Source organism: Streptomyces glomeratus (assembly GCF_021462825.1).
Classification (GTDB): Bacteria; Actinomycetota; Actinomycetes; order Streptomycetales; family Streptomycetaceae; genus Streptomyces; species Streptomyces glomeratus.
Window position 1 is genome coordinate 55,139 of record NZ_JAKEEB010000014.1, and the last position, 113,105, is coordinate 168,243.

Genomic DNA, 113,105 nt, shown 5'->3' on the forward strand with positions numbered 1-113,105 from the left:
GGCCGCGGCCATGCCTCGAACCCCCGACTCCCGTCAGTGTGACATCCCCCGCGCACTGACGGGCCACGTGGCCCGGGGAGCACGTCCGACGGTGTCGGCCGCGACGTGTTCCCCGGGCCACACCCATGCCGTCGACACCCCGGCGCGACCGGCCCGGCCCGCCCGAACGCAACCGCGCAACCGGAACGGCCCGGCCGGTACCCGCCCCCACGACGGGCCCGACCGGGCACACCCCGCTGTTCCTCACCGTGTTCAGCCGGCCGGCGCCGCCTGCGCGCGAGCCACCCGCTCGATCCGCTCCTTGATGGCGCTCATCTGCACCTTCGTGTTCTTGAGCAGGTGATCGGCCATCTCCGGGTCACCGAAGGGAAGTTCGTCCCGCACGTGGAAGTCCTGCACCCACCGCATCTCGACCCCGCCGGCCGGGACCACCCGGTACTCCCAGAAGATGTTCATGTACGCGAAGGGCCCGGTCTCGATCCGGTGCGCCCGTACCGTGCGGGTCCGCACGTCGACGGTGCGCTCCGACACCCATGACCGCTGGATGCCCTCCTCGTCCGGATGCATCGTCAGCCGGAACCGCACGGTGTCGCCGTCCCGGTCGAGGATCTGCACCGACGCGTACTCGGTGAACAGATCCGGCCAGGACGCGACGTCGTTCGTCATCCCCCATACGAGGTCCATCGGGGCGTCGATCACCACCGTGGACTCGGTGTGCCCGGCCGCCACGGTCAGGCCCCCGCCTTCTGCGAGGCCACGTACTCGACCAGCGCGCCCGGGGTCTCGATGTCGTTGAGCGCCTCGTCCGGGATGCTCACGCCCAGCCGGCCCTGCACCTGGGTCACCACCTCTAGGACGGCCAGCGAGTCGTACCCGAGGTCGGTGAACGCGGTGTCGCGGATGTCGCCGTCCAGGTTGACCGATTCACCCGTGCCCACGCAGTGCCGCATGATCTCGCGGAGGCCGTCGAGAGTCAGTTCGTCCATGTCTGTCTCCGTTCCATGACGAGTCGTTGAGGAGCTGAGCGCTTGCCGGGGCGCGAGGCGGGAGCCGTCGCCGGCTCCCGCCTCGCGCCCGCCGCCCGATCCGGTCAGGCGACGGCCTTGACCACCACGGCCGCGTTGAACCCGTTGTAGCCACGGGCGATGACCAGCGCCGTACGCACCCGTGCCTCCCGGGGATCCCCGAGGACCAGATCGACCGGGCAGTCGGGCGAGACGGCGGTGACGTTGAGCGTGGACGGGATCACCCCGTGCCGCAGGGACAGGAGTGCCGCGACGAGGTCGACGGTCGGCCCGGCCGCGTACATCCGGCCCGTGGCCGTCTTCGGGACGGTCACCGCCACCCCGCGGGGCCCGAACACACCGGCCAGCGCCTCGCATTCCAGCCGGTCCAGGCGCGGCACGCCGTAACCGTCGGCGAACACCACGTCCACGTCCTCCGGAGCCGTCCGGGCGTCGGCGAGGGCACCCTCGATCGCACGCCGGAGGTTCGGGCCGCGTCCGGTGCGCGGGTGCGGGTCGAACGCGGTTGCGTAGCCGGCGATCTCCCCGTACGGGCGCACCCCACGGGCCTGCGCCGAGGCGGCTTCCTCGACCAGCAGGATCGCCCCGCCCTCGCCGGGCGTGTACCCGTCGGCCGCCACGTCGAAGGGAAGGTAGGCGCGATCCGGGTCCGTGCTCAGGCTCACCAGCCCCGGCGGGATCTGCCCGACCAGACCGGAGGGGGAGAACGACGAGTCGGTGCCGCCCGACAGCGCGAACGTACTGCCGTTCCGGATCACCCGCCGTGCCTGCCCCACGCAGTCGAGACCGCCGGCCTGGTCGGTGATGAACACCCCGCTCGGCCCGCGCATCCCGTGCCGGATGGAGATCTGGCCGGAGTTGGCCGCGTAGAACCAGGCGATGGCCATGTACGCGCCGACCTGAGAGGGCCCCTTGGCGTACAGGTTCTGCATCTCCCGCTGGCCGAACTCGGCGCCGCCCGTCGCGTTGGCGGTGACGACGCTCATCTCGTACTCGGGCTGCTCCCCGGGGTCCAGCTCGCCGTCGCGCAACGCCTCGTCCGCGCAGACGAGTCCGTACTGGGTCATCAGTGCGGTCTCCACCACCACCCGGCTCGGCAGCAGATCGCCCGGGACGAAGTCCCGCACCTCACCGATGACCTTGATGGGATAGCCGGAGGGGTCCATCCGCGTCATCGGGCCGAGCCCGCTGCGGCCGTCCAGCGCGGCCGCCCAGTAGGCCTTGGTCCCGATGCCGGTCGGCGCCAGCACGCCGAGCCCCGTCACCACCGCTCGGCGCGTCATGCGTACGTCCTCTCCGGTGCGGCCACCACGATGGCGCTCTGGAATCCGCCGAATCCGCTGCCGACGCTCAGCACGGCGTCGGTGCGCTGCTCGCGGGCGGTGACCGGCACATAGTCCAGATCGCACTCGGGGTCGGGCGTGGACAGGTTCGCGGTCGGCGGGATCGCGTCGTTGTCGATCGCCAGGCAGCAGGCGGCGACCTCGATGGCACCGATCGCGCCGAGCGAGTGCCCGATCATCGACTTGATCGAGCTGACGGGCGTTTCGTACGCGTGCCGGCCGAGACTGGCCTTGAACGCCGCCGTCTCGTGCCGGTCGTTCTGCTTGGTGCCCGAGCCGTGCGCGTTGATGTAGTCGATGTCCTCCGGGTTGAGGCGCGCCTGGTCCAGAGCGACCCGGATCGCCTCGGCCATCTCCCGCCCGTCGGGCTTGAGTCCGGTCATGTGGTAGCCGTTGGCGCGGCTCGCATAGCCGCGCACCTCGCAGTAGACACGGGCGCCGCGGCGGCGGGCGTGCTCCAGCTCCTCGAAGACCATCACGGCCGAACCCTCGCCGAGGATCAGCCCCTTGCGGTCGCGGTCGAAGGGCCGGCACGCGTGCTCGGGGTCGTCGTTGGCGGTGGACTGGGCACGCAGGGTGTCGAAGCACGCCACCGTGACGGGTGAGACCGGCGCGTCCGTGCCCGCGGCCAGCACCACATCGGCGCTGCCCTCCCGGACCAGTTCGAAGCCGTGGCCGAGCGCGTCGATGCCCGAGGTGCAGCCGGTGGACACCAGCGCCACCGGGCCCTCGGCGCCGATGGTCCAGGCGACCTCGGCCGCCATCGAACTCGGCACCATCACGTCGTACAGCTGGGGCACCGCGTACTCCGGGTCCACCAGCCACTTGCGGCCGCCGTCGCTGAGGACGACGTATTCGCGCTCCATCAGTTCGGTGCAGCCGATGGCGTTGCCGAGCGACACGCCCACCCGGGACGGGTCCAGCGCGTCCGTGCCCAGACCGCTGTCGGCCAGCGCCTCCCGCGACGCGACCAGCGCCAGCTGGCCCGCCCGGTCCAGTCGGCGGGCCTCCTGCGGGGAGAGCCCGTTCGCCGCCGGGTCGAAGTCGATCTCGGCCGCGACCTGGCAGCGGAAATCGGACGGATCGAAGTGGGTGATCCGCCGGGTCATCGAGCGACCGGCCATCAGCGTGTCCCAGAACGCGGGAACGCCGAGGCCGCCGGGGGCGGCCACGCCGATGCCGGTGACGACGACACGCCGCTCGCTCATGCGTGCCCCCCGACCTGCGGGAGGCCGCCCTCGCCGGGCAGCTCCTCGGTGTCCACGTGCCCCAGTTCGGGACGCGGGGCGAGCGGGCCGAGGAAGAAGACCGCGAACATGTCCTCGTCGCCGTCGTTGTCCATGCGGTGCCGCACGTTCTTCGGCACCATGAACGAGTCGCCGGCCGACAGCTTGATCGGCCGTCCGTCGAGGCGGAGCGTCATCTGACCGCTCACGACGTAGAAGAACTCCTCGGAGTACGGGTGGTAGTGCTCGGAGACGAACTCCCCGGGCAGCAGGGTCCCCGCACCCATGAAGCCGGCGGTGGCGCCGCAGGTCTTCGGGCTCAGGAGGACGCGCAGGTCGCCGCCCCGGCGACGATTCGGCTCCACGTCGGCGAATGCGACCTTCCCGGGTTCTGTCCGCGGGGCTGGGGGCATGGCAATCTCCTTCTCCGACCAGGTGGGGCCCCGTCCACACAGCGGCACGCCAGGGCCGAGTCGAAGAATGACAACGGGCCCTCCAAGGAGCCTGGGGAGCATCTGAAGGCCACCGGCCGGGCGCTCGGCGATGGCGGCTTCCCCGGCACGGCGCGAAGATCGGAGACGGACCACGGCCGGCACCCGCCTCGACCGAGCGGCGGAGGCCCCGCGACCCCGCTCGCCGCCGCGGGTCGAGCGCCTCCGCGGTCACGCCTGCCGTGCGCCCGTGGCAGCGCACGAAGGGGGCCCGCAGCCGAGACCGTGACCGCGGCGGCCTGCCGTGCTGCTCGCGCGGGCGCAGGCCGCCGACGCACCGGGCGGCGGCGCCGAGGCCGGGCGCCTCCTCGCCCGGGCGCGGGCTGCTCACGCCTGGCGGGGCCCGAGCGCCTGTGGCAGCCGCTCCCGGCCCGTCCCGCCCCCGCCCGCCGAGAGGTGCCGGCGCCGGTGGCCGCGCTCCGGTGCGCGGGCGTTACAGCTCACGGCGGGCATCCACGACATGCGGATTCCGCCATTCGGCCGCATCCTGAAACGGCCCACCACACCAGGCCGCACAGGCCGACCACCCACGGGAGGTCCTGTGATCCTGCTTGCCCTGCTCGCGCCGGTCCTGATGATGGCCTTTCTTTTCGGTATGTCCGCCCTCGAGGAATTCCTCTTCCTGCGCCCGACCTCCACGGACGAGGTCAGCCCTCCGGCCGACGAGGCGGAGACGCCCTCGTCCTGAGGGCACCGGAGGGGATGGGTACGAATGCACGTTCGGCACATTCATCGGCTGATGCCGCTGCCGTCGGTCGCCCCCGGCGGGTCCCTCGGGAGTGTGCGGTAGGGTTTATCTGCGTGATCACGCGGAACACCGCGGAAGACGCAACCGGGACGTGGCGCAGCTTGGTAGCGCACTTGACTGGGGGTCAAGGGGTCGCAGGTTCAAATCCTGTCGTCCCGACCAGCTTCACAGCAGGTCGGAGGCCGTTTTCTCAGCGATGGGAAGACGGCCTCCGTCGTGTGGACGAGGAGGGCGGGGCCGCGGTCCTGTGCCTCCTGCCGGGCGCCTGCTTAGACGACGCCCGCCTGTGGCAGTGCGGCACCGGGATCAAGCCCCTGATCTCGCGCCTGAGCGGCTGGACGATCACATGGGGCGAGGCCCACACTGCCACCGCCGCGGTCGTGCCTGTACCCGGGCCATGGGCCGCCGGGTGCTCAGTCGTGGGCCGCCCACAGACCGCGTACATGGCCCAGATGCCGCGTCATCACCTTTCGTACGGCTTCCTCGTCCCCGTCCAGCAGGGCGTCCAGGAGTTCGAGGTGCTCCTGTGCCGAGGCGAGCAGGCGGCCGGTCTCCACGAGAGCGGTCAGCCCGTAGAGGCGTGATCGCTTGCGCAGGTCGCCGACGACCTCGACGAGATGGGCGTTGCCGGCAAGGGCGAGCAGGCCGAGATGGAAGCGGGTGTCGGCCTCGACATAGGCGATGAGGTCCCCGGCGGCCGCGGCGGAGACGATCTCCCGCGCAGCCGGCCGCAGGGCCTCCAGCGAGACCCGGTCCGCGGTCCCGGCCAACGCGACCGTGGTCGGGATCTCGATCAGGGAGCGGATGTGGGTGTACTCGTCGAGCTGCTTCTCGGAGACGGCGGTGACGCGGAAACCCTTGTTGGGGACGGTGTCGACCAGGCCCTCCTTGACCAGGTCCAGCATGGCCTCGCGCACCGGGGTCGCCGAGACGCCGAAGCGGGCGGCGAGCGTCGGCGCGGAGTACACCTCGCCGGGGCGCAGCTCGCCCGCCACGAGGGCGGCGCGCAGCGCGTCGGCGACCCGCTCGCGGTAGCTGCTCTTCTTGCCTCCCAGCGTGGGCAGGGCGGGAGCGGCGGACGGCGAGCCGGTGCGCGGGGCGTCCATGGGGTGTCTCCTCGTACGGGCACGTTCCGGGGCCGCGGGACGGCACCGGAACGTCCCGTCCGGGTGCCGGTGCAATGTCACGCACCACGAGTATCCCAGGCGGGGGACGGCGGTGCGGCCGCGGTCGGCTAGAGGACGAACCCCTCCGGAAACGGGTCGTCCGGATCCAGGAGGTACTGCGCGGTACCGGTCACCCACGCCCGTCCCGTGAAACTGGGCAGCACCGCCGGGAGGCCGCCCACCCGAGTCGTGCCGAGCAGCCGTCCCGTGAAACGCGTCCCGATGAAGGACTCGTTCACGAACTCGGTGTGCAGGGGGAGTTCGCCGCGTGCGTGCAACTGTGCCATGCGCGCGCTGGTGCCCGTACCGCAGGGGGAGCGGTCGAACCAGCCGGGGTGGATGACCATCGCGTGCCGGGACAGCCGGGCGGTGGCGCCCGGCGCGTACAGGTGGACGTGGTGGCAGCCGCGGATCGTGGGGTCCTCGGGATGCACCGGCTCCTCCAGGGCGTTGACCGCGTCCATCAGCGACAGCCCCGCCGCGAGGATGTCGTCCTTGCGGGAGCGGTCGAAGGGCAGCCCGAACTCCTCCAGCGGCAGGATCGCGTAGAAGTTGCCGCCGTAGGCGAGGTCGTATGTCACCGTGCGCCCGTCGGCCAGGGTGGCCTTGCGGTCGAGGCCGACGGAGAAGGACGGCACGTTTCTGAGGGTGACCGCCTTCGCGGCACCGCCCTCCACCGCGACCTCGGCGACGACGGGACCCGCCGGGGTGTCCAGGCGTATGGTGGTCACCGGTTCGGTGACCTCGACCATGCCCGTCTCCACGAGCACGGTCGCCACACCGATCGTGCCGTGACCGCACATCGGCAGATAGCCCGAGACCTCGATGTAGACCACACCCCAGTCGCAGTCCGGGCGGGTGGGCGGCTGGAGGATCGCGCCGCTCATCGCCGGGTGCCCGCGCGGCTCGTTCATCAGCAACCGCTTGATGTCGTCGCGGTGTTCACGGAACCACAGACGCCGTTCGTTCATGGTGGCGCCGGGGATCGTGCCGATGCCGCCGGTGACCACCCGGGTCGGCATCCCCTCGGTGTGGGAGTCGACGGCGTGCAGGACGAGCTTGCTGCGCATGACCGTTCCCCTTCGCTCGGTACGCCGGTTCAGGCCAGTCCGGCGGCCACGGCCTTCTCCGTGGCGGCGCGGACGGCGCTCTCCTGCTCGGGCAGCAGCGGGACCCGCGGAGGGCGTACGGGACCACCGTGCCGTCCGAGGACGTCCATGGACAGCTTGATGGCCTGGACGAACTCCACCCGGGAGTCCCAGCGCAGCAGCGGGTGCAGCTGCCGGTACAGCGGCAGCGCGGTCTCCAGGTCGCCCGCGATCGCCGCCCGGTACAACAGCACCGACGCCCGGGGAAGCGCGTTCGGGTAGCCGGCCACCCAGCCCTTGGCGCCCGCGACCGCAAGCTCCAGCAGGACGTCGTCGGCGCCGATCAACAGGTCGAGGTCCGGGGCCAGTTCAGCGAGGTGCCAGGCGCGCCGGGGGTCGCCCGAGAACTCCTTGACGGCCTGGACGTAACCCTCCCCGTGCAGCTTCGCGAGCAGCTCGGGGACCAGGTCGACCTTGGTGTCGACGGGGTTGTTGTACGCCACGACCGGCACGCCCGCCTTCGCGACCTCCGCGTAGTGCGCGAGCACGGACCGGTCGTCGGCGCGGTAGGAGTTCGGCGGCAGCAGCATCACCGACGCACAGCCGGCGTCGCGTGCCTGCTCGGCCCAGCGGCGGGCCTCCGCCGATCCGTAGGCCGAGACCCCGGGCATCACCCGCGCCCCGCCGACCGCGGACACCGCCGTCTCCACGACCTTGGCGCGCTCCTCGGGGGTGAGGACCTGGTACTCGCCGAGCGAGCCGTTCGGTACGACGCCGTCGCAGCCGTTCTCCACGAGCCAGGCGCAGTGTTCGGCGAACCGGCCGTGGTCGACGGTGAGCCGGTCGGTGAGCGGCAGCGCGGTGGCCACGAGGACGCCGTGCCAGGGACGGTTCTGCGGGTCGGTCATGACGCGATTCCCCCCAGTCGGTGATGTGTGACATATTACTGATTTCTCGGTACTCACCGGCGTCCGCCGGCATCCCACCGGACCTCGCCGGTCTCCGGGCCTCGCCGGGCCTCACACCTGCCCTTCCCCGGGCTCCCGGGCGAGCACGCCGAGCGGCACCGGCCGTGCGAAGGGCCTGCGTGTCACCGTCTCCGGGCATCCGGCGACCCCGGCCACCGCGGGCCCGCACATCCGGCCCTGGCACCAGCCCATCCCCGCCCGGGTGAGCAGCTTGACGGTACGTGGATCGCCGGCCCCCAGGTCACGGACAGCCTCCCGTACGGCTCCCGCCCGCACCTCCTCGCAGCGGCACACCACCGTCTCGTCGGTGACCTGCTCGGCCCAGTGGGCGCGGGGCGGGTAGGCGTGGTCCAGCGCGTCGGCGAACCTGCGCAGCGCGGCCCGGCTCGCGGCGGCGCGCTTTCCGCCATGCTCATCGGGCCGGGCGCCGGTGAGCCGCGCGGCGATCGACCGTCCGGCGAGGTGCCCCTCGGCGAGCGCGAGCCCGGCGCCGCCGACACCGGTGGCCTCGCCCGCCGCCCACACGCCCGGGACGTCGGTGCGCTGCTCCTCGTCGACGTGCACGCGCCCGCCGTCGACCCGGCAGCCGAGGGTCTCGGCGAGTTCGGTGTGCGGAAGCATGCCGTGCCCGACGGCGAGGGAGTCGCAGGGGATCCGGCGGCCGGTACCGGCCCGCACGCGTCCGTCGGCGTCGAGTGAGGCCACCGTCACCCCCGTCAGCCGCCCTGTGCCATGGGCCTCGACCACGGTGTGGCGGACGAGGACCCGAACCCGGTGGCGCAGAAGCCGCACCCCGTACCCGGCCGCCTCGACGGCCTTCCCGGGCTCTGCGGCCAGGCCCCGGGCCTGCCGGGCGAGGAGTCTCGGATCGGCGGACTCCACCAGTGCGGCGACCGTCGTCCCCGCCGCGGCGAGCCCGGTCGCCACCGGCAGCAGCAGCGGCCCGGTGCCCGCCACGACCACCCGCTGCCCGGGCACCACGAGCCCGCCCTTGAGCATGGCCTGGGCGCCCCCCGCGGTGACGACTCCGGGCAGGGTCCAACCCGGGAAGGGCAGCACCCTCTCGTAGCCGCCCGTGGCCAGCAGCACGGCCGTGGCCCGCACGACGGCCGGCTCATTCTGCTCCGGCCCGAGCAGCGCGTGCACGGCGAAGTCCCCCGGCGCATGCCCGGACCGCCGCTCCACACACCACACATGGTGGTCCGCCAGATGGACGATGCGCCCGGCCGCGATGTGCCGGTCGAGTCCCTCCCTCAGGCGCTTCCAGGTACGCCACTGGTGGTGCAGGGCCCCTGGGCGCCGTGCGCCGAGTCCGGCGGCGGGCTGCCGGTAGAACTGCCCGCCCGCCTCGGGCCCGGCGTCGACGAGCGTGACACGTACGCCGCGCGCCGCCGCCGCGAGGGCCGCGGCCAGCCCTGCCGGGCCCGCGCCGATCACCGCGAGGTCAGTCCGCATGGCCGGTCCCCTCCTGGGTTCGGATCACATCGCCGGGGCGTGCCGGCACCAGACAAGCGCGCTGGTTCGGACGGTCGTTGACGGTCACCAGGCAGTCGAAGCAGACGCCGATCCCGCAGAGGATCCCGCGTGGACGGCCCTCGTGCCGGGTGGTGCGCCAGGAGGTGATGCCCGCCGCCCACAGCGCGGCGGCGACCGTCCAGCCGGGTAGTGCCTCGATCTCGCGGCCGTCGAAGGTGACCGTGAAGGCGGGACCCGGCCGGGACCGCGCCAGTCTCAGGGAATTCACCGGGCCTCCCGCTCGAAACGCTCCGGCCGGAAGGGCGCGAGGTCGAGTTCCGGCACCCCGCCGCTCAGCAGCCGCGCGATCAGATGCCCGGTGCCGGGGGCGAGTCCGATCCCGGCGCCCTCGTGGCCGCAGGCGTGGAAGAGGCCCGGGACCCGTGGGTCCGCGCCGATCGCGGGGAGATGGTCGGGCAGATACGGCCGGAAGCCCAGGTAGGAGCGCATCGCCCGCACCCGCTCCAGGAAGGGGAAGAGCCGGGTCGCTCCCGCGGCGAGCGCCCGCACTGCCGGCAGGGAGAACGACCGGTCGAACCCGACTCGTTCGCGGCTCGCGCCGATCAGTACGGGCCCGGCGGCCGTGCCCTCGACGACGGGCGAGGTGTGCAGGGCCGCGGAGTCGCTCGCCACGTCCGCGACATAGTCGGCCGCGTACACCTTGTGCCGGACCCGGCGCGGCAGCGGCTCGGTGACGAGGACGAATCCGCGGCGGGGGAGCACCGGCAGGCGCACGCCCGCCGTCGCGGCCAGCTCGCCGCCCCAGGTCCCCGCCGCGTTCACGACCGCCGGAGCGTGGATCACCCCCCGGTCCGTCCGCACCCCGAGAACGGTCCCCCGGGGGGTGCGCAGCACCTCGGTCACCGTCCGGCCGGAAAGGAGGCGGGCGCCTGAGGCCCGTACCAGATGCGCGGCGGCGAGGGCCGGCATCACCTGGCAGTCCTGCGGGTAGAGCACCCCGCCCGCGAGTCCCGGGGCAAGGTACGGCTCCACGTCGTGGAGCCGGTCGGCGGCGACCTCCACCGTCGTCACCCCGGCAGCCCGCTGCCCGGCGGCGAAGTCCCCGAGGGCGGTGAGCCCTTCGGGGGCGGCGGCGACGACCACCCCGCCCTTGGCCTCGTACTCGACGGCCGGCCCGAGCTCCTTGGCCAGTTCGGCCCACAACCCCAGGGAGAACAGGGCGAGTTGCAGCTCGGGTCCGGGTTCCTTGTCGGAGACGAGCAGATTCCCCTCGCCCGCACCGGTCGTGCCGCCGGCCACGGGCCCGCGGTCCACGAGCGCGACGTCCAGCCCGGCCCGGGCGGCATACAGGGCGCAGGCCGCGCCCACCATGCCGGCGCCGACGACGACGACATCACAGGTCAGTCGCTCGCTCACATCAGTACTATGTCACATGGTCCCGTGTGCAAGGCAAGCCTGCTTCGGCGACCGGGCGGTCACCTTCGACAGCGTCTACGCAGGCCGGCGGCAGCAGGGCGCCGGACTGATCCGTGGCAGCAACCGGCGGCTGACCTTCGGCGGCGCGTCCTCAGTGACCCTGCCCGCGGGCGCCACGGCGTACAGCGACCCTCTGCCGGGCCGGCTGCCCGCCGCGACCGACCTGGTGGTCAGCCTCCACTCCCCGGACGCGGCGGGTCCGGCCACCGGGCACGGGATGGCGATGCAGACGTCGTACACGGCCGGGGGCGATCACACCGCCGATCAGACCGCGGCCGGCTGGACGCAGAACACGGGTTCCTGCTTCTACCTCGACGCCGTCACCGTACGGACCGACGCCGCCACCGGCGCACTGGTCGCCCTGGGCGATTCCCTCACGGACGGCTGGGCGTCCACGTCCGACACCAACCGCCGCTGGCCCGACTATCCGGCCCGCCGGCTCCGGCAGGCCGGTACGGCGGTCAAGGGGGGTGGCCGACGAGGGGACCCCCGGAAACAAGGTCCTCGCGGACGGCGCGGGCCGAAGCGCCCTGAACCGTTCGGGGCGCGACGTCCTCTCCCACCCGGGCGTCCGCACGGTCTTCCTCTTCGAGGGCGTCAACGACATCAAGGCCCACACAGGCGTCACGGCACCGGACCCGATCGCGGGCGACCGGCAGTTCCTCGCCCGCGCCCACTCCGCCGGGACGTGCGTGGTCGGGGCCACCGTCGCCCCCTTCAAGGGCTGGCCGGAGTGGGACCCGCCGCCGAGGCCGTACGCCGGGAGGTCAATGTGTTCGTCAGGGACAGCGGGGAGTTCGACGCGGTCACCGACTTCGACCGGATCCTGCGCAGTCCCCACGACCCCGAACGGATCCTGCCGTTCTTCGACGGCGGCGACCATCTGCACCCCGATGACAAGGGGATGCAGGCGATGGCCGACGCGGTAGACCTCACCGGCCTGGACTGCCGCCCCTGACCCGGGGCGCGCCTCAGGCCAGCGCCTCCCGTCCGCACCCGCGGGTACGGACGGGAGGGGACCGCCATGAGGTCCCGCCGGGCGTGTCGCTCAGGACAGACAGCCGACGTGGGCCAGTGCCTGCTTGAGGAGGACGCCCTGCCCGCCCGGCATGTCGTTCTGGACCACGGCCGAGGCCGCCTCCTGCGGACTGAACCACTCCAGGTCGAGTGCGTCCTGGCGGGGGCGGCAGTCTCCGGCCACCGGGACGATGTAGGCGAGGGCCACCGCGTGCTGGCGGGGGTCGTGGAACGGGGTGATCCCCAGGGTCGGGAAGTATTCGGCCACGGTGAAGGGCTGGAGGGAGGACGGGACGCGGGGGAGCGCCACCGGTCCGAGGTCCTTCTCCAGGTGCCGCAGGAGCGCGTCCCGCACCCGTTCGTGGTGCAGCACCCGCCCGGAGACCAGGGTGCGGCTGACGGTCCCGTCGGGCCCGATCCGCAACAGCAGTCCGACGCTGGTGACTTCGCCGCTGTCGTCGACGCGCACGGGCACGGCTTCCACGTACAGGATCGGCATGCGGGCACGTGCCAGCTCGAGTTCGTCGGGAGTCAGCCAGCCGGGCGAGGTTTCGGTCGTGTCAGGCATTGCCTGATCGTACGTTCAACCGCTTGCGTCGTGCGCGTGTCACTCGCCTGCGTCCGCACCGTCGTGGCCCGTTCGCCCGGCGGCCTCCGCCCCGACCAAGGCACTGCGCATCACGAGGGCGTACGCGCTGGTCGACGGCATCCTGGCGGATCTCGCACGTGCCTCGGCCCACGTCGGCGGCAGGGCACTCCTCACCCGCGCGAGACACCGCCACCTCCGCCGGCGTTGGGCCGACCGCAACGGCGGACGAGTGAATCCCGCCGTGTGGTGCGGGGCTGCCGATGCGACAGCGGGAAGGCCGTCCCTACCCGACAAGCGATGGGCAGGGAGTGTCCGCATGCCGAAGTTCCTCATCCAGGCCACGTACACGCCCGAGGGCACGAAGGGTCTGCTGACGGAAGGCGCGAGTGGCCGCCGCGCCGCCGTCGAACAGGTCGTCACCGGCCTCGGCGGGAGCCTCGAGGCCATGTATTTCGCCTTCGGCGAGGACGACATCGTGCTCATCATCGACTTCCCCGACCCGGTCTCCATGGCCGCCGTCAGCCTCACCGTCAAGGCCAGCGGCGCCCTCCACACCCGGGCCACCCCTCTCCTCACCCTCGACGAGATCGACGAGGCCGCCCGTCGGCAGGTCGCCTTCCGCGCCCCTGGTTCGTGAGAACGGGAGCCCAGCGGTTCGCCGAGCGGGCGCACCACGTTCCGGGTGATGACTTTGGATGTTCCAGGGGATGACTTGGGATGTCAGTGATCTCCACCGGAGATGACCGTGCGGCGGTGGCCGTCGATCGGCCGGACCGGGTGCCTGCTCATGATCGAGAGCCGGTTGAACGCGTTGATGGTGATCGCCACCCAGACCACCGCGGAGATCTGGTCGTCCGTGAGCACCCGGCGGGCCGCCTCGTACGCGGTCTCCTGGGCGGTGGCGTCCCTCGGGTCGGTGGTGGCCTCCGCCAGGGCGAGCGCGGCGCGCTCCTCGTGGGTGAACAGCTCGGTGTCCCGCCAGGCCGCCAGCACCCCCAGCCGCTGCGCGGTCTCGCCCGCGCGTTGGGCGGCCCTGGTGTGTACGTCGAGGCAGTACGCGCACCCGTTGATCTGCGAGACCCGGAGGTTGATCAGCTCGACGAGGGCACGTTCGAGTCCTGCGTCGGCGGCGACGGCGTGCACCGCCTCCGATGTCCCGACCAGTGCGCGGTAGGCCGCGGGGCTCTGCTTGTCGATGAAGATCCGCGGATGGGCGGGGTGCGTCGTGGGGCTGGTCAACTCGGGGCTCCTTCGGCGGCCGCTTCCGGCCCGTCGCTCGATCGCGTAAGTGACACCGCCATCGTTACTATGATCGAGCGATAGTTGTTTAATATGAAACCATTATGGAACACCGGAAGGCGGTAACGGTGAGCAACGTCGAGACAGAGCCGGTCCAGGTGCGCTGCAAGGCGGTGGCCGACGGCGGGCAGCCGACGCGGGGGCCGCGGGTCGACGTGCTCACCCCGCGTGACGTGCCGCTCGGCGGCCCCCGGGCGATGACCGTGCGGCGCACACTGCCCCAGCGGGCCCGGACCCTGATCGGAGCCTGGTGCTTCGCCGATCACTACGGCCCCGACGATGTCGCCGCGACCGGCGGCATGGACGTCGCCCCGCACCCCCACACCGGACTTCAGACGGTGAGCTGGCTCTTCAGCGGGGAGATCGAGCACCGCGACAGCCTGGGCAGCCACGCCTTCGTCAGGCCCGGCGAGCTGAACCTCATGACGGGCGGGCACGGCATCAGCCACTCGGAGGTCTCCACCCCGCGGACCACGGTTCTGCACGGCGTCCAGCTCTGGGTCGCGCTGCCCTCGGAACACCGCCACGTGCCCCGGGACTTTCAGCACCATGTGCCCGAGCCCCTGCGGATCGACGGCGCCGAGATCAGGGTCTTCCTCGGCTCCCTCGCGGGAGCCTCGTCCCCGGTACGGACCTTCACGCCCCTGCTCGGCGCCGAGATCGTCCTGGAGCCCCACGCGACGGTCACGCTCGCCGTCGACCCCGGCTTCGAACACGGCCTCCTCGTCGACCACGGGAACGTCCGGATCGCCGATGTGAGCCTGCGTCCCGCGGAGTTGGCCTATGTCCACCCCGGATCCGGCGCGCTGACCCTGACGAACGATGCGGAGGACCCCGCGCGGACCGTGCTGCTCGGCGGAACTCCCTTCGAGGAGGAGATCGTCATGTGGTGGAACTTCATCGGCCGCAGCCACGAGGACATCGTCAGGGCGCGGGCGGACTGGGAGAACCGCTCCGACCGCTTCGGCGCCGTCGAGGGATATCCGGGAAACCGGCTTCCCGCGCCGGCTCTGCCGAACGCCGTCATCACGCCGCGCAAGAACCCAGCACGTCACTGACCCACGCTCGAACGCACCGACACCCAGTCGAAAGGCATCCCATGAGCCAGTCTTCCGCCGCTCCGGTCGTCGAGCGGGCAGACGCCAGGAACCGCTACGAAATCCTGGTCGACGGCGAGCGCGCCGGTCTGACCGCGTACCGCGACCGCGGCGACCAGCGCGTCTTCTACCACACGGAGGTCGACAAGGAGTTTGCCGGACAGGGCCTGGCCTCCCGGCTGGTCCAGGAGGCGCTCACCGATGTGCGTGCCCAGGGCAAGCGCATCGTTCCGGTCTGCCCGTACGTGGCGAAGTTCCTGGAGAGGCATGAGGGGTTCGCCGACATCACCGACCCGGTGACCCCCGAGATCCTCACCTGGCTGGACACGGAACTCGGCTGACCGTCCGCACCACTCGCGGCCCGCCCGCCGCAGGCCGGTAGGGCCGCCGTGATGACGGTGCCCTCATCACGTTCCAGTCGGCACGGATGTCAGACACCGGCCAGGTGCATGGTCAGTCACTCACCAGATCGAGTGGCCGACGGGTGGAGACGCCCCGCCGGGTCTCGTCCCCGCGGTCAGTAGTGGGTGATCCCTGCCGTCAGGGTCCGCGTCCAGGGGGCCTCCACCTCGTCGGCCCCCATCGAGACGATCAGATGGCACAGCATGCCCACGGCGAAGAAGGTCTGGATCTGCTCCTCGCTGCCGCCCGACGCGCCGCGGACGTACTCCACCAGCCGGGCGTAACCCTGCCGGACGGCCTCGCGCACCGCGGGTTCCGAGACGGCCGCCGCCTGGGCGTGCAACTGGATCAGCATCAGGTCGTTGTTGCTGATCAGCTTGGCGTAGGCGTCCCCCATGGCGGTCAGCACCACCTCGGGGGAGCCGCCCCTGGCCTCGGCGGCCGCACGCTCGAGACTCGCCCTCACCTGTACGAAGCAGTGTTCGACCACGGCGACGAACAGCAGTTCCTTGTTGGGGAAGAGCCGGTAGACGTACGCCTGGGAGATGCCCGCCGCCTTGGCGACCTCGGCCGTGGTGGTGCCGAAGTAGCCGCGCGCGGCGAACGCCCCGATCGCGGTGCGCAGCACGGTCTCGCGGCGCTCTTCGGCGGTGGACAACTGGCGGGGGCGGTCCTTGTGCATGTGAGTACTCAATCAGTCACACCTGGGGCCGTCAAGGAACGGCCGGTGCTCCGGGCTGCAGCCCCCGGACCACTCTTGACGCGGAGCGGCGCCGGATCGACACTCCGGTGCGGCCCGCACGGACACGACCGCCCCGGCCGGATCGGATCCGGCCGGGGCGGTCGTGGTCACGCCGGTGCGGGTGCCGCGCAAACCCCGCTTACGCGAGCGTCGTCAGCAGCTGGTTCCAGGTCGCCGAGGGGCGCATGACCTCGGAGGCCTTGGCCGGGTCGGGCTGGTAGTAGCCGCCGATGTCGGCCGGCTTGCCCTGGACGGCGATCAGCTCGTCGACGATCTTCTGCTCATTGGCGGCGAGCTGATCGGCGAGCGGGGCGAACGCCTTGGCCAGCTCCGCGTCGTCGGTCTGCCGGGCCAGCTCCTGCGCCCAGTACAGGGACAGGTAGAAGTGGCTGCCGCGGTTGTCGATGCCGCCGAGGCGACGGGTCGGGGACTTGTCCTCGTTGAGGAAGGTCGCCGTGGCGCGGTCGAGGGTGTCGGCGAGGACCTGGGCGCGCTGGTTGCCGGTGGTCTTCGCGTACTGCTCCAGGGACGGCACGAGCGCGAAGAACTCGCCGAGGGAGTCCCAGCGCAGGTAGTTCTCCTTGACCAGCTGCTGGACGTGCTTCGGGGCGGAGCCGCCGGCGCCCGTCTCGAACAGGCCGCCGCCCGCCATCAGCGGGACGACCGACAGCATCTTGGCGCTGGTGCCCAGCTCCAGGATCGGGAACAGGTCGGTCAGGTAGTCGCGCAGCACGTTGCCGGTGACGGAAATGGTGTTCTCGCCGCGGCGGATGCGCTCCACGGACAGCTTGGTCGCCTCGACCGGGGGCAGGATGCGGATGTCCAGGCCCTCGGTGTCGTGCTCCCGCAGGTACTCCTTGACCTTGGCGACCAGGTTGGCGTCGTGGGCGCGGGTCTCGTCCAGCCAGAACACCGCCGGGTCGCCGGTGGCGCGGGCGCGGGTGACGGCGAGCTTCACCCAGTCCTTGATCGGGGCGTCCTTGGTCTGGCAGGCACGGAAGATGTCACCGGCGGAGACGGTCTGCTCCAGCACGACGTTGCCGGCCTGGTCGACGAGACGGACGGTACCCGTGGTGGGGATCTCGAAGGTCTTGTCGTGGCTGCCGTACTCCTCGGCCTTCTGCGCCATCAGGCCCACGTTCGGCACGGAGCCCATGGTGGCGGGGTCGTAGGCGCCGTTCGCGCGGCAGTCGTCGATCACGGCCTGGTAGACGCCGGAGTAGCTGGAGTCCGGCAGGACCGCGAGGGTGTCGTGCTCCTGGCCGTCCGGGCCCCACATGTGACCGGAGGTGCGGATCATGGCCGGCATGGAGGCGTCGACGATGACGTCGGACGGGACGTGCAGGTTGGTGATGCCCTTGTCGGAGTCGACCATGGCCAGCGCGGGACCCTCGGCCAGCTCGGCGTCGAAGGAGGCCTTGATCTCCTCGCCGTTCGGCAGGGCCTCCAGGCCCTTGAAGATGCCGCCCAGACCGTCGTTCGGCGTCAGGCCGGCCGCGGCGAACGTCTCACCGTACTTCGCGAACGTCTTCGGGAAGAAGGCGCGTACCACGTGACCGAAGACGATCGGGTCGGAGACCTTCATCATCGTGGCCTTCAGGTGCACGGAGAACAGGACGCCCTCCTCCTTGGCGCGGGCGACCTGCGCGGTCAGGAACTCGCGCAGCGCGGCGACGCGCATCACCGAGGCGTCCACGACCTCGCCCTCGAGGACGGGCACGGACTCGCGCAGCACGGTGGTGGAGCCGTCGTCACCCTTGAGCTCGATACGGAGCGAACCGGCCTCGGAGATCACCGCGGACTTCTCGGTGGAACGGAAGTCGTCCACGCCCATGGTCGCGACGTTCGTCTTCGACTCCGGCGTCCAGGCGCCCATGCGGTGCGGGTGGGTCTTGGCGTAGTTCTTCACCGAGGCCGGGGCACGGCGGTCGGAGTTGCCCTCGCGCAGCACCGGGTTCACGGCGGAGCCCTTGACCTTGTCGTAACGGGCGCGGATCTCCCGCTCCTCGTCGGACTTCGGCTCGTCCGGGTAGTCCGGCAGCGCGTAGCCCTTGGCCTGCAGCTCGGCGACGGCCGCCTTCAGCTGCGGGACGGACGCCGAGATGTTCGGCAGCTTGATGATGTTGGCCGCGGGGGTCTTGGCCAGCTCGCCCAGCTCAGCGAGGTCGTCGTTGATCCGCAGGTCCTCGTCGAGGTACTCGGGGAAGACCGCGAGGATGCGCCCGGCCAGCGAGATGTCACGGGTCTCCACAGCGACACCCGCCTGCGAGGCGTAAGCCCGGACCACCGGCAGGAAGGAATACGTCGCCAGGGCCGGGGCCTCGTCAGTGTGCGTGTAAATGATGGTCGAGTCAGTCACCGGGTGCTCCGCTCCACGTCTGCAACATTGCTCGACATCAAGATATCTCGTGTGCGCACCCCTCTCGACAGTGGCCCGCGCCACGGACGCCCCGAAGGGCCGCCCGGGCGCCCGGCCTCGCCTCCCGGCGTGGCGGAAGGCCCGACCGGGCAGGTCGCGTCACGTCCGGTCCTCCCGCGCCGAGCCGGGGCCGGCGCCCCATGCGTCCGCCATCTCCCGCTCGATCCAGCGGCAGATCACCTCCACCACATAGGCGCGCTCCGCACGGCTCAGCTCCCGCCCCTTCGGGATCTCGTGCCAGCGCTGCAGGCAGGTACGGCAGCATGTCGCGGTCGCGTGCTGGGCGACGAAGACCGGATGGCCCCGGTAGGGGGTCTGCTTCCCGTCCTTGTACGGCTCCGCCGGTGCCAGCCGCTTGGCGATGAGGTCGTACGCGTGCCACCGGAGAGTGGAGGGGCCGCTCAGCTCGGCGGTCGCCCGGTCGCGGCCGCGCAGATGGAACTTGGCGCGGAAGGGATGGCGCGCGATCCGGTCCAGCCGCTGGTCGAGCGACCGGTCCATCGGGCCTGGAGCGTCGGGCGTCGGGGGTCCGGGAGCCGGGGGCTGGGGCGTCGGGGGTCCGGGAGCCGGGGGCTCGGGCGTCGGGGATTCGGGGGAGGCGTTCATGCTCCTTCGAGCTTATGACCGCCGGACCGGCCCGTGCCGGTCCGGCGAGACCCCTCGTCGGCCCGAGGGCCAGGGGGCGTCCCGACGGCTAGGGGGCGTCCCGACGGCCAGGGGGCGTCCCGAGGGTCAGGCGGTGTCCCTGCCGCCGTGCTCGATCACCACGTCGTCGCCGGTGCGAGGCGGCGGTATGGCGGCCGAGCCCTGGTGCAGCGCCACCGTCCGCGTCGGTGCCGGGATGCGGATCCCCTCGGCCCGGTACCGCTTGTGCAGGCGCTTGATGAACTCGTGCTTGATCCGGTACTGGTCGCTGAACTCGCCGACGCCCAGGATCACCGTGAAGCCGATCCGGGAGTCGCCGAACGTGTGGAAGCGGACCGCCGGTTCGTGGTCCGGGACGGCTCCCGTGATCTCCGTCATCACCTCGGCGACGACCTCGGTGGTCACCTTCTCCACATGCTCCAGGTCACTGTCGTAACCGACCCCCACCTGGACCAGCACGGTCAACTGCTGCTCGGGACGGGTGTAGTTGATCATATTGGTCTTGGCGAGCTGCCCGTTGGGGATGACGACCAGGTTGTTGGAGAGCTGGCGGACGGTGGTCTGCCGCCAGTTGATGTCGACGACATAGCCCTCCTCGCCGCTGCTCAGCCGGATGTAGTCACCCGGCTGAACGGTCTTGGAGGCGAGGATGTGGACGCCCGCGAACAGGTTCGCGAGGGTGTCCTGAAGGGCGAGGGCGACGGCCAGACCGCCCACACCCAGGGCGGTGAGCAGCGGCGCTATGGAGATGCCCAGCGTCTGCAGCGTCACCAGGAAACCGAGGGCCAGTACCACGACCCGGGTGATGTTGACGAAGATCGTGGCCGACCCGGCGACCCCGGACCGGGACTGGGTGACCGTCCGCACCAGACCCGCGATGACCCGGGCGGCCGTCAGCGTCACGACAAAGATGAGCAGCACACTCAGGGTCTGGTTGACATGGTGCTGCACCGTCCGGGTGAGCGGCAGCACCGCCGCCGCGGAGGCCGCGCCGCCGGTGATGGCCGACCAGGGCACCACGGTGCGCAGCGCGTCCACGATCACGTCGTCGCCGCTCCACCGGGTACGGCTCGCGTGCCGGCCCAGCCAGCGCAGCAGCATGCGCAGCAGGAAGGCCGCCAGCAGGCCCGCGGCCAGGGCGATTCCGGCGAGGATCAGGTCGTCGAGGGTGAGCGCGCGGTTCACCGGTCACCTCCCGCGCCGAAGAGAGGGCCCCAGGGCCGGATGTGAGGAGTCGTCACTTGCCACCTGCTCGTATCACGGGATGCACGATCACGCCCGGAACGGTGTCGGTCGTCCGGAGCGAGGATTCATCCTGCCGTATGACGGCGTCAGACCGTGAAAGGGGCGTCGTGGACCAGCCGTTGACCGCGGGGCGGCGTCCGTCGGCCCGCGCGCGGTCACAGGTCCGTGAACGACCCGTGCCGCCCGGCCCCGGACGCGAAGCGGCCCGCACCTTCCAGACCCTCCGCCAGGACATCCATGCCGTACCGGAGTTCGCCCCGCAGTGCCGCCTGCTCGTCCAGCCCCTCCTGGTCGAGGACCGAGGCGCGGTCGCCGCGCAGGCACGCCTGCGGAAAGCGGGCGATCTCGGCGGCCAGTTCCTCCGCCTCGGCGCGAGCGCGGCCGGTCGGCACGACGCGGTTGGCGAGCCCCATCCCATGGGCCTCCCCGGCCGGGACCGGACGGCCGGTGAGGATCATGTCCAGCGCACGGCTGGTGCCGATCAGCCGCGGCAGCCGTACCGTGCCGCCGTCGATGAGCGGTACGCCCCAGCGGCGGCAGAAGACACCGAACACCGCGTCCTCCTCGGCGACCCGCAGATCGCACCAGAGCGCCAGCTCCAGACCCCCGGCCACCGCATGCCCGGCGACCGCCGCGATCACCGGCTTGGACAGCCGCAGCCGGGTCGGCCCCATCGGCCCGTCGCCGTCCTGGGCCACCCGGTTGCCGCGCTCGGTCCCGACCGCCTTCAGATCGGCGCCCGCGCAGAACGTCCCGCCCTCGCCCCACAGCACCGCCACGCGCGCCGAGGGGTCCGCCTCGAACGCCCGGAAGGCGTCGGCGAGCGCGGCGGCGGTCGGCCCGTCCACCGCGTTACGGGCCTCGGGGCGGGAGAGGACGACGGTGGTGACATACCCCTGACGTTCGATCCGGACCGGCATCGGGCTGCCTCCTTCACGGGCGGGGAAGGGCTGACCCCGCGAGGTTACTCCCCGGTACGGCCGCTGCCGCCGTCCGGTGGGGAACCGTAGACGCGGTCGCAGGCCCCGGTCAGATCACTTTCAGCCGCACCAGCGCCCCCAGCGTCAGTGCACCCGGCAGCAGCGGCAGCCACACCGTGATGATCCGGTACGCCAGGACCACCGCCGTCGCCACGGCCACCGGACCGCCGGCCGCCACCAGGGCGACTATCAGCGCCGCCTCCACCGAGCCGATCCCGCCCGGGGTGGGCACGGCGGCCACCGCGAGGGTCGCCGCCAGATACGCGACCGCCATGTGCACGGGCGGCACCGGAAGCGACAGCGCCCGGCCCACCGCGGCCAGCCCGGCCGCCTGAAGCGCGGGGAACGCCAGCGAGCCACCCCACAAGGCGAGCGCGCGGGCGGGGCGGGTGTGCACCGAGCGGGCCTCGCCGAGCGCCGTGCGCACGAACGAGATCACGGCCGTGCGCAGCCGCCGCACCGCCAGGACAACCGCCACCGCGATGCACACCGCCCCGGCCACCGCGAGCAGGAGCGGGCCCGCCGCCGCGGCGGGGACGAGAGAGCCGACGTGGAGCGCGTCCGGGAACGTGATCAGCAGGACCAGCAGCAGAGCGACCCGGGTGATCGCCTCTGCGAGCATGTACAGCGCAAGCGCCGCGGACGAGCGTGCGAGCGGCACCCCGCACACCGTCATGAAGCGCAGATTGACCGCGCTCGCGCCGAGCCCGGTCGGCAGCAGGTGATTGGCCGCGCCCGCCGCGAACTGCGTGGCCAGCAGCCGCCGCAGCGGCAGCCGTTGCACCACTGCGCCCTGCCGGGTCACGGCGGCCGCGACCCAGGTCAGACAGGTCGCACCGGCCGCGGCCACCAGCCAGGGCCACTCGGCCGACCGCAGATGGCCGAAGCCCTCCGCCAGCACGGACCGGTGCTCCGCCGCGACCACGAGCACGAGGACGAGCGGGAGCAGGCACAGGAGCTGGCGGACCGGAACACGTCTGGGGAGTCCCTGAGGGAGACGTACGGCAGTCACATCGGCAGAGGCTTTCCGCGCCGCACCAACACGAGGTTGCGTACGCGCAGACGGAGGCTGACACGCCGGGCAAGGCACGCCAGCGCCCGCGCAGCAGTGGCCGCGCAGGCCGACCGCGACGGCGCTCGACGTTCTACCGTCGATTTCATGAGCATGGAGACCACCGCCTGGCACCAGCTGCACAGTGTCATGACGGCACAGCGGGAACACCGGCCCCTCGCCCGTGCGACGCTGCGCCGCATCGGGGCCTTCGCCCGCCCGCACCGCCGGCGCATCGCGGAGTTCGTCGTGGTCAGTGTGGTGACCGCACTGCTCGCCGTCGCGACCCCCGTACTCGCCGGCCGCGTCGTCGACGCGATCGTGTCGCACGGCGACCGGAGCAGGGTCGTGGGCCTGTCGTTGCTGATCGCCGTGATCGCGCTCGCGGAGGCGGCGCTCGGGCTCCTCGGCCGCCGGCTGTCGGCCACCCTCGGGGAGGGCCTCATCCTCGATCTGCGGACGGCTGTGTTCGATCATGTGCAGCGCATGCCCGTCGCGTTCTTCACACGCACCCGTACGGGAGCGCTCGTCAGCCGTCTCAACAACGACGTCATCGGCGCCCAGCGCGCCTTCAGCAACACCCTGTCCGGGGTGGTCGGCAACCTCGTCACGCTGCTGCTCACCCTGGCCGTGATGATCACGCTGTCCTGGCAGGTCACCTTGCTGGCCCTGGCGCTGCTGCCGGTCTTCGTGGTGCCGGCGCGGCGGATGGGCAGCCGTATGGCACGGCTCCAGCGGGAGGCCGCCGACCTCAACGCCGCGATGGGGACCCGGATGACCGAGCGCTTCTCCGCGCCCGGCGCCACCCTCGTCAAGCTGTTCGGGCGTCCGGAGGAGGAGTCCGCCGAGTTCGCGGCGCGGGCCCGGCGGGTGCGGGACATCGGGGTGCGGACGGCGATGGCACAGTCCGCGTTCCTCACCGCCCTGACCCTCGTCTCCGCCCTGGCGCTCGCCCTGGTGTACGGCCTCGGCGGCTGGTTCGCCCTGCGCGGCACCCTGGAGCCCGGCTCCGTGGTCTCGCTGGCCCTGCTGCTCACCCGGCTCTACGCGCCGCTCACCTCCCTCGCAGGCGCCCGGGTCGAGGTGATGAGCGCCCTGGTGAGCTTCGAGCGCGTCTTCGAGGTGCTCGACCTCAGACCGCTGATCGAGGAGAAGCCGGGCGCGCGGAGTGTCCCCGACGGGCCGGTGTCCGTGGAGTTCGACAACGTCCGCTTCGGCTACCCGGCCGCCGACCGGGTCTCCCTCGCCTCACTGGAGGAAGTGGCGACCCTGGACGCCCGCGGCGGAGCCGGGATCCTGAACGGGATCTCCTTCCGCGCCGAGCCGGGCCGGACGGTCGCGCTCGTCGGCTCCTCGGGTGCGGGCAAGTCCACCATCGCCGCTCTGCTGCCGCGGCTGTACGACGTCGACGAAGGCGCCGTGCGCGTCGGCGGGATCGACGTCCGCGAGCTGAGCGCGGCGTCCCTGCGCGAGACGCTCGGCATGGTGACGCAGGACGGCCACCTCTTCCACGACACGGTACGGGCCAATCTGCTGCTCGCCCGCGCGGACGCTACCGAGGAGGACCTGTGGGAGGTGCTGCGCCGGGCCCGTCTCGACGACCTCGTCCGTTCCCTGCCCGACGGCCTCGACACGGTCGTCGGTGAGCGCGGCTACCGCCTGTCCGGCGGCGAACGCCAGCGGATGACGATCGCGCGCCTGCTCCTGGCCCGTCAGCGCGTCGTCATCCTCGACGAGGCCACCGCCCATCTCGACAGCACCTCGGAGGCGGCCGTCCAGGAGGCCCTGACGGAAGCCCTGGAGGGCCGAACCGCCGTCGTCATCGCCCACCGTCTGTCCACCGTACGGGCCGCCGACGTCATCCTCGTCGTGGAGTCCGGCCGGATCGTGGAGCGGGGCACCCACGAGGAGCTGCTGGCCGCGGACGGACGGTATGCCGAGCTGTACCGGACCCAGTTCGAGAAGGCGCGGGTGTCGTCGCCGGCGACGGAGGACGAGACCCTGGCCCAGCCCGGGACGGAGGCCCTGACGTAGGCCGTCGTGCCCCGCGGGACCTTCCGGCAGCAGACGTAGGGCCCCGGCGTCCCCTCGCCCGACGGCACGGCGCCGCCGGTCCCGGCTGTGCGGAAGAGCCGTGTGCCGGGCGCCCCGGCCCCTCCTCCCTACGCTCACCAGCACATGCCCCGCCCACGCAGCCGAGGCGCATGGCGTCGCGGTGCCTGGGCAGAACTCCCGGCATGGAGACCCGAGGACCCTGGAGGCGGCACCACCGGGAATCGCTGTGCACGACCGCCCGCCTCGTGGCGTACCAGGACGAGGTCACACAGCCCGACGGGAGCGCGGGCCGCTACGACTGGGTGCGGGTGCCCGACCAGGTGCGGGTCGCGGCGCTGGTCGAGGGACGCCTGCTGGTCGTCGAGCAGTACCACTACCTCGCCGGCACGATGTGGCAGCTGCCGGGCGGTGACCTGGGCCCGGAGGACCACGACAGCCGGGCGGCCGCCCGTCGCGAACTCGCCGAGGAGACCGGCTACCGCGAAGGCCGCTGGACTGCGCGGGGCGCCCTGCATCCGCTGCCCGGGCTCACACCGGCCCGCGTCCACCTGTGGAGCGCCGAGGGCCTGACGCCGGGCGAGCCCGCACCGGAGCCCGGTGAGACGGGCCTGGAGGTACGCCACCTCCCGCTGGCCGAGGCGGTCAGGGCCGCCTGCGACGGCCGGATCGGCTGCGCCTCCAGCGCGGCCCTGGTGCTGGCCGTGGCGGCGGCACACGTCGGCTGACGGCCCGGGAGGAGGGGGCGAGACGGAGAGGACATGGTGGACCACGCTCCGGAACGGAGTGCGCGCCGAAGGCACGAGCATCAGCGACGACCGGGAGGGTGTGGAGCGGCTCCTCGACCGTGAGCCGGACGCGCTGCTCCTCGCCGAGCAGGACGGCGGACTCGCCGGGACGGTGATCGCCGGCTTCGACGGCTGGCGCTGCCATCCGTACCGGCTCGCGGCGCACCCGGACCGGCGACGGCACGGTATCGGCTCGGCCCTCCTGGCCGCGGCGGAGGAGCGGTTCGTACGGCTCGGGGGGCGCCGCGGGGACGCGATGGTGCTGCTGCGCAACGAGACGGCCCAGCATGCGTGGCGGGCCGCCGGGTACGCGCCCGAGGAACACTGGCGCCGCTCCGCAGGGCCTCCGGCTGCCCGCCGCCGTGGTGGTCGGCGCCGGGACCGGCCCGGCCGTCTTCAGCGTCACCCGGATCAGCGGCCGCAATCTGTTCGTCATCACCGGCGGCCTGGCCGGCGCCCTCGCCGTGGTGATCCTCCCCAGGTCCACGGCCGCGCCGCGCGCCTCAGCGAGGTCACCGTCCGGGTCCCGCAGGTCAGCGAGCTGACGTTCGTCGGGAAGAACGACGCCCGGCAGATGGCCTGGCATCTGTTCGTCGAGACGGCCACCCGGGGTCACCCGGGTGGCCACCCGGGTGTCCACCCGGCCCCTTGGCCATGACGAGGGCCTGCTGCGCGAGGCGCCCGGCTGTCTGTACGGGCTCTTCGCCACGACCCGCGACACCCGCGACACCCGCGACACCCTCAAGCATGCTCAACCATGAGCTGCGCCCCTTCCTCTCGACCTGGCACCCCCGGCTGCACGCCCACGAACAAGCGCACCCGGGCGCCCCCGAATCCGCCTGGCACGGCAACACGGCCTGCCGGGCCGCGCTGACCACCGTCCGGCACAACCTGCACGACTACGCACTGGGCTTCGCCCGCCTGGCCGGGTGCACGCCCCGCAGACCCTGCTGGACGGCGCCGATCGGCTGCCCTGAACAGGGGGCACGCGCTCGCGGTGGGCGGCCGAGCTGAGCGGACCGTAGCGTGAAGGGAGGGTTGCCGCGGGGGAGGGCAGGAAGGGAGACGGTGACGATGCAGCCGTCGCAGATGGACTACGCGGCGCTGTTCGCCGCCACCCCGAGCCCGTACCTCGTCCTGGCCCCCGACCTGGTGATCGCGGAGGTCAATCAGGCGTATCTGGACGCGACCCGCAGGACCCGGGACGACCTGATCGGGCAGCACATCTTCGAGGCCTTCCCGGACAACCCCGCCGATCCCGAGGCCGACGGCGTGCGCAACCTGAACGCCTCGCTGCACCGGGTCCTGGTGTCCCGGGAGCCCGACACGATGGCGCTGCAGAAGTACGACATCCCCATCGTCGGGCGGCCCGGCGCCTTCGAGGAGCGCTGGTGGTCCCCCGTCAACACGCCGATCCAGGGCCCGGACGGAAGCGTGGCCTGGATCATCCACCGGGTGGAGGACGTCACCGCGTACGTCCACGCCCATGCGCACAGCGCCCGCCGCACGTCCAGGCAGCTCACCGAGCGCGAGGCACTGGAGGCCGAGCTGTACGCGCGGGCACGCGAGCTCCAGGTGCTGAACGAGGAGCTGAGGCAGGCCCACAACCGTGAGCGCCAGGTGGCCGTCACCTTGCAGGAAGCCATGCTCCAGTCGCCCGACCTGGACCGGCACGAGAACGTGGCGGTGCGCTATCTGCCCGCCACCGGCTCGCTCAACGTGTGCGGAGACTGGTACGACGTCGTGGACCTGTCCGACGGCCGCTTCTCGGTGGCGGTCGGCGACGTCGTCGGCCACGGCCTGGAGGCCGCCGCCGTGATGGGGATGCTGCGCAGCGCGCTGGGCGCGGCCATCCGTGCGCTGGAGCGGCCGGCTCAGGCCATGGAGGTGGTGGGCCTGTACGCCCGGTCGGTCCAGGGCGCCCTGAACACCACGGCCGTCAAGGTCATGGTGGACACCCACAGCCGGCTGATCATCTACAGCAATGCGGGACACCCGCCCCCCGTGCTGGTGCACCCGGACGGCGACTGGGAGCTTCTCGACCAGGCGACCGACCCGCCGCTGGGGGCACGCCCCCAGCACGTGCCCCGCCCCCAGGCCGGCCAGATGTACACGCGCGGGGATCTCCTCGTGCTCTACACCGACGGGTTGATCGAGCGGCGCGACGAGCACATCGGGGTGGGCCTGAACCGCCTGACCGAGGCTCTGAGCCGCTACTGCACCCTCAGCCCCGAACGCGTGGCCGACGCGCTGCTCGCGGAACTCGGAGTGGCCGGCGGGGCCCGCGACGACATCGCGCTGGTCATCGTACGGCTGTGAACGGACGGCGGGCCAAGGCGTCGTCCGGCCGCGACGGCGGACGCCGGGCCCACGGCCGGACCTGTCGAGACCGCGCCGTGGCCCTCGGGCCGCCTCGGTTCGGCCGCTTCAGTTCAGGAGCACGCTCAGCACCGCGAACCAGGCGATCTCGACGGCGAGGGCGCCGAGCGACCAGGGCCACTCACGGCGCCGGTAGCCCCTGACCGAGCCCACCGCGGCCACCGCCATCAGCAGCGGGCCGACGACACCGACGAAGACGCCTTTGCCCACGAAGAGCAGGGCGAGGGACCCGAGTCCGGTCATCGTCGCCAGCATCAGCGACAGGGCCAGGACGTTCCACCTGATCCGGTGCCACATCTCGGCGCGGGATGCCCGGGCGTCCGGCGCGGACAGCGGGGACCGGTCCAGCTCCCTCTGTAGATCGTCCCTGGGTGGATTCAGCACGTGAGGTAACGTACCGCAGGCCAAGGAACGATCACGGGGGAGCCCGCATGGGATTCGAAGTCCATCCGGACGACCTCGACAGCTACGCCGCACAAGTCGGAAGAGCCGCAGAGGACTTCGGGCACGCCGGCCGCTACGCCCAGCAGAACGGCCATGTGGCGGTGGCCGACGACGGTCTCTTCGGCCTGATCGCGGGGGCGCACAGCGGTGTCGTGGAACGCGTGAGCGCGGCGCTCACCAAGGCCGAGTCCGTGCTGCGGGCGGCCGAGACCGAACTGGCGAAGAGTGCCACGTACTACCGCCAGGCCGATCACGGCAACGCGGCCAGGCTCGATGCCACCTACCCCACCAGCAAGCGCTGAACACCGCTCATATGCATGGAGGATGCTGAGTGTCCGGGTTCTCCGACACCGCCGAGCCGTCGAGCCGTCTGACGCCGCCCAAAACTCCCGAGGAGTTCTCACAGGGCGCGCTGCTCGACATCTTCAACGACGTCAGCGACCTGGTGAGCCCCACATACTGGATCACCGAGGCGTACAACGCGGTCTTCGGATTCAACCCGCTCGACGAGGTGATCCAGTGGTTCGCGGGCGACTGGGAGTCCTTCGCCAAGTGCGCCGAAGTGTGGCAGAACATCGGCAAGGCCTGTGACGACATCGCGAAGAACCTCAGCTCCGGCAACGCGGCGCTGGATGCGACGTGGAACGGCAACGCCGCCGACGCGGCCTATGTGTACTTCGACGAACTGGCCAAGAAGCTCAACCAGAGCGGCGAGACCTTCGACTCCCTCGCCGACACCTACAAGCACCTCGCGCACGCCGCGTACTCGGCCGCGGAGGGCGTCAAGGGCATCCTCGGCGGTATCGCCGACGGCCTGATCATCACGGGCATCGAACTGGCCGCGGGAACGCTGCTGTCATGGAGCGGCGCGGGCATGCTGGTCGGCTACGGCCTTGCCGCGCTCGAGATCACCGAGATCCTCAGGCTGTGGGGCCAGGCCACCGAGATGTTCGGCAAGGCCCAGGCCATCGTCAACGGAGGAGTGGGCGCGCTGGAGGGTCTCGGGTCGGCCGTCTACGCCCAGCTCCAGAACTTCCCGGCGGTCGGCGCCACCTATGACAATCCGGCCGTCGCCTAGGGCGCGGGCGAAAGGGAACACACACCATGGCTGACCGGGAACGCCAGATCGGCGACACCGACCTGATGGACATAGCCCGCGACGAGGCCCGCGCCAGGGCCCTGCGCAAGTCCCTCCAGCGGCTGGCGGACAGTCAGTCGGGCAACAGCGCGCTCCAGGAGATGGCCCGGGAGGTTCTCTCCGGCCGTATCGGCCTGCGTGAGGCGTTGCGGGTCGGGGCGTACTCCGAAGCGCTCGGCGAGCGCATCGCCGAGGCGCGCCGGGAGTACGAGCAGCAGTCCCCGGAGGAACGGGAGCAGCAGCGGACCGCAGCCCTGGGCTATCTCCAGGCACAGCGCGAGGAGATCGACCAGGAGCGGCAGCAACAGTCCGCCCGCCCGGGCCCCGGCACCGCCGGGCACAGCGGCCGTGACTGGCGGCTCTAGGATGCGGCCCTCGTAGCCGCCGGCGGCTGCGACCACGAGCCGGTCTCGGCGTGGGAGCGTGCCGGCGGCACCGTCGAGGGGTACCCAGGGGTGTGCGGCCGTCCCGAACGGGTCGCGGCCTCGCGCGAGGACCGTGCCCACCTTGCCGAAGCGGCCCGGTGAGCGAACCGAAGGAGAGCCGGTCATGCCCCCGTTCCCCACCGCGCCGACCGTCAGGGCCACCCCGGAAGGGCTCCTGTGGGAGCCGAGTGAACGCTGGGTGCGCGGGCGTAAGGGCGATGTGACGGTCGTCGACAGCCGGCACCCCGTCCTGGTCTGGGAGCCCGGTGTCCCCGTCCCGCTGTACGCCTTCCCCCGCGCGGAGGTCCGCGAGGAACTGCTCCGTCCGGCGAGGAACCCGCCGAAGGGCACGCACACCGGTTCGCAGGTCTTCTACGACCTCGAAGCGGGCGGCGAGACCGTGGAGAACGCGGCCTGGACCTTCCCCGCCGCCGAGTTGGCCGGCCACATCGCCTTCGAGTGGTTCCGACGGGTCGGCCGGGGGCTGGACCACTGGTACGAGGAAGAGGAAGAGATCTTCGTCCACCCGCGCGACCCGCACAAGCGGGTGGACGCCATCCCCAGCAGCCGCCACGTCGTGGTCGAGATCGGCGGCACGGTCGTCGCGGACACCCGCCGACCGGTGCTGCTCTTCGAAACCGGCCTGCCGACGCGCTACTACATCCCCCGCGAGGACGTCCGTCTCGACCTGCTGGAGCCCACCGACCACAGCACCGGATGCCCCTACAAGGGCACCGCCGCGTACTGGTCGTGGCGGGGCGAGTCCGACGTACCGCCGAACATCGTCTGGAGCTATCCGGACCCGCTGCCCGCGGTGGGCGGCATCAAGGGCCTGCTCGCCTTCTACAACGAGGAGGCCGACATCACCGTCGACGGCGAACGCATGGAGCGCCCCGTCACCCACTTCACCAACACGTCGGTGTCCCCCGGATCGCCGTAAGCATCGTGTCAGGAGGGAGCCGCAACGCAGGGGTGGCGGGCATGGCGTCGGTGGCGAGCCCCGGTTCCGCCTCCCCGCGATCCGGGGCGCTCATCTCGTCACACGAAGCACGGTCCTCCAGGAGGCATCCCATGGCCGAACCTCTGTGCGGTGAGCCGCGACCAGGTTGAGCACGGAGGACTTGCCGCAGCCGGAGGCCCCCAGGAGGTGACGAACTCGCCCGGCGTCATCGGCGGCCTCGGAGGCCGTGATGGCCACGGTCGTCACCTCCTGGGAACTCATCGGCCCGGCTGTCGCTACCTGGTGCCGAGACCGGCGTCGCCGATCTCGCCCTTGCCCTCGGTCTTGAGGACCTTGTTGAGCGGCGTGAGGTCGTAGATGCCCTTCAGGTCGGGCTTCTCCAGCAGGCCGGCCTTGACCGCGTGCTCCGCCTCGGTGTTGAGCGTGGAGGCCAGCGGGTCGTCGAGGAAGGTGATCGACTTCCAGGCCGGGTCGATGACGTCGGCGGGCAACGCCTTGCCCGACAGCTTGTCCAGTGCCGCGTTGGCGGAGGCCTTCGCCTTCTCCGGGTTGGCGTTGATCCACCCATTGGTCTTCACGGAGCCGCGCAGCACGGCCTCGACGACGTCGGGGTGCTCCTTGAGGAACTTCTGGGACACGATGATGTTCGTGATCACGAACTTCTTGTCGGGCCACAGGGACGACTCGTCGAGCAGTACTTTCGCGCCCTCCGCGACCAGCTTGGATGCGGTCGGCTCCGGCACCCAGGCGCCGTCGATGGAGCCGGACTTGTAGGCATCCGGGGTGATCTTGTTGTCCGTACGGACGACGGAGACGTCGCCCTTGCCGCTCTGCGCGTCGACCTTCCAGCCCTGGTCCGCGATCCAGTTGAGGAACGCGACGTCCTGCGTGTTGCCCAGCTGAGGAGTGGCGATCTTCTTGCCCTTGACGTCCTGAAGGGACTTGATCTTCTTCGGGTTGATGACCAGCTTGACGCCGCCGGAGGCGGAACCGCCGATGATCCGCAGGTTCTTGCCGCCCGACTTGGTGTAGCCGTTGATGGCGGGGGAAGGGCCGATCCAGCCGATGTCGATGGACCCGGCGTTCAGCGCCTCGATCTCGGAGGGGCCGGCGTTGAAGGTGGAGGTCTTGATCGTGGTGCCGCCGAGCTCCTTCTGGAACAGGCCCTCCTGGACGCCCACGAGAGCAGTGGCGTGCGTGAGGTTGGGGAAGTAGCCGATCTTCACCTCGTCGGCGGACAGCTTCTTGGCACCCGCCGCCACCGCGGTCTTCTGCCCGTCGGCGGTGGACTTGGATCCGTACCCGCAGGCGGTCAGCAGGACGGGGAGCGCCGCTATGACGGCGATGGTGCGCAGGGTGGTGAGCGGTCTTGCGGCAGACACGGAGGTGTCCTCTCAGGGGCGTGGATGATCAGGGAGGTACGGAAAGGCGAGGTGTGAGGCCCATGGGCGCGCACCTGTACTCCGCTCGCCGACCCGTGGCAGCGGGAATGCCGTCTCGGGCCGAGGGGCGGATCGTGGGGGAGTGGGCGTTGCGCCTCCGTCACAGTCGTGCCGCTCCTCGAGCATGGGGCGGCGCCGTCAGCCGAGGGCGACCCGCCCGCCGAATCAGGTGGGTCGGCGGGAGGAGCAGGGCTCGGTTTCTGTGCGGTTGCCGGTGGGTTCTGCGGACGGCTCAGACAGACCGACAGTAGGCACTGGAAGTACGGCCGAAGTCGATGTGGCGGCGCGAGGTCAGCAGGGGCAGCGAAAGGACTGCGCGGTTGAGCGATCTCATGGTCCCACCCCCACTTTCCCTAGTTTTCCTACCGGGCCGCTAGGGATCGTGGCAGAAGGTGGCGGCCGCCCCAAGGGGGTGTTCGCATGATGGACAGCCCTGTCTCGTAATCCGGGATGTGCCGAATGGCTCAGCGTGTCAGGGGTTTACCCAAGCTCCTGGGGCATCACTCAACGCGGACACTTCGGCAGGCAGTCGGGCGGATGCGACGTCGGCGAGCGACACGCCGTCGAGGATCTCGCGCACGTTGGACCGCAGTGCGATCCACAAGGGCAGCAGCGACTCGGCGGGGCCGGTGTAGGACAGCTCCGGGGGGCGGACCCCGCGGACCGAGACCAGCGGTCCGTCCACGACGCGGATGACGTCGGCGACGCTGATGGACTCGGCGGGCCTGGCCAGCCGGTAGCCGCCGTTGCCGCCGCGCTGGCTGAGCACGAGACCGCCCCGGCGCATGTCGTTGAGAATGCTTTCGAGGAACTTGTGCGGGATGTCCTGAGCCTCGGCGATGGCCTCGGCCTTCATCGGCCCGTCATCCCCTGAGGCGGCGAGCTGCAGTGCGGCACGTACCGCATAGTCCGCTCTGGCTGAGATCCGCATGTGTCCATTATCCCGTACGGATCGGTCGGCATCCGTTGCGGGCAGGCCGCCGGGCGGGGGTGGGTGCCCCGCCCGGCGGCCGGAGAGGGTCAGGCCGCGGCGGGTGTGTAGTGGGAGGCGTCGTCGCCCTCGATGGCGTGGCTGAGAGTGCCGTCGACACCGGCGGGGACGTCACCCGCGACGGTCACCCGGTGCAGCAGGCGCGGGAGGTCGCCGTAGTCGTCGGGGGCGTAGTGCTGGGTGATGCGGTTGTCGAACAGGACGAGGTCGCCCGGCGTCCAGGCCACACGCACGATGTTCTCCGGGCGGGTGACGTACGACTGGAAGATGCGCAGCAGGTCGCGGGAGTCGGAGGGGCTGAGCCCGACGATGCTCTGCGCGAAGCCGCCGATGAACAGGCCGCGCTCCCCGGTCTCGGGGTGGACGCGGACGACGGGGTGCGCGGTGCGGTACTTGCGGGAGACGAACCGCCTGCGATGCTCAGCGGCCTTCTCGCTCTTCGGGGCGGCGTAGTCGTAGTCGTTGGTGTGCACCGCCCAGAGCTTGTCGGCCAGCTCGCGCAGCGGTTCGGGCAGGTCGCGGTAGGCGGCGGCCGAGTTGGCGATGAGGGTGTTGCCGCCGTGGGGCGGGACCACGATGCTGCGCAGCGTGGACGCCTTCGGTGGCGTCCGGACGAAGGTGACGTCCGTGTGCCAGTGGTTGGCGCGGATGCCCTCGTCGCCGTCGACGGGCAGGATGTGGGGCCGGCCGTCGACGGAGGGGACGGTGGGGTGCGCGGTGGTGAGTTCGCCGAAGAGGGAGGCGAAGCGGAGCTGGCCGGCGTCGTCGAGGTTCTGGTCGCGGAAGACGAGTGCCTTGTGTTCCAGGAGCGCGGAGTTGATCTCGGTGACGACGGCGGGGTCGAGGTCGGCGGAGAGATCCACGCCGAGGATCTCGGCGCCGATACGGCCGCCGATCCTGCGGATGTCGAAGCCGGTGTCGGTGGTCATGTGCGGGTGTCCTTCCGGGAAGGGATCAGTGAGGTGATCGGCTGGGAGTCATCGGGAGGTGATGGGCAGGGAGGTTCCTGGACCCCGGCGGTCCGAGGGGAGGACCGACGGCTCGCAGGGCGCCGGGTGTGCGGCCCCGAACCCCAGGCAGGGCTCCGGGGGTGCGGCTTGGACCAGCCGATGTGCCGGCGGTAGCCGCCGAGCAGGCCGGTACGGTCCAGGTACTCCTCCTCCAGGGCAGTGGAGTCGTCGATTGGATGGGCGGGTCTGGGGCGCGCCGGTCAGGGCGTCGGCCGGCCGGTTCGCCTCGCACCGGAAGCAGGTCCGGCAGTCGTCGCGGCGGGTGAGCACGGGGATGCCGTCCGTGCCCCGCCAGGCTTCCCTGCTCGCCATGGCCGCCTCGCGCGCAGCGGGCTCCGGCGGGGTACCGGACACCGGTCCCGGCCGAGGCGGTGGCACCTCTGGTGCCGCGGTGGCCCTTGCCGGCGAGGACCACGTCGGCCCCGTCCTGCGCGGCTTCGAGCGCGGCCCGGGTGGCCTCGGGCCCGCCGCCGACCACCAGGACGTCGGTGGTGGGTCCGGCCCGCTCATACCGGCTGCCCTTCGCCGACGGCTGCCGCGACCAGCCGGTTGACGGGGCGGGCCAGGCCGTAGTGCTCGCGCAGGGTGCGGCCGGTGTACTCGGTGCGGAACAGGCCACGGCGCTGCAGGATCGGCACGACGTGGTCGACGAAGTCCTCCAGGCCGCCCGGCAGATGGGGCGGCATGATGTTGAAGCCGTCGGCGGCGCCCTGGGTGAACCACTCCTCGAGCTCGTCGGCTATCTGCTCGGGGGCGCCGGCGAAGACGCGGTGGCCGCGGCCGGCGCCGAGACGGGCGATGAGGTCGCGCAGGGTGAGGCGGTCGCGACGGGCGAGTTCGGCGACGAGCGTGAAGCGGCTCTTGTTGCCGTTGATGTCCCGTTCCTCGGGCAGGTCGGGCAGCGGGCCGTCCAGTGGGAGCCCGGTGAGGTCGGTGCCGAGCATCCCGGACAGCTGTGCAAGCCCGTATTCGGGAACCTGAAGGTCGGTCAGTTCCCGTTCCAGTGCGCGGGCCTCGGCCTCGGTCGAGCCGATGACGGGCGCGATGCCGGGGAGGACCAGCAGCTGGTCCTCGGTGCGGCCGTGGCGGGCCAGCCGGGACTTGAGGTCCTTGTAGAAGGCCTGGCCGTCGGCGAGGGTCTGCTGGGCGGTGAAGACGGCCTCGGCGTACTGGGCGGCGAACTCCTTGCCGTCCTGTGACGAGCCGGCCTGCACCAGCAGCGGGTATCCCTGTGGGGTGCGCGGTACGTTCAGGGGCCCCTGCACGCCGAAGTACTCGCCACGGTGGTTGATCTTCCGCACCTTGCCGGTGTCGGCGTAGACGCCGCGCTCCTGGTCGAGCAGGATCGCGTCGTCCTCCCAGCTGTCCCACAGCTTGGTGGCGACCTCCACGAACTCCCGCGCCCGGTCGTAGCGCAGCCGGTGCTCCAGGTGCTCGTCCTGCCCGAAGTTCCGGGCCTCGTCCACGGTGCCGGAGGTGACGATGTTCCAGCCGGCCCGGCCACCGCTGATGTGGTCCAGGGAAGCGAACTTGCGGGCGGTGTGGAAGGGCTCGTTGAAGGTGGTGGAGACGGTGGCGATCAGGCCGACGTGCCGGGTGACCGCGGCCAGGGCGGACAGCAGGGTCAGCGGCTCGAAGCCGCCGAGCGCGTTGTGCCGGACCTTGCCCCACAGGGCGAGGCCGTCGGCGAGGAAGACCGAGTCGAGCAGGCCGCGTTCGGCGGTGAGCGCCAGCTGCTGGAAGTAGCGCAGATCGGTGACGCGTTCGGGCTGGGTACGGGGGTGTCGCCAGGCGGCGTCGTGGTGGCCGGCGTTCATCAGGAAGGCGTTGAGGTGCAGCTGACGGGGGCTGGTCGTGGTCATGAGGTTCCTCGGAAGCGGGGAGACGAGACGAGCGGGGGCCGGAGCGCGGTGGGCGTCGTGGTCGCGGCTGCCGCGGTCCCCGGGCCGGACGGCCCGCTCGACGGGACGGGGAGGCGATGAGGTGAGCCGGTGGCGGGGTCAGCCGCCTGCGGGTACGCGCCAGGAGCTGAGCCGCCGCTCCGCGGCCACCAGGAACTGGTTGAAGACCACACCGATCGCGGAGATCGTGAGGATGCCCGCGTACATCTGCGGGATCGCGAAGTTGTACTGCGACGCGTTGATCAGGTAGCCGAGGCCCGCCTTGGCGCCGATCATCTCGGCGGCGACCAGGACCAGAATGGACGCCGCTCCGGCCAGCCGGATGCCGGTGAAGATCACCGGTATCGAGGAGGGCAGGATGACCTTCTGGAACAGCCGGGGCGCGGACAGGTCCATCGACTTCGCCAGCTTCAGCAGGGTCGGGTCGACGTTGCGGACCGCGCTGATGGTGTTGAGCAGGATCGGCCAGGTGCACGCGTACACCACGATGGAGATCTTCGAGGTCTCGCCGATGCCCAGGAGCAGAACGAAGACCGGCAGCAGGGCCAGTGCCGCGGTGTTGCGGAAGACCTCCAGCAGCGGTCCGAGGAGGTCGGCGACCGGCCGGTACCAGCCGATCAGCAGGCCGAGCGGTACGGCGACGGCCACGGCGAGACCGAATCCGCTGAAGGAGCGGACCAGGCTGGCGCGTGCGTTGTCGGCGAGCTGCCCGTCGGCTGCCAGCCCCCACCAGGCGCGGGCGACCTCGCCGAACGGCGGCAGGAAGGTCCGGTCGACCAGGCCGAGTCGCGGTGCCGTCTCCCACAGGAGCAGCAGAGCCACGATCGCCGCGGACTTGGTTGCCCCCTTCACCAGCAGGTACGGCAGCCGGCGCACCGCACGGCGGACCTGGACCGTCGGGGAGGCGACTCGGCGCACGTGCGACGTCGATACCCCGGGTGGCGCGGACGAGGTGGCGGATGTGGCAGGGGAAGCGGCCGGGGAAGCGGCCGGGGCGGGCTCGGTGGCGCCCGCGGATCCAGGCGTTGTGTTCGTGCCGGTGGCCGTGCCGGTTGCGGGGCTCATACGGAAGCCTCCTCCTTCTCCAATTGCTGGGCCCTGGCCACCTCGTCGTGCAGCAGCGACCAGATCTCGTGCCGGTAGCGTGCGAACTCGGGACTGGAGCGGAGGTCGTCCGTCGCCGTACGGGAGCCGAAGGCGACCGGCACGATCCGCTTGATGCGGCCGGGCCTCGATGTCATGACGGCGACGCGCTGGCCCAGGTAGACGGCCTCGTCGATGCCATGGGTGATGAAGACGACGGTCTTGCCGGTGCGCTGCCAGATGCGCAGCAGTTCGTCCTGCAGCGACTCCCGGGTCTGGGCGTCCAGCGCGGCGAACGGCTCGTCCATCAGGAGCACATCGGGGTCGTAGGCAAGGCTGCGGGCGATCGCCACCCGCTGCCGCATCCCGCCCGACAGCTCATGGGGATGGCGGTCCTCGAACCCGGACAGGCCGACCAACTCCAGGAACTCCCTGGCTCGTGCCGCACGTCGACGTCGTGGGACGCCGGTGGCCTCCAGGCCGAACTCGACGTTGCCCTGCGCCGTGCGCCACGGCAGCAGCGCGTACTGCTGGAACACGATGCCGCGGTCGAGGCCCGGCCCGGTGACGGGTTTGCCGTCCAGCAGGACCTGCCCGGCGGTGGGGTGGGCGAGGCCACCGAGGAGATCCAGGAGGGTGGACTTTCCGCAGCCGCTGGGACCGACCAGGACGACGAACTCGCCGGCCGCTATGTCCAGGTCGATGCCGTCGAGGGCGGTGAACCGGGTGCCCTGCCGGGCCTGATGCGCCCCACGGTCCTTGACGGCGAAGTCCTTTCGCACCTGCTTCAGCGCGATCTTGGGTGTGGTGTTTTCCGGCATCGGGTCAGCTCCCGTTCGCCGAGGAGGAAGAAGCCGCGTTGAACTCATTGGTGTAGAGGTCGGCCGCCTTGACCTGCCCCTTCTTGATGTCGCCGCGCTCGGTCAGCCAGTCGATCCACAGCTGCAGTTCCTTGCCGGTGATCCGCCCCGCCCTCTCGGCGACTCCGAAGGACCGCCAGTACTTCAGCGGTGCGGGGTCCTCGTTGCGCCCGCGCTTCTTCACGATGTCCGTCATCCGGGCGACGACTTCGTCGTGCGGAGTGGAACGGGCCCACTCGATGGCTCTTCCTACGCCCGTGACGAAGACCCGCGCCGTATCGGGGTTCTGCTCGAGGAAGCGGTCGGTCATCACATAGGTGCCGGCGCTGAACGCGCCGAGCAGCTGGTAGTCGGTGAACAGCGGTCGGATGCCTCCGGTTGCCAGGGCCTTGTCCCGCAGGATGCCGCCGAGCACGGCCACGTCTATCTGCTTCTGGCGCAGCGTCTGTTCGGCGTTGACCGGAGGCACCACGATGGGTTCCACCTTGCCGGTCTCCGACCGCGACAGACCGCCTCGCTTGAGATAGATGTCGAGCATGGCCTCGGAATGGGCGCCGAGGGTGTTCATGCCGACCTTCTTGCCGACCAGGTCCCCGGCCGAGCGGATCGGGCTGTCCTCGAGGACGTAGAAGCCGTTGTAGGCGTACTTGTCGGAGCCGTAGTAGCTGATGACCGCCTTGATGGGGGCCTTGTTCGCGGCGAGTTTGACGACCGCGCCGTTGAACGCGCCCCCGAAGTCGACCTGGCCCGTGGCCGCGGACTGGATGTCCTGCGGCCCGCTGATCGTGTTGCCGATCCACTTCAGCTTCACATCTCCCAGATAGCCGAGGTCCTCGGCCAGCTCCGGCAGGGTGACCTGGCCCGCCCAGCCCTGGTACCGGAGCGTCTTGGTCCGGCCCCGGCCGGACGTGGCTTCGGTCGCGGTGGTGCCACAGCTCACGGCCACCGCCGAAAGACCGAGAAGAGAGAGAAACTGGCGTCGGGTCGATGCCGTCGTGGCCATGGAAGGGGTCCTTCGAGATCGATGGAGCGGCTGGAGTGTGTACTGCGGTGCCCGAGTTCGTCGGTGCCGCCGGGAAGGCTTGGCGAGATATGACTCAAAGGGGTGCACGGCAAACGCCGAATTGCGGAAGTGAGATCTCGCCAGAAATACCTGCGGGGAACCCGGCGTCTGCGAAGACAAGGCCGTGACGCAGTAGCCGACGGTGAAATGGAGCGCGGGAGGGCTGTGCCTGTCAGCGGGTACGGCGACCGACGGCACAGATGGCGCTGGCCTGACGTCGCAGGTCGACGTGCAGGCGCGCGGCGAGGTACTCGGACGTGCTCACAGCCAAGAGAGTCGCAGCGAAATCCGGCCAAGTCAATGTCGCCTGCGCGTGCGTCTCATATTCTCAAACATTCGACATGTGGCTGAAGTACGGCGTTCACAATCGCCTGGACGGCAGGCGTGGTGAATTCACTCATGCCCGGTCGGCGGCGAGAGATCGAGCCCAGTTTATTCTTGCAGCGATGTATTTACTGCTGATCCGGCGCTCCGGGTAGGCCGGTAATCGTCAGACGGGCAGGACGAACGGCGGGTGCGCGCCGTTGAGGAAGTAGTCCCCGACGTCTCGGAGCCGGCCCGCGACGGGCTCGTACAAGGTATGGGTCCGGGCATTGCGCCAGAAGCGGTCGAAGCCCTGCCGCGAAGACGCGGAGCGGGCGCCGACGATGTCGAGGGCGCGGGCGGTGGACTCCTGCGCGGCCCGGGAGGCGGCGGCTTCCGCCATGGCCACGAGGACGGAGATGTCCGCGTACTCGTCATGGGTGAGGTCTTCGCCGCGCTCCAGCCCGCCGTGCACGGCTTCCAGCGCCTGATCGGTGAGGGCGGACGCCGAGCGGGTGAGGACCGTGAGTTCCCCGTAGACGGCCAGGGCGTGCGGGTCCTGGGGAGAGCCGACCGGCCAGGCGGGGTGCCAGGGTGAGTTACCCGGCCGGCTGTACTCCCGGACTTCGGCGAGCACCCCCTCGGCCATGCCGACACGGAGCTGGACGGAGAGAAGCCGGCCGACCGGTGATACCAGGGCGGCCAGGGGGGACAGGGTCTCCTCCTCCGCGGACAGGGAACCCAGGACGTCGTCGGCGGCAACCGGCACGGCATCGAACTCCACACTCCCGCCGGCTGCGAGCCGCTGGCCGAAGGTGTCGGCGTCACCGTCGATCCCCACGCCCTGTTCGGCGGGATCGACGACGACGGCGAGTGGTTCGCCGGTGTCGGCCCGCACGGCACACACGGCGAGGCGGTCGGCGACCAGGACTCCGGTGGAGTAGCTCTGCCGGCCGTTGAGCACGTGGCCGCCGCCGGCCCTGGTCAACGCAAGAGGGGATTCCTGACGGGCCAGACCACCACCCCAGCACCACTGCTCGGCCGCGTAGCGTCGCTCGAGCCGGGCGGCGTGGGAGGGCTCGGCGAGGAACCGGGTGCTCCAGGACAGGAAGTAGTGACAGCCGAGCAGTTGGCCGATCGCGCCGTCGGCCGCGGCGATCTCCCGGACCACGGCGTAGGCCGTGGGCCAGTCCGCGCCGCCGCCCCCCGACTCGGCCGGTATGAGGAGCGTCAGCAGCCCCGCCTCGCGCAGGCGGGACACCTCGTCGAATGGGGCCTTGCCCGCCTGCTCCCGGGCCGCCGCGTCGGTGGCCAGGTCGTCCGCGGTCTCGCGGGCCACGCGCAACCAGTGCGCACGGCCGGGCCCTGTCCGGTCGGACTCCGAAGTGGGGCCGGACGGCGCAGTGGCAACGCCCATGGCGGGGGTCTCCTCAAGGTCGACGGCAAGGTGCGGTGCCGATGCTCTGCTGCTGGTCGGGCATGTACTTGTAGCCCATGCGCCGTACGGTGACGATCCGGTGCCGATGAGCCTCGCCCAGCTTGCGGCGCAGGCGCGCGATGTGGACATCCACGGTGCGGCCGTCGCCGATGTGGTCGTAGCCCCATATGCGGACCATCAGCTGCTCGCGCGAGTGCACTTGGTGGGGATGCAGAACGAGGTGGGCCAGCAGTGCGAACTCCAGGTAGGTGAGGTCGAGTTCGCGTCCGTCCACCTCCGCGACATGGCGCGCGGTGTCGATACGGACGGCGTCGCCTCCCGTCCGCCGGGCGGGAGGTGAGTCCGTGTAGGCGACCGGCCGGATCTCCGACCGTGTCACGTCCTTGGCGAAGAGCTCCGTGGGATCGGTGCCCTCGGGAACGAACACGAGGTACCCGACGAGGGCAGCGGAGTCGTGTCCCTCGTCGCCGTCCGGCGCGTGGTCCCCGACGAGTCGGAGACGGCGCACATCGGGGAGCGGTGAAACCGATGGGGTGGTGGCCTGGGCCGGAAGTGCCGTGGTCATGGCGGTCGTCCTTCGGAAGTACGGCGGGACGTCAGGCGCGATGGAATGGGGCTCGCCTGATCGCCCGGGGCGAGAGGGAAGGAGCGGAGCGGCACGCGCTGTGTGTCAGCCGTGTGCCTTACGCGCGACAGCAGGCGGCGCTGACGACGTGACCAAAGTCGACATGCCGACGACGAACGAGTCGTTGCTGTGCGTGGGACATGTGCATCATCCTGCGCACCCCGGGCGGTGGTCGTCAACGCTTCCCTAGTAAATCGATAGGAAATGTAGGGAAGGCCACACGCGGCGAGGTCACGGGTTGCCGTCGGCCGCCGGGCGGACCTCGGATGCGGTCACCCTGGCCGACCGGGCGCGGAGCGTGGTCGGCGGTCGGCACGATCGAGCGCATCGCCTGCGGAATGACGATCCGGTGCAGGGCGTGCCGTCTGCCGATGCCGAGAGACTGGGCGGCCTCCATCTGGCCGGCGTCCACCGAGAGGATGCCGCCGCGTACCACCTCGGCGGCGTAGGCGGCTTCGTGCAGGGTCGGCCCGATGGGCGGCGGTGAGGGTGGGGCCGAGCAGGTTGACCGTCTTGACGGTGACGAACCGAGGCCCGAAGGGAACGCCGAGGACGAGCGTCGGGTAGAGGGCGCCGATGTTGAACCAGAACGGCAACTGCACCAGCAGCGGGGTGGACCGGAAGATCCATAAGTACCCCCAACTCAGCGCATGTTGGTTCGCCGAGCGCCGCCTCAACCCGGGCGTTGCCGGAACCTCTCCCGCCGTCGTGCCGGCCCTGACCGCCTCCGCGACCTCCACGATCAGGATCGGCTCCGGGGCCGGATCGTCGATGCCCTGCCCAAGGGCGCCACCGGCAAGATCCTCAAGCGTGAGATCGTGCTTCCGCCGAACTGACGGGCCGGCAGGCCCGGACCCTGCAGGCCGGCCGGGCCTGCCGCCGAAACGGCGCCCCCGTAGCGGTGACCCGCCTGAGTGACTCGTACGACCGGACGCGCCACGGTCACGGCGAAGCCGGGGGCTCACCGTCTGCGGACGGTGTGCGGCTGTGGTTGGCCTCGATCCGGTTCAGGACGCGCATCGCCTGCTCGTACTCCTCCTGCGTGAACCCCGCGGAGGTGATCGCCTCCAGGTCCCGCCAAGCCTGCTGGACCCGGTCTCGCAGGGCCCGGCCGGCCCGGGTGGGCTTCACCACGACTGCCCGCCGGTCGTGCGGGGAGGGGCTGCGGGTGACGAATCCGGACTGCTCGAGGCGCTGCAGCATTTTGGTGACGGTGGAGGGATCCAGGGCCAGCGTCTTGATCAGATCGGCCTGACGCTGTTCACCCTGTGCCCAGAGCTGCATCATCAGCAGTTCCTGCCCGGGGTACAGGCCCGTTTCACGCAGCAGGTGGGCCGCCGTGATCCGGTGCATACGGGCAGCGCGGAAGAGTGCCTCGCTCATCGGGGCGTCGGCGACGGTCGGTACCGCCTCGTCCTTGCTCCGGACCGATTCGGACGCTGGCGACATGGTGACTGATCCTCCGTGAATGGCAGGCGCATGCGGCGCGCACCGACGGGTGGCGTTCGTCCCCTTGGTGGCTGGCCTGCCGTTGCGTACGCCCCTGGTGCCCGCCACGGGCACGGCCGTTCGCGATCTGCCTGCCGGGCGTCCGGCTCGGGGTCGTCTCCGCACGGGGGCCGTTCCGGACTGTGATCGCGGCCAAGCCGAAGGCACTGGCTAGGCTGATAATTGGGCCACCAAGTAACCCTATGCCGGTCCCGCTGCCTCCGTCGTCCGGGAGTAGGGGAGATCGGGTGGGATCAGCATGCTGCGGCTCGGTCGGCGAAGGCCGCGAAGCCGCTCGTGGCTGTCCTCGGTCTCTCGACGCGAACCCTGACACCACTTCTCGGACGCAACCTGACATGCCGGACGCCACCACAGACCTTGGCGGAAGTCCTCGCGGATCGGCGAAGACGGCAACCATGGCTTGGACTTCAGGAGCGGGTTCAGACCCGGCCTGTCGAGCAGGCGCCCGGCAATCCGGCCCGGGTGAGGCGTCCGTCATCGGTTCTACCGGGCCGGACGCGGGCGATCGCCCCTGGTTCAGGTCCGACCGGAGAGCAAGCGAAACGCCGTCCGTCAGTCCCCGTGGAGCCGGGGTCGATCGCCACTCGTCGGCCGGATCCGCCCCCGGGAACAGGCGGACGGCGGCCTTCGGGTTTTCCTTACCGCTTGTGGCCGTTCCCGTGTCCGTTCGGATGCAGGACCACCTTGGTCCAGCCCTCGTCACGGGCGTCGAAGTGCTCGTAGGCGGTGGGGGCCTCGTCCAGGCTGAGCTCGTGGGAGACGACGAAACTCGGCTTCGCCTTCCCGCCGGCGATCAGATCCCGCAGCGCCCGGTTGTACTTCTTCACCGGCGCCTGCCCGGTCCCCATGCGCTGGCCCTTGAACCACATCATGCCGAAGTCGATCGGGACCTTGCCCTGAGCTTCCAGCTCCCCCTGGGCCTCCGCGCCGCCGGGGTCCTCGGGCAGGAACACGCCCACCACGCCGATGTCGCCCGTGAACCTGACCGAGTCGATCAGGCCGTTGAGCGTGAGGCTGGCGTCCTCGTGGTGGTCCTGGGGGTCGTGTGCCTGGTAGCCGACGCATTCGCAGCCGTTGTCGGCGCCCAGACCGAGGGTGGCCTCCTTGACGACCTCCGCCGGGTTCTGCTCGGAGGTGTTGATCGGGATGGCCCCGATCTCCTCCGCCTTGCGCAGCCGGTCGGGCTGGTGGTCGGCCGTCCAGACGCGGCCGGCGCCCTTGAGGAGGGCGGAATAGGTCGCCATCAGCCCAACCGGACCGGCCCCGAAGACGATGGTCTGGTCGCCCGGTTTGACGTGGGCCATCTCGGTGGCGTGATAGCCGGTGGGGAAGATGTCGGCGAGCATCACGTAGTCGGTCTGCCGCTCGACGGCGTCCTCGCCCAGACGCAGCGCGTTGAAGTCTCCGTAAGGCACGCGCAGCAGCTCCGCCTGGCCACCCTGGTAGGGGCCCATGTCGGCGAATCCGTAGGCGGCTCCCGCGAGGGCCGGTTCCGGCTGCATGGTCAGGCAGTAATTGGTCAGGCCCTGCTCGCACTGCTTGCAGAAGCCGCAGGCGATGTTGAAGGGCAGGACCACGTAGTCGCCGACCTGGACCTTGCGGACGGCCGAGCCGACCTCCACCACCTGGCCCATGTTCTCGTGTCCCAGGGTGCGGCCGGACTCGAACGAGGTGCGGCCCTCGTACATGTGCAGGTCCGAACCGCAGATGTTGGTGGTGGTGATCTTGACGATGATGTCGCAGGGATGTTCGATCTTCGCGTCCGGTACGTCCTTCACTGTGACCGTTCGCGGTCCTTCGTATACCGCTGCTTTCATGATGACTTCCCTTGATGTCGCGGCACGGCGGTGATGGAGAGGGCGCAAAGAGCCTGACTCTCGGAAGTGCTGCGACGGGGTCCAGGGCTCCGGCACGCCTCTGGGGCCGTTCACCTGTGGAACGGTGGTTCCGCCGCCGGCCCGCCGGAGGGAGCTTCGGCGCTCCGGCGGCGTGCCGTGCGGGTCCCCGTCGGCCCCCGAGGCGAAACAAATACGCACCGACCGATCAGCGGAATCTCCGGACCCGGACGACCACCAGCCGACGGCACATCTCCGACTGAGGTCACCCGCTAGTCACCGTGGTCGTCCTGCAGTGCGCTGCGACGCTCCTGTTCGCGCTTGGAGTAGGCGGCTGCCCGGACCGCCTCGTCGCTCTCCAGGCCCGATCCCAGCGCGCCGCCCACCGTGGCGACCGAAGCGACGAACCAGGACAAGGTCAAGTACTCCGTGGCGTGCAGCGGGGTTCGTGTCGTGGAAGCGAACACCCGGTCGTTGAGGATGAACAGCGCCCACACCAGGTTGATGACCAGCAAACCCACGTAGCAGACGATCACCCCGATACCCACGGTCACGACCGTCGAGGCGTTGTAGAGAACCGCCCTCTTCCTCGCCTCCGGCGAAACCTCATCCGTTCGATGCCACAGGTTCGCGTCCACGATCAGCCAGCCGACCATCACCGCGACAGACCCGACCGTGGCGATCACCAGGCGTGGCGTGCTCAGGGACGTGGCCAGGTTCCAGATGGTGGAGTTCACAGTGGCGACTGCTCCCGTGGCGAGTGCGGCAGCCAGGGCTTTCGACAAGCCCGGCACCAAGCGCCACGGCCGGTTGGCGCGGACCATACCGCCGAGCACCCTCAGGTAACCGCGCGGCCCACTGACGACGTACCGCAGATCGGCGATCTCCTCCTCACCGACCTGGCCCGGATGGACAGGCGCGAGACGACCGATGAAGGGCCCCCGCAGCGGCTGACTTCCCGGAGGCCCCTCAGCCCCCGTGGCCTGCAGGCCCGCCAAGCTGAGCACGGCTTCTTCCACGGCCTGCCGGGCCTTTGTCTGCAGCCGGAAGCCTCCCAGCGCGGGAAGAGACAGCAGCGCCAAGCCGTGTTCGTGACTCAGGTCCACCACGAGCTTGCGCCCATGTGAGTGCAGCGGAAGGTCGGTGAGGGCCACGACGATGTCCCAATTCCCCTCACTTCCGCGGTCCATGATCCGGTGCATCAAGGTGGGCGGGTCCTCGGCCCCTGCGGTGAAGGGCTCACTGACCACCTCGACGTCGAACCGTCGTCCCCGGCCTGACTTGTCGGCGAGCCGATCGGGAAGCGTCTGGGCCATGCGCTGCGCGATCTCCGTCGGTGCATCCGGATCCGCCAGAAGAGCCACGACCGTAACGTCCTGAGACGACACCCGCATGACTCCTTCTCGTCGACTGCTCCCCGCGATCGCACGTGGCCACAGGATGCCCCCGAGGTAACGCCGACGCCGCGTGACACGCTGGCCCCCACCAGCAGGTACAGGCGGTACGGTCGGATCTCCTCGTCCTCCCCGTGCGGGGCCTGCTCCACCACGGGGCCACGGTTGCGTGCGCCACCGCGAACACCCGCTCCGCGCCACCCCGGTCGGCACCGCACGCCGCGCCACCGGCCACCCCGCTTCGATGTCCGGCCCGGGAGCAGCGGCTCGATCCGCGCCCACGGCGCGTCGGTCAACGGCGCGCCCGGGCGGCGAAGACCCCGGGAAGGGTGGTCTCCAGCACGGGCGGGCCGCGCTGGTTCGACATGTGTCGACACAGGCAGGTCTCGAACATCAAGGCGCTGCCGCTGCTGGAGCCCAGGTCTCCGGTGCGGTGGTGCCGTGCCGGCCGCCCTTGCCCCCTCGGTCATGGCCGCCATGGGCGCATGTTCGCGACCTGGGGCTGAGCCGCCGGGCGAGTGCGCCACCGGGAGGCGAACCACCGCGTTCGCCGAAGCGCGCCGGCAGGGGGCAGGCGAAGGCCCCGACCGGTTCGGGGACTCCCCAGTCGGGGCCGATCGAGAGTGGGCGCGAAGGGCGGTCGCCTCGCGGCGGGGGCTCCATAAGGCTTCAGCCGAACGAGCCTCCTCATGGGCAGAGGGTGAGGCCCGGGGACACAGCTCCCTTCACGCCCACATACGGATCAACGGTGAAGCACTCTCGAACAGCGCTCGTGTGAGCGGGGCCCGGTGACGGCGCCTGTCGCGCGGTTCCCGGCGCGATCAGATAATCAGGAACGGTGAACAAGGACGCGACCGACCCCTTCGTGCATGTCCGGGGCGCCGGTGAGAACAACCTGCGGAACATCGATGTCGACGTTCCGCGGGACGCGATGGTCGCCTTCACCGGCGTCTCCGGTTCGGGCAAGTCCTCGCTCGCGTTCGGCACGCTCTACGCGGAGGCCCAGCGGCGCTACTTCGAGTCCGTAGCACCGTACGCCCGAAGGCTGTTGCAACAGGTCGGCGCACCGCACGTGCAGGAAATCACCGGACTGCCACCGGCCGTGGCCCTGCAGCAGCGACGCGGGTCGCCCAGCTCGCGCTCGACGGTCGGCACCCTCACCACGCTGTCCAATCTGCTGCGCATGCTGTACTCCCGCGCCGGCACCTATCCGCCCCGGGCCGCACGGCTGGAAGCCGAGTCGTTCTCCCCCAACACCGCGGTCGGCGCCTGCCCGGAGTGCCACGGACTGGGCGTCGTGCACGACGTCGCCGAGGACCTGCTCGTCCCGGACCCCTCGCTGAGCATCCGTGAGGGGGCGATCGCCGCCTGGCCGGGCGCCTGGCAGGGAGCCAACCTGCGCAGTGTCGTGAGCGGCCTGGGGATCGACATCGACCGACCGTGGCGCAGGCTCAGGAAGAAGGACCGGGACTGGCTGCTGTACACGGACGAGCAGCCCTCCGTGTACATCGAGCCGGAGGAGGACCGCGTCGACTACGGCTACCAGGGCAAGTTCTGGAGCGCCCGCAAGCACGTCATGCACGTCCTCGCCGACTCCAAGAGCGAGAAGATGCGCGAACGGGCGCTCCGTTTCGTCAGGAGTGTGCCCTGCCCCGCGTGTCACGGCAGCGGACTGCGGCCCGAGGCGCTCGCCGTGACCTTCGCCGGACGTTCCATCGCCGAGATCAACGCGATGCCGCTCACCGAGGTCGTGGCGCTGCTGCGGCCCGTCGCGGGGCGGTCCGAGGCCGACGCCACCACGTCGACCGCCCGATCCGGGGAGACGACCGAGGTCGCGGTCCGGCTCTGCGGCGATCTGGTCGCGCGGATCGGCGTACTGCTCGACCTGGGCCTCGGATATCTCAGCCTCGGGCGCCGCTCGACGACCCTGTCGCCCGGCGAGGCGCAGCGCCTGCGGATCGCCACCCAGCTGCGCTCGGGGCTGTTCGGCGTCGTCTACGTCCTCGACGAACCCTCCGCGGGCCTGCACCCGGCTGACGCGGAACCGCTGCTGGACGTGCTGGACCGCCTCAAGGCGGCGGGCAACTCGCTGTTCGTCGTGGAGCACGACATGGACGTCGTACGGCGGGCGGACTGGGTGGTCGACATCGGCCCCGGTGCGGGCGAGGGCGGCGGACGCGTGCTGTACAGCGGCCCGGTCGCCGGTCTTGAGCGGGTCGGGGAGTCCGCCACGAGCCAGTACCTGTTCGGGCGCGCCCAGCCGCTCGATCACCGCCCGCGCGCACCGCACGGCTGGCTGCACCTGCGCGGCGTCTCCCGCCACAATCTGCACGACGTGTCCGTCGACGTACCGCTCTGCGTACTGACGGCGGTGACGGGCGTGTCCGGTTCCGGAAAGTCGACGCTGGTGACGCAGGTGCTCGCCGAGGTCGTCCGCGGCCACCTCGGACTCGTGCCCGAGGAGCCCGACGAGGCGCAGCTGGAGGTCGACGTCCAGGACGCGTCGGGGGTCGAGTCGTTCGACCGGCTGGTCCGGGTCGACCAACGGCCCATCGGCCGAACTCCCCGGTCCAACCTGGCCACGTACACCGGGATGTTCGACGCGGTGCGCAAGCTGTACGCGGCGACGGACGAAGCCAGGGCGCGCGGCTACTCGGCCGGGCGGTTCTCCTTCAACGTGCCCGAAGGGCGGTGCGAGACCTGCCAGGGCGAAGGATTCGTCGCGGTGGAACTGCTGTTCCTGCCCGGCACCTACGCGCCGTGCCCGACCTGCGAAGGCGCCCGGTACAACGCCGAAACGCTGGAAGTCACCTACCGCGGCAAGAACATCGCGGAAGTACTGGCGCTGTCCGTCGACGCCGCCGCCGAGTTCCTGTCCGCCGTCCCGGCCGCCTCCCGCAGTCTGGAGACGTTGCGCGAGGTGGGACTGGGGTACCTGCGGCTGGGCCAGCCCGCGACGGAACTCAGCGGCGGTGAGGCGCAACGCATCAAACTGGCCACCGAACTGCAGCGAGCCCGCCGCGGGCACGCGCTCTACCTGCTCGACGAGCCGACGGCGGGGCTGCACCCCTCGGACATCGCGCTGCTGCTGCGACAGTTGCACCGGCTCGTCGACGCCGGCAACACGGTCGTCCTCGTCGAGCACGACCTGGCCACGATCGCCACCGCCGACTGGGTCATCGACCTCGGTCCGGGCGGCGGCGACGCGGGCGGGCGGGTGGTCGCGGCGGGTCCGCCGGGCAAGGTGGCGAGGGCCCGGCGCAGCGCCACCGCGCCCTATCTCGCGGCCCGGCTCGCGCGCTCCTGACGACAGAATCGCGATCGCGAATCCCCGAGCACCTGCGGCGCGACCCGGTGGCCGGGTGGTCTCGCGCACCAGCGCGGTGCGCGAGTACGCCGACTTCACGGCAACCGCGGGACCCGACCTGCCGCGGCGGTCCCGCAGCCCGGCGTGAGCGGTCGCGTGTGGCAAGAATGACCCCATGCGCATTGTGATCGCGGGTGGACACGGAAAGATCGCGCGCCGTCTGACCCGGCTGCTCTCGGCGCGCGGCGACGACGTCACAGGGTTGATCCGCAACCCAGACCACGCCGACGACCTGCGCGCGGACGGCGCGGAACCGGTGGTGTGCGATCTGGAGCACGCCTCGGTGGACGAGGTGGTCGGCCGCCTCGGCGGCGCCGACGCGGCACTGTTCGCCGCGGGCGCCGGACCGGGCAGCGGCGCTGCCCGCAAGCAGACGGTGGACCGGAACGCGGCCATCCTCCTCGCCGACGCGGCCGAGCGCGCCGGGATGCGCCGCTTCCTGGTGATCTCCGCGATGGGCGTGGACAGCCCGCCGCCGCCCGGCACCGACCCGGTGTTCGCCGCCTACCTGAAGGCCAAGGGCGAGGCGGACGCCGACATCGCCTCCCGTCCGGGACTGGACTGGACGATTCTGCGCCCGGGGAATGCTGACCGACGACCCCGGTAGCGGCCGCGTCACGCTCGCCGAGCACACCGACCGGGGCCAGGTGCCGCGCGATGACGTGGCTGCGGTGCTCGCCGCCCTGCTCCACGAGCCCAGGACCGCCGGGCGCATCCTCGAGCTGATCAGCGGGTCCACCCCGGTCGAGGAGGCGGTGCGCGCCGTGGCCGGCGGCTGACGCCGCACTCCGCCCTCGCCCGGGTGCGGGTAATGACGCACACCCGGGCGCTTTCAAAGGCGCTGCGCAGCGAGGCCGACACGGTGTTCCGCAAGCTGAGGGACATCGCCGCGCCGAGCGGTACACCCTTCGAGCACCAGTCGATCGGCTACGCCTTCGGGTACGTCGAGGCGATGTCGGAGAAGGGGCGCGTCGAGGAGGCCCGGGACAAGCTGGGCTGCCGTTCGCACGGTGAGGCCGCAGACGTTCCACCACGGCCTGAGAGGGGAGGATGGATGTGAGCGACGAAGGAGGCCCGTCATGAAATCCGGAGCCCCTGATTACGACGCCTGGTACTCGCGCACACCCTCGCAGGCCGAGGGCGAGCGGGACGAGACGGGCGAGCGTACCGCAACGGAACAGCACCCGGACGTCCCCCGGAGCGAGCCATCCCAGGCGGAGGGCGAGCGGGGCGACGACGCCTAGCGCAACTGGACGCCCCGTCGCCGGGGGCCGGGTGAGGGTGCACTTTTTCCGGCGCTGTCACCGGTTCCCGGCCCGCCTGCCGTCCAGCAGTCCGTGCAGGTGCGCGGCGGCGTTCTCGATGTCCGCGTATTTCTGCTGTCCGGCGCGCACCTCGGCGGAGAGCACACCGCAGCGGTGGACGCGCTCGAAATCGCCGTGGGGGAGCTTGTACCGGCCCTTGGTCTCCTCTCCCATCTCGTCATCGATGCCCAGGTACCACCTGGCGTACTCGTCGAATCCGTGCTCCTCGAGGTGGGCATTCTCGTCCGCTGCCGAAGGCCGGTGCCCTCCTGCGGTGGTTCGCCGGCCCGCCATCGCTTGCTCGACCCACGAACGCAGGACGTGCGCAGGTGCCGCGCCGGCCGTGCCGGCGAGCGTCTCGGCCTGGTCCAAACGACGAGCAGGGTCGGCACCGCCTGCACCTCGAAGCCGCCGACTGACCCGTGGATTTTGTTGATGTCGACCTTGACGGCGAGGCCACCCGGGTCGCCAACCGGCTCCACGGCCTGCTGACGCAGATCCGCCCGTCGCTGGAACGAGTCCTCGGGCCGAGGCTGCAGCACCCAGCCGTCCTAGTCCTGCTGGAACGGTTCGGGTCACCGGCACAGATCCGCAAGGATGGCCGACGCCGGCTGGTCACGCTGCTGCGGCCGAAAGCGCCGAGGATGGCCGAGCGGCTCGTCGAGGACATCTTCGCCGCGCTGGACGAGCAGACCGTGACGGTCCCGGGCACCGACGCGGCCGCGCTCATCGTCCCGAGCCTGGCCGCCTCGCTCACTGCCGTCCTTGACCAGCGCAAGCTCTTGGCCGGGCGGATCGAGGAACTGCCGGACGTCCACCCTCTTTCGAAGGTCCTGACGTCGATGCCAGGAGTCGGCGTCAGGACCGGTGCCAGGATCCGGATCGAGGTCGGCGACGGCAGCACCTTCCCGACCGCCGGCCACCTCGCCGCCGACGCAGGACTCGCCCCGGCGACCAGAAGCTCGGGCTCCTCGATCCGCGGCGAGCAGCCCTCCCGGAGGGGAAACAAGCAGCTCAAACGGGGCCCTCTTCCTCTCGGCGTTCGCCTCCTTGGGCGACCCGGCTTCTCGGGCCTACTACGACAAGAAGATCGCCCAGGGCAAGCACCACACCCAGGCCCTGCTCTGCCTCGCCCGACGACGGGCCGATGTCCTCTTCGCCATGCTCCGCGACGGGACCTTCTATGAACCCCAGCCCGCCAAAGCTGCCTGACCTGCAGAAATTGCACTACGAGGAAGGACGTTCCCGGAGATGCACCGTGACATCTGAACCAATACGCCAGTCGGCAAGACGCCGCGGGCTCACACCATGAAAGTTGGCCCTATCCGGATCAGCACCGGCCTCGACCAGCAGCGACAACACCGCGCCATCGCCTCGATACGTGAACACGGCCTGCCACAAAGGCGTATTGCCCTGCTCATCGCGTGCATCCACCTCCGCACCCGCCGCCAGGAGAGAGCGGACAGCCGCGGCATCCTGCTCATCCGCTGCGAAGTGCAGCTGCGTCCACCCCTGGCGGCTCACACGACCCAAGCCCTGATCCTCATCCGTCATGCCCGTCATCATCACGATCGCTTGACGAAGGAGCTAGGGGCACCCCCCGCAGCCTCGGCCGCCGACGGCCCACGCGGAACGTGACCTTCACGGCAGGTGAAGCCGACCTCGGCGAGCGACCTAAAGGATCATGCAGGTGGTGGTGGCGTGGGCGATCAGTTTGCCCTGGTCGTCCAGCACCTTGCCTTCGGCGGTCGCCGTACGACGGCCAGCGTGGATGACGGTGCCCTCGCCGGTGAGGGTCTGGCCGTCGGTGCGGGCGGCGCGGATGTAGTTGACCTTGAGTTCGAGGGTGGTGTAGTCGGTGCCGGCGGGGAGGGTGGTGTGGACGGCGCAGCCCATGGCGGAGTCGAGGAGGGTGGCGGCGATGCCGCCGTGGACGGTGCCGAGAGGGTTGGCGAAGTCGGGGCGGGTGTCGAGGGAGATGACGATGCGGCCGTGGGCGACCTCGTCGAAGCGCATGCCGAGCAGGCGGCCGATGGAGGGGATGTCAGTGGGGCGTTCGGTCTGCACCCAGCGCATCAGTTCCAGGCCGGTCATGGCGGTGAGGTCGGTGGTCACGGGTCGTTCTCCTTGCGAGGTGCTGGTGGTGCCGCCCCGAGGTGCGGGGTGTTCATCAGGCGGGGAGGGGCTGGATACGGGCGGGAACGTGCTTGTGCCGGGGCGTTCCGGCGATGGGGTCGCGCCAGGTGAGGTCAGTGAGGGCGTTCAGGGCGACGCCGGTGCGTTCGTTGCCGCCGTCTTGGGTGGGCAGGTCGAGGCCGAAGCCGTTCGGCAGGGCCGCGTCCCCGGCTGCAGGCGGGCGTCGCTCTCGACCACCGCCTCAGCGGTGCCGGGCGACGCGGTGATCTGGGCGAGGGCGCCGTCGGACAGGCCCAGCCGTTCGGCGTCGTGCGGGCTGACGCGCAGGGCGTCCTGCTGGTCGCGCTCGCGCCAGGTGTTGTCGCGGAAGATGGTGTTTGCGGTGAACGCCCTGATGCGGTGGGCAGTTGGGGCAGTCCGTGCCCCGGGGGACGGCGCCCGGGGCACGGCTTGGTGCGGTCGGTGAGGTGCTGGTCAGCCGAGCGGGTTGGTGGTGTCGCGCAGGGTGGCCAGGGCCGGTGCGTACATGCGGGCCTTGATGGTGCCGAGGGTGTCGCCGGCCTTGTTCACCTGTGCCTGGGCGATCTCGATCGCGGTGGAGCGCACGGCTTCCTCGGTGACGGCCTGGTCGACGATGCCGGTCGCCGCGGCGTCGGCGCCGCCGTAGCGGCGGGCGGTGATCATGGCCTCGTGCGCGGTCTGCGGCGCCAGCCGGGATTGGATGAGGGCGGCCATGCCGGGGGTGAAGGGGATGTTGATGTCCGCTTCGGGCAGGCACCAGTAGCCGCGGTCGGCGCGCATGACGCGGAAGTCGTGAGCGAGGGAGAACATCGCGCCGGCGGCGAAGGTGTGCCCCTGCAGCGCGGCCACCGTGACGACCGGCAGCGACAGCATCCGCGCGAAGAGCTCATGGACGGTGACCACGTAGTCCTGGTAGTGGTCGGAGTGGGCGGACAGCCAGTCCAGGTCGAGCCCGTTGGAGTAGAACTTGCCGGTGGCGGCGGTGACCAGGGCGCGAGGGCCTTCCGCCTTCTCCACCTCGTCGAGCGCGGCGCTGACGGCGGTGAGCCAGTCGGGGTGGAAGCGGTTCTCTCCGTCTCCCAGGTCGAGGACGAAGACGTTGTCCTGACGGTCGAGTGAGGGCATGGCGACTCCTTCGGGCTGAGCTGACTTGGACAAGCGACTGCGGGCTACGGCCGGGGACCGGATTCGGCACCGGGGCGATCGCGCAGGGCGTGGAGGAGCAGGTCGTGGATCTCGGCGGCGGCTGCCTCGATCGGGGCGGTGCTCCGTTCGGCCCGGCACATGATCACCGCGCCTTCGACGGCGGCGATCATGAAGGCACCGAGCCGGCGGCTGCGTTCCTCGGTCAGGCCGTGCCGGACGAGAAAAGCCGTGAGGGCCTCCTGCCAGCGGGCGAAGACTGCGGCGGCCGAGCGGGCAAGCTGGGGTGCATCGTCGTTGGTCTCCACGGCCACCGCCACGATCGGGCAGCCGGCCCGGAAGCCGCTCTCCACGAGCCGGTCACGCCACAGCCGGAAAAACGCGTCGACGGCCGCCACCGGGTCATCCACCTGCATCGCGGTGTCGATCAGCCCCGTGAGGAAGTCCGCCGCCAGTGCCAGCGCCTCCTCGATGAGCTGCGCCCGCCCGCCGGGGAAGTGGTGATACACCGAGCCCCGGGGAGCTCCGCTGTGGGCGAGCACCCGGTCGATGCTGGTCGCGCTCGCACCGTATTCACGCAGCAGAGCTGCAGCACTGAGGACCATCCGGTCACGGCTTTCACTCTTGCGCGGGCTCATCTGCTCACCAGCCTCCCCATGGCCATACGGCCCACCAAACGGTCTACCCATCAGTAACTTAAGGTGTATGCCATAGAACATGCAAGAGGAGTTGCCGGCGGTCATCGAATCGGTACCGATGGCGCCGCTCGGCCACATGCACGCCGGCTGTGGCGGTGCCCCTGGGCACGCTCAGCTCAACACCAGAGAAGCGCGCGGGGCCGCCGTCGCGCAGTTCGACGGCTTCGCGCGTGCCGGTGGACGCGCGGGAAGGCACGCTGGTCCGCGCCCGGAGCCCGTCGGCGGTTTCCAGGGTGTCCGCTGTCGGTCGGCGTCGAGCACCATACGGATGCGGCAGACCACGGCCTCCTTCCGCGCTTCTAGCGCCCCGTCCAGGCCGTCTCGGTCAGGCTTTGGTGCAGGTCCGGGCGGATGCGGCTGATCTGCATCGCACCAGGTTCTCCGCCTCGCTCTGCAGATGACACTCGGCACGGCCACGACGCCAGGGCGTGGGCACGTGCCGGCGCACCCAGCCGGCCAGCAGCTCGCTCTGTCCGACGTCCTCGGTGAGTGGTAGCGGAAGCGGGGGTTCGGGGCGAGGGGTGTGCCGTCGGGAAGGTCTTCGAGTCGAAGGTATGCCGGTGTACAGTGAACAACGCCCTTGACCTGCAAAAAGCTGGCAGGGAGCCGTCTTCCAGGAGTCCAAAGTGCTGCGTACTCTGTTCAAGTCCAAGATCCACCGTGCCACGGTCACCCAGGCCGACCTGCACTACGTCGGATCCGTGACCATCGACGCCGACCTCCTCGACGCCGCGGACCTGCTGCCCGGTGAGCTCGTCCACATCGTCGACATCACCAATGGCGCCCGTCTGGAGACGTATGTCATCGAGGGCGAGCGTGGCTCCGGTGTCATCGGGATCAACGGGGCCGCGGCCCACCTGGTGCACCCGGGCGATCTGGTGATCATCATCAGCTACGCCCAGGTCACCGACGACGAGGCGCGGACCCTGCGGCCGAGGGTCGTCCACGTGGACGGCGACAACCGGATCGTGGCCCTGGGCGCGGACCCGTCGGCGCCGGTGCCGGGCTCCGACCAGGAGCGCAGCCCAGGGGCCGTCACCGCCTGACCGCCCGGGCGGCGGCGGGGCGACGCCCGGGGTCGCCGCGCGGCCGGCACCGGCCGGGGGAGTGAGTGCGGGTGGGGCGTCCGGGTACCCGGGGGACAAGTCCAGGGCCGACGCATTGACTGGCTGGAGGACACCATGACGCATCCGCTCCCCGATCCCGCACAGCCGGGACCGCCCCCCGGACCGGGACCGACCCCGGGACCGGAGCCGACCCCCGAGCCGGTGCCGCCGGGACCGTCCCCCACGCCCCCGGCGCCAGGTCCGGAGCCCACGCCCCCGGCGCCGGGTCCCAGGCCCACGCCCCCGGCGCCCGGACCGACGCCACCGGGTCCCGAGCCCACGCCCCCCGGGCCCGGCCCCGACCGTCCGCAGCCCGGCCCCGAGCCGGTTCCCGGACCGGAGCCGCCGCCTTCCCCGATCCCCGAACCCCCGGGCCCCGACCCCGTCCCGCGGCCCGAACCGGGACCGCCTCTCAAGTAGCGTTACGCCTCGACCTCCGAGCGGTCCCCGCCCCACAGCGTGTGGAACGAGCCCGGGCGGTCCGTCCGGCGGTAGGTGTGCGCCCCGAAGAAGTCCCGTTGTGCCTGGGTGAGCGCGGCGGGCAACCGCTCGGCGCGCAGCGCGTCGTAGTAGGCGAGGGCCGCCGAGAAGCCGGGCGTCGGGACACCCTGGCGGGTCGCCGCGGCCAGGACCTCGCGCCAGTCGTCCTGCGCCGCGGCGATCTCCTGGGCGAAGGTCTCGTCCGACAGCAGGCTGGGCAGGTCCGGACGGGCGTCGTAGGCGGCGCGGATGCGGTCCAGGAAGGCGGCGCGGATGATGCAGCCCGCGCGCCAGATGGAGGCCACCTTGCCGAGGTCGATGGTCCAGTCGTACTCCTCGCTGCCCGTCGCGATCTCGTGGAAGCCCTGCGTGTACGACACGATCTTCGACGCGTACAGCGCCTGCTCCACACGGTCCGCGAAGGCCCCCGCCTCCGCCTTGCCCAGCGGCGTGGCCTTGGGGCCGGCCAGATGGCGTGACGCCTCCCGCAGGGCCGTGTGCCCGGACAGCGAGCGGGCGAACACCGCCTCGGCGATGCCCGAGACCGGCACCCCCAGGTCCAGCGCGATCTGGACCGTCCAGCGCCCGGTGCCCTTCTGCTCCGCCTGGTCCTGGACCACGTCCACGAACGGCTTGCCCGTCGCCGCGTCCACATGGGAGAGGACCTCGGCGGTGATCTCGATCAGATACGAGTCCAGGCGGCCGGTGTTCCAGGTGCGGAAGATCTCCGCGATCTCGGCGGGGGAGTAGCCCGCGACATCGCGCAGCAGCTGGTACGCCTCACCGATCAGCTGCATATCGGCGTACTCGATGCCGTTGTGGACCATCTTCACGAAGTGGCCGGCCCCGTCCGGTCCGACGTGCGTCACGCACGGCGCGCCGTCCTTCGCCTTGGCCGAGATCTTCTCCAGCATCGGGCCGAGGGAGCCGTAGGACTCCTTGGAGCCGCCGGGCATGATGCTCGGTCCGTGCAGCGCGCCCTCCTCGCCGCCGGAGACGCCGGTGCCGACGAAGTGGATGCCCTGCTCGCGCAGCCTCCTCTCCCGGCGGCGGGTGTCCGCGAAGTGCGCGTTGCCACCGTCGATGATCATGTCGCCGGGCTCCAGGAGCGGGGCGAACTCCTCGATCACCGCATCGGTCGGCTCACCCGCCTTCACCATGATCATCAGGCGCCGCGGCCGCTCCAGCGCCGCGACGAAGTCCTCAGCGGTCTCGGTGGACACGAAGTCGCCCTCGTGTCCGAACTCCTTCACCAGGTCATGGGTCCGGGAGGCGGTCCGGTTGTGCAGGGCGACCGTATAGCCGTTGCGCGCGAAGTTCCGGGCGAGGTTGCGGCCCATGACCGCGAGACCCGTGACGCCGATCTGGGCGGAAGCGTTCATAACGGTTGGCTCCTAGAGGTCCTGGCATCGTCGGTACCGGTTCGGTCCTGAGGACGTCCTCGATGGGTGGTGCCGGTCGTGCACGTCAGTATTGCCCGATGACCATCCTGACGTGCCGGTACGCCCGCCGCACATCCGGACGTGTCGGCGGGGCGCCTTGTGCCTCTCCCGTCCGCTCCCGCCGTCCCGGCCGTTTCCGTCCGCTCTCCCAACCATGAGCGATTCCCGGTCAGTTGGCGTGTGGGAGCGGCCGATTGCCGCCTTGTCATGGCGCGTTCCCGGCGCATACTTTTGCCCCTCCTGAGGCATGTCGAGGGGGCTCACCATGGCCGTACGCGGTCGCCATCGCCGGTATCAGCCGACTCGGATCAACCGCGCCTCGCTCACCGTCACGGCGGGCGGCGCCGGTATGGCGATACCGCTCATCGGTGCCGGCGTGGCGCACGCCGCCGACGTGGACACCTGGAACAAGGTGGCCGCCTGCGAGTCGAGCGGCAACTGGAGCATCAACACCGGCAACGGCTACTACGGCGGACTGCAGTTCACCCAGTCCACCTGGGAGGCGTACGGGGGGACGGCCTACGCCCGGCGTGCCGATCTCGCCACCCGGGACCAGCAGATCGCCGTGGCCGAGAAGGTCCTGGCCGGTCAGGGTCCCGGAGCCTGGCCGGTCTGCTCCGGGCGCGCCGGACTCGCCCGCGGAGACTCCGCCCCCGGCCCGGACACCTCGCACGTCGCCACGCAGACCGCCAAGCGCTCCGTCCGCGACGTGCAGCCGCAGACCACGCCGCAGTCGCGGGCGGGCGCCACCGAGATGTACACGGTGGTGCACGGCGACACCCTCTCCGGCATCGCCGACTCCCACCGGGTCCAGGGCGGTTGGCAGCGGCTGTACGCGGCCAACCGCACGACGGTCGGCGCGGACCCGGACCTGATCCTGCCCGGTCAGCGGCTGAACCTGCGTGCCAAGGCGCCCACGCACCCTCAGGCGCCCTCCACCCGCACCCACGAGACGCCCCACAGGCCGTCCGGCCCCCCGGCCCACCAGCCCGCCCACGACCCGGCCCGCACGTCGGCCACGCCGTCGCACAAGTCGTCGCACAAGTCGTCCGCGGAGAAGGCCACTTCCGGCCGGGCGGCCACCCACCACGCACTGGTCGCCCCGGTGAACGCCGCGACGGGCACTCCGTACCACGCCGCGGGGTCCGCCTGGTCGAAGGGCTACCACACCGGCGTCGACTTCCCCGTGCCCACCGGATCCTCCGTGAAGGCGGTGGCGGCCGGCCAGGTCGTCACCGCCGGCTGGGGCGGCTCCTTCGGCTATCAGGTGGTCATCCGGCACGCCGACGGCCGCTACACGCAGTACGCCCATCTGTCGGCGATCTCCGTGAAGGACGGGCAGAGCGTGGTGGCCGGCCAGCGGATCGGCCGCTCCGGCTCCACCGGGAACAGCACGGGCCCGCATCTGCACTTCGAGGTGCGGACGGGGCCCGAGTTCGGCAGTGACATCGACCCGATCGCCTATCTCCGCGCGGGCGGCATCAGGATCTGACCGGGTCCCGGTGGAGTTCCGGGGCCGCGACGGGGACGAGCGGCCCGCGGGGGAAGGGGTCGTACGGGCGCGCCGGTTCGCCGTGGCGCGCCGGCTCCCGGCCCCCGGCCGGCGCCTGCCGGGCCGGCACCGGCACCCGGGCCGTCTCCTCCGCGTCGATCCGCTCGGAGGTCAGCAGGACCAGACCGCCCGCGGCGACGACCGCGCAGCCGACGGCCAGCGCGGTGCCCGCCGTACCGTGGCGGAAGGTCTCCCCGAACATGGTGATGCCCGCCCCGGCCGCCACCACCGGATTCACGACCGTCAGCGTGGACAGCGGCGCCGCGAGGCCCGCGCCCCGGTAGGAGGCCTGTGACAGCAGCATGCCGGCGGTGGCGAGGACACCTATCACCGTGAGGCTCGGCAGGTCCGCGAGCACGACCCCGCCGCTCCAGTCCACCGCGACCGTCTTCGTGAACACGGAGGACATGCCGAACGCGGCCCCGGACGCCACCGCCAGCAGCACACTTCGGACCGCCGGATGCCGGTGCGTCGCGCGGGCGGCGAGCATCAGCGCCACGACACCGCCGGCGGTCACCAGGGCGGCCGCCACGCGCTGGGCGCCGCTCGGCGACCGGGCGTCGGAAGCGCCGATCAGGGCCAGCAGACCCGCGAGTCCCACGGTCGCCGTGACGGCGCCCCGCCAGGCGGTCGCCCCAGCCCTGCGGCCCACGAACAGGGCGGCCATCGGCAGGGCGAACACGATGGTCAGCGCGCCCAGCGGCTGGACCAGGCTCAGCGGACCGCAGGCCAGCGCCACCACGTGCAGCACCCCGCCGAGACCGTTCAGCACGACGGCGGCCCACCAGGCGGGCCGGCGCAGCGGCGCGTACGGCATGCCGGGGGTGGACACGGCGACCTGCTCCTGCACGATCGCCCCGCCCGCGTAGGCGACGGCGGAGGCGAGCGACAGAAGCACGGACAACGCGAGGGCGCTCATCGGCAGTTCCTTCGCGTGGGACCGGGACGGCGAGCCCGGCGCGGCGAGCGGTCGTCTTGCATGGTCGACACGATGCCGCCCGCAGCTCCATTCGTCGTCGTACCTGAGCACGCATTAGGTCGTACTGCCGATGGAGTACGACTGCGTTTTCGTCCGCCCCAGGAGGGGTGCCGGCGCACGTGTCGCCCCGGGCAGGAGCTCCCCGGGAAGCCTTGGTACTACTGACTTTCGTGGATCTCGACCCCGGACTCGCCGCGCTGCGCCCCCTCGGCGGCTTCTTCGTCCTGCACACCGGAGCGCCGCCCCTCGCCGGGCTGCCGACCCTCGCGCGGGCCTACGCGCCCGCGGCGCCCGCCGTCCCCGCGAAGGGGTACGCGGATCCGATGGATTTCCGCGTCCGCAAGGTCGCCCGGAGCCTCGGCACACCCGAGGCCCGGGTCGCCGCCTCCCTCGCCCACCAGGGTCTCGCGGCGCGGCTGTGGTCCGTGGCCCTCGGCTGCGCCGCCCTGTACGGGCGGGTGCCGGACCTCGATCCGCGGCTGCTGCGCTGGGACCCGGACGGCAGCGCGCCGGACGACCTGTGGCTCGGTGAGGTCCGCGCGCTGCCGGTCGACGGGCTCGACGCGGTCGTACGCGAGGGACACCTCGTCCCGCTCACGGCCGCGCTGAGCGCTCGTCACCGGGTCTCCGCGCGACTGCTCTGGGGCAACGCGGGCGCCGCGCTCGCGAGCAGCGTCCGGATGATCGACCGCTGGGCGCGTACCGGCGGCCGACGGGACGTGGCGGACCGGGCCCGCACCCTGGCCGCCGGACTGTTCGCGCACCCCGACCTGGCCGGCACCGTCGACCCCGCCACCGGCCGCCGCCGCACCTGCTGCCTGTACTACCGGGTGCCCGGCGGGGGCCTGTGCGGCGACTGCTGCTTCGACCGGCCGCCGGGCCGCCGGTGAATCACGCGTGGTCTTCCACAACCGCCGTATCTGGGTGACCATGTGGGAACCAGCCGCTGAGACAGGGGGTTCCGGGTGCGTGTGGGACTGCTGACCCGGGAGTACCCGCCGGACGTGTACGGCGGTGCGGGCGTCCATGTCGAGTTCCTCGCCCGGGAGTTGCGCTCCCTGACGGACCTGGACGTGCACTGCTGGGGCGAGGGCGCCGCGGGCGGCGTCGTACGCCACCGGCCCTGGTCCGCCCTCGACACCGCCAACGACGCCCTGCGTACCTTCTCCGTGGACCTGTCCATCGCCGCCGCTCTCCAGGACCGGGAACTGGTCCACTCGCACACCTGGTACGCCAATCTCGCCGGCCACCTCGGCAAGCTGCTGTACGGCATCCCGCATGTGCTGACCGCGCACTCGCTGGAGCCGCTGCGCCCATGGAAGGCCGAGCAACTCGGCGGCGGATACACCCTCTCCAGCTGGGCCGAGCGCACCGCGACGGAGGCCGCGGACGCGGTGATCGCCGTCTCCGGCGCCATGCGCGAGGACATCCTGCGCTGCTACCCGGCCCTCGACCCGGCGCGGGTCCACGTGGTGCACAACGGCATCGACACCTCGCTGTACCGGCCGGACCCCGGCACGGACGTCCTCGCCCGCCTCGGCCTGGACCCGAACCGTCCCTACGTCCTGTTCGTCGGCCGCATCACCCGCCAGAAGGGCGTGCCGCATCTGCTGCGCGCGGTACGGCACATCGACCCCGAGGCCCAGCTGGTGCTGTGCGCGGGCGCCCCCGACACACCCGGGATAGACCGGGAGTTCCGCGGTCTGTACGCCGAGTTGAGCGGGATCCGCCAGGGCGTCCACTGGATTCCGAAGATGCTGCCGCGCCCGGAGGTGATCCAGCTCCTCACGCACGCCGCCGTGTTCGTCTGCCCGTCGGTGTACGAGCCGCTCGGCATCGTCAACCTGGAGGCCATGGCGTGCGGCACCGCCGTGGTGGCCTCGCGCACGGGCGGCATCCCGGAGGTCGTGGACGACGGCCGCACCGGCCTTCTGGTGGATGTGGACGACGACTTCGAGGAGCACCTCGCACGCGCCCTGGACGCCGTCCTCGCCGACCCGGTGGCCGCGGAGCGCATGGGTGAGGCCGGACGGGAGCGCGCGGTGCGGGAGTTCGGCTGGGACACGGTGGCCCGCCGCACGGTGCGGCTGTACGAGAAAGTCCTCGCACAGGGGTAGTCATTGACAACGGAGCGGCACAACCGGGCGTAGAGGGGCGGCGGTATGCGCGGTGGACCTTCGGTGCTGGGAATCGTCTTGGCCGGTGGTGAGGGGAAGCGGCTGATGCCGCTGACCGCGGACCGCGCCAAACCGGCCGTGACCTTCGGCGGTACCTACCGCCTGGTCGACTTCGTGCTCTCCAACCTCGTCAACGCCGACATCCTGCGCATCTGTGTGCTCACGCAGTACAAGTCGCACTCGCTGGACCGGCACATCACCACCACGTGGCGGATGTCCAGCCTGCTCGGCAACTATGTCACGCCCGTCCCGGCCCAGCAGCGGCTCGGGCCGCGCTGGTACCTGGGCAGCGCCGACGCCATCCTGCAGTCCCTCAACCTGATCTACGACGAACGGCCCGAGTATGTGGCGGTCTTCGGCGCCGATCACGTCTACCGCATGGACCCGCGGCAGATGCTGTCCCAGCACATCGACAGCGGCGCGGGGGTGACCGTGGCGGGAATACGTGTCCCGCGCTCCGAGTCGTCGTCCTTCGGAGTGATCAGCCCCGGCTCCGACGGCCAGTCAGTGGAGCGCTTCCTGGAGAAGCCCGCCGATCCGCCCGGTCTGCCGGACGACCCCGAGTGCGTCTTCGCCTCGATGGGGAACTACCTCTTCACCACCAAGGTGCTGATCGAGGCGCTCCAGCGGGACGCCGAGGACCCCGACTCGGTGCACGACATGGGCGGTTCGATCCTGCCCGCGCTCACCGACAGCGGCGAGGCCCGGCTGTACGACTTCAGCGCCAACCATGTGCCCGGTGAGACCAGCCGCGACCAGGGCTACTGGCGGGACGTCGGCACTCTGGACGCCTACTACGAGGCGCACATGGACCTGATCGCCGAGCGTCCCGCCTTCAACCTGTACAACCGCAGCTGGCCGGTCTACACCCACTCCGGCCAGCTGTCACCGGCCCGCTTCAACGCGGGCGGCATCGCGAGCGAGTCCATCATCAGCGCCGGCTGTCTGATCCGGGGCCAGGTGACGCGCTCGATCCTCTCGCCGGGGGTCGTGGTGGACCCGGGTGCCGTCGTCCAGGGATCGGTCCTGCACGACAATGTGCACGTCGGGCGGGGTGCGATCGTGCGCGGAGCGATCCTGGACAAGAACGTCGAGGTACCGCCGGGCGCGACGATCGGCGTCAACCCCGACCGGGACGCGGAGCTCTACACGGTCTCGAAGGGCGGGGTGATCGCCCTGGGCAAGGGGCAACGCGTGTCGTGAACCGCCCCGACCCACCCCACACGTGCCCCGCCGCATGAACCGACCCGACGGCCCTTCCCGGCACCCGGGGCATCCCAGGGGGGCGCGCGGGGAGCAGCCGGACCGCGACGCGCCACATGCCAAAGCCGCTCATTGCTCCGGAATCCGACATTGCGCCACCACCATGTGCACCAACAATGTCGATCTTCCGGAGGTCTTCCCAGATGAGATGGACCCGGCGCCTGCGGGTGTGCGCCGTGGGCGTGTTGGCGGTCTCCGCGCTGGTGTCGCCGCAGGCCGGCGATGCCGCCGAGCCGAACGACGGCAGGCTCACCGACTTGGTCAACCCCTTCATCGGCACACAGAACGAGGGCAACACCTTCCCGGGTGCCGCCGTCCCCTTCGGCATGGTGCAGCTCTCGCCGGACACCGGCCACAGCACCGGCTACGACTACACCCAGCACCGGATCCGCGGGTTCTCCCTGGTCCACCTCTCCGGTGTCGGGTGCGCCATCGGAGGGGACCTGCCCGTCCTGCCGACGACGGGCGACGTGACCGAGACGGACTACGCCACGTACGCGGCCCCCTTCCGCCACGCCGACGAGCAGGCGAGCCCCGGGTACTACCGGGTCCGGCTGGAGGACGGCGTCGAGGCCGAGTTGACGGCGACCGAGCGCACCGGAGTGCAGCGCTACACCTTCCCGCCCACCGAGAAGGCGAACGTCCTGCTCAACGCGGGCCAGGCGCTGCACAAGAACGTTTCGTCCACCGTCCAGATCCTCGACGACCGCACGGTGCGCACCGAGATCACGGGCAGCGGCTTCTGCCGCTCCACCCGGCCGTACCGGCTCTACACGGTCACCCGCTTCAACCGGCCGTTCACCGCGCACGGAACCTGGTACCAGGACTCGATCACCCCCGGGGCGACGAAGTCGTCGGGCCCGGGGCGCAACGGCGCGTACGTCACCTTCGACACGACCGGGAACCGCACGGTCGAGGCGACCACCGCTCTCTCGTACGTCGACGCCCGGGGCGCCGCTGTCAATCTCGGTACCACGCAAGGACGTTCGTTCGAACGGCTCAGGGAGGACGCCCGCCGGGCGTGGGAGGACCGCCTCGGCGACGTCCGGGTCCAGGGCGGCGACCCCACCCTGCGCACCACCTTCTACTCGTCCCTGTACCGGTCCTTCCTGGCGCCGAACGTCGGCAGCGACGCCGACGGCCGGTACACCGGCTGGGACCACCGGATCCACCGGGCGACGGGGTTCACGTACTACCAGAACTGGTCCCTGTGGGACACCTATCGCACCCAGTCCCAACTGCTCAGCCTGCTCGCGCCGCGCGAGGCGCGCGACATGGCGATCTCCGTGCTCAAGGTCGACGAGGAGGGCGGCTGGCTGCCCAAGTGGGGCTACGGCACCGTCGAGACGAACATCATGAGCGGCGACCCGGTGACCCCTTTCCTCACCCACGCCTACCAGCAGGGTCTGCTCAAGGGCTACGAGAGCCGGGCCTATCGCGCGCTCAAGAAGAACGCCGACGGCGTCCCGCCCCCCGACACCATGTACGTGGGCCGGGAGGTCAACCGCGAATACATCGCTCACGGCTTCGCGCCGTACGTCAAGGCCCGCCCGTACGCCAAGCCGGGCGACTCCGACTATCACCACGGCGCCTCCGTGACCCTGGAGTACGCGCTGTCCGACGCGATGCTCGCCCAGATGGCGCGCGACCTGGGACACCGCGCGGACGCGGAGCGCTATGCGGCCCGGTCGCGCAGCTACCGCACCATCTTCGACCCGTCGACCGGCTTCTTCCGTGCCCGGGACGCCTCCGGTGCCTTCACCGGGCAGGTCGACCCGGCCAGGAGCGAGGGCTTCCACGAGGGCACCGCCTGGCAGTACCAGTGGCTCGTGCCGCAGGACCTCCGCGGCATGGTCGGCCTCCTCGGCGGCGAGAAGGCGGCCAACGAACGCCTCGACGCCTTCTTCGCCTACGACCGCCTGCTGAAGGACCCGGCGGGGACGGCGCGCAAGGTCTGGGTGAACGGCCCGTACGCGTACTACAACGCGGACAAGTACAACCCGCAGAACGAACCCGACCTCATCGCCCCGTACACCTATCTGTCGACCGGCCGGCCGTGGCAGACCACGGATGTGGTGCACGCCGCGCTGACCCTCTTCACCGACGGGCCGACCGGCATGACCGGCAACGACGACCTGGGCACGATGTCCGCCTGGAACGTCCTCTCGTCGATCGGCGTCTTCCCGGTGCAGCCCGGCTTCGGCACCTGGGGCCTGAGCACGCCCGTCTTCGACCGGGTCGACCTGGTCCTGGACCCGGCCTACTACCCGCGCGGCGGACTGACCGTCACCGCGCCGGGCACCTCGGACCGCGACCGGTACGTCCAGGAGGTCCGCATCGACGGGGTGAAGTACGACCGGACGTACATCACGACCGACACACTGCGTCGTCTGGGCACGCTGGAGTTCACGGTCGGCGGGCGCCCATCCGAGTGGGGTACGGCGCCGGACGCCGCGCCGCCTTCGCTGAAGTGACCGCCTGGTCACCTCACGAGTCCCATGAGTCCCCCACTCACCCAAGAGGAGGGACTTAATCCGCCATTAACTGTACGTAACCTGATCGTACTTGACCGTAATCATCTGTCGGAGGTTGACTTCTTGCTTCATCCATCGTCGACGCGAGGCAAGCCATTGACTTCTGACCTGCTCGCACCACTCGACCTGGCGTTCTGGAACATCGAGTCCGCCCGGCACCCGATGCACCTCGGGGCCCTCGGCGTCTTCTCGTGCCACTCGCCCACCGCGGGCGCTCACGCAGCCGATCTCCTGGCGGCGCGCGCCGCCGCGGTGTCCGGGCTGCGCATGAGAATCCGCGACGTCTGGCTGCCGGCCGTGCGTCTGCCCCGCGACCTCACCGGCGTGCGGCTTCCGCTCGCCCTCGGCGGAGCCGCCCGTGAACCCGCCCCCGACTTCGACCCGCTGGATCATGTGCGGCTGCATGCGCCGACCAGCGACTTCCACGCCGCCGCGGGCCGGCTCATGGAGCGCCCGCTGGAGCGGGGCCGACCGCCGTGGGAGGCGCATGTGCTGCCGGGGGAGTCCGGCACCAGCTTCGCCGTCCTCTTCAAGTTCCACCACGCGCTCGCCGACGGACTGCGCGCCCTGACGCTCGCGGCCGCCGTCATGGACCCGATGGACATGCCGGAGCCCCGCCCGCGCCCCCCGGAGCCCGCCCGTGGACTCCTGCCCGACGTGCGCAAACTCCCCGGTCTGCTGCGCGGCACCCTCGCCGATGTGGGCCGTGCCCTGGACATCGGGGCCTCCGTCGCACGGTCCACCCTCGGCATGCGGACCTCCTCCGCGCTGGTCTCGGAGCCCAGCGGCACCCGCCGCACCGCCGGAGTCGTCCTCGACCTCGACGACGTGCACCGGGTGCGCAAGTCGGCGGGCGGCACGGTCAACGACGTACTGATCGCGGTCGTCGCGGGCGCCCTGCGCCGCTGGCTCGACGAACGCGGCGACGGCAGCGAGGGCGTCGCGCCGCGCGCCCTGATCCCCGTCTCCAACCGCCGCCCCCGCACCGCCCAGCCCCAGGGCAACCGGCTCTCCGGCTACCTGATACGGCTCCCGGTCGGTGATCCGGACCCGCTGGAGCGGCTGCGGGCGGTGCGCACGGCCATGGACCGCAACAAGGACGCCGGGCCCAACCGCGGCGCGGGCGCGGTCGCGCTGCTGGCGGACCATGTGCCCGCGCTGGGCCACCGGCTGGGCGGACCGCTGGTCAGCCAGGCCGCACGGCTCTGGTTCGACATCCTGGTCACCAGCGTCCCGCTGCCCAGCCTCGGCCTGAAGCTCGGCGGCAACCCGCTCACCGAGATCTACCCGCTCGCCCCGCTGGCCAGCGGCCAGTCCCTGGCGGTGGCGGTCTCGACGTACCGCGGCCGGGTCCACTACGGCCTCGTCGCCGACGGCCGGGCGGTCCCGGACCTGGAACTGCTGGCACGTGCGGTGACGGAGGAGGTGGAGGCGCTGCTGGAGGCCTGCGGCACCTGATCCACGCCGTCGGGCCGCCCCCCTCGGGCTCGGCGGGGCTCGCCCGTGCGCCGCGGGTGAGCCCCGCGCGGGACCCCGGCGGACGCACGGACACGCCACGGCTCGCCGCCCGCATTCCGGGCACGTCCGGTTCCGTCGGCCGGTCACCGCCCGCCGTCGCCGCCGGCGCGGGTTTGGTGACCGGCCCGGTGCTCCGTAAAATTCCGCGTTCGAAGGCGAGCGCGGTCGGAGCGCTGCGCGGGTGAGCGAGGAACGGCAGCGCGATGACGGTGACAGAGGACGGCCTGGCGGGCGGCGGCTCGGCGGCCGCGGAAGAGGTGCCGTATGCGCCCGGCATCGACCCGGAGCGCCTGGCCGTCTGCCTGAGCGTGCTGGAGGAACTCGACCGGCTGGATGTCGACCACCCCGACGCGATCAAGGTGCGCAGGGCCACCTCGCACATCTACCGCGTGGTCAAGCAGCGCCGCCGTCAGGAGCGCCGGGCCGCCAAGACCGCCCATGACAAGGCGGTCACCGAGTCGACGGCGACCGGCTCCGCGCAGCGCATCGACGACGAGACCGAGGGCATCCTGCCGTCGTCGGTCACCGAGGCCGGTCAGATCGCGGGGATACTCCAGCGCCCCCGATCCTGCTACGTCTGCAAGTCCCGCTATGTCGAGGTCGACTACTTCTATCACCAGCTCTGCCCGGACTGCGCCGACGAGAACAGGGCTCGCCGGGACGCGCGCACCGACCTCACGGGCAAGCGGGCCCTGCTCACCGGCGGCCGCGCCAAGATCGGCATGTACATCGCGCTGCGGCTGCTGCGGGACGGCGCCCACACCACCATCACCACGCGTTTCCCCAACGACGCGATCCGCCGCTTCAAGGCCCAGCCCGACAGCGACGAGTGGATCCACCGTCTGAAGATCGTCGGGATCGACCTGCGCGACCCGGCCCAGGTGGTGGCGCTCGCCGACTCGGTGGCCGCCGAGGGCCCCCTCGACATCCTGATCAACAATGCCGCGCAGACCGTGCGCCGCTCCCCGCAGGCATACAGCGAGCTGGTGGCCGCCGAGTCGGCGCCGCTGCCCGCGGGCGAACTGCCCTCCGCGGAGGTCATCGGCTCCTTCGGCTCCGGGGCCGTGGCCGCGCTGCCCGTGGCCGGCGGCGGCGCGCTGACCGCGCAGGACGTCACCGGCCTGGCGCTGGTCTCCGGCTCGGCCTCGCTGGAACGGATCGCGGCCGGCACGGCCATCGACGCGGGCGGACTCGTACCCGATCTCCACGACACCAACAGCTGGGTGCAGACCGTCGAGGAGGTCACGCCGGTCGAGCTGCTGGAGGTGCAGCTCTGCAACTCCACGGCCCCCTTCATACTGATCAGCCGCCTGCGCCCGGCGATGGCGGCCGCGTCGGCCCGGCGCACGTACATCGTGAACGTCTCGGCGATGGAGGGCGTCTTCGGCCGCGGATACAAGGGCGCGGGGCACCCGCACACCAACATGGCCAAGGCAGCCCTGAACATGCTCACCCGCACCAGCGCCCAGGAGATGTTCGAGAAGGACCGCATCCTGATGACGGCGGTCGACACCGGCTGGATCACCGACGAGCGCCCGCATCCCGACAAGGTGCGCATGGCGGACGCCGGCTTCCACGCCCCGCTCGACCTCGTGGACGGCGCTGCCCGGGTATACGATCCGATTGTGCGCGGCGAGCAGGGTGAGGACCTGTACGGCGTCTTCCTGAAGGACTACGCGCCCGGCAAGTGGTGAGCCGGGCGGCGGCCCGGCGGCGGTGACGAGCCGCCCCCGGCGCGTGGACCGGCGTCGGATGGGAACTCGCTCTGATGAGCACCGCAAGGAGTTCCCATGTCCATCCCCCACGAGATCGACCGGCGCGCCGCCGGCGATCCGCGCAACCGCTATATGAGCGACGAACAGTTCTACCGGTCCGACCGTCCGCTGCATCCTGTCCTGCCGGAGGACCGGCCACGCGGCGGCGCGGCCCCTGCCCCGATGAAGCACCGCGGCGCGTGGAGCACGGTGCTGCTGATCGTCTGCATCTTCCTGCTGATCGCCGCCGGGATCGCGCTGTTCCCGTGAGCGATCGGACGTCACACGTGTGACGGCCCACGCCCCGGAGGCGGAGGACTCCGGGGCGTGCGCCGCTGTGCGCGCATCCGTGCGGAAAACGGTTGGCCGGGAAGGGGGACGGCTGGCTAGCGTCCCGGCATGACCTGGCTTCCCGCTGACTTCGTCCACCCCGTCCGGGTGGCCCTCCGGGACGCCGGCCGGCGGGACTCCGCGTCCCCCGGTACCACAGCGCTCAAGGAGGGCGGCCGGCCATGACCGTTCCCCATGTCCTTCTCTCCGGCATCGTCGGCTCGACCGCGTACGGGCTCGCCCACCAGGGCTCGGATGTGGACCGGATGGGCCTGTTCGCGGCGCCCACCGAGCAACTGCACGGTCTGCACCGGCCGAAGGAGTCCCATGTCACCACGGCCCCGGACAGCACCCTGCACGAGGCCGCCAAGTGGTGCCGGCTCGCCCTCGGCGGCAACCCGACCGCCATGGAACTCGTCTGGCTGCCCGAGGAGTTGTACGAGGTGCGCACGCCGCTCGGCGAGGAGCTGATCGGCATCCGTACGTCGTTCCTGTGCGCGAGGCGCGTCCGCGACGCCTATCTCGGATATGCCACCCAGCAGTTCCGGCGCCTCGAAGCCCGTGGCGACGGCTCCTTCTCGGCGGACACCCGCAAACGCACCGCCAAACACGCCCGCCACCTCAAGCGGCTGTGCCACCAGGGCCTGGAGCTGTACACCACGGGACGGCTGACGATCCGCGTCGACGACCCGGACGAGTACCACGACTTCGGCGAGCGGGTGGCCGCGGACGCCTCCGTGGCGCTGCCGCTGCTCCGGTTCTACGAGAGCGCCTTCGACGAGAGGCCCAGCGTGCTGCCGGAACGGCCCGACGAGGCACCGGCCGAGGCATGGCTGCGCCGCGTGCGTGCCCGCTTCTACGCCCCGGGGGCCGCAGTCGCATCCGGCCGTCCCCTGGACGTCCCCGGGCAACGGCGTTGAGGCGCCGGCCGGTCGGACGCCGTACATCCTGCGGCGGGGCGGCGCACAGGCGCCCGGGCGCCGGGCGGTGTCCGTCGCTCCACGGGAGCGGCGGCCGGGCGCTCTAGGCCCGGATGGCGGAGAGGTCACCGGGCTCCCGGGCGGGAGTCCGGTCGGGGCTGCCTGCGATGGCGAGCAGGGACAGGACGGCGCAGACGGTGTAGGCCGTCCCGGGCCAGGCCAGCAGGGCCGGGTACGGCCTCGGGTGCGGCAGCCGGTCCTCCGCGCGGATCAGCAGCGGGACCAGGCGGCCGACGGTGGCCAGGGCCCAGGCCGCCAGTGTGACCCGGTGGAGCAGCCGCCGCCGGCCCGGCCCGTGTGCCAGCCACATCATGGTCGGCAGGCACCAGACCCAGTGATGGCTCCAGGCGATGGGGGAGACCAGTAATCCGTACAGTTCGGCGCAGACCAGGACACCGAGCAGGTCATGGTGCCGTACGGCACGCCGTACGGCACCGGCCGCCAGAGCGGTGACCACAGCGAGTCCTGCCCACCAGGCCAGGTGGGCGAGGGTGTCGGGGCCGAGGAGCCGTTCGAGCGCTCCGCGCAGCGACTGGTTGCGCACCGACCAGGCCGGGCCGATGCGCTGAGTGTCCGTCAGCAGGCCGAACCAGTAGCGTGCCGACTCCCGCGGGGCGATCACCCAGGCCAGGGCCGTCGCCCCGGCGGCGGCGGCGACGGCCCACGCCGCGGCCCGCCACTGCCGCGTGGCCAGCAGATACAGTCCGCCGAAGGCCGGAGTCAGTTTCACCGCGGCCGCCAGGCCGAGGCCCGTTCCCCGTGCCGCCGGCGTGCGCGGCACCGCGAGCGCCGCGAGCACCAAGGCGCACAGCAGCAGATTGACCTGGCCCTGGTCCAGGGTGTGGCGCACCGGTTCCAGCCACAGGCCGGCTGCGGTCCAGAGCAGGACGCGGGACCGTGCGGGCCGCTCGCTGCCGGTGGACAGCAGCCGGTCGGCACAGCCGATCACCACCGCGACGGCCGCCACGGAGGCCGCCTGCCACAGGACGACCAGGGCCGTCCAGGGCGGTTGTGCGAGTGGCAGGAACACCAGTGCGGCGAAGGGCGGGTAGGTGAACGGCAGCACGGGGATCGGCGGATTCGTGTGCAGCCCGTAGCCGTAGAGGCCACCGGTGAGCACCAGCGGGGACGCCTCGCGGTAGACCCGCAGATCCAGGGGGGCGGGAGGGAAGGCGAGGACGGCCAGCAGATGCAGGGTCAGGGAGGCGCCCAGACACCACCCGGCATGCCGGGTCATCCATGTGCGGATGACCCGGCCCCTGCCCGGAGTGGTGGGGTGTCGGCGGCGCACCCCGCAGAGTGTGGCACGGACCGTCGGCCGTCGAAGCCATTGCTCCGACCGGCAGCACGTCGCACGCCTCAGTCCACGGCCCCCAGCCGGGCATGACGGGCCGCCACCAGTTCGAGCACCGTCCGCCAGTCCTCCAGCACGCCGGCGTCCAGGCCCCTCACATGGGCCGCCTCGTCCGCATGACGCAAGGTGAGTGCGTCCTCGGCCAGCGGGTCGCGGGCGAACGCGGCCGCCTCCTGCTGTGTCATCGCCGGATGGCGCCCCGCGACGGAGTGCAGGCGTACGAGACGGGAGACCCGTTCACCCAGCAGGGGCCGTACCGCGTCGGCACCCCTCTCCGCATGCCCGCCCTCGTCGTCCGGCTGTAGCAGCAGCCCGATGTCGTGCACCAGGCCGGCCACCTGGAGTTCCTTGTCCGCGGGGTGACTTCGGCGCAGCAGGGCGGCGGTCTGCAGGGCGTGTTCGTGCACATCGACCCGCTCGTCGCCGCGGTCCGGCGTGCGCCGCGCGCCCCGGCAGGCGTGCAGCAGATCCATCAGCTCCTCGACGCTGCGCAGCTCCATGCGTCAGTCCTCCCGCGAGAAAAGCCGTTGCCGGCGGTCAGCAGATCATGTGGAGCTTGCGACTCAGCCAACAGGACCTGAACTGAGCACCGTACGCTCCGAACCGGGCACCCGCGGTACCGGTGCCGGTTCGACGACGGCGCTGAACGAGTGGCCGTAAACAAGGATTCTCGTGTCAAAACGGTTAATAATCGGACCGGATGAGCGCCAGATGACTCACGACAGTTACCTGGTTGTTTCAGCCCCATCGAGCGGGCACCCGCTCATTTGGTTAACCTGGACTGTGCGGACAGCCTTTGGGTTCCACCCGACCCACGGTCCGTCCCGGGACAAGCCGGTCACCACGGCCTTCTCTCGTACGAGTTGCCGGCGCCACCGCGTCCGACCTGTTTTCGACTCAGACCCGAGCGGACGTCGAGGGCGCAGCGGCAGACTGGACCGGAACGTCCCGAGGGTTACCCGACACATAAGGAGTGCGCGGTGACACCGGAGAAAACGAATCGCGATCAGCGTCCCAAGGAACGCGGGGAGCGCGGGGGCCGACGGACGGAGCAGAAGCTCGGCAGTCTGGACGTGTGGGCCCGGTCCGCCCCCATCCGGCTGGCGGGCTACGAGGACGACCTCGCCGAGCCACACATCCTGCCGAGCGTCGACTGACCTCACGGAACCGTCATGATCGCTGATGGCATGGGCGTGCCGGACTGGCGCCCATGCTGATCAGGGAAGCCGCGGCCGAGGACTGGCCGCGCATATGGCCTTTCTGGCACCGGATCGTCACCGCCGCCGAGACCTACACCTGGGACCCGGACACCCCGAAGGACGCGGCGCGCGGCCTGTGGATGGGGCCGGGCAAGCGCGTGCACGTCGCCGAGGACGACACCGGTGCGGTCGTCGGCTCGGCGTATGTCACCCCGAACTACGGCGGCCCCGCCGCGCACGTCGCGAACGCGGCCTTCATGGTGGATCCCGACCACGCGGGACGGGGCATCGGCCGCGCCCTCGCCGAACACATCCTGGATGCGGCGAGGGCCCAGGGCTATCGCGCCATGGTCTTCAACGCGGTCGTGGAGACCAACCCGGCGGTCAAGCTGTGGCTGTCCCTCGGCTTCACCATTCTGGGCACCGTCCCGGACGCCTACCAGCACCCGCGCTTCGGCATGGTCGGGCTCCATGTCATGTATCGGCCATTGTGAGGATCCGTCCCCGACGGCCGCCGGTGCGGTGCCACCAGTCCTGCCTGCGGGAAGACGCACGTGTCGATCACGTGCGGCGGGGGACTCGGTGGGGGTGCGGGCGTAGCCGTGCGGGTGAGAGCCCCGAGCGGTTCACGCCCCTCTGCTGCGACCGGGCACGGGGAGGCCGGCTCCCTCCGCCCGGACCGCCCGCACCGGCAGGAAGGCAGGGAACGTGAAGGACAACGCACCGCAGCACCCCGGAGAGCGGCACCCACGGCCGGAGTTCCCCCAGCAGGACCAGCCGCATCCCGGCTGGACCGGCCCGATGGACCCGCCGCCCGACCATGGCGAGGACTCCTACCGCGGACACGGGCTGCTCACGGATCGCAAGACCGTCGTGACAGGTGGTGACTCCGGGATCGGGCGGGCCGTGTCGCTGGCCTTCGCCCGCGAGGGCGCGGACGTCCTGTTCACCCATTTGGCGGAGGAGGGTGAGGAGGCGCGTGAAACGGCGCGCCTGGTCGAGGAGGCGGGCCGCAAGGCGGTCCCCATGGTCTGCGACATCCGCGAGGAGGAGCAGTGCGACCGGCTGGTCGAGCGGGCCCTCGCCGAGTTCGGGCGCATCGACGTCCTGGTCAACAACGCCGCGTACCAGATGTCCCAGCCCGACGGCATCCAGGCCGTGAGCACCGAGCAGTTCGACCGCGTGATGCGCACCAACCTGTACGGCATGTTCTGGCTGTGCAAGAAGGCGCTGCCCCACATGCCTCCCGGGGGGTCGATCATCAACAGCACCTCCGTGCAGGCGTACAAGCCCAGTCCGCACCTGCTCGACTACGCGACCAGCAAGGGCGCCATCGTGACGTTCACCCAGGGCCTGGCCCAGATGGTCGCCTCCGACGGCATCCGCGTGAACGCCGTGGCCCCCGGTCCGGTCTGGACGCCGCTCATCCCCGCGACCATGCCGGACACCACCGAGTTCGGCAAGAAGGCTCCCCTGGGCAGGCCCGCCCAGCCGGCCGAAATGGCCCCCGCGTATGTGTTCCTCGCCTCCCAGCAGGCGAGCTACATCACCGCCGAGATCCTCAACGCCACGGGCGGTACGCCACTGCCCTGACAGCCCGGGCGCCGGGCGCCGTGCGGGCGTGGCGCCGCCGCGGCTCCCGAGCACGCTTCGGAGATCGGGTTCTGGGAACACGGGACCGCATGAGCGAGCACACCGGCGCACAGGCGTCGTACTGGATCGAGACCGCGCCGGGGCTTCCGCGTCCGGCCCTGACCGAGGATCTCACCGTCGACGTGGCCGTGATCGGCGCCGGGATGGCCGGGCTCAGCACCGCCTGGGAGGTGGCGCAGAGCGGCCGCAGCGTCGCCGTACTGGAGGCCGGCCGCCTCGCCGGGGGTGTCACCGGGCATACGACGGCCAAGCTCACCGCCCTCCACACGCTCGTCTACCAGCGTCTGCGCCACACCCGCGGCGCCGAGGGCGCGAGGCTGTACGGCCGCTCCCAGACGGAGGCCCTCCGCAGGGCCGCCGAGCTGGTCGCGCAGCTCGGCATCGACTGCGACTGGGAGGCCGCTCCCGCGTTCACCTACACGTCGGACCGCGAGCGGATTCCGGAGCTGCGTGCCGAGGCGGAGGCCGCCCGGGATGCGGGGCTGCCGGCCGAGTTCGTCACCGAGACGGAGCTGCCCTATCCCGTGGCGGGGGCGGTCAGGGTCACCGACCAGGCGCAGTTCCATCCGCGCAAGTACCTCCTCGCGCTGGCCGCCGCGCTCGAGGAGCGGGGTGCCCTGCTCCACGAGCACACCCGCGTCGTCGGGCTGCACGAGGGCGACCCCTGCCGTCTGCGCACCGAAGCGGGGCACACGGTCACGGCCCGGGACGTCGTGGTGGCCACCCACTACCCGATCTTCGACCGCGCGATGCTGTTCGCCCGGCTCTCCCCGCGGCGCGAACTGGTCCTCACGGCCCCGATCGACGCGAGCCGCGCACCCAACGGCATGTACATCACACCCGAAGAGAACACCCGTTCGCTCCGGACCGCTCCCCACGGGGACGGCACCCGGCTGCTGATCGTCACCGGGGAGCACTTCACCCCCGGCACGGCGGACGTCGAGGAACGCTTCACGCGCCTGGCCGACTGGGCCACCGGGCACTTCGGCCCGCTCGACTTCACGTACCGCTGGGCCACCCAGGACAACGACTCCACCGACACGGTGCCGCTCGTAGGCCCCCTGCACGCCGCGAGCCGCCACACCTATGTCGCCTCCGGCTTCGGCGGATGGGGCCTCAGCGGCGGCATCATGGCGGGGCTTCTGCTCTCCGCCCTGATCGACGGCCGGGAACCGCCGTGGGCCCATCTGTACGACCCGCGCCGGGTGGCCGCCGTGGTGCGCGAGGCGCCCGCCTTCGTCAAGCACCAGGCCCAGGTCGCCCAGCACTTCGTCTGGGACCGGCTGCCACCGCTGGCCGGGGGCTCGGTCGACGACCTCGCCCGCGGCGAGGGCGCGGTGATCCGCGTCGGCACCCGTGTGTGCGCCGTGGCCCGCGACGAGGAGGGACAGGTACGGGCCCTGTCGGCCCGGTGTACGCATATGGGCTGCCTGGTCGCCTTCAACGGTGCCGAGCAGGCCTGGGAGTGCCCCTGCCACGGCTCACGCTTCGGCCTGGACGGGAGCGTTCTCCAGGGCCCGGCCACCCGGCCGCTGGACAGGCGGGAGCTGTAGCGCCTCTCAGGCGCCGGCCCCCGCCCGGGCGCAGTCGATGCACACCTCCGTGTGCGGCACGGCCAGCAGACGGTCACGGCCGATGACGTCACCGCACACCGCGCACCGCCCGTAGCCGGGAGTCCCCACCTTCGGCAGGGTGGCGAGGACCCGGTTCAACAGGGTCCGGGCACGCTCCGCGTCCGCGCGCAGGGCCTCCAGCGCAATCACCTTCGCGCCCACGTCGGCCGCGTCGAGGTCGCAGTCGGCGTAGAGGGTGGGCATCTTCGATTCGGCCGCCGAGAGCTCCTCGCGCAGGGCGTCCGCCTCCGCGGTGAGCCGGTCGGTGATCTCCCGCAGGTCGTCGGCCGACAACTTCGTGGGCATAGCTGCTCCACCTCCGTCGGGACAGTGACACGCTCAGGGCTTCAGGAGAGTCTTGACCATCCCGTCCTCCTTGGCCTGGAACATCGCGTAGGCCTTGGGGGCGTCCTCGAGCGGCATGGCGTGGGTCTTGAAGGTGTCCACACCGAGCGGGTCCTCGTCCGTCAGCAGCGGGAGGATCCGCTCCACCCAGTTCCACACATTCGCCTGACCCATGCGTACCTGGATCTGCTTGTCGAACATCGTCAGCAACGGCATCGGGCTGGCGGCCCCGCCGTACACCCCGGACACCGAGACGGTGCCGCCCCGGCGCACCAGGTCGACCGCCGCGTACAGGGCGCCGAGCCGGTCCACTCCTGCGTGCTCCATCAGGGACTGCGCCACGGCGTCCGGCAGCAGACCGGTGATCCACTGCGCCGCCTTGGCGAACGGTGCGCCGTGCGCCTCCATGCCGACGGCGTCGATCACGGAGTCCGTGCCGCGCCCCTCGGTGAGCTCGCGCACGGCCTCGACCAGATCCTTGTCGTGGAGACGAAGATCCAGACAGGTGACCCCGCGTGCCGCGGCGCGCTCCAGACGCTCGTCCACCAGGTCCACGCCGATCACCAGACCGGCGCCGCGGTGCAGGGCGATCCGGGCCGCCATGTCGCCGATGGGGCCGAGGCCGAGGACGGTCACGCTTCCGCCCTCGGGTATCGCGGCGTACTCCACCGCCTGCCAGGCGGTGGGCAGGACGTCGGAGAGGTAGACGTAACGGTCGTCCGGCGGCCCGGCGGGCACCTTCACGGGCAGCTTGTTGCCGAACGGCACCCGCAGGAACTCGGCCTGCCCGCCCGGCACCTGCCCGTACAGCCTGGTGTACCCGAACAGCGCGGCGCCCGTGCCCTGCTCCCTGCCGTGGGTCGTCTCGCACTGGGAATGCAGGCCCTGGTTGCACATGAAACAGTCACGGCAGCACACGTTGAACGGAATGACCACCCGGTCGCCCGGCCGGAGCGCGTGAACCTGGGGTCCGACCTCCTCGACGACGCCCATGGGCTCATGACCGAGGACGTCGCCGGGCTCGAGGTAGGGGCCGAGCACTTCGTACAGATGGAGGTCCGAACCACAGATCCCGGTGGATGTGATCCGGATGATGACGTCATCGGGCTTCTCCATCCGGGGGTCGGGGACGGTCTCGACGCGGACGTCCCGACGACCCTGCCAGGTCAGTGCTCGCATGTGCGCTCTCCAGCGGTCTGAAGCTTCGGTCCAAGGCCTCCCGAGTCCCCTCGGGCCCGCGTTCGACACCCGGCGGGGCGGGAGACACGGCCGCGTCGCGCGCGGCGCCCGGATTGCACGGGCTCGTGACGTGCAGCGCCCCGTTCGTCGGGTACCCGGCGCCTGAAGCGGCGGTGAAAGGCACCGCTGCCCGGGAGAAGGGATCCGAGATGGCCCAGCACGTACGCGACATCATGACCGCGGAACCCGTCACGGTGGAGCCGCAGACCGCGGTCACCAGGGTGGCCCAGATGATGCGCGACCAGAACATCGGCGCCGTGCTCGTGACGGAGGGCGATGAGCTGCGCGGTCTGGTCAGCGACCGCGATCTCGTGGTGCGCGCGCTCGCGGAGGGTGTGGACCCGGAGGAGACCACGGTGGCCCGTGCCTGCAGTGCCGATCTCGTCACCATCACACCCGACGAGGACATCGACCAGGCGGTGCACCTGATGCGCGAGCACCATGTCCGCCGGATCCCGGTCGTGGAAGGCGGGCACCCGGTGGGGATCATCTCGCTCGGCGACCTGGCCATCGAACGGGACCCGGGGTCGGCGCTCGGCGACATCAGCGCCGCACGGCCGAACGCCTAGCCCACCGCACCGGCCCCACGCCGGAAAGTGGGACCGGAACCAGAAAAAAAAGAGGGGGAGCCGGGCCGACGGCCGTTGCCGCGGAGGCAGAGCCCCCCCGCGGTCCCATGCCCGGCTTCCCCGGCGTGCACTCGGTGGGCCCTCGCTCGGCCGGGGCCCGTCGGATCGGCCCGCTCAGTCCAGAGGCGCCGTCCGCTGCCACGGCCGCAGCGCCTCCAGTTGCGCCGCCACCTCCAGCAGCGCCGCCTCCGAGCCCGGCCGTCCGACCAGTTGGACCGCGCAGGGCGCGCCGCCGGGGAGCGTGCCGAACGGGACCGACATCGCCGGCCATCCCGTGAGATTCCAGGGCGGGGTCATGGGGGAGTAGTTGGTGTTGGCCAGCAGATTGCGCAGCCAGCCGCGTTCGTGCCACGCCGCGGCGGCCGGGGCCCGGCGCGCGAGCGCGGGAGTGAGCAGGACGTCGTGCCCGGCGAAGAACGGCTCCAGGTGCCGCCGCAACTGCTCGCGGCGGCCGCCGGAGCGTACGCCCTTCACAAAACGGTGGCCCACCGCCGCGTGGACCCGGGTCCGCCGGGACAGCCGGCGCGGGTCGAGGCCCTCGGCGTCGACCGCCGTGCCCGCCGTCCAGTGGGCGAGCGACGTCGTGCCCAGCCACCAGGGATACGGCGGTTCGGCCGGACGCACGTCGTGGCCCGCCCTCGCGAGCAGCCCGGCCGCCGCGCGTGCCGCCTCGGCGTACGGCCGGCTCACGGTCACTCCGGGCAGGGGGCTGCGGAGCGAGAGGGCGATGGTGCGTGCGGCCGTCTCCGGCGCCTCACGGGTATCCCGCCGGTCCGCGAGGACGTCGAACATCAGCCGGGCGTCCTCCACCGTCGTCGCGAGGGGGCCGTTCTCCGACATGCCGAACCAGTCGCCGTTGCCGATCCCGGCCGGCACCGTGCCATGGCCCGGCTTGAGGGCGACGAGCCCGCAGTTGGCCGCGGGGATGCGCAGCGAGCCCATCCCGTCGTTGCCGAGCGCGATCGGCACCATGGCGGCGGCCACCGCCGCCGCGCTGCCGCCCGAGGAGCCGCCCGCCGTGCGGGAGGTGTCCCACGGGTTGCGGGCCGTTCCGTGCACCCCCTCCGTGGTGCCGAAGACACACAGCTCCGGCACGTTCGTCAGACCCACGACGACCGCTCCCGCCGCGCGGAGCCGGGCCACGGTGACATGGTCGTGCTCAGCGGGGGTGTCCGGGGTCGCCGCCGATCCGTTGCGGGTGGACTCGCCGCGCACGGCCAGGTTGTCCTTGACCGCCACCGGCACACCGGCCAGGGGGAGCCGGGCCAGGTCGGGACGGTCCGCGACCTCCTCCGCCTCGGCGAGCGCCGCCTGCGCGCGTACGTGGCGGAAGGCGCCGACACGGCCGTCGAGCCGTGCGATCCGGGCGAGGTGCTCCGCTACGACCTCGTGCGGGCTGGCCCGCTTCTCGCGTACGGCGGCGGCGATCTCGGCGGCGGTACGGCCGACCCAGCTGCTCACGGGCGCTCCCTGTCGGTGCTCGGCGTGGTTGAGGCGTGGACGTACTGGCGAGTACGAGGAGCACTGTGCACGGTCCGGGCTCCCGCGTCGAGTGCCTGGCGGTGTCTTGTCACCAGCGTCACGAACGCCCCGCCTGTCACCGACGACGCGTCGCTCATGCCGCCGACTCCCCGGCGCTTGCGGAGAGTTCGGCGGGAACATTCCACGGAACCGCCCGCGGAACCGGCCACGCTGGACCTGTACGCGCCCCTGCTGCCGATCGGCCCCGACACGGTCGTCGAGCTGACCCACCGGGTGGACGCGGGCCACGTACAGCCGGAACCGGCGGTCGCCACCGCCGAGCCCGGCGGCCCCGGCCAGGCACCCACGTACCCCCTCTTTCCGGTCGCCGCCGGCGGCGCCGGCCGGCAGACCACGGCCGTACCGCTGACCGGCCTGTCCGGCACCCTGCGCAGGCCGGCCGTACGGCTCACGGGCGGCGGCCAGGTGCGCCGGCGGCTCGGCGGACTCGCGGTCCGGGAGACGCCCACCAGCCCGGCCGCCCCCGTCGCCCTGCGCATCACCGACGCCGACGGCGGCAGTCCGCGCTTCGCCCGGCAGCCGGCCCCCGGCACGGCCCACGGGCAGCCGCCTCCGCCCCGCGCCACTGCGAAGCACAGCGTCCTGCCCGACGGCACGCGCCGCTTCCCGGGCGGCACCTGCCGGCGCGCGTACTGCGCCGGCGAACTCGCCCCCGAGCAGGACGAGAGCGTCGCACGGTTCGAACTGCGCACGGTCGGGGAGCTCTACAACGTCTCCATGCCCGCCACGACCACCCCTCGCTGGTAACCCCGGCACCTCCCGTCCTCACCCCACGGAGCACGCCATGCATGACGACCGCACCCTGGTCGAGGCCCGACTGAGGCGAGTCCTCGACGAGCGCATCCGCCCCGCCGTGTACCCCGAGTCCGTACCGCTGCACGTGGCGGTGTGGCATGCGCCCGGCGAGCCCGTCCCGGTCGCCGAGGGCCTGGCCGCCCCGGCCGAGCCGATCGCGGTGGGCGCACGCTGGGGTGCCCCGTGGGGCACCAGCTGGTTCCGGGTGACCGGGACCGTCCCGGACGCCTGGGCCGGGAGGACCGTCGAGGCGCTGCTGGACCTCGGCTTCGACGAGAACATGCCGGGCTTCCAGTGCGAGGGGCTTGTGTACCGGCCCGACGGCACCCCGGTGAAGGGTCTCAACCCGCGCAACCAGTGGGTACGGATCGGCTCCCCCGTCGAGGGCGGTGAGGAGGTCGACCTGCGCATCGAGGCGGCGTCCAACCCGGTCGTCATGGGCTACCACCCCTTCCAGCCCACGCGGCTCGGCGACAAGGAGACCGCGGGCAGAGAGCCCCAGTACCGGCTCACGCGCATGGACCTCGCCGTCTTCGACGAGACCGTGTGGCAGCTCGTGATGGACCTGGAGGTGCTCGGCGAGCTGATGGGGGAGCTGCCGGTGGAGTCCGGACGGCGCTGGGAGATCCTGCGCGCCGTGGAGCGGGCGTTGGACGCGGTCGACCTCCAGGACGTGGGCGGGTCGGCCGAGGGCGCCCGGACTCGGCTGGCCGATGTCCTGGCGGCGCCCGCAGCGCCCTCCGCGCACCGGATCAGCGCCGTGGGGCACGCGCACATCGACTCGGCGTGGCTGTGGCCGCTGAGGGAGACCGTGCGCAAGGTCGCCCGGACGGCGTCCAACATGACCGCGCTGATCGAGGACGAACCCGAGTTCGTCTTCGCCATGTCGCAGGCGCAGCAGTGGGCGTGGGTGAAGGAGCACCGGCCCGAGGTGTGGGCCCGGGTGAAGAAGGCGGTCGCGGAGGGCCGGTTCGTGCCCGCGGGCGGTATGTGGGTGGAGTCGGACACCAACATGCCGGGTTCGGAGGCGATGGCCCGTCAGTTCGTGCACGGCAAGCGGTTCTTCCTCGACGAGTTCGGGATCGAGAACGACGAGGCGTGGCTGCCCGACACGTTCGGCTTCGCGGCCGGGCTGCCGCAGATCATCAAGGCGGCGGGCTCCAGGTGGCTGCTCACCCAGAAGATCTCCTGGAGCCGGACGAACAAGTTCCCGCATCACAGCTTTCTGTGGGAGGGCATCGACGGGACACGGATCTTCACCCACTTCCCGCCCGTCGACACCTACAACTGCTCCATGAAGGGCAGCGAAATCGCCCACGCGGTACGGAACTTCAAGGACAAGGGATTGGCCCGGAACTCGCTCGCGCCGACCGGCTGGGGCGACGGAGGCGGCGGCACGACGCGCGAGATGGTGGCGAAGGCGGCGCGGCTGCGCGACCTCGAGGGCTCGGCGAGGGTGGTGTGGGAGACGCCGCGGGAGTTCTTCACCAAGGCGGAGGCGGAGTATCCCCACCCGCCGGTCTGGGTGGGCGAACTGTATCTGGAGCTGCACCGTGCCACGCTGACCAGCCAGGCGAAGACCAAGCAGGGCAATCGGCGCAGCGAGCATCTGCTGCGGGAGGCCGAGCTGTGGGCGGCCACGGCCGCCGTCCGCACCGGGTTCCGCTACCCGTACGAGGAACTGGACCGCGTCTGGAAGACGGTCCTGCTGCACCAGTTCCACGACATCCTGCCCGGCTCGTCGATCGCCTGGGTGCATCGCGAGGCACGGGCGACGTACGAGCGGATCGCCGCCGAGCTGAACGAGATCATCAAGGCCGCGCAGCGGGCGCTGGCCGGCGAGGGGACCCTGCCGCTGACGTTCAACGCGGCGCCGCACGCCCGTGCCGGGATCCCCGCGGGCGGCGCGGGCACTCCCGCCGAAGCGGGCCGGGTCGGCCGGGAGACCCGGCCGGGCGGCGGCTTCGTCCTCGACAACGGGCTGCTGCGCGTGCAGATCGACGGGCGGGGACTGGTCGTCTCCGCGTACGACATCGAGGCCGGCCGGGAGACCGTCGCACCGGGACGCGCCGCGAACCTCCTCCAGCTCCACCCCGACTTCCCCAACATGTGGGACGCCTGGGACGTGGACGCGTTCTACCGGAACACGGTCACCGACCTCCTGGACGCAGAGGAGGTCGTCCCCGGCGAGGACGGCGCCTCGGTCCGGGTCCTGCGGTCCTTCGGCGCGTCCCGCGTCACCCAGGTGCTCTCGCTGGCGCCGGGGGAACGGCGGCTGGAGATCGACACGGAGGTGGACTGGCACGAGACGGAGAAGTTCCTGAAGCTGGCCTTCCCGCTGGACCTGCATGCCGAACGCTATGCGTCCGAGACCCAGTTCGGGCACTTCTACCGGCCGACGCACACCAACACCTCGTGGGAGGCGGCGAAGTTCGAGGCGTGCAACCACCGCTTCGTGCATCTGGAGGAGCCCGGCTGGGGGGTGGCCGTGGTGAACGACTCGACCTACGGCCACGACGTGACGCGCACGGTACGGGAGACGGACTCCGGTACGACCACCACCGTCCGGGCGTCCCTCCTGCGCGCCCCGCGGTTCCCCGACCCGGAGACGGACCAGGGACTCCATCGCTTCCGGCACGCCCTGGTGCCGGGGGCCACGATCGGCGACGCGGTTCGCGAAGGCTGGCGGATCAACCTGCCCGAACGGCGGCTGAGCGGTAAGCGCGCGGTGCCACCGCTGGTGACCGTGGCGGAGGACGCGGTCGTGCTGACGGCGGTCAAACTGGCTGACGACGGCAGCGGGGACGTCGTCGTACGCTTCCACGAGTCCCGGGGCGGCCGTACGCGCGCCATACTCACGGCGGACTTCGACGTCGCGGCGGTCACCACGACGGACCTTCTGGAGCGCCCGCTCGGCGACCGGCCCGCACCGCACCGCGACGGCGACCGGATCACGCTGCGGCTGCGCCCGTTCGAGCTGGTGACGCTGCGGCTGAAGCGGGTCTGAGCGGCTGCGCGTGCACCGCGGGCCCGGCCCGTGGTGCACCCGCGACGCGGCGGACGCGGATCTTCGAGGGCACCTGCCGGCGCGTCTACCGCCTCTGCGCCATCGGGGCGGCCAGCCGTGTCGGGGGCATGAACTCCCGGACGTAGCTCCGGTGCCAGCACGCCCCCGTCTCCCGCAGTTCGCGCCAGGTGGTGAACCGGTAGTGGTACAGGCTGGCCCGTATGAATCGCGGTGGTGCGTCCGGCGGGAACGGGGAGCGGCGCAGCAGCCGCAGCGTGTCCCGGTCGTTTTCGAGCAGACGTTCGACCAGACCGCCGAACCACGACCCCGCGTACGCCGGGGAAAGCGCCGCGAACCACATCAGCCAGTCGAGTCGCAGATGGTACGGGGCGTACTGGTGCGGCCAGCGCCGTGGATCGCCCGGCTTGCCCTTGAACTCGTACTCCCGCCAGTCCGAGTCCTCGCGCGGCACGTCGTCCGCCGTGCCCTCGACCACCACCTCGTAGCGCGTCCGGCTCACGCTGCCGAACGCGCCGTAGGTGTTGACGAGGTGCAGCGGGTCGAAGGAGCGGTTCATGACCTGGCCGCTGGAGACCATGTTGCGCACGGGGTGGTAGCTGAGGCAGACCAGGCCCGCACAGACCACCAGCACGAGGACCGCGTACCACAGCGGCGGCCCGGACACCGCCGGGGCGGTGGTGGCGAACCGGACCGCCGACAGGGCCAGGACGATCGTGATCCAGTTGAGCCAGGAGAAGTTGCCGGACAGCACCAGCCACAGCTGGGTCAGGATCATCAGTGACGCGGCGGCCGTGGCGATCGGCTGAGGGGTGAACAGCAGCACCGGGACGACAAGCTGGGTGACATGGTTGGCCGCCACCTCGACGCGGTGCAGCGGCTTCGGCAGATGGTGGAAGAACCAGCTCAGCGGGCCCGGCATGGGCTGGGTCTCGTGGTGGTAGTCCAGACAGGTCAGCTGCCGCCAGCACGCGTCCCCGCGGATCTTGATGAGCCCGGCGCCGAACTCCACGCGGAACAGGATCCAGCGCAGCAGGAACAGCACCACGACCGGCGGGGCGACCTCGTCGTTGCCCAGGAAGACCGCAAGGAAGCCGACCTCCAGCAGCAGCGACTCCCAGCCGAACGAGTACCAGGTCTGGCCGACGTTGACGATCGACAGGTACAGCGCCCAGGGGATCAGCCAGAGCACCATCGCGGCCCAGAGCGGCACCTGGGAGTCGAGCCCGGCGATCAGCGCCGCCGACACCGCGCACCCCGCCCAGGACCAGGCGGCGAAGAAGCGGTCCGAGTAGCGGAGATGGAAGACGCTCGGCGCCTGCCGGAACGGGACCCGGGCGACGAAACGCGGCACCGGCAGCATTCCGCGCTCCCCGATCAGCGCACGGAACTGCAGGGCCGCGGTCAGGAAGGCGAAGAGGTACACCACCGCCAGGGCCCGCTGGAAGACCAGCCGGCTCAGCCAGTACTCCGGTGCGACGAACCAGTTCACGGTGACCGCTCCTCTCCCTCCAGTGTGGCCCCGGTACCCCTCGCCGGCCGGTCCGGCCGTCGCGGTGCGCAGGCGGCTCGCCACATGCGTCACCTGCCCCCGGCAGGACTCGAAGATTCGCGGAAACCCTGGCATGGTGGCCCCATGGCTGAGCGGGGAGCGAGCGCCCTGGCGCTCCCGGAGAACTGGCCGGCCCACCCGGATCCGGTCCTGGCGCTCAATCGCATGGGCAGCTTCGACTGGGACCTCGACTCCGGACTCATCCACATGGACGCCCAGGCCCACGAGATCTTCGACATACGCTCCGGGGAGTTCGACGGCCGTGTCGAAACCCTGACCGGCCGCGTCCCGCCGCACGAGGGCCGGCGTCTCGACGCCCTGATCGCCCGGGCCATCAAGGACGGCAGTGAGAACTACGGCGCCTACTTCCGCGTCCGTTGCCACGACGGCACCCTGCGCTGGACCCACACCCAGGGCTATATCAGGCGAGACGGGACGGGGCGGCCGCGCCGCATCATCGGCATCGTCCGCGACGCCACCCAGGAGCTCCGCGACAGCCGGGCACGCGCCGACCAGGCCTTGCAGGACGAGGCCGTGCGCCAGCAGACGAGCGTGGTCCAGACCACCACCGCGGCGCTGGCACACGCCCGCACCGTGCAGGACGTCATCGACGTCCTCAAGGACAGCCACGGACTCACCCACCTGGGCGCCGCCAGCCTGGTGGTCGGCCTGGTGGAGGCCGGGCGCATCCGGCTGGTCGCCGAGGGACCCGCGAGCGCGTCCGTACCGGGCACCGAGATCACCCGTATCGACGAGCCGTATCCGATGGGTGAGGTGGTCCGCACCCTCAGCCCCCGGTTCATCGAGTCCCCGGAGGAGTTCGCCGAGCACTACCCGATCCTGTGGCCGCACCTCACGGACCTGCACATCACCTCGGCCGCCTATCTGCCGCTGATCGTGCAGGCCCGCCCCATCGGCGCGATGGGCCTGCTCTACGACGACCACCGCGGCTTCACCCCGGAGGAACGCAACGTCCTCCTCGCGCTGGGCAGCAGCATCGCGCAGAGCCTCCAGCGCGCCATGTTCTACGACCAGGAGATGGACCTCGCCCAGGGACTTCAGCAGGCGATGCTGCCGCGCTCCATCCCGAGCGTGCCCGGCGCCGACATCGCCGTCCGTTACCGCTCGCCGTCGCTCGGCCGGGACATCGGCGGCGACTGGTACGACCTGATCCCGCTGCCCGGCGGCCGGGTCGGCGCGGTCATCGGCGACGTCCAGGGCCACGACACCCATGCGGCCGCCGTCATGGGCCAGCTGCGGGTGGCGCTGCGGGCGTACGCCGCCGAAGGCCACAACCCCGCCACCGTGATGGCGCGTGCCTCGGTGTTCCTCAAGGAACTCGACCCCGATCGCTTCGCGACCTGCCTCTACGCCGAGGCCGACCTGTCCACGGGGGTGGTGCAGCTGGTCCGGGCAGGCCATATCGACCCGATGCTGAGGTCTGCCGGTGGGGGCTCCTGCCGGCCGCTGCCGGTCGAGGGCGGACTGCCCCTCGGTCTGTCCGCCGAGTTCGGCGGGCTCACCTACCCGGTCACCACCGTCGAGCTGGAACCGGGCCAGACCCTGCTGATGTGCACCGACGGCCTGGTCGAACGGCCGGGGGCCGACCTCTCCGAGGGCGTGCAGACGCTGCAGAAGCTGGTCTGTTCCGCTCCCGACGATGTCCAGGACCTGGCCGACCGGCTCATCAGGGTCGCCGCGCAACGGGGCGGAGACGACGACGTGGCCCTGTTGCTGCTGCGGCGCGGGGGCCTGGCCCAGCGCTCCGGAGGCCGGCTTCAGCAGCATGTCGCACTGGGTGATCCGGAGGCCCTCGTCGAGGCCCGCCGTATGATCCGGTCCGCCGTCCGCTCCTGGGGCGCCGGTGAGCGGTCCGACGAGATCGAACTGGTCGCCGACGAACTGATCAGCAACGTCCTCATGCACACCGAGGGCCCGGCGACCGTCACCCTGCGGGTCATCACCGGACACGACCGCAGGTTCCGGGTGGAGGTCGAGGACTCCTCCAGCGCCCTGCCCCGCCGCCGTGACGCGGGCGTCCTCGGGGTCTCGGGCCGGGGCCTGCTGCTCGTCGACCGGCTCGCGGACGACTGGGGTGTGGAGTCACGCGGCGTCGGCAAGGTCGTCTGGGCCGAGTTCAGGGTCGTGCCCCGCCGCTGAGCCGCACGACGGGTCGCGAGCGCGGTGGCCGGTGGCACCCTGGACACATGCCGGAACTGCCCGAGGTCGAAGCACTCAAGGACTTCCTCACCGACCATGTCGTCGGCCACGAGGTCGTCCGTGTGCTGCCCGTCGCGATCAGTGTTCTGAAGACCTACGACCCGCCGGTCGCCGCCCTGGAGGGCCGCGCGATCACGGCCGTACGCCGGTACGGCAAGTTCCTGGACCTCCAGGCCGACGGGCTGCACCTCGTCACCCACCTGGCGCGCGCCGGCTGGCTCCAGTGGCGGGACCGCCTGCCCGACGGCCCGCCCCGCCCCGGCAAGGGCCCGCTCGCCCTGAGGGTGGCCCTGGAGACGGGGGAGGGCTTCGACCTGACGGAGGCCGGCACCCAGAAGCGGCTCGCGGTGTACGTCGTGCGGGATCCGCAGGAGGTCCCCGGAGTGGCCCGGCTGGGTCCGGATCCGCTGGCCGACGACTTCGGGGAGCAGCGTCTTGTGAAGCTCCTGGCGGGTGAGCGCCGGCAGATCAAGGGCGTGTTGCGCGATCAGAGTCTGATCGCGGGTGTCGGCAACGCCTACAGCGACGAGATCCTGCACGCGGCGAGGATGTCCCCGTTCAAACTGGCTTCGTCGCTGTCGCCGGAGGAGGTCCGGGGCCTGTACGAGGCGCTGCGCACGACGCTCGTGGAGGCGGTCGAGCGCTCACGCGGTCTGGCCGCCGGGCGCCTCAAGGCGGAGAAGAAGAGCGGCCTGAGGGTCCACGGCCGCACGGGAGAACCCTGCCCGGTGTGCGGCGACACCATCCGTGAGGTGTCCTTCAGCGACTCCTCGCTGCAGTACTGCCCGACGTGCCAGACCGGCGGCAAGCCGCTCGCCGACCGCAGGATGTCACGGCTGCTGAAGTAGCCGCCGGCCGGTCAGTGGGACTTCAGCGTGACCAGATGGTGGCCGTCCTCGGTGCGTACCTCGTAGTGGTCGATCTGCTGCGAGGTGAGGGCTGCCCCGCCCTGTACCGAGGTCGCCTCGCCGTCGTCCGCGGGCACCATCCAGCTCGTCACGGTCTGCTCCGAACCGTCCTTGCCGACCACGACCAGCCGACAGGAGTGGGGACCGGACTTGTCCTTGACCGTCACGTCGATCTGGCTGCCCCAGACCCGGTCCTGCGCGGTGACCCGTGCCCAGACGCCGGTCTCCGGGTCGGTCCCGTCCATCGCGTTGACGACGGCCGAGGACTCGTGTCCCGAGACGACCGCCACCGTCGATCCGCCGACCGCGAACGCCACGGCCGCCGCGACCGCGTACAGCCAGCGCCTGCGCTTGCCGCGGTGCTTGGTCGTCACCTCGTCGAGCAGCCGCTCCAGCAGGCGCGGCCCGGGGGAGGCGAAGGGGTGCACCGACCGCGGGGTCGCCCTCCGGTACAGCATCAACTGCCGTGCGGCAGGCCCGAATTCGGTCACATGGGCCTTACAGCTCGGACACCCCATGAGGTGGTCCTCGAAGCGGAAGGCTTCCGCCTCGTCCAGCACGCCGAGCGCGTAGGCGCCGACGTCGCGATGGCGTTCCAGGGACCTCATACCAAATCCTCATGCCGTGAGCGGGGTGTGATGCTGCTGTTGCCCACGGGTACGGACCGGGCGGCCGAATCACTCAAGGCCGTTACCGAATCGCGGCCAAGACATTCGGAGCCGTCGGCCCGGCGGATTGGTCCGTCCTCAAAAAAGATGGATGGCGAGATGTCCCAGGGGGAGTCCGAGCTGCCAGGCGGGCGTCCAGACGTGGGGGCCGTCGTCCTCCCCGTTCACCGAGCCGCCGGGCACCGCGTCCAGGTCCGGGGCGAGCAGTTCGGTCTCCTCCAGCCAGCGCCAGGCCGCCGAGGCCAGCTCCAGGTCCGGTGCCGGGCCGCCCGAGTGGGCCGCCGCGGCGGTCACCTGGCCCATCCGTTCGCGCACCCAGTCCTCCCACGGCTGGTCGTACGCCGTCAGCGAAAGCCAGGTCTCCAGCTGGGTGACGACACGGATGCCGGGCAGTTCGCCGCCGGTGTCGGACAGGAAAATGGTCAGTGCCAGGGCGTCGCGCCCGGCACGGAACTCGAAGGACGTGGGCGGCATGAGGTCGCCGGTCCGCAGCAGTTCGTCCGCGATGTACTCGGCGTACAGCCACGCCATGGGGACGGCCAGATCACCGTCGCCGGTGCCGTCCGTGCTCTCTTGGCCTCTGTGCAGCATCCCTTCCTGCCTTCCTCCGGTACGTGCGCGTCGCCCGGTTGCGGGCCCCGCTGCGGAACACGGATGAGGCAAGCTGATTGCTCAACCATGGTCCGCAGCAAGGCGCTTTACGGAGGTTTGACCTGGCCTTCGGTTTCACCGCAGGTCGGCCGCGTATCCGGGAAGAACCCGGCGCAGGGCGCGCAGCGCGTAGTACGCGCGGGACTTCACCGTACCGGGCGGAATTCCCAGGGCCTGGGCGGCCTCCGCCACAGTCGCCCCGCGGAAGTACACCTGCACCAGGACTTCCCTGTGCTCGGGAGTGAGTGTCTTCACAGCCTCCCGCACATCCAGCATCGCGGCGGACCGCTCGGCATGGTCGGCGACCACGCGTGCGCTCTCCGGGACGCCGTCCCCGACCTCGGCGGGACGCGCCTGGCGGGCCCGCCGCGCGTCGATGGCGAGCCGTCTGCCGACGGTGAGCAGCCAGGGGCGCACGGAGTCGAATTCCTGCGCGCGGAGCGCTTCGGGGTGTTGCCAGGCGCGTACGAGCGTCTCCTGGAGCAGGTCCTCGGCGCGCTGCCGGTCGCCGTCGCACAGTCTGAGCAGCAGCGCGAAGAGAGACGGGCCGTGCTCGCGCTGCAGCGCGGCCAGCTCGTGCTCGGCGCTCGTCCCGGGAGGGGTGGTGGTTCCGGCCGTCATGGGCGTATGGCAGCGCGGTCCGTACCACCGGGACAGGGCGCGCGCCGGACCGTGCGGTGGACGGTCGCTGTTCGTCGGTGAACGGCACGGCGAGCGGTCAGGAGGACTCGCCCGCCCGGGCCAGCGCCGAGCGCTTGTACGAGTAGCCGAAGTAGACGATCTGGCCGATCGCGAACCACACCGCGAACCGGACCCAGGTCTGCCACTGCAGGAAGGTGATCAGCCAGACCGAGAAGACCACCCCTAGGGCCGGTACGAACGGCATCCACGGCGTGCGGAAGGAGCGCGGCAGGTCCGGCCGCCGGTACCGGAGCACGATCACCGCCGTGCACACGACCACGAACGCCAACAGGATCCCGATGTTGGTGAGTTCGGCCGCCTCCCCGATCGGAAGGAAGCCGGCGATGGCGGCCGACGCCGCCCCGACGATCCAGGTGACGCGGGTCGGGACATGGCGGGTGGGGTGCGTCCTCGCGAACCACTGCGGCAGCAGCCCGTCCCGGGACATCGCGAACCACACCCGGGTGACCCCGAGCATGAACGTGAACATCACGGTGAGGATGCCGATGATGGCGCCGACCGCGATCACGTCGGCGAGCCCGCTCAGGCCGACCGCCTTGAACGCGCTGGAGAAGCCGCTTTCCTTGTCGATGTCCTTGTAGTTCTGCATGCCCGTGAGAACCAGGCAGGCCGCCACGTACAGGACCATGGAGATCGCCAGTGAGTAGAGGATCGCCCTCGGCATGTGGCGCTGCGCGTCCTTCGACTCCTCCGCCGCGGTCGACATGGCGTCGTAGCCGAACACCGCGAAGAAGACGGTGGCCGCGCCGGTGAACGCGCCGCCGACGCCGTACGGGAAGAAGGGACTGTAGTGGCCGGTGTCGATGTGGAACACGCCGACTCCGATCACCAGCAGGACGACGAGGATCTTCAGGGCCACCACGAGCGTCTCGAAGCGGGCCGCGTTGCGGATGCCGAGGTTCAGCAGGTAGGCGATCAGCAGGCACAGGACGACCGCGAACAGGTCGACCCGATGGCCGGCTCCCGTGCCGGGGGCGCCCAGCATCCACGCCGGCAGATGGGCTCCCGTCTCGCCGACCAGGAAGCCGAAGTAGCCGGAGATGCCGATGGCGACCACGGCCACGATCGCCGTGTACTCCAGCAGCAGGTCCCAGCCGATGAACCAGCCGGCGTACTCGCCGAGCACGGCGTAGCCGTAGGTGTAGGCCGAGCCGGCCTTCGGGATGAGCCCCGCGAACTCGGCGTACGACAGCGCGGCGGCCGCGCTCGCCACGCCCGCGATCAGGAACGACACGAGGACCGCGGGTCCGGCCGTGCCGTTGGCGACGGTGCCGGCGAGGGTGAAGATGCCGGCGCCGATGATCCCGCCGACGCCGATCGCGGTGAGCTGCCACAGGCCGAGCGAACGCTCCAGCCGCGTTCCCTCGCCGACTTCCGTCTCTGCGATCTGCTCGATGGGTTTGCGGCGGAGAATCCCCTCACCCATGCTGAGCCTGGCCATGAGCCTCACCTCTTCGCGGGCGGCAACCGGCTGACGGCGGATCATGATGGCGCAGGGACGGCGGGGACGGAAGACCGCGCGCACGGCGCCGCACGGGCCGGGGGCCCCGCATCGCGCGTCGGCCGGGGCGGCGGTGGGTGCGGGACCGGGGGCGGTTCTCCTACGGTACGACGGTCACCGGCCAGCGCCCCGCCTTCACCAGCCGGATCGCCACCGAGCCGATGATCCGGTGGCCGGCCTGCTCGGAAGCGCCGACCACGACCGCGTCGGCCTTGAGTTCGTCGGCCGCCTTCACCAGGCCGTTGTAGGGGTCGCCGCGGAAGGTGTGGAACTCCCAGCGCACCTCGAATATGCCCTTGACCCGCTCGGTGGCCTCGCGGATGTAGGTGACCAGGTCCTCCGCGATCTCGTCCGTCGTCTCGGCCACCGGCGCCCCGAACGCCGCCCCCGCAGCCATCACGGGCTGCACGTACACGACCGCGAGCAGCGCGTGCTGCCGCCGCGCCAGCCCCCCGGCGTACGCCGCCGCACGGAGTGAGGAATCGGAGCCGTCCACGCCGACGACGATGACCTTGGGCCCGTCCGTGCCCCGCTCGAACTGATGCGAGTGCTGTTCCGTCACGATGCCGAGGCTATCGGAATCAGCAGGTCCGGAACCGGGTGGGCAGCGGAGGAATGCACACCGGCGGCGACCGGCCGGGGGAGCGACCCGGAATCCCGGACATGGGTAAATATGCTGATCCCATCGAGTGCTTCTCGTATCGCCCCCGGTGTTGCGCGGTCCCGGCACCATCCCGTCACGTGACTCATGAGTCATGCACAAAGATCAGCTGCTCACCCGGCGCCGGGCACTGCTAGCCGGCGCCACCGTCCTGGGTGCGGCCCATGCGGCCGGTACGGCCCGGCTGCTCACCACGCAGGCCCCGGCGCGCCCGGTGCGGGGTGCCGCCGCGGCCGCGGGCCCACAGACCGTCACTCCCCTGAAGCCGTCCGCCTCCCCTCCGCGGTCCATGACCGGCGGCGGCCCGCCGCAGGGCGGGCCGCCGCGGACCGCGGTCCGCGGCAAGCCGATCATGCGTCTGTCGGGACGCGGCACCAGCATGGTGCTGACCTTCGACGACGGTCCCGATCCCCGCTACACGCCCTCCATCCTGCGCACGCTGCGGGAGTACGACGTGCGCGCTGTGTTCTTCGTCTGCGGGGAGATGGCCGTCGAGCACAAGGATCTGCTGCGCGAGATGGCGGACGGCGGTCACGTCGTCGGCAACCACACCTGGACGCACCCTCTGCTCACCCGGCTGCCCCGGTCGAGGATCCGCTCCGAGATGGAACGCACCTGTGAGGTCATCGCGGACGCCTACGGCGAGGCCCCGCTGTGGTTCCGCGCGCCGTACGGGGCCTGGAACCGGGCGGTCTTCCAGCTCGGCGCCGAACTCGGCATGGAGCCGTTCGCCTGGACGGTGGACTCCTTCGACTGGGCGACCCCCGGCACCCCCACCATCGTCCGGCGGGTGGAGGGCAATGCCGCCCCGGGCGTCATCGTGCTCTCGCACGACGCCGGCGGAGACCGCTCGCAGAGCGTGGAGGCGCTGCGTGAGTACCTGCCGTACCTGCGGGACTCCGGCTACCACTTCACGGTGCCCAGGCGCCGGTCCACCTGAGCGCCCGCCCGCGGTGCGGCCCTCAGCGCACCGCGGCCAGCCGGGCGAACACCACCACGTTCCCCGCGTAGCCGTTCTGCTCGGAGAAAGCCCCGCCGCAGGTGATGACGCGCAGCTCCGGGACCCCCTTGCTGCCGTAGACGCGGCCTCCGGGGAAGTTCGCCTTGCTGAAGACCTCCACGCCGTACACCTTGAACACAGCCGTCCTGCCGTCCTCGCGCCGGACCTCCACCTGGTCGCCCTTCTTCAGCCTGCCGAGTCCGTAGAAGACGGCGGGGCCCTGACTGTTGTCGACATGGCCCACCACCACGGCCGTGCCCTTCTCGCCGGGCGAGGGGGCGCCGGTGAACCAGCCCGCGAGGTTCGGGTCGTCGGGCGGCGGCGCGTCCACCCAGCCGGACGTGTCCAGCGCGACCGGGATGACGCGGGCGTCGATCTGAAGCGCCGGGATACCGACGCGGACGGCCCCGGAGTAGGGAAGGGCCTCCGGTCCGGTGTAGTCGGGGCTCAGTGCGCCGGGGGAGTCGGGGGCCACGGCCGAGGCCGGCTGGGGCGGGCCCGCCGCGAACTCTCCCGAACCGTGCCGGACGCAGGCGAGGCCTGTCAGCAGGACGAGCGCGATCACTCTCCACGGGGCGCGCTTCGTGCGCCGCTCCTGGGCCGGCTCTGACCCGGGCATGGTCCCTCACCTCTCGGGTTCCGGTGCGAGGAGGCCCTCGCGGCGGGTCAGGACCGGCCCTGGGCGGTACGGCGGCGGAACAGGTACCAGGTGGCGCCGAGCGAGCCCGTGATGAGCGCCGCGCCGATCCCGACCTCTTTGAGATCGACGGCGCCGATGCTGCCGCCGACCCCCGCCCGCACCCCGTGCTGGCCGTAGGAGCCCCCCTGTTCACCGCCACCTCCGCCCCAGCCGCCGCCACCCCCGCCGTAGCCGCCGCCACCTCCGCCCCCGCCGTAGCCGCCTCCGCCGTAGCCGCCTCCGCCGTAGCCGCCTCCGCCGATCCCTCCGTAGCCACCCCCTCCGTAGCCGCCGCCCCCGACCCCTCCGTAGCCGCCGCCCCCGACCCCGCCGTAGCCACCGCCTCCGCCCCCTCCACCGCCGCCCTCGCTGCGGGCGTTCGCGTTCACGGCCGCGATGGCGAGCCGCTTGTGACCGGACTGGCGGCCGCACTGGAAGGTGACGTCGTAGTCGGTGCCGGGCCGGGCGTTGCGGTTGACGACGGCGGTGGCATAGGTCCGTCCCTTGGGGATGGTGACCGTGTCGAAGGCGTCGGAGTGGACGGTGGCGTTGTCGTCACACCCCTTCACGGGCAGGTTGACCCGTTCGCCGGGGCCTATCCTGGCCGGCTGCAGGTCGTAGCCGAACGAATTCAAGTTCCCTTGGCCTTGGCCGACGGTTCCCGGCCCGGCGCAGCCGAGGGCGGTGACGCCCAGCAGTGCGACCGAAGCGACGCGTATCGCGCGCATGGTGACCCTCCAGGTCCCCGAGGAGCCGTGCCGCGGACCTTTTCCGCTTGCGCCAGACATGCACCCCGGTGATCGAAACGCTAGGAAAGGTGGTGCCGGGGCGCGATTGGAGTCGTGCGAATGGCGCACAGGCGGGCGCCACGAAAGGGGCAATGACGGCTCCGCGCAAGGGAGACGAGGGCCGGGCCGGCGAGGACGGGTGCGCGCGGTCCCGTCCCCGCCGGCCGGCACGTCCCGGGCTCCTCACCCGTGCATGTGCGGGAACAGGGCCAGGAACGGTTCGGAGGAGGCGGTGACGCCCCGGCTGTAGGGTGCGTCGAAGTCCCAGATCAGAAAGAGCAGGAAGGCGATCAGCGCTGAGAAGAGCCCGGCGAGGACCAGCTCGCGGGGCGTCCGCCGGATCTGGAGCGCGAACACCATCCCGATGGTGACCACCGCACCGGCGATCAGCCCGAACCACACCACCGGCGGCATGGTGGAGCCGGTGGAGCCGGCACGGGCGGCCCGCGCCGTGTCGGCCGCGGTCACCTGGTCGAGGAGCGGCTGGTACGCCTGCGCCTCGAAGTCCGTGCGCGGGGCGTAGTCGGTGACGTCCTGACGGATCCGCTGGAGGAGTTCGGCGCCGCGCGCGGTCACCTTGCCGTGGTCGGCCATGGCCTTCCACTCGGCGCCGACGACCTGGCCGACATACGCGTTGACGTCCGCACGGATGCGGTCGCGTACCTGGGGCGGGTAGACGCGGACGCGCTCCGAGATCTCGTGCAGCGACTGGGCCTCGGCCTGCACATGGTCCTGGGCGGCGCTACGGGCCTCCCAGACGCCCGCGATGGCCAGACCCAGCACGATGGCGTACACCACGCCGATCCACATCGTCATGTATTCGATCACATCGGGGGTTTCGGACGGGTCCTCGTCCACGGCGGCCGTGCGCTGCCGTACCAGGGTCACCATGATCACGACGGCACAAGCGGCCGCCATCGCGAGGGTGAGAACAAGCCATTCCGACAAGGGGTCCCTCCAGGGGTCAGCGCGGACGCAGCGCGGCGACGGCGAACACCGCGGGCGCGGCGATGAGCAGGGTGAACATGAGCGGGGACGGGCTGTCGTGCGGCTGCCGCGGGTGGGTCACCGCGTGGTACGCCGGGTAGTGCAGCGGGGTCGCCGAGGGGCTCGGGCTCGGCCGGTGAGAGGGCGCCGGGACCGGTTCGGGGGTGGGCGGGGGAGCGAGGACCGGTGCCGGGCGGGGGCGCGGCGCCGCCGTGTGCGGCGGGGGCACCGGCTTGGGCACGGGGCCCGGCCGTGGTGGCGGGGTGACCCTGGGCGGGGGCTGGGGAGGCGGTGTGGGCTCGGGCGTGGGGGTGGGGCTCGGGGGCAGGCACGGAGGCGGGGGCAGGTCGCCGCCCGCGACCGCCACCGCCGCCGTGCCGTCCGGGCCCGTGGAGGCGTAGGCGCACGCGTCGGCCGACGCGGGGTGGGCGACGGCGCCCAGGAGGCTCCACGCCACCGTCACCACGGCCAATGCTCCCCTGACGAGGGCGGACCGGGTCGGTTCGGGTCGATGCACGACCGAGATCATGAGCAGGTCCGCCCCCGCGCACGCACGGGCGGCGACGAATTGGCCCGAAGGGAGGACTTCCGTCTTCGGGGGTTTTTCTCAACGACGCCCGTAGTGAGATGAGTTCAGCACCTTTGTGCGAAGGTGCACCGAGCGGGCGGGCGGACGGCCTCAAACGTCACAGGCTCCGCAAAGAATTTCGCGGCCCGATTGAACACATCCGGTGCCGCCGCTCGTACCTAGGGCCATACGCGGCGTTCAGAGGACGCTGCAACAGCCAAGCGGAATGCTGGAGTTGAGAATGAAGACATCCTGGCGGAGCGCCTCCCTCGTGGCGACAGCTGCGGCCGTGCTGGCGCTCACGACGGCGTGCGGTCAGGAGAGCGGCACCCAGTCGACGGGCAGCCAGAACGTCGGGGCCACCGCCGCCGCGGGCGGTCTCGGTTCCCCCTCAACCGTCCCCGGAAACGGTTACGGCGCCGACTCCACGGCCGCCCCCAGCGCCTCGGCCGGCGGGAAAACCGCAGGTCAGTTGGCCGTTACCGACAATGCGAAGCTCGGCAAGATCGTCACCGACAGCGCTGGCTTCACCCTCTACCGCTTCGACCAGGACACGGCCGAACCGCCGAAGTCCTCCTGTGACGGCGACTGCGCCAAGACCTGGCCGCCGGTTCCCGCCGACGGCGCCTCCGTCGCCTCCGGCATCGACGAGTCCCTGCTCGGCGAGGTCACCCGCTCCGACGGCACCAAGCAGCTGACCATCGCGGGCTGGCCGATGTACCGGTACGCCAAGGACACCAAGGCCGGTGAGACCAACGGTGAGGGCCTGAAGGGCGCCTGGTTCGCGACCGCGCCCACCGGCAAGAAGGCCGCCGTCTCCGACCTGCCGGGCCTGTCGGTCCGCAACGACCCCAAGCTCGGCCCGATCGTCGTCGACAAGAACGGCATGACGGTCTACCGCTTCATGAAGGACAAGGCGTGGCCCGAGCCCGTGTCCAACTGCACCGGCGCGTGCCTGGAGAAGTGGCCCGCCGTCGAGCCGGTCTCGGCGAACGACACCAAGGGCGTCAAGAAGAAGGGCCTCATGGGCTTCACCCGCCCCGACGGCGCCAAGCAGATGACCGTCAACTGCTGGCCCATCTACACCTTCTCCGGTGACAAGGCGCCCGGAGAGACCAACGGTCAGGGCGTGGGCGGCACGTGGTACGCCGTCTCGCCCGACGGGAAGCCGGTCGGCGCGTCCAAGTAGAGATCACCTCCCCAGGGTCGATCGATCGCCTCGCCCCAGTCAGCCACGCACCCGGAAGGGAGTGAGACGCAGAAGCCGGACGAACGGGACACAGGCGCGCACGACCAGGTCCGCCCCCTCTCCACCGCACGGAGGGGGCGGACCGCTTTTGCGTGTGCCGGCGTCGCGCGGACCAGGATCGGCACGTGCCACCGGCAGTGACCGGGAACGGATGGTCAATTTCCGTTTTTACTCGCTCGGTTGGCGGACGATCAGTAGCCTCTGCTCGAACACCGGATCGCCTCCCCTGTCCCCTACGCCTTGGAGAACTACATGGAGCGTCCTGCCTGGGCGCCACGGAGCATCGACATCTCCGTGCCGAGCGTGTCCCGCATGTACGACTTCTACCTGGGCGGGTCGCACAACTTCGAGGTCGACCGCCAGGCGGCGCGCAGGGCACTGGAGTTCATGCCGGGACTCCCCAAGATCATGCAGGCGAACCGGGCGTTCATGCGCCGAGCGGTGCGCTTCGCCGTCGAGGAGGGCATCACCCAGTTCCTCGACATCGGCTCCGGCATCCCGACCTTCGGCAACGTCCACGAAGTGGCACAGGGGGCGCATCCGGGCGCCCGTGTGGTGTACGTCGACCACGACCCGGTGGCGGTCGCGCACAGCCAGGCGGTCCTCGAGGGGAACGACGACGCGGACGTCGCCGCGGCCGATCTCCGCAAGCCGGCCGAGATCCTGTCGAGTCCCCAGGTCGAGCGACTTCTCGACCTGAACCGGCCGGTCACCCTCCTTCTCGTTGCCATACTGCACTTCGTGGAGGACGCGGACGACCCGTACGGAGCGGTGGCCGAGCTGCGCGACGCCCTCGCGCCGGGCAGCCTGCTCGTCCTCACGCATGCCTCGTACGAGGGAATTCCCCTGCCGCAAGGGCGCGCCGAGGGCGCGGTCGACGTGTACAGGAACATCCGCAATCCGCTGATCATGCGCTCGCGCGACGAGATCGCGCGGTTCTTCGAGGGGTACGACATGGTGGAACCCGGGCTGGTGCCGATGCCGATGTGGCGGCCCGACACGGCACCCGAGGACGAGGATCCTTATGCCTTCTCCGGTTTCGTCGGCGTGGGGCGCGCGGCGTGAGCGGGGAACCGGGCGGGCCGGAGGACAGACTTCGCAGGTTCGCGACCATCTGGAGCCGGGCCGTCTTCCCGGTGACCGCCACGTCGCTGACCCGGCCCGAGTTCGAGGACCAACTGCTGCCGCTGGCCCGGCGGCTGTACGACGCGCTGCGGGCCAGGGTGTTCGACGCGACCGAGGCCAGGGCGATCGGCGCGGCGCTCATGGAGTCGCACTGCACGGACCCGGAGGCGCTCAGCCGCACGCTCGACTGCGTCGACGCCTACCTGGTGCTCTACTGCGGCGACCCGGACGCCTCCCCGAAGACACAGGAGGCCCTTCGGACCCGCTGCTCACGGTTGCAGCACGCGATCGCCGCCGGGTTCGCGGCGGCCCTGAGGGAACGCACGCTCGCCGAGCAGGAGGCCATCGCGCGGGCCGCCCTCACCGCCCAGGGCGTGGTGGCGCAGGCCCTGCACTCCAGTGAGGCACGCTTCCGCGCGGTGTTCGAGGGCGCCGCCATAGGCATCGGCATCGCCGACCTGGACGGCAACGTCCTGGAGGTCAACGGCGCGCTGCTGCGCATGTTCGGCGGTTCCGAGCATCTGGTGCGCGGCCGCAACGTCTCGGAGTGGACCCATCCCGACGACGCACCGCAGGTCTGGCGCCTGTACGACGAACTGGTCCGGGGCGAGCGCGACCACTACCACGTCGAAAAGGCCTTCTACCGGCCCGACGGCACGGTCCTGTGGACCAACCTGACGGTGTCCCTGCTGCGGGACGCGGACGGCAACCCGCAGTACCAGCTCGCGCTCATGGAGGACACCACCGAGCGGCGCCTGCTGAACCTCCGGCTGCGCTACGAGGCCACGCACGACGCGCTCACCGGGCTGCCCAACCGGACCCTGTTCTTCGAGCGCCTGGAAAAGGCGCTGGCCGCGGGCGAGGGACAGCGGTTCGGCCTGTGCTACCTCGACCTCGACGGCTTCAAGACCATCAACGACAGTCTCGGGCACGCGGCGGGCGACCGGCTGCTCGTCGAGGTCGCCGACCGGTTGCAGGCGTGCGCGACCGCGCCCGGTGAGATGGTGGCGCGGCTGGGGGGCGACGAGTTCGTGGCGCTCACCACCGGGCCGGACACCCAGCGCGGCGTCGACGAACTCGTCGGACGGATCATGAACGCGCTCGTCACCCCGATCAGCGTCGACGGCCGGGACCTGACCGTGCGCGGCAGCATCGGCGTCGTCGAGGGACCGGTGGGGGAGCGCGGCCCGGCGGAGGTGCTGCGCAGCGCGGACATCACCATGTACCGGGCCAAGTCGGCGGGCGGCAACCGCTTCGAGCTCGCCGACCCCGAGGCCGACGCCCGCGCCATCACCCGGCACGGGCTGACCACGGCGCTGCCCACGGCCTTGGACCGGGGCGAATTCTTCATCGAGTACCAGCCGCTCGTGCATCTCGGCGACGGGACCGTGCACGGCGCCGAGGCACTGGTGCGCTGGCTGCATCCGCAGCACGGCGTGCTCGGCCCCGACCGGTTCATCCCGCTCGCCGAGCGGACCGGACTGATCGTGCCCCTGGGCCGGTGGGTCCTCCAGGAGGCGGTACGGCAGGCCCGCGCATGGCAGCAGAGGCACGACCAGAAGGGCCCGCTGCGGATCAACGTCAATCTGTCGCCGTGCCAGCTCACCCACCCCGGGCTGGTCTCCGACACCGTGGACATCCTGGAGCAGGCAGGTCTGGAGCCGGACGCGCTCTGCCTGGAGGTCACGGAGTCGGCGCTCATCGGAGCCGACGACGACCTGCTCAAACCCCTGCGGTGCCTGGCCGAGATGGGGGTGGACATCGCCCTCGACGACTTCGGCACGGGCTACTCGAACCTCGCCAACCTGCGCCGGCTTCCGGTGCGGATCCTGAAGCTGGACCGTTCCTTCACCCAGAGCATGCAGCAGTGCCCCGCGGACCCCGTCGACCTCAAGATCGTCGAGGGGATCGTCTCCCTCGCCCACAGCCTGGACCTCGCGGTCACGGTCGAGGGCGTGGAAACCGGCGCCCAGGCCGAGCAGCTGCGGATCCTGGGCTGCGACACGGCCCAGGGCTGGTACTACGCCCGCCCGGGTCCGCCGGAGCGGCTGCACGAACTGGCCCTGGTGGACGCGAGGGGCTGAGCCCTCGTGATCGCGGGGACTGTGTGCGGGCGGTGCGAGCCGTACGGGCTCGGTCCGGTCTCGTACGGCCTCGGCCACGCGGGCGGCCGTGCGGACGAGCGTCGCGGTCGCCGTCGAACGGCGCGTACCGCCGAGGCCGTGTCATGAGCGCACCATTGGCGGGCGGTCCCCTCACCGCTCCAGCAGCATCCGCTGAAGCTCCCTCGCCGCCCGCGGCGGTGCCACATCGCTGCGGTGGGCCAGCGCGATCGTACGGTGGAGTCCGGGCCGGGCCAGCGGGGTGACCCGCAGCCCGCGCCCGGACCGCGTGGCGATCATGCGCGGTACGACCGCCACCCCGAGCCCGGCCCGTACGAAGCCCAGCACCGCGTCCATCTCCCCGCCCTCCACCGCGAAGTCCGGCTCGAAGCCCGCGGCGCGGCAGGCGGCCACGGTCAGTTCCCGCAGGTCGTAGCCGTGGCGGAACATGACCAGGCGCTCGCCCTCGAGGTCCGGGACACGGACCGTGCGGCGGCCGCCGCCGGGCCTCGGGGCATCGGGTGAGGACACCACCACCAGGTCCTCCCGCAGCAGCTCCACGGTGGTCAGCGCGGGGGAGGGGGTGGGCAGCGGGAGCACGACCAGGGCCAGGTCGAGCGCGCCCCGCGCCAGCTCCCGTACGAGGTCGTGCGAGCCGCCCTCCTCGATCAGCAGCCGGATGCCGGGATAGCGGTCGTGGAAGGCGCGCAGCACGTCCGGCAGCAGACCCGTGAGCAGGCTCGGTGTCGCTCCCAGGCGCACCCGGCCACGGCGCAGCTGCACCAGCTCCTGCACCTCGTGCCGGGCCGTGTCCGCGTCGGCGAGGATCCGCCGGGCCAGCGGCAGCAGCGCCTCGCCAGCGTCGGTGAGCGTGATGTTCCCCCGCGCCCGCAGGAACAGGTCCGCCCCCAGCTCCCGCTCCAGCGCCTTGATCTGCTGCGACAGCGACGGCTGCGCGACATGGACCCGATCGGCGGCCCGGGTGAAGTGCCGGGCCTCGGCGACCGCCACGAAGTACTGGAGCTGCTGGAACTGCATTCAGCCAGGATAGGCCTGGCCTATCGAAACGAGCCGCACCATGTCTTGGACCGATGGGGACCTTCGGCCCTAGCGTTCTGAGCCATGGCTCTGGCAACGCGGACGGACCGACGGCCGTCCATGGCCCGCACTGTGTGGGACTCGACCGTCGGCAAGAAGACAGTCATGGCGGTCAGCGGCCTGATCATGCTGCTGTATCTGGTCGCCCACGTGATCGGAAACCTGAAGATCTACTTCGGGGCAGGCGAGTTCAACCACTACGCCCACTGGCTGCGCACCGTCGGCGAACCCTTCATGCACTACGAGTGGACGCTGTGGCTGATCCGCGTCGTGCTGGTCGTCGCCGTGGTCGCCCACGCCGTCTCCGCTTACCAGCTCAGCCGCCGTGACATCAAGGCGCGCCCGCAGAAGTACGTGCACGGCAGGCCGCGGGCGAGCTACGCGACCCGCACCATGCGCTGGGGCGGCATCATCCTGGGCCTGTTCATCGTCTGGCACCTCCTCGACCTGACCACCGGCACCGTCCACTCCGGCGGCTTCCAGGAGGGCCACCCGTACCAGAACGTCGTGGACACCTTCTCCACCTGGTACGGCAACGTCATCTACATCGTCGCGATGCTCGCCCTCGGCCTGCACATCCGGCACGGCTTCTGGAGCGCCGCCCAGACCCTCGGGGTCGGCAGCCGCACCCGCGACCGCGCCCTGAAGACCATCGCCAATGTCCTTGCGCTGCTGCTCACGGCCGGTTTCATCGCCGTACCCGTGGGCGTCATGACCGGAGTGGTGAGCTGACATGACTGCTTCCGCCGAATACACCGACTACACCACCGGCGAACCCGTCGCCGACACCAAGGCGCCCAAGGGCCCGATCAACGAGCGCTGGGACACCCGCCGTTTCGAGGCCAGGCTGGTCAACCCCGCCAACCGCCGCAAGCACACGGTCATCGTCGTCGGCACCGGTCTGGCGGGCGGCTCCGCGGGCGCCACCCTCGCCGAACAGGGCTACCACGTCGTCCAGTTCTGCTACCAGGACTCCCCGCGCCGCGCCCACTCCATCGCCGCCCAGGGCGGCATCAACGCCGCGAAGAACTACCGCAACGACGGCGACTCGGTCCACCGCCTGTTCTACGACACCGTCAAGGGCGGCGACTTCCGGGCCCGCGAGTCCAATGTCCACCGCCTCGCCCAGATCTCCGTCGAGATCATCGACCAGTGCGTGGCACAGGGCGTGCCGTTCGCCCGCGAGTACGGCGGCCTGCTCGACACCCGCTCCTTCGGCGGCGTACAGGTCTCCCGCACCTTCTACGCCCGCGGCCAGACGGGCCAGCAACTGCTCCTCGGTGCCTACCAGGCGCTCTCCCGGCAGATCGCCGCCGGCAATGTGGAGATGCACCCGCGCACCGAGATGCTCGACCTGATCGTCGTCGACGGACGGGCCCGCGGCATCGTCGCCCGCGACCTGGTCACCGGGAAGATCGACACGTACTTCGCGGACGCCGTCGTCCTCGCCTCCGGCGGCTACGGCAACGTCTTCTATCTGTCGACCAACGCCATGAACTCCAACGCGACCGCCATCTGGCGGGCGCACCGGCGCGGCGCCTACTTCGCCAACCCCTGCTTCACCCAGATCCACCCGACGTGCATTCCGCGCACCGGCGACCACCAGTCCAAGCTCACCCTGATGAGCGAGTCGCTGCGCAACGACGGCCGGATCTGGGTGCCGAAGGCGAAGGGCGACAACCGCCCGCCGAACGAGATTCCCGAGGACGAGCGGGACTACTACCTGGAGCGCATCTACCCCTCCTTCGGCAACCTGGTTCCCCGGGACATCGCCTCCCGCGCCGCGAAGAACGTCTGCGACGAGGGCCGCGGCGTCGGCCCCGGCGGCCAGGGCGTCTACCTGGACTTCGCGGACGCCATCCGGCGCATGGGCCGCAAGAAGGTCGAGGAGAAGTACGGCAACCTCTTCGAGATGTACGAGCGGATCACCGCGGAGAACCCGTACGAGGTGCCGATGCGGATCTACCCGGCCGTGCACTACACGATGGGCGGACTGTGGGTCGACTACGACCTCCAGACCACCGTCCCCGGCCTGTTCGCGGTCGGAGAGGCCAACTTCTCCGACCACGGAGCCAACCGGCTCGGCGCCTCCGCGCTGATGCAGGGCCTGGCCGACGGCTACTTCGTGCTGCCGGCCACGATCAACGACTACCTGGCGCGCAACCCGCACCAGGACCCGGTGACCACCGACCACCCCGCCGTCCGGGAGGTGCTGGCCGAGACCGAGGACCGGCTCGACCTGCTGCTGTCCGTGGACGGCGACCGCACCCCCGACTCCTTCCACCGCGAGGTCGGCGAGCTCATGTGGGAGTTCTGCGGCATGGCCCGCACCGACAGCGGACTGCGCAAGGCGCTGGAGCGTATCCCGCAGATCCGCGAGGAGTTCTGGCGGCGCATCAAGGTCCCGGGCACCGGCGAGGAGTTCAACCAGTCGCTGGAGAAGGCCAACCGCGTCGTCGACTACCTGGAGCTCGCCGAGCTGATGTGCCTCGACGCGCTGCACCGCACCGAGTCCTGCGGCGGCCACTTCCGCGAGGAGTCGCAGACCTCCGACGGCGAGGCCGCCCGCAGGGACGACGAGTTCGCCTACGCGGCCGCCTGGGAGTTCACCGGCACAGGCGAGGCTCCCACCCTGCACAAGGAAGACCTGGTCTTCGAGTACGTCCACCCCACCCAGCGGAGCTACGCATGAAGCTCACCCTGCGCGTCTGGCGGCAGAAGAACGCCGACGCCGAAGGCGCCATGTCCACCTACGAGGTGGACGGAATCTCGCCCGACATGTCCTTCCTGGAGATGCTGGACACCCTCAACGAGGAACTCATCCTCAAGGGCGAGGACCCGGTCGCCTTCGACCACGACTGCCGCGAGGGCATCTGCGGCGCTTGCTCGCTCGTCATCGACGGCGACGCCCACGGCCCGGAGCGCACCACCACCTGCCAGCTTCACATGCGGTCCTTCCGGGACGGCGACACGATCGACATCGAGCCGTGGCGGGCCTCGGCCTTCCCGGTGATCAAGGACCTCGTGGTCGACCGCTCGGCGTTCGACCGGATCATCCAGGCCGGCGGTTACATCACGGCTCCGACGGGCTCGGCGCCCGAGGCCCATGCCACACCCGTCCCCAAGGCGGACGCCGACTCCGCGTTCGAGCACGCCGAGTGCATCGGCTGCGGGGCCTGCGTGGCGGCCTGCCCGAACGGCGCGGCGATGCTGTTCACCTCGGCGAAGATCAACCACCTGAACGTGCTGCCCCAGGGTGCGCCCGAGCGCGAGAGCCGGGTGCTGAACATGGTGGCGCAGATGGACGAGGAGGGCTTCGGTGGCTGCACCCTCACCGGCGAGTGCGCCACCGCCTGCCCGAAGGGCATCCCGTTGGTCTCCATCACGAGCATGAACAAGGAGTGGCTGCGGGCTACCCGCAAGTCGGCCCGCTCCTAGGGATCTCGCCGCCGGGGGCCGCACAAGGACGGGCCGGCGCCGCCTGGGACGGGCGGCGCCGGCCGTACACGTTCGCCGGCAGGTGCGGACGGGCGGGACCGGACGTGGTGCTCAGCCCCGGTCCCGTCAAGCCCTCGCGTCCCGTATGCCCGGCCGGGCCGCCGCGCGGCGCCACCGGCCACCCCTGGCATTCAGCATTCCCACATCCGCCCTCCTGGCAGCGGTCACGTGCAGGCCAACCGGCATCGGAAGAACAGGAGCGCACAGACCGCACAGTCGTCGGTCTGCCTCCGCGCCGCCGAACCGGCCCGTGACCAGGAGAGAGCCATGACCGGCGTTTCCGCCCTCGCCAGCCCCCCACCGCCCGTGGCGCCCACCCGCTACACCGTCACCCTCGCCCGTGACGAGGCCGACGTCCGGGACGCCCAGCGGCTGCGCCACGACGTCTTCGCCGGGGAGATGGGAGCCCTCCTGTCCACCCCGCAGCCGGGCCTCGACGTGGACGCCTTCGACGCGTACTGCGACCACCTGCTCGTCCGTGACACGGTGACCGGCCAGGCCGTGGGCACCTACCGGCTGCTGCCGCCCGAGCGGGCCGCGATCGCCGGGCGACTGTACTCCGAGGGCGAGTTCGACCTCGGCCCGCTGGCCGCGATCCGCTCCGGGCTCGTCGAGGTCGGCCGCTCCTGCGTCCACCCCGATCACCGCGACGGCGGGGTCATCGGACTGATCTGGGCGGGGATAGCCCGCTACATGATCGACGGCGGCCACGAGTGGCTGGCCGGCTGCTGCTCCCTGCCGCTCGCCGACGGCGGCGCGCTCGCCGCGGGCACCTGGGAGCGTGTCAAGGCCAAGCACATGGCCCCCGAGGAGTACCGCGTACGGCCGCTGCTGCTCTGGCGTTCGGACACCCCGGCGCCGGCCGGGCACATCGAACTGCCCCCGCTGCTGCGCGGCTACCTCCGTCTCGGCGCCTGGGTCTGCGGGGAGCCCGCGCACGACCCGGACTTCGGCGTCGCCGACCTCTACGTCCTGCTGTCGATGCGCCGGGTCAACCCGCGCTATCTGCGGCACTTCCTCTCGCTCGTCCCGGCGTGACGACCATGCCCAGGACCGCTGCGCGAACCGTGTTCCGTCCCGGGCCGACCCTCCGCCCCCGTCGCGGGGCCCAGGCGCCCGCGAGTCCCAGGGCGAACACGGCGGCTGTTCCGGCCCCGGTGGCGGCGCCCCGGCCGCGGCGCGACGACGTCGAGCCCGCGGCCGCCGCGGCGGTGAGTGCCTGGCTGCCCAGCGCCCCCTGCTCCCCGCGCTCCTGCGTGGATGCCACGGCGCCGGCAGCCGCCGCGCCGCGGGCCGTGCTGCGGCTCGCCGCCCTGCTCGCCCTGGTCGTCACCGGGACCGTCCTCTCCCCGGTGGTGTGCCGGCTTCCCGTCCCGCCCCGCGACCGGATCATCAGGGCCTGGTGCCGGACCGTGGTGCGCGCCGCCGGCGTCCGGGTACGGATCAGCGGTGCCGCGCCGTCCCACGGCGGCCTGCTGATGGTCGCCAACCACATCTCCTGGCTGGACATCCCGCTGCTCGCCGCCGTCCGCCCCGGCCGGATGCTCGCCAAGATCGAGGTCAGGCAGTGGCCGGTGGCCGGTGCGCTGACCGCGCGCAGCGGCGCCCTGTTCATCGACCGCGACCGGCTGCGGGCGCTGCCCGACACGGTCGCCGGAATCGCGGACGGCCTGCGCGCCGGATCCGCGGTCGTGGTCTTCCCCGAAGGCAGCACGTGGTGCGGCCGGGCGCAGGGACACTTCCGGCGGGCGGCCTTCCAGGCGGCGCTGGACGCGGGTGTCCCCGTCCAGCCGGTGCGGCTCCACTACCGGCATGACGGCGGCCCGGCCAGCACCGCGCCCGCGTTCGTGGGGAGCGACTCCCTGCTGTCGTCACTGTGGCGGGTCCTGTCGGCGCGCCGGCTCGTCGCGGAGGTCCGGGTCGCGCCGGTCCTCGTACCGGACGCCGGGACCGACCGACGCGACCTCGCGCTGGCCGCCCGGCGGGCCCTGGAGCTCCCGGAGGACGGACACCCGCACCGCCCGTGACGGCCGCCTCCTTGCTGCCGCCGACCGCACGGTTGCCACGGTGCACCGATCCGAGGACCCGCACGGGTTCATCCTCGGTCTTGCTACGGGCAGCCGCCCTCGAGAACCCCGCCCGCCGACCGGCCGGGCTGCGTTCCCCGCCGTGGCGCCGGCCGGGCGCTCCGGACGAACAACGCCTGGCCGAGACTCGGCAGTTGCGCTCGGCGCCGGCGCCCCACGCGAGCGTGGTTCGAGGGCTCAGTGCACGGTCGCCGCGGACGCCTCTTCCACCAGCTTGGTCACGGCGCCGGGGCGGGAGACGGACACGGCGTGGGAGGCCTTGATCTCGACGCTGTGGGAGTGGGCACGCCTTGCCATGAAGGGCTGGGCGGCGACCGGGATGTTCTTGTCCTGGGTGGTGATGAGGTCCCAGGAGGGGATCGTCCTCCAGGCCTCCTCGGTGGCCTTCTCATCGAGGGCGGAGGCGGCGATGGGGCGCTGGGCGGCGGCCGTGAGGTCCGCCGTGGAGCCCGGTACGTCGGCGGCGAACTGCCGGTGGAACTTGGCGGAGTCGCTGTTCAGGCCGCGCAGCGGATTGGCGGGGGCGATCACCGGTAGCCGTCGTGCTCCAGGCGCCTGACGACGCCGTTCCAGCTGGAGGCATCCGCGAAGGCGCCGTGGACGAGGACCACGGCCGGCTTCCTGGGCGCGGTGCCGTGCGCCGGGACGGTCGCGGGAGCGGCACCGGCGGTGGCCGTGAGGGTGACCGTGGCCAGACCGGCGACGGACGCCGGGGCGGCGGCGTGGAGCTTGGCACGGCGGGTGAGCCGCTTCATGACCGCTGCTTCCTCGGCCACTCCGCGTCGGAGGCGCGCCCGGCCCGATCCTTGCGGGAGAATGATCGTTCTCGTACGGTGGAGTCAGCGGAGAACGATCGTTCTCTGACAGGTGTCGCCGGAGCCCCTCATCCGCTGGAGACGACATGACAGACGCACCGCGCCCTCCTCTCCCGCCCTTCACCCGGGAGACCGCCGCCGAGAAGGTGCGGCAGGCGGAGGACGGCTGGAACTCCCGCGACCCCGAGAAGGTCGCCCTCGCCTACACGGTCGACTCCCGCTGGCGAAACCGCGCGGAGTTCGTCGAGGGCCGCGACGAGATCGTCGCCTTCCTCACCCGCAAATGGCGGCGGGAACTGGAGTACCGCCTCATCAAGGAGCTGTGGGCCTTCGAGGGCAACCGCATCGCCGTGCGCTTCGCCTACGAATGCCACGACGATTCCGACAACTGGTTCCGCTCCTACGGCAACGAGAACTGGGAGTTCGACGACAACGGCCTGATGCGCACGCGTTACGCGTGCATCAACGACCTGCCCATCAAGGAGTCGGAGCGTCTGTACCACTGGCCGCTCGGGCGACGGCCCGACGACCACCCGGGCCTCGGCGACCTGGGCCTCTGACCGCCCGCCGGCCGGCTGTTCGCCGTCCGGCGAGCCGCCGCGTCACGGCTCAGGCGCCCAGTCCGGCGACCCGGGCCAGTCTGCGGTAGGAGTCCACGAGTGCCGTGCGGTCGTGGGTGCTCGTCGTGACGAGCACCTCCTGCGCCCCGGTCTCCTCGAGCAGGTTCTCCAGTTCCTCGGCGACCTGCTCCTCGGTGCCGGCGATGTGGCCGGCGAGCCCGGCCTCGTAGAAGCCGCGCTCCTTGGTGCTCATCGCGAGGGACTCCACATGCTCGGCGGGCGGCAGGGGCGGGAACGCGCCGTGGGTTCGCGCATACGCCATCGACCACGCCTCCGGGAGCAGGATGCGGCGGGCGTCCTCGGGGGTGGCGGCGACCGCGATCGTGCCGGAGACGACGACATACGGCTCGCTCGCCCAGGGGGAGGGCCGGAACGTCTCGCGGTAGCGCTCGATCCCCCGGAGCATCTTCTCGCGGTTCCGCAGGTCCCCGATGACCATGGGCAGTCCGGCCTGTGCGGCGATCGCCGCGCCCTCGCCCAGGGCCAGCACGAACGGCGGTACGGTCAATCCCTCGGACGGGCGCGCATGGACTCCGGTGGTGGAGGTGCCGCGGAACCACCCCAGGAGTTCGGCGAGTTGGCCGGCGAAGTCGTCGGCGTCGTCCTTGTCGCGGCCCAGTGCCTTGCGCACCCCGTCGGTGAAGCCGACGGAACGGCCGAGACCCATGTCGATCCGGCCGGGGAAGAGGGCCTCCAGTACGCCGAACTGCTCGGCCACGACCAGCGGCCGGTGATTGGGCAGCATCACGCCGCCCGTCCCCACCCGGATGGCCCGGGTGGCCGCCGCGACGGCCGCGGCCAGCACGGTCGGCGCGGATCCGGCGACTCCGGGCACACCGTGGTGCTCCGAGACCCAGAACCGGTGGTACCCGAGCCCTTCGACCTCCTGGGCCAGTCGCACGGTGTCCCGCAGGGCCTCGGTCCCGTCGTGCCCCTCGCGGGTGCGCGAACGGTCGAGTACGGAGAAACGGGTTTCGGTCACGGGGCTCACAAGGCCTTCAACGCCCAGGGAGACGGGTGATTCCCGGCCGTCGCCGCCTCAGCTGTCGGACACGTTCGCGGTGAGGAGGCGCAGAAGCCGTCCGGCCTCGGTCACCTGCTCGGGGGTCAGGCCCATGGCGTCGCCGATGGCGAGCGGGACCGTGCGTGCCCGGTCCCGCAGACGGGCCCCGGCATCGCTCAGGCGGATGGCGACGGAGCGCTCGTCCTCCGGGCGCCGCTCGCGCCTGAGCAGGCCACTCGACTCCAGACGCTTGAGCAGGGGCGAGAGGGTGCTGGACTCGAGCTGAAGGGCCTGACCCAAATCGCGCACGGAAATGGAGTCCTGCTCCCAGAGCACGAGCATGACCAGGTACTGAGGGTAGGTGAGGCCGAGTTCGTCCAGCAGGGGCCGGTAGCGTGCGGTGAGGGCGCGGGAAGCCGCGTACAGGGCGAAGCAGAGCTGGTCGCCCAGGAGCAGGGAACCCTCCTCGGCCGGTTCCGCCGCCGGTGCGCTCACGGCATCGCTCCTCGGTCCTGTGGTGGGCTGCATGACCACCTTCACCCTAGCTTGTATGTCCTTCCTCGATTCTATCGAGTCCAAATTAGTTGTGCACGACTTAATCGGGCGCTACTCTCCTGGTTGTGCCGCCGCTCCGGCGAATACCGCGGTGGAGTCTGCATGCGGCACCGGATCCCAGGAGATCGCCATGACCGGCACCACCGGTCCCCGCCCCGTCCTCGAGCCCGCCGCCCAGGCGTTCGCCGACGCCACGGCCCAGCCGCCCTACCTCTTCGACCTCGGCCCGGCCGAGGGGCGCAGGACCGTCGACCAGGTGCAGTCCGGCGAGATCGCCAAGCCCGCCGTGGACGAGGAGTGGATCACCGTGCCCGGTGGTCCCACCGCCGACGTCCGCGCCCGCATCGTTCGCCCGGCCGGATCCACGGGTGTCCTGCCGGTGATCGTCTACATCCATGGCGCGGGCTGGGTCTTCGGCAACGCCCACACCCATGACCGCCTGGTGCGTGAGCTGGCCGTCGGCGTCGGAGCCGCGGTCGTCTTCCCCGAGTACGACCTCTCGCCCGAGGCCCGTTACCCCGTCGCCATCGAGCAGAACTACACCGTCGCCCGCTGGATCGTCACCGACGGCGCGGGCCACGACCTGGACCCGACGCGCATAGCGGTGGCCGGCGACTCCGTCGGCGGCAACATGACCGCCGCACTCACCCTCATGGCCAAGGAGCGCGGCGACGTCCCGCTGGTGCAGCAGGTCCTCTTCTACCCGGTCACCGACGCGGCCTTCGACACCGTCTCCTACCACCGGTTCGCCGAGGGCTACTTCCTGCGCCGCGACGCGATGCAGTGGTTCTGGGACCAGTACACGACCGACGAGCACGAGCGCTCCCGGATCACCGCCTCCCCGCTGCGCGCCACCACCGGGCAACTGCGCGGGCTGCCCCCGGCCCTGGTCATCACCGCCGAGGCCGATGTGCTCCGTGACGAGGGCGAGGCCTACGCCGACAAGCTGCGCCAGGCCGGTGTCCCGGTCACCGCCGTCCGCTACCAGGGCATCATCCACGACTTCGTGATGCTCAACGCCCTGCGCGAGACACACGCCGCCGAGGCGGCCATCGGCCAGGCGATCAGCACCCTGCGCACGGCACTCGGCACCGCCTGAGCGGGACGCGCCGGTCCCGTTGGCGCACGTCCGGTTCAGCCGACGTGAACCCGCGGTCAACGCGGTTCAGCCGACGTGAACCCGCGGTCGCCGCTTCCGGTCCGGCTCCGCCTCGCGCAGCACCTCCCGGGTCACCGGGGCGACCTCGCCCTGGCCGAAGAGGAAGAACCGCAGGAAGTTGGCGAACGGATTGCCCTCGGTCCACTCGAAGTAGATGTGCGGGGTGCAGTCGGTCTGGTCGCGGACGTACAGCAGGAGGGCGGCGAGGGCGTTGGGGATGGAGGACGACTCCAGGGTGAGCACGCGGTAGCGGCCGTGCAGGACCTCGCCGCGCACGGTCAGGCCCGCCTCGAACTCCGACGGGTCGCCGACGGTCACCTCCACGAAGACGAAGTCCTCCTGCGCGGGCAGCTCGTTGTCGGCGCGGATCTGCTCGATCTTCTCGCGGTACTCGGCGATGTCCCGCCGGTCGGGTTCATTGGCGATGAAGCGGATACGGCGGCTGGCGATGTCCCGGACGAAACGTTCCGCCATGTCGTCCAGGGTCACGCTGGTCACGCGCAGCTCGAAGGCCCGGGCCAGCCGGGACAGCAGCGATACGAGGATGATCCCGGCGATGAAGCAGGCACCGATCTTCACACCGTCCGGCCGCTCGAT

Annotated in this window: 105 protein-coding genes, 1 tRNA gene and 7 pseudogenes (1 of these 113 cut by a window edge); 51 read left to right on the top strand and 62 right to left on the bottom strand. The window is 71.4% G+C overall.

The genetic code is table 11. The annotated features are described in order from the left end of the window. On the top strand, positions 1-42 hold the 3' end of the coding sequence (locus LZ604_RS18500; RefSeq protein WP_234516456.1) for a DUF1707 SHOCT-like domain-containing protein. The gene continues 537 nt to the left of window position 1, outside the view; only the last 42 of its 579 coding nucleotides appear in the window; its start codon lies off the left edge, out of view; the stop codon is at positions 40-42. Between the two features lie 210 nt (positions 43-252). Here LZ604_RS18500 and LZ604_RS18505 read toward each other — a convergent pair whose 3' ends face one another. The 5 genes from LZ604_RS18505 to LZ604_RS18525 all read right to left on the bottom strand — a co-directional run bounded on the left by LZ604_RS18505 (position 253) and on the right by LZ604_RS18525 (position 4,007). Then, positions 253-684, bottom strand: a complete 432-nt coding sequence (locus LZ604_RS18505; protein ID WP_234516581.1) for an SRPBCC family protein — start codon at positions 682-684, stop codon at positions 253-255. Between the two features lie 47 nt (positions 685-731). Continuing rightward, positions 732-986 (bottom strand): acyl carrier protein, encoded by a 255-nt coding sequence (locus tag LZ604_RS18510; protein WP_234516458.1) that lies wholly within the window; start codon positions 984-986, stop codon positions 732-734. 104 nt (positions 987-1,090) lie between these two features. Continuing rightward, positions 1,091-2,308 carry a ketosynthase chain-length factor gene (locus LZ604_RS18515; protein ID WP_234516460.1) on the bottom strand — a complete coding sequence of 406 codons (1,218 nt, stop codon included), beginning with the start codon at positions 2,306-2,308 and terminating at the stop codon, positions 1,091-1,093. Next, positions 2,305-3,576, bottom strand: a complete 1,272-nt coding sequence (locus LZ604_RS18520) for a beta-ketoacyl-[acyl-carrier-protein] synthase family protein (protein ID WP_234516462.1) — start codon at positions 3,574-3,576, stop codon at positions 2,305-2,307. Before LZ604_RS18520 ends, LZ604_RS18515 begins: the two co-directional genes overlap by 4 nt. Further along, a complete protein-coding gene (locus LZ604_RS18525) occupies positions 3,573-4,007 on the bottom strand; it encodes a cupin domain-containing protein (RefSeq protein WP_234516464.1) in 435 nt (144 codons plus the stop codon). Before LZ604_RS18525 ends, LZ604_RS18520 begins: the two co-directional genes overlap by 4 nt. Before the next feature lie 619 nt (positions 4,008-4,626). Here LZ604_RS18525 and LZ604_RS18530 point away from each other — a divergent pair. Both LZ604_RS18530 and LZ604_RS18535 read left to right on the top strand, forming a co-directional pair. Next, entirely contained in the window at positions 4,627-4,773 is a 147-nt protein-coding gene (locus LZ604_RS18530) for a hypothetical protein (RefSeq protein WP_234516465.1), read from the top strand. 145 nt (positions 4,774-4,918) lie between these two features. After that, positions 4,919-4,995: transfer RNA gene (locus tag LZ604_RS18535), tRNA-Pro, on the top strand. Between the two features lie 251 nt (positions 4,996-5,246). Here the strand turns inward: LZ604_RS18535 and LZ604_RS18540 are convergent. From LZ604_RS18540 to LZ604_RS18565, 6 genes are all read right to left on the bottom strand, one after another. Continuing rightward, positions 5,247-5,939, bottom strand: coding sequence for a GntR family transcriptional regulator (locus LZ604_RS18540; protein WP_234516467.1), 693 nt, complete (start codon positions 5,937-5,939; stop codon positions 5,247-5,249). Positions 5,940-6,067: 128 nt separating this feature from the next. After that, positions 6,068-7,069 carry a proline racemase family protein gene (locus LZ604_RS18545; protein WP_234516469.1) on the bottom strand — a complete coding sequence of 334 codons (1,002 nt, stop codon included), beginning with the start codon at positions 7,067-7,069 and terminating at the stop codon, positions 6,068-6,070. Positions 7,070-7,098: 29 nt separating this feature from the next. Then, on the bottom strand, positions 7,099-7,995 hold the full coding sequence (locus LZ604_RS18550) for a dihydrodipicolinate synthase family protein (RefSeq protein WP_234516471.1): 897 nt from the start codon (positions 7,993-7,995) through the stop codon (positions 7,099-7,101). Positions 7,996-8,106: 111 nt separating this feature from the next. Next, positions 8,107-9,510 (bottom strand): NAD(P)/FAD-dependent oxidoreductase, encoded by a 1,404-nt coding sequence (locus tag LZ604_RS18555; protein ID WP_234516473.1) that lies wholly within the window; start codon positions 9,508-9,510, stop codon positions 8,107-8,109. Next, the gene (locus LZ604_RS18560) at positions 9,500-9,799 is read right to left on the bottom strand and encodes a (2Fe-2S)-binding protein (RefSeq protein ID WP_234516474.1); all 300 of its coding nucleotides are present in this window, start codon (positions 9,797-9,799) and stop codon (positions 9,500-9,502) included. Before LZ604_RS18560 ends, LZ604_RS18555 begins: the two co-directional genes overlap by 11 nt. Next, complete coding sequence (locus LZ604_RS18565; RefSeq protein ID WP_234516476.1) at positions 9,796-10,947, bottom strand: NAD(P)/FAD-dependent oxidoreductase; 1,152 nt, start codon at positions 10,945-10,947, stop codon at positions 9,796-9,798. The genes LZ604_RS18560 and LZ604_RS18565 overlap by 4 nt, the downstream gene beginning before the upstream one ends. Positions 10,948-10,990: 43 nt before the next feature. Between LZ604_RS18565 and LZ604_RS18570 the strand changes: the two are divergent. Further along, positions 10,991-11,965 (top strand): annotated as a pseudogene (locus LZ604_RS18570) (SGNH/GDSL hydrolase family protein); the annotation flags it as partial. Between the two features lie 90 nt (positions 11,966-12,055). On the opposite strand, the gene LZ604_RS18575 reads toward LZ604_RS18570, so the two are convergent. Further along, complete coding sequence (locus LZ604_RS18575; RefSeq protein ID WP_234516479.1) at positions 12,056-12,592, bottom strand: NUDIX hydrolase family protein; 537 nt, start codon at positions 12,590-12,592, stop codon at positions 12,056-12,058. Positions 12,593-12,929: 337 nt separating this feature from the next. Between LZ604_RS18575 and LZ604_RS18580 the strand changes: the two genes are divergently transcribed. After that, positions 12,930-13,250, top strand: coding sequence for a GYD domain-containing protein (locus LZ604_RS18580; protein WP_234516480.1), 321 nt, complete (start codon positions 12,930-12,932; stop codon positions 13,248-13,250). Positions 13,251-13,333: 83 nt separating this feature from the next. Here the strand turns inward: LZ604_RS18580 and LZ604_RS18585 are convergent, their stop codons facing one another. Then, the gene (locus LZ604_RS18585; protein WP_234516481.1) at positions 13,334-13,852 is read right to left on the bottom strand and encodes a carboxymuconolactone decarboxylase family protein; all 519 of its coding nucleotides are present in this window, start codon (positions 13,850-13,852) and stop codon (positions 13,334-13,336) included. A gap of 128 nt (positions 13,853-13,980) precedes the next feature. Between LZ604_RS18585 and LZ604_RS18590 the strand changes: the two genes are divergently transcribed. Together LZ604_RS18590 and LZ604_RS18595 are read left to right on the top strand one after the other, a co-directional pair. Then, positions 13,981-14,970, top strand: a complete 990-nt coding sequence (locus LZ604_RS18590; RefSeq protein ID WP_234516482.1) for a pirin family protein — start codon at positions 13,981-13,983, stop codon at positions 14,968-14,970. A 41-nt stretch (positions 14,971-15,011) separates the two neighbouring features. Continuing rightward, complete coding sequence (locus LZ604_RS18595; protein ID WP_234516484.1) at positions 15,012-15,350, top strand: GNAT family N-acetyltransferase; 339 nt, start codon at positions 15,012-15,014, stop codon at positions 15,348-15,350. Positions 15,351-15,526: 176 nt separating this feature from the next. On the opposite strand, the gene LZ604_RS18600 is transcribed toward LZ604_RS18595, so the two are convergent. The 6 genes from LZ604_RS18600 to LZ604_RS18625 form a co-directional block, all read right to left on the bottom strand. Next, complete coding sequence (locus LZ604_RS18600; RefSeq protein WP_234516486.1) at positions 15,527-16,093, bottom strand: TetR/AcrR family transcriptional regulator; 567 nt, start codon at positions 16,091-16,093, stop codon at positions 15,527-15,529. A gap of 199 nt (positions 16,094-16,292) precedes the next feature. Continuing rightward, positions 16,293-18,512 (bottom strand): NADP-dependent isocitrate dehydrogenase, encoded by a 2,220-nt coding sequence (locus LZ604_RS18605; protein ID WP_234516488.1) that lies wholly within the window; start codon positions 18,510-18,512, stop codon positions 16,293-16,295. 159 nt (positions 18,513-18,671) lie between these two features. Next, entirely contained in the window at positions 18,672-19,073 is a 402-nt protein-coding gene (locus LZ604_RS18610; protein ID WP_234516490.1) for a DUF4186 domain-containing protein, read from the bottom strand. A 231-nt stretch (positions 19,074-19,304) separates the two neighbouring features. Next, positions 19,305-20,402 carry a mechanosensitive ion channel family protein gene (locus LZ604_RS18615; protein WP_234516492.1) on the bottom strand — a complete coding sequence of 366 codons (1,098 nt, stop codon included), beginning with the start codon at positions 20,400-20,402 and terminating at the stop codon, positions 19,305-19,307. 215 nt (positions 20,403-20,617) lie between these two features. After that, complete coding sequence (locus LZ604_RS18620; RefSeq protein WP_234516494.1) at positions 20,618-21,382, bottom strand: crotonase/enoyl-CoA hydratase family protein; 765 nt, start codon at positions 21,380-21,382, stop codon at positions 20,618-20,620. 109 nt (positions 21,383-21,491) lie between these two features. After that, entirely contained in the window at positions 21,492-22,454 is a 963-nt protein-coding gene (locus LZ604_RS18625; protein WP_234516496.1) for a lysylphosphatidylglycerol synthase transmembrane domain-containing protein, read from the bottom strand. A 153-nt stretch (positions 22,455-22,607) separates the two neighbouring features. Here LZ604_RS18625 and LZ604_RS18630 point away from each other — a divergent pair, with 153 nt between their 5' ends. The 5 genes and pseudogenes from LZ604_RS18630 to LZ604_RS18650 all read left to right on the top strand — a co-directional run bounded on the left by LZ604_RS18630 (position 22,608) and on the right by LZ604_RS18650 (position 27,652). After that, on the top strand, positions 22,608-24,527 hold the full coding sequence (locus tag LZ604_RS18630) for an ABC transporter ATP-binding protein (protein WP_234516582.1): 1,920 nt from the start codon (positions 22,608-22,610) through the stop codon (positions 24,525-24,527). A gap of 203 nt (positions 24,528-24,730) precedes the next feature. Beyond that, positions 24,731-25,273: an NUDIX domain-containing protein gene (locus LZ604_RS18635; RefSeq protein ID WP_234516498.1), complete on the top strand. Its 543-nt coding sequence runs from the start codon at positions 24,731-24,733 to the stop codon at positions 25,271-25,273. 64 nt (positions 25,274-25,337) lie between these two features. Further along, positions 25,338-25,679: pseudogene (locus tag LZ604_RS18640) on the top strand (GNAT family N-acetyltransferase); the annotation flags it as partial. A 401-nt stretch (positions 25,680-26,080) separates the two neighbouring features. Further along, complete coding sequence (locus tag LZ604_RS18645) at positions 26,081-26,347, top strand: hypothetical protein (RefSeq protein WP_234516500.1); 267 nt, start codon at positions 26,081-26,083, stop codon at positions 26,345-26,347. A 60-nt stretch (positions 26,348-26,407) separates the two neighbouring features. Continuing rightward, positions 26,408-27,652: a PP2C family protein-serine/threonine phosphatase gene (locus tag LZ604_RS18650; RefSeq protein WP_234516583.1), complete on the top strand. Its 1,245-nt coding sequence runs from the start codon at positions 26,408-26,410 to the stop codon at positions 27,650-27,652. A 108-nt stretch (positions 27,653-27,760) separates the two neighbouring features. Here LZ604_RS18650 and LZ604_RS18655 read toward each other — a convergent pair whose 3' ends face one another. Next, positions 27,761-28,096 (bottom strand): hypothetical protein, encoded by a 336-nt coding sequence (locus LZ604_RS18655; RefSeq protein ID WP_234516502.1) that lies wholly within the window; start codon positions 28,094-28,096, stop codon positions 27,761-27,763. A gap of 47 nt (positions 28,097-28,143) precedes the next feature. Between LZ604_RS18655 and LZ604_RS18660 the strand changes: the two genes are divergently transcribed. The 4 genes from LZ604_RS18660 to LZ604_RS18675 all read left to right on the top strand — a co-directional run bounded on the left by LZ604_RS18660 (position 28,144) and on the right by LZ604_RS18675 (position 30,659). Next, positions 28,144-28,458 (top strand): type VII secretion target, encoded by a 315-nt coding sequence (locus LZ604_RS18660; protein ID WP_234516504.1) that lies wholly within the window; start codon positions 28,144-28,146, stop codon positions 28,456-28,458. A 29-nt stretch (positions 28,459-28,487) separates the two neighbouring features. Next, complete coding sequence (locus tag LZ604_RS18665; protein WP_234516505.1) at positions 28,488-29,234, top strand: WXG100-like domain-containing protein; 747 nt, start codon at positions 28,488-28,490, stop codon at positions 29,232-29,234. Between the two features lie 26 nt (positions 29,235-29,260). After that, positions 29,261-29,659 (top strand): hypothetical protein, encoded by a 399-nt coding sequence (locus LZ604_RS18670; RefSeq protein ID WP_234516507.1) that lies wholly within the window; start codon positions 29,261-29,263, stop codon positions 29,657-29,659. A 184-nt stretch (positions 29,660-29,843) separates the two neighbouring features. Further along, positions 29,844-30,659 carry a DUF427 domain-containing protein gene (locus LZ604_RS18675; protein ID WP_234516509.1) on the top strand — a complete coding sequence of 272 codons (816 nt, stop codon included), beginning with the start codon at positions 29,844-29,846 and terminating at the stop codon, positions 30,657-30,659. A gap of 296 nt (positions 30,660-30,955) precedes the next feature. Here the strand turns inward: LZ604_RS18675 and LZ604_RS18680 are convergent, their stop codons facing one another. From LZ604_RS18680 to LZ604_RS18740, 14 genes and pseudogenes are all read right to left on the bottom strand, one after another. Continuing rightward, complete coding sequence (locus LZ604_RS18680; RefSeq protein ID WP_234516511.1) at positions 30,956-32,062, bottom strand: aliphatic sulfonate ABC transporter substrate-binding protein; 1,107 nt, start codon at positions 32,060-32,062, stop codon at positions 30,956-30,958. 532 nt (positions 32,063-32,594) lie between these two features. Beyond that, complete coding sequence (locus LZ604_RS18685; protein WP_234516513.1) at positions 32,595-33,053, bottom strand: RrF2 family transcriptional regulator; 459 nt, start codon at positions 33,051-33,053, stop codon at positions 32,595-32,597. An 89-nt stretch (positions 33,054-33,142) separates the two neighbouring features. Further along, complete coding sequence (locus LZ604_RS18690) at positions 33,143-34,042, bottom strand: TauD/TfdA dioxygenase family protein (RefSeq protein ID WP_234516515.1); 900 nt, start codon at positions 34,040-34,042, stop codon at positions 33,143-33,145. A gap of 587 nt (positions 34,043-34,629) precedes the next feature. Next, positions 34,630-35,985, bottom strand: a complete 1,356-nt coding sequence (locus tag LZ604_RS18695; RefSeq protein ID WP_234516516.1) for an LLM class flavin-dependent oxidoreductase — start codon at positions 35,983-35,985, stop codon at positions 34,630-34,632. Between the two features lie 138 nt (positions 35,986-36,123). Beyond that, positions 36,124-37,089, bottom strand: a complete 966-nt coding sequence (locus LZ604_RS18700) for an ABC transporter permease (protein ID WP_234516517.1) — start codon at positions 37,087-37,089, stop codon at positions 36,124-36,126. Then, on the bottom strand, positions 37,086-37,928 hold the full coding sequence (locus LZ604_RS18705) for an ABC transporter ATP-binding protein (RefSeq protein WP_234516518.1): 843 nt from the start codon (positions 37,926-37,928) through the stop codon (positions 37,086-37,088). The genes LZ604_RS18700 and LZ604_RS18705 overlap by 4 nt, the downstream gene beginning before the upstream one ends. A gap of 4 nt (positions 37,929-37,932) precedes the next feature. Then, positions 37,933-38,970, bottom strand: a complete 1,038-nt coding sequence (locus tag LZ604_RS18710) for an ABC transporter substrate-binding protein (protein ID WP_234516519.1) — start codon at positions 38,968-38,970, stop codon at positions 37,933-37,935. A 232-nt stretch (positions 38,971-39,202) separates the two neighbouring features. Next, entirely contained in the window at positions 39,203-39,295 is a 93-nt protein-coding gene (locus LZ604_RS36270; RefSeq protein WP_344412657.1) for a putative leader peptide, read from the bottom strand. Positions 39,296-39,520: 225 nt separating this feature from the next. Next, complete coding sequence (locus tag LZ604_RS18715) at positions 39,521-40,750, bottom strand: acyl-CoA dehydrogenase family protein (protein WP_234516520.1); 1,230 nt, start codon at positions 40,748-40,750, stop codon at positions 39,521-39,523. 13 nt (positions 40,751-40,763) lie between these two features. Further along, entirely contained in the window at positions 40,764-41,336 is a 573-nt protein-coding gene (locus LZ604_RS18720) for a winged helix-turn-helix domain-containing protein (protein WP_234516521.1), read from the bottom strand. A gap of 364 nt (positions 41,337-41,700) precedes the next feature. Further along, positions 41,701-42,067, bottom strand: a pseudogene (locus LZ604_RS18725) (ABC transporter permease subunit); the annotation flags it as partial. Positions 42,068-42,338: 271 nt separating this feature from the next. Then, positions 42,339-42,845, bottom strand: a complete 507-nt coding sequence (locus LZ604_RS18730) for a MarR family winged helix-turn-helix transcriptional regulator (RefSeq protein WP_234516522.1) — start codon at positions 42,843-42,845, stop codon at positions 42,339-42,341. Positions 42,846-43,543: 698 nt separating this feature from the next. Then, positions 43,544-44,722 carry a glutathione-independent formaldehyde dehydrogenase gene (locus tag LZ604_RS18735; protein WP_234516523.1) on the bottom strand — a complete coding sequence of 393 codons (1,179 nt, stop codon included), beginning with the start codon at positions 44,720-44,722 and terminating at the stop codon, positions 43,544-43,546. A 290-nt stretch (positions 44,723-45,012) separates the two neighbouring features. Continuing rightward, positions 45,013-46,134, bottom strand: a complete 1,122-nt coding sequence (locus LZ604_RS18740; protein ID WP_234516524.1) for a hypothetical protein — start codon at positions 46,132-46,134, stop codon at positions 45,013-45,015. A gap of 838 nt (positions 46,135-46,972) precedes the next feature. On the opposite strand from LZ604_RS18740, the gene uvrA reads away from it, so the two are divergent. The 4 genes and pseudogenes from uvrA to LZ604_RS18760 all read left to right on the top strand — a co-directional run bounded on the left by uvrA (position 46,973) and on the right by LZ604_RS18760 (position 50,745). Next, positions 46,973-49,441: an excinuclease ABC subunit UvrA gene (uvrA, locus tag LZ604_RS18745; RefSeq protein ID WP_234516525.1), complete on the top strand. Its 2,469-nt coding sequence runs from the start codon at positions 46,973-46,975 to the stop codon at positions 49,439-49,441. Between the two features lie 175 nt (positions 49,442-49,616). Next, a pseudogene (locus LZ604_RS18750) lies at positions 49,617-50,280 on the top strand (SDR family oxidoreductase). Positions 50,281-50,312: 32 nt separating this feature from the next. Then, positions 50,313-50,561 carry a hypothetical protein gene (locus tag LZ604_RS18755; protein ID WP_234516526.1) on the top strand — a complete coding sequence of 83 codons (249 nt, stop codon included), beginning with the start codon at positions 50,313-50,315 and terminating at the stop codon, positions 50,559-50,561. Between the two features lie 19 nt (positions 50,562-50,580). Then, positions 50,581-50,745: a hypothetical protein gene (locus LZ604_RS18760; RefSeq protein WP_176986079.1), complete on the top strand. Its 165-nt coding sequence runs from the start codon at positions 50,581-50,583 to the stop codon at positions 50,743-50,745. Between the two features lie 57 nt (positions 50,746-50,802). Here the strand turns inward: LZ604_RS18760 and LZ604_RS36070 are convergent, their stop codons facing one another. Next, positions 50,803-51,177, bottom strand: coding sequence for a hypothetical protein (locus LZ604_RS36070; RefSeq protein WP_308283607.1), 375 nt, complete (start codon positions 51,175-51,177; stop codon positions 50,803-50,805). Between the two features lie 62 nt (positions 51,178-51,239). Here LZ604_RS36070 and LZ604_RS18770 point away from each other — a divergent pair. Beyond that, positions 51,240-52,017, top strand: a pseudogene (locus tag LZ604_RS18770) (transposase); the annotation flags it as partial. Positions 52,018-52,032: 15 nt separating this feature from the next. Here the strand turns inward: LZ604_RS18770 and LZ604_RS18775 are convergent. From LZ604_RS18775 to LZ604_RS18795, 5 genes are all read right to left on the bottom strand, one after another. Then, on the bottom strand, positions 52,033-52,359 hold the full coding sequence (locus LZ604_RS18775) for an ankyrin repeat domain-containing protein (RefSeq protein WP_234516527.1): 327 nt from the start codon (positions 52,357-52,359) through the stop codon (positions 52,033-52,035). Positions 52,360-52,479: 120 nt separating this feature from the next. Continuing rightward, the gene (locus tag LZ604_RS18780) at positions 52,480-52,899 is read right to left on the bottom strand and encodes a PaaI family thioesterase (RefSeq protein ID WP_234516584.1); all 420 of its coding nucleotides are present in this window, start codon (positions 52,897-52,899) and stop codon (positions 52,480-52,482) included. 168 nt (positions 52,900-53,067) lie between these two features. Continuing rightward, complete coding sequence (locus LZ604_RS36075; protein ID WP_234516528.1) at positions 53,068-53,388, bottom strand: molybdopterin dinucleotide binding domain-containing protein; 321 nt, start codon at positions 53,386-53,388, stop codon at positions 53,068-53,070. A gap of 27 nt (positions 53,389-53,415) precedes the next feature. Continuing rightward, positions 53,416-54,087: an enoyl-CoA hydratase-related protein gene (locus tag LZ604_RS18790; RefSeq protein ID WP_234516529.1), complete on the bottom strand. Its 672-nt coding sequence runs from the start codon at positions 54,085-54,087 to the stop codon at positions 53,416-53,418. Between the two features lie 44 nt (positions 54,088-54,131). Further along, positions 54,132-54,848, bottom strand: coding sequence for a TetR/AcrR family transcriptional regulator (locus LZ604_RS18795; protein WP_234516530.1), 717 nt, complete (start codon positions 54,846-54,848; stop codon positions 54,132-54,134). Between the two features lie 581 nt (positions 54,849-55,429). Between LZ604_RS18795 and panD the strand changes: the two genes are divergently transcribed. After that, the gene (gene panD, locus LZ604_RS18800; protein ID WP_234516531.1) at positions 55,430-55,849 is read left to right on the top strand and encodes an aspartate 1-decarboxylase; all 420 of its coding nucleotides are present in this window, start codon (positions 55,430-55,432) and stop codon (positions 55,847-55,849) included. A gap of 482 nt (positions 55,850-56,331) precedes the next feature. On the opposite strand, the gene gnd is transcribed toward panD, so the two are convergent. Beyond that, positions 56,332-57,771: an NADP-dependent phosphogluconate dehydrogenase gene (gnd, locus tag LZ604_RS18805; RefSeq protein WP_234516532.1), complete on the bottom strand. Its 1,440-nt coding sequence runs from the start codon at positions 57,769-57,771 to the stop codon at positions 56,332-56,334. Between the two features lie 325 nt (positions 57,772-58,096). Here gnd and LZ604_RS18810 point away from each other — a divergent pair, with 325 nt between their 5' ends. After that, complete coding sequence (locus tag LZ604_RS18810) at positions 58,097-59,323, top strand: transglycosylase family protein (RefSeq protein WP_234516533.1); 1,227 nt, start codon at positions 58,097-58,099, stop codon at positions 59,321-59,323. Here LZ604_RS18810 and LZ604_RS18815 read toward each other — a convergent pair. Beyond that, positions 59,313-60,302, bottom strand: a complete 990-nt coding sequence (locus LZ604_RS18815) for a DMT family transporter (RefSeq protein ID WP_234516534.1) — start codon at positions 60,300-60,302, stop codon at positions 59,313-59,315. The two genes, LZ604_RS18810 and LZ604_RS18815, sit on opposite strands and share 11 nt — an antisense overlap. A 230-nt stretch (positions 60,303-60,532) precedes the next feature. Between LZ604_RS18815 and LZ604_RS18820 the strand changes: the two genes are divergently transcribed. From LZ604_RS18820 to LZ604_RS18855, 8 genes are all read left to right on the top strand, one after another. Continuing rightward, entirely contained in the window at positions 60,533-61,252 is a 720-nt protein-coding gene (locus LZ604_RS18820) for a (2Fe-2S)-binding protein (protein ID WP_234516535.1), read from the top strand. Positions 61,253-61,327: 75 nt separating this feature from the next. Continuing rightward, on the top strand, positions 61,328-62,479 hold the full coding sequence (gene glgA, locus LZ604_RS18825) for a glycogen synthase (RefSeq protein WP_234516536.1): 1,152 nt from the start codon (positions 61,328-61,330) through the stop codon (positions 62,477-62,479). Positions 62,480-62,524: 45 nt separating this feature from the next. Continuing rightward, positions 62,525-63,742: a glucose-1-phosphate adenylyltransferase gene (glgC, locus tag LZ604_RS18830; RefSeq protein ID WP_234516537.1), complete on the top strand. Its 1,218-nt coding sequence runs from the start codon at positions 62,525-62,527 to the stop codon at positions 63,740-63,742. A 203-nt stretch (positions 63,743-63,945) separates the two neighbouring features. Then, positions 63,946-66,276 (top strand): GH92 family glycosyl hydrolase, encoded by a 2,331-nt coding sequence (locus LZ604_RS18835; protein WP_234516538.1) that lies wholly within the window; start codon positions 63,946-63,948, stop codon positions 66,274-66,276. 156 nt (positions 66,277-66,432) lie between these two features. Next, positions 66,433-67,794 (top strand): wax ester/triacylglycerol synthase family O-acyltransferase, encoded by a 1,362-nt coding sequence (locus tag LZ604_RS18840; protein ID WP_234516539.1) that lies wholly within the window; start codon positions 66,433-66,435, stop codon positions 67,792-67,794. Between the two features lie 263 nt (positions 67,795-68,057). Beyond that, on the top strand, positions 68,058-69,548 hold the full coding sequence (locus tag LZ604_RS18845; protein ID WP_234516540.1) for an SDR family NAD(P)-dependent oxidoreductase: 1,491 nt from the start codon (positions 68,058-68,060) through the stop codon (positions 69,546-69,548). A 96-nt stretch (positions 69,549-69,644) separates the two neighbouring features. Beyond that, a complete protein-coding gene (locus LZ604_RS18850; protein ID WP_234516541.1) occupies positions 69,645-69,878 on the top strand; it encodes a hypothetical protein in 234 nt (77 codons plus the stop codon). 242 nt (positions 69,879-70,120) lie between these two features. Further along, positions 70,121-70,858, top strand: coding sequence for a nucleotidyltransferase domain-containing protein (locus LZ604_RS18855; protein WP_234516542.1), 738 nt, complete (start codon positions 70,121-70,123; stop codon positions 70,856-70,858). A gap of 103 nt (positions 70,859-70,961) precedes the next feature. Here the strand turns inward: LZ604_RS18855 and LZ604_RS18860 are convergent, their stop codons facing one another. Together LZ604_RS18860 and LZ604_RS18865 are read right to left on the bottom strand one after the other, a co-directional pair. Beyond that, positions 70,962-72,155: a glycosyltransferase 87 family protein gene (locus LZ604_RS18860; RefSeq protein WP_234516543.1), complete on the bottom strand. Its 1,194-nt coding sequence runs from the start codon at positions 72,153-72,155 to the stop codon at positions 70,962-70,964. Between the two features lie 122 nt (positions 72,156-72,277). Further along, complete coding sequence (locus tag LZ604_RS18865; RefSeq protein WP_234516544.1) at positions 72,278-72,772, bottom strand: HD domain-containing protein; 495 nt, start codon at positions 72,770-72,772, stop codon at positions 72,278-72,280. A 480-nt stretch (positions 72,773-73,252) separates the two neighbouring features. On the opposite strand from LZ604_RS18865, the gene LZ604_RS18870 reads away from it, so the two are divergent. The 4 genes from LZ604_RS18870 to LZ604_RS18885 all read left to right on the top strand — a co-directional run bounded on the left by LZ604_RS18870 (position 73,253) and on the right by LZ604_RS18885 (position 76,677). Then, complete coding sequence (locus LZ604_RS18870) at positions 73,253-73,429, top strand: hypothetical protein (protein ID WP_234516545.1); 177 nt, start codon at positions 73,253-73,255, stop codon at positions 73,427-73,429. A 53-nt stretch (positions 73,430-73,482) separates the two neighbouring features. After that, positions 73,483-73,965 (top strand): GNAT family N-acetyltransferase, encoded by a 483-nt coding sequence (locus LZ604_RS18875; RefSeq protein WP_234516546.1) that lies wholly within the window; start codon positions 73,483-73,485, stop codon positions 73,963-73,965. Between the two features lie 214 nt (positions 73,966-74,179). Then, entirely contained in the window at positions 74,180-75,064 is an 885-nt protein-coding gene (locus LZ604_RS18880; RefSeq protein ID WP_234516547.1) for an SDR family oxidoreductase, read from the top strand. Positions 75,065-75,153: 89 nt separating this feature from the next. Then, positions 75,154-76,677, top strand: a complete 1,524-nt coding sequence (locus LZ604_RS18885) for an FAD-dependent oxidoreductase (RefSeq protein ID WP_234516548.1) — start codon at positions 75,154-75,156, stop codon at positions 76,675-76,677. 6 nt (positions 76,678-76,683) lie between these two features. On the opposite strand, the gene LZ604_RS18890 is transcribed toward LZ604_RS18885, so the two are convergent. Together LZ604_RS18890 and LZ604_RS18895 are read right to left on the bottom strand one after the other, a co-directional pair. Continuing rightward, a complete protein-coding gene (locus LZ604_RS18890; protein WP_234516549.1) occupies positions 76,684-77,043 on the bottom strand; it encodes a TraR/DksA family transcriptional regulator in 360 nt (119 codons plus the stop codon). Between the two features lie 33 nt (positions 77,044-77,076). Next, positions 77,077-78,261, bottom strand: a complete 1,185-nt coding sequence (locus LZ604_RS18895; RefSeq protein ID WP_234516550.1) for an alcohol dehydrogenase catalytic domain-containing protein — start codon at positions 78,259-78,261, stop codon at positions 77,077-77,079. A gap of 209 nt (positions 78,262-78,470) precedes the next feature. On the opposite strand from LZ604_RS18895, the gene LZ604_RS18900 reads away from it, so the two are divergent. Then, positions 78,471-78,890: a CBS domain-containing protein gene (locus LZ604_RS18900; protein ID WP_234516551.1), complete on the top strand. Its 420-nt coding sequence runs from the start codon at positions 78,471-78,473 to the stop codon at positions 78,888-78,890. Between the two features lie 174 nt (positions 78,891-79,064). On the opposite strand, the gene LZ604_RS18905 is transcribed toward LZ604_RS18900, so the two are convergent. Next, positions 79,065-80,411, bottom strand: coding sequence for an amidase (locus tag LZ604_RS18905; RefSeq protein ID WP_234516552.1), 1,347 nt, complete (start codon positions 80,409-80,411; stop codon positions 79,065-79,067). A 177-nt stretch (positions 80,412-80,588) separates the two neighbouring features. Here LZ604_RS18905 and LZ604_RS18910 point away from each other — a divergent pair, with 177 nt between their 5' ends. Continuing rightward, the gene (locus tag LZ604_RS18910) at positions 80,589-81,239 is read left to right on the top strand and encodes a hypothetical protein (RefSeq protein ID WP_234516553.1); all 651 of its coding nucleotides are present in this window, start codon (positions 80,589-80,591) and stop codon (positions 81,237-81,239) included. Positions 81,240-81,276: 37 nt separating this feature from the next. Then, positions 81,277-84,294, top strand: a complete 3,018-nt coding sequence (locus LZ604_RS18915; RefSeq protein ID WP_234516554.1) for an alpha-mannosidase — start codon at positions 81,277-81,279, stop codon at positions 84,292-84,294. Positions 84,295-84,379: 85 nt separating this feature from the next. Here the strand turns inward: LZ604_RS18915 and LZ604_RS18920 are convergent, their stop codons facing one another. Then, positions 84,380-85,804, bottom strand: a complete 1,425-nt coding sequence (locus LZ604_RS18920) for a lipase maturation factor family protein (RefSeq protein ID WP_234516555.1) — start codon at positions 85,802-85,804, stop codon at positions 84,380-84,382. 144 nt (positions 85,805-85,948) lie between these two features. On the opposite strand from LZ604_RS18920, the gene LZ604_RS18925 reads away from it, so the two are divergent. Together LZ604_RS18925 and LZ604_RS18930 are read left to right on the top strand one after the other, a co-directional pair. Then, positions 85,949-88,024: a SpoIIE family protein phosphatase gene (locus tag LZ604_RS18925; RefSeq protein ID WP_234516556.1), complete on the top strand. Its 2,076-nt coding sequence runs from the start codon at positions 85,949-85,951 to the stop codon at positions 88,022-88,024. 47 nt (positions 88,025-88,071) lie between these two features. Next, positions 88,072-88,932 (top strand): Fpg/Nei family DNA glycosylase, encoded by an 861-nt coding sequence (locus LZ604_RS18930; protein ID WP_234516557.1) that lies wholly within the window; start codon positions 88,072-88,074, stop codon positions 88,930-88,932. An 11-nt stretch (positions 88,933-88,943) separates the two neighbouring features. Here the strand turns inward: LZ604_RS18930 and LZ604_RS18935 are convergent, their stop codons facing one another. The 5 genes from LZ604_RS18935 to LZ604_RS18955 all read right to left on the bottom strand — a co-directional run bounded on the left by LZ604_RS18935 (position 88,944) and on the right by LZ604_RS18955 (position 93,076). After that, entirely contained in the window at positions 88,944-89,600 is a 657-nt protein-coding gene (locus LZ604_RS18935) for an anti-sigma factor family protein (protein WP_234516558.1), read from the bottom strand. 138 nt (positions 89,601-89,738) lie between these two features. After that, a complete protein-coding gene (locus tag LZ604_RS18940) occupies positions 89,739-90,251 on the bottom strand; it encodes a hypothetical protein (protein ID WP_234516559.1) in 513 nt (170 codons plus the stop codon). Positions 90,252-90,386: 135 nt separating this feature from the next. Beyond that, positions 90,387-90,932, bottom strand: a complete 546-nt coding sequence (locus tag LZ604_RS18945) for a sigma-70 family RNA polymerase sigma factor (protein WP_234516560.1) — start codon at positions 90,930-90,932, stop codon at positions 90,387-90,389. Positions 90,933-91,029: 97 nt separating this feature from the next. Beyond that, positions 91,030-92,454, bottom strand: coding sequence for an amino acid permease (locus LZ604_RS18950; protein WP_234516561.1), 1,425 nt, complete (start codon positions 92,452-92,454; stop codon positions 91,030-91,032). A gap of 160 nt (positions 92,455-92,614) precedes the next feature. Further along, a complete protein-coding gene (locus LZ604_RS18955) occupies positions 92,615-93,076 on the bottom strand; it encodes a universal stress protein (RefSeq protein ID WP_234516562.1) in 462 nt (153 codons plus the stop codon). A 193-nt stretch (positions 93,077-93,269) separates the two neighbouring features. Here LZ604_RS18955 and LZ604_RS18960 point away from each other — a divergent pair, with 193 nt between their 5' ends. Further along, entirely contained in the window at positions 93,270-94,115 is an 846-nt protein-coding gene (locus LZ604_RS18960) for a polysaccharide deacetylase family protein (RefSeq protein ID WP_234516563.1), read from the top strand. Positions 94,116-94,137: 22 nt separating this feature from the next. Here LZ604_RS18960 and LZ604_RS18965 read toward each other — a convergent pair whose 3' ends face one another. The 4 genes from LZ604_RS18965 to LZ604_RS18980 form a co-directional block, all read right to left on the bottom strand. Beyond that, complete coding sequence (locus LZ604_RS18965; RefSeq protein ID WP_234516564.1) at positions 94,138-94,794, bottom strand: class F sortase; 657 nt, start codon at positions 94,792-94,794, stop codon at positions 94,138-94,140. A 47-nt stretch (positions 94,795-94,841) separates the two neighbouring features. Further along, positions 94,842-95,582, bottom strand: coding sequence for a hypothetical protein (locus LZ604_RS18970; protein WP_234516588.1), 741 nt, complete (start codon positions 95,580-95,582; stop codon positions 94,842-94,844). A 243-nt stretch (positions 95,583-95,825) separates the two neighbouring features. Then, positions 95,826-96,590, bottom strand: coding sequence for a bestrophin-like domain (locus LZ604_RS18975; protein WP_234516565.1), 765 nt, complete (start codon positions 96,588-96,590; stop codon positions 95,826-95,828). Positions 96,591-96,606: 16 nt separating this feature from the next. Continuing rightward, on the bottom strand, positions 96,607-97,146 hold the full coding sequence (locus tag LZ604_RS18980) for a hypothetical protein (RefSeq protein WP_234516566.1): 540 nt from the start codon (positions 97,144-97,146) through the stop codon (positions 96,607-96,609). Between the two features lie 292 nt (positions 97,147-97,438). On the opposite strand from LZ604_RS18980, the gene LZ604_RS18985 reads away from it, so the two are divergent. The 3 genes from LZ604_RS18985 (at position 97,439) to LZ604_RS18995 (ending at position 101,655) form a co-directional block, all read left to right on the top strand. Further along, on the top strand, positions 97,439-98,386 hold the full coding sequence (locus tag LZ604_RS18985; RefSeq protein WP_234516567.1) for an SCO0930 family lipoprotein: 948 nt from the start codon (positions 97,439-97,441) through the stop codon (positions 98,384-98,386). Between the two features lie 312 nt (positions 98,387-98,698). After that, positions 98,699-99,511, top strand: a complete 813-nt coding sequence (locus tag LZ604_RS18990; protein WP_234516568.1) for an SAM-dependent methyltransferase — start codon at positions 98,699-98,701, stop codon at positions 99,509-99,511. Next, on the top strand, positions 99,508-101,655 hold the full coding sequence (locus LZ604_RS18995; RefSeq protein WP_234516569.1) for a putative bifunctional diguanylate cyclase/phosphodiesterase: 2,148 nt from the start codon (positions 99,508-99,510) through the stop codon (positions 101,653-101,655). The genes LZ604_RS18990 and LZ604_RS18995 overlap by 4 nt, the downstream gene beginning before the upstream one ends. A 171-nt stretch (positions 101,656-101,826) precedes the next feature. Here the strand turns inward: LZ604_RS18995 and LZ604_RS19000 are convergent, their stop codons facing one another. After that, complete coding sequence (locus tag LZ604_RS19000) at positions 101,827-102,711, bottom strand: LysR family transcriptional regulator (protein ID WP_234516570.1); 885 nt, start codon at positions 102,709-102,711, stop codon at positions 101,827-101,829. A gap of 120 nt (positions 102,712-102,831) precedes the next feature. Here LZ604_RS19000 and LZ604_RS19005 point away from each other — a divergent pair, with 120 nt between their 5' ends. The 5 genes from LZ604_RS19005 (at position 102,832) to LZ604_RS19025 (ending at position 108,296) form a co-directional block, all read left to right on the top strand. Then, positions 102,832-103,503: a succinate dehydrogenase gene (locus tag LZ604_RS19005; protein WP_234516585.1), complete on the top strand. Its 672-nt coding sequence runs from the start codon at positions 102,832-102,834 to the stop codon at positions 103,501-103,503. A 1-nt stretch (position 103,504) separates the two neighbouring features. Further along, the gene (locus tag LZ604_RS19010) at positions 103,505-105,463 is read left to right on the top strand and encodes a fumarate reductase/succinate dehydrogenase flavoprotein subunit (protein ID WP_234516571.1); all 1,959 of its coding nucleotides are present in this window, start codon (positions 103,505-103,507) and stop codon (positions 105,461-105,463) included. After that, on the top strand, positions 105,460-106,209 hold the full coding sequence (locus LZ604_RS19015; protein WP_234516572.1) for a succinate dehydrogenase/fumarate reductase iron-sulfur subunit: 750 nt from the start codon (positions 105,460-105,462) through the stop codon (positions 106,207-106,209). Before LZ604_RS19010 ends, LZ604_RS19015 begins: the two co-directional genes overlap by 4 nt. A 327-nt stretch (positions 106,210-106,536) precedes the next feature. Beyond that, positions 106,537-107,307, top strand: coding sequence for a GNAT family N-acetyltransferase (locus LZ604_RS19020; RefSeq protein ID WP_234516573.1), 771 nt, complete (start codon positions 106,537-106,539; stop codon positions 107,305-107,307). A gap of 173 nt (positions 107,308-107,480) precedes the next feature. Continuing rightward, positions 107,481-108,296 carry a lysophospholipid acyltransferase family protein gene (locus tag LZ604_RS19025; RefSeq protein ID WP_234516586.1) on the top strand — a complete coding sequence of 272 codons (816 nt, stop codon included), beginning with the start codon at positions 107,481-107,483 and terminating at the stop codon, positions 108,294-108,296. Between the two features lie 237 nt (positions 108,297-108,533). Here the strand turns inward: LZ604_RS19025 and LZ604_RS36565 are convergent. After that, positions 108,534-109,111 (bottom strand): annotated as a pseudogene (locus tag LZ604_RS36565) (alpha/beta fold hydrolase). A 146-nt stretch (positions 109,112-109,257) separates the two neighbouring features. On the opposite strand from LZ604_RS36565, the gene LZ604_RS19035 reads away from it, so the two are divergent. Further along, on the top strand, positions 109,258-109,731 hold the full coding sequence (locus LZ604_RS19035; protein ID WP_234516574.1) for a nuclear transport factor 2 family protein: 474 nt from the start codon (positions 109,258-109,260) through the stop codon (positions 109,729-109,731). 49 nt (positions 109,732-109,780) lie between these two features. Here LZ604_RS19035 and LZ604_RS19040 read toward each other — a convergent pair whose 3' ends face one another. Both LZ604_RS19040 and LZ604_RS19045 read right to left on the bottom strand, forming a co-directional pair. Then, complete coding sequence (locus LZ604_RS19040; protein ID WP_372482159.1) at positions 109,781-110,782, bottom strand: LLM class flavin-dependent oxidoreductase; 1,002 nt, start codon at positions 110,780-110,782, stop codon at positions 109,781-109,783. A gap of 48 nt (positions 110,783-110,830) precedes the next feature. Next, positions 110,831-111,322, bottom strand: a complete 492-nt coding sequence (locus LZ604_RS19045) for a MarR family winged helix-turn-helix transcriptional regulator (RefSeq protein WP_372482160.1) — start codon at positions 111,320-111,322, stop codon at positions 110,831-110,833. Between the two features lie 157 nt (positions 111,323-111,479). Between LZ604_RS19045 and LZ604_RS19050 the strand changes: the two genes are divergently transcribed. After that, a complete protein-coding gene (locus tag LZ604_RS19050; protein ID WP_234516577.1) occupies positions 111,480-112,448 on the top strand; it encodes an alpha/beta hydrolase in 969 nt (322 codons plus the stop codon). 66 nt (positions 112,449-112,514) lie between these two features. Here LZ604_RS19050 and LZ604_RS19055 read toward each other — a convergent pair. Further along, a pseudogene (locus tag LZ604_RS19055) lies at positions 112,515-113,105 on the bottom strand (amino acid transporter); the annotation flags it as partial.

Excerpts from the sequence above, each read along its gene's own strand:
- LZ604_RS18515 (WP_234516460.1), bottom strand. The coding sequence starts at position 2,308 with ATGACGCGCCGAGCGGTGGTGACGGGGCTCGGCGTGCTGGCGCCGACC.
- LZ604_RS18990 (WP_234516568.1), top strand. The coding sequence starts at position 98,699 with ATGGAGCGTCCTGCCTGGGCGCCACGGAGCATCGACATCTCCGTGCCG.
- LZ604_RS19045 (WP_372482160.1), bottom strand. The coding sequence starts at position 111,322 with ATGCAGCCCACCACAGGACCGAGGAGCGATGCCGTGAGCGCACCGGCG.
- LZ604_RS18860 (WP_234516543.1), bottom strand. The coding sequence starts at position 72,155 with ATGACCCGGCATGCCGGGTGGTGTCTGGGCGCCTCCCTGACCCTGCAT.
- LZ604_RS18930 (WP_234516557.1), top strand. The coding sequence starts at position 88,072 with ATGCCGGAACTGCCCGAGGTCGAAGCACTCAAGGACTTCCTCACCGAC.
- LZ604_RS18540 (WP_234516467.1), bottom strand. The coding sequence starts at position 5,939 with ATGGACGCCCCGCGCACCGGCTCGCCGTCCGCCGCTCCCGCCCTGCCC.
- LZ604_RS18935 (WP_234516558.1), bottom strand. The coding sequence starts at position 89,600 with ATGAGGTCCCTGGAACGCCATCGCGACGTCGGCGCCTACGCGCTCGGC.
- LZ604_RS18780 (WP_234516584.1), bottom strand. The coding sequence starts at position 52,899 with ATGACCGGCCTGGAACTGATGCGCTGGGTGCAGACCGAACGCCCCACT.
- LZ604_RS18700 (WP_234516517.1), bottom strand. The coding sequence starts at position 37,089 with ATGAGCCCCGCAACCGGCACGGCCACCGGCACGAACACAACGCCTGGA.
- LZ604_RS18510 (WP_234516458.1), bottom strand. The coding sequence starts at position 986 with ATGGACGAACTGACTCTCGACGGCCTCCGCGAGATCATGCGGCACTGC.
- LZ604_RS18550 (WP_234516471.1), bottom strand. The coding sequence starts at position 7,995 with ATGACCGACCCGCAGAACCGTCCCTGGCACGGCGTCCTCGTGGCCACC.
- LZ604_RS18855 (WP_234516542.1), top strand. The coding sequence starts at position 70,121 with ATGACCGTTCCCCATGTCCTTCTCTCCGGCATCGTCGGCTCGACCGCG.
- LZ604_RS19015 (WP_234516572.1), top strand. The coding sequence starts at position 105,460 with ATGAAGCTCACCCTGCGCGTCTGGCGGCAGAAGAACGCCGACGCCGAA.
- LZ604_RS18925 (WP_234516556.1), top strand. The coding sequence starts at position 85,949 with ATGGCTGAGCGGGGAGCGAGCGCCCTGGCGCTCCCGGAGAACTGGCCG.
- LZ604_RS18660 (WP_234516504.1), top strand. The coding sequence starts at position 28,144 with ATGGGATTCGAAGTCCATCCGGACGACCTCGACAGCTACGCCGCACAA.
- LZ604_RS18965 (WP_234516564.1), bottom strand. The coding sequence starts at position 94,794 with ATGCCCGGGTCAGAGCCGGCCCAGGAGCGGCGCACGAAGCGCGCCCCG.
- LZ604_RS18635 (WP_234516498.1), top strand. The coding sequence starts at position 24,731 with ATGGAGACCCGAGGACCCTGGAGGCGGCACCACCGGGAATCGCTGTGC.
- LZ604_RS18600 (WP_234516486.1), bottom strand. The coding sequence starts at position 16,093 with ATGCACAAGGACCGCCCCCGCCAGTTGTCCACCGCCGAAGAGCGCCGC.
- LZ604_RS18790 (WP_234516529.1), bottom strand. The coding sequence starts at position 54,087 with ATGCCCTCACTCGACCGTCAGGACAACGTCTTCGTCCTCGACCTGGGA.
- LZ604_RS18730 (WP_234516522.1), bottom strand. The coding sequence starts at position 42,845 with ATGTCGCCAGCGTCCGAATCGGTCCGGAGCAAGGACGAGGCGGTACCG.
- LZ604_RS18835 (WP_234516538.1), top strand. The coding sequence starts at position 63,946 with ATGAGATGGACCCGGCGCCTGCGGGTGTGCGCCGTGGGCGTGTTGGCG.
- LZ604_RS18885 (WP_234516548.1), top strand. The coding sequence starts at position 75,154 with ATGAGCGAGCACACCGGCGCACAGGCGTCGTACTGGATCGAGACCGCG.
- LZ604_RS18580 (WP_234516480.1), top strand. The coding sequence starts at position 12,930 with ATGCCGAAGTTCCTCATCCAGGCCACGTACACGCCCGAGGGCACGAAG.
- LZ604_RS18630 (WP_234516582.1), top strand. The coding sequence starts at position 22,608 with ATGGAGACCACCGCCTGGCACCAGCTGCACAGTGTCATGACGGCACAG.
- glgC (WP_234516537.1), top strand. The coding sequence starts at position 62,525 with ATGCGCGGTGGACCTTCGGTGCTGGGAATCGTCTTGGCCGGTGGTGAG.
- LZ604_RS18755 (WP_234516526.1), top strand. The coding sequence starts at position 50,313 with ATGACGCACACCCGGGCGCTTTCAAAGGCGCTGCGCAGCGAGGCCGAC.
- LZ604_RS18595 (WP_234516484.1), top strand. The coding sequence starts at position 15,012 with ATGAGCCAGTCTTCCGCCGCTCCGGTCGTCGAGCGGGCAGACGCCAGG.
- LZ604_RS18695 (WP_234516516.1), bottom strand. The coding sequence starts at position 35,985 with ATGACCACGACCAGCCCCCGTCAGCTGCACCTCAACGCCTTCCTGATG.
- LZ604_RS19010 (WP_234516571.1), top strand. The coding sequence starts at position 103,505 with ATGACTGCTTCCGCCGAATACACCGACTACACCACCGGCGAACCCGTC.
- LZ604_RS18845 (WP_234516540.1), top strand. The coding sequence starts at position 68,058 with ATGACGGTGACAGAGGACGGCCTGGCGGGCGGCGGCTCGGCGGCCGCG.
- LZ604_RS18890 (WP_234516549.1), bottom strand. The coding sequence starts at position 77,043 with ATGCCCACGAAGTTGTCGGCCGACGACCTGCGGGAGATCACCGACCGG.
- LZ604_RS18525 (WP_234516464.1), bottom strand. The coding sequence starts at position 4,007 with ATGCCCCCAGCCCCGCGGACAGAACCCGGGAAGGTCGCATTCGCCGAC.
- LZ604_RS18545 (WP_234516469.1), bottom strand. The coding sequence starts at position 7,069 with ATGCGCAGCAAGCTCGTCCTGCACGCCGTCGACTCCCACACCGAGGGG.
- LZ604_RS19050 (WP_234516577.1), top strand. The coding sequence starts at position 111,480 with ATGACCGGCACCACCGGTCCCCGCCCCGTCCTCGAGCCCGCCGCCCAG.
- LZ604_RS18705 (WP_234516518.1), bottom strand. The coding sequence starts at position 37,928 with ATGCCGGAAAACACCACACCCAAGATCGCGCTGAAGCAGGTGCGAAAG.
- LZ604_RS19020 (WP_234516573.1), top strand. The coding sequence starts at position 106,537 with ATGACCGGCGTTTCCGCCCTCGCCAGCCCCCCACCGCCCGTGGCGCCC.
- LZ604_RS18675 (WP_234516509.1), top strand. The coding sequence starts at position 29,844 with ATGCCCCCGTTCCCCACCGCGCCGACCGTCAGGGCCACCCCGGAAGGG.
- LZ604_RS18735 (WP_234516523.1), bottom strand. The coding sequence starts at position 44,722 with ATGAAAGCAGCGGTATACGAAGGACCGCGAACGGTCACAGTGAAGGAC.
- LZ604_RS18810 (WP_234516533.1), top strand. The coding sequence starts at position 58,097 with ATGGCCGTACGCGGTCGCCATCGCCGGTATCAGCCGACTCGGATCAAC.
- LZ604_RS18950 (WP_234516561.1), bottom strand. The coding sequence starts at position 92,454 with ATGGCCAGGCTCAGCATGGGTGAGGGGATTCTCCGCCGCAAACCCATC.
- gnd (WP_234516532.1), bottom strand. The coding sequence starts at position 57,771 with ATGAACGCTTCCGCCCAGATCGGCGTCACGGGTCTCGCGGTCATGGGC.
- LZ604_RS18715 (WP_234516520.1), bottom strand. The coding sequence starts at position 40,750 with ATGGGCGTTGCCACTGCGCCGTCCGGCCCCACTTCGGAGTCCGACCGG.
- LZ604_RS18895 (WP_234516550.1), bottom strand. The coding sequence starts at position 78,261 with ATGCGAGCACTGACCTGGCAGGGTCGTCGGGACGTCCGCGTCGAGACC.
- LZ604_RS18960 (WP_234516563.1), top strand. The coding sequence starts at position 93,270 with ATGCACAAAGATCAGCTGCTCACCCGGCGCCGGGCACTGCTAGCCGGC.
- LZ604_RS18760 (WP_176986079.1), top strand. The coding sequence starts at position 50,581 with ATGAAATCCGGAGCCCCTGATTACGACGCCTGGTACTCGCGCACACCC.
- LZ604_RS18690 (WP_234516515.1), bottom strand. The coding sequence starts at position 34,042 with ATGACCACCGACACCGGCTTCGACATCCGCAGGATCGGCGGCCGTATC.
- LZ604_RS18720 (WP_234516521.1), bottom strand. The coding sequence starts at position 41,336 with ATGACCACGGCACTTCCGGCCCAGGCCACCACCCCATCGGTTTCACCG.
- LZ604_RS18670 (WP_234516507.1), top strand. The coding sequence starts at position 29,261 with ATGGCTGACCGGGAACGCCAGATCGGCGACACCGACCTGATGGACATA.
- LZ604_RS18650 (WP_234516583.1), top strand. The coding sequence starts at position 26,408 with ATGCAGCCGTCGCAGATGGACTACGCGGCGCTGTTCGCCGCCACCCCG.
- LZ604_RS18900 (WP_234516551.1), top strand. The coding sequence starts at position 78,471 with ATGGCCCAGCACGTACGCGACATCATGACCGCGGAACCCGTCACGGTG.
- LZ604_RS18645 (WP_234516500.1), top strand. The coding sequence starts at position 26,081 with ATGCTCAACCATGAGCTGCGCCCCTTCCTCTCGACCTGGCACCCCCGG.
- LZ604_RS19005 (WP_234516585.1), top strand. The coding sequence starts at position 102,832 with ATGGCCCGCACTGTGTGGGACTCGACCGTCGGCAAGAAGACAGTCATG.
- LZ604_RS18865 (WP_234516544.1), bottom strand. The coding sequence starts at position 72,772 with ATGGAGCTGCGCAGCGTCGAGGAGCTGATGGATCTGCTGCACGCCTGC.
- LZ604_RS18520 (WP_234516462.1), bottom strand. The coding sequence starts at position 3,576 with ATGAGCGAGCGGCGTGTCGTCGTCACCGGCATCGGCGTGGCCGCCCCC.
- LZ604_RS18620 (WP_234516494.1), bottom strand. The coding sequence starts at position 21,382 with ATGCCGGTCCGGATCGAACGTCAGGGGTATGTCACCACCGTCGTCCTC.
- LZ604_RS19035 (WP_234516574.1), top strand. The coding sequence starts at position 109,258 with ATGACAGACGCACCGCGCCCTCCTCTCCCGCCCTTCACCCGGGAGACC.
- LZ604_RS18970 (WP_234516588.1), bottom strand. The coding sequence starts at position 95,582 with ATGCGCGCGATACGCGTCGCTTCGGTCGCACTGCTGGGCGTCACCGCC.
- LZ604_RS18740 (WP_234516524.1), bottom strand. The coding sequence starts at position 46,134 with ATGCGGGTGTCGTCTCAGGACGTTACGGTCGTGGCTCTTCTGGCGGAT.
- LZ604_RS18575 (WP_234516479.1), bottom strand. The coding sequence starts at position 12,592 with ATGCCTGACACGACCGAAACCTCGCCCGGCTGGCTGACTCCCGACGAA.
- LZ604_RS18815 (WP_234516534.1), bottom strand. The coding sequence starts at position 60,302 with ATGAGCGCCCTCGCGTTGTCCGTGCTTCTGTCGCTCGCCTCCGCCGTC.
- LZ604_RS18610 (WP_234516490.1), bottom strand. The coding sequence starts at position 19,073 with ATGGACCGGTCGCTCGACCAGCGGCTGGACCGGATCGCGCGCCATCCC.
- LZ604_RS18505 (WP_234516581.1), bottom strand. The coding sequence starts at position 684 with ATGGACCTCGTATGGGGGATGACGAACGACGTCGCGTCCTGGCCGGAT.
- LZ604_RS18850 (WP_234516541.1), top strand. The coding sequence starts at position 69,645 with ATGTCCATCCCCCACGAGATCGACCGGCGCGCCGCCGGCGATCCGCGC.
- LZ604_RS18985 (WP_234516567.1), top strand. The coding sequence starts at position 97,439 with ATGAAGACATCCTGGCGGAGCGCCTCCCTCGTGGCGACAGCTGCGGCC.
- LZ604_RS18795 (WP_234516530.1), bottom strand. The coding sequence starts at position 54,848 with ATGACCGCCGGCAACTCCTCTTGCATGTTCTATGGCATACACCTTAAG.
- LZ604_RS18685 (WP_234516513.1), bottom strand. The coding sequence starts at position 33,053 with ATGCGGATCTCAGCCAGAGCGGACTATGCGGTACGTGCCGCACTGCAG.
- LZ604_RS18555 (WP_234516473.1), bottom strand. The coding sequence starts at position 9,510 with ATGCGGACTGACCTCGCGGTGATCGGCGCGGGCCCGGCAGGGCTGGCC.
- LZ604_RS18710 (WP_234516519.1), bottom strand. The coding sequence starts at position 38,970 with ATGGCCACGACGGCATCGACCCGACGCCAGTTTCTCTCTCTTCTCGGT.
- LZ604_RS18875 (WP_234516546.1), top strand. The coding sequence starts at position 73,483 with ATGCTGATCAGGGAAGCCGCGGCCGAGGACTGGCCGCGCATATGGCCT.
- LZ604_RS18940 (WP_234516559.1), bottom strand. The coding sequence starts at position 90,251 with ATGCTGCACAGAGGCCAAGAGAGCACGGACGGCACCGGCGACGGTGAT.
- LZ604_RS18945 (WP_234516560.1), bottom strand. The coding sequence starts at position 90,932 with ATGACGGCCGGAACCACCACCCCTCCCGGGACGAGCGCCGAGCACGAG.
- LZ604_RS19000 (WP_234516570.1), bottom strand. The coding sequence starts at position 102,711 with ATGCAGTTCCAGCAGCTCCAGTACTTCGTGGCGGTCGCCGAGGCCCGG.
- LZ604_RS18775 (WP_234516527.1), bottom strand. The coding sequence starts at position 52,359 with ATGACGGATGAGGATCAGGGCTTGGGTCGTGTGAGCCGCCAGGGGTGG.
- LZ604_RS18915 (WP_234516554.1), top strand. The coding sequence starts at position 81,277 with ATGCATGACGACCGCACCCTGGTCGAGGCCCGACTGAGGCGAGTCCTC.